This is a genomic window from Kinneretia sp. DJ1R-11, from assembly GCF_025717595.1.
Lineage (GTDB): Bacteria > Pseudomonadota > Gammaproteobacteria > Burkholderiales > Burkholderiaceae_C > Paucibacter_A.
This window is the reverse complement of sequence record NZ_JAJIRR010000013.1, coordinates 1-112755: the sequence shown is the minus strand read 5'-3', so window position 1 is coordinate 112755 and position 112755 is coordinate 1. Positions and strand designations below refer to the sequence as shown.

The window sequence follows — 112755 nt, the reverse complement described above, 5'->3', positions numbered from 1 at the left end:
ATCTGCTACGCGATCTGCGCCATGCCGTCGAGCGCGATCAGCTGGAGCTGTACTTCCAGCCCAAGATCGATGCGCGCAGCGGCGAGGTGACGGCTGCCGAGGCCTTGCTGCGCTGGCACCACCCGAGCCGCGGCATGGTGTCGCCGGTGATCTTCATCCCGATTGCTGAGCGCTTCGGCTTCATGCGCGAGCTCGGCAACTGGGTCATCGATGCGGCCTGCCGCCAAGCCCAGATCTGGCGCGAGAGCGGCCTGCGCATGCGCGTGGCCATCAACCTCTCGGCCCAGCAGATGCGCCAGGCCGACATCGTCGAACGGATTCAAAGCGCTTTGCAAGCCTCGGGCATGCATCCGACCTTGCTGACCTGCGAGATCACCGAGTCGGTGGTGATGGAAAACACCCAGGCCATCCAGGACACCTTCCGCCGTCTCGGTGAGCTGGGCGTGCATCTGTCCATCGATGATTTCGGCACCGGCTATTCTTCGCTCAGCTATCTGCGCCAGCTGCCGGCCCAGGAGCTCAAGGTCGACCGCGCCTTCGTCACCGATCTCGTGACCAGCGCCGATGCGCGCGCCGTGGTCGACGCCGTCATCAAGCTCGCCCACGCCCTGGGCCTGCGGGTGGTGGCCGAAGGGGTGGAAACGCAGGGCCAGCAGCAGGTGCTGGTGAACATGGGCTGCGATGAGCTGCAGGGCTATCTGTTTGCACGCCCCATGTCGGCCCAGGCCATCTTGCTCTGGGCCACCGACGACAAGAATTCGGCGCCGGCCTTCCGCGCGTCTTTGTTCGGCGACACCGTGGATCTGGACCAGCTCTGAACTTCCGGCCCGGGTCTGGCCAGAAAAGGGTGCGCCAGCGGGGATAATCGCCGCCATGCGGGAGACCCCAAACCCAGCGAGCGAAGACGAAGCTCGCTTTGAAGATTTTTTTCGCGACGCGGCTGCCCCCGGTGAGGCGCAGCTCTTGTGGCAGATGGAGCGCCAGGATGGCCTGATGGCCGGCCTGCGCGCCTTGTTTCACGGCCCGGCCAGCCTGGTCAAACTGCGCGTCTGGGTGTTCCTGGAAGTGATGGCCATGCCGGCCTCGCGCATCAGTCGTGAAGCGCTCAACCAGCATTTCCATATGTTGCGCGACGAGCCGCTGGAGCTGGTACTCAAGCGCCTGCGCGAGGCGGATCTGCTGGCCTGGGACGGCTCGAATCAGCATTACGGCGTCACGCCCCTGGCTCAGCAGCTCTTGGGCCTCTTGCAGCCCCTGCTCAACAGCAGCGTGCAGCAGGACGCCGACCTCAGTGCCTTGCTGGCCAATGTGGCCGGTGCTCACCAATTGGGCACCCTGGACCCGGCCCAGTTGCAGCATTTGCAGGCCCAGCTCTCGCGCCTCTACGACGAATTCGCCGACGCGATTGCCAGCGGCTCGGAGTTTCACCTGCGCCGCGCCCGCCAGCGCTTCGGCCGCGCGCTCAGCCTGGTCGAGAAGGCCAGCGAGGCACTCTCGGCCATCATGGTGCAGGCCCAGGAGCAGGGCAATGCCCGGCTGGAGCGTCTAGCGCGCGAGTTGGGCTTGGCACAGGCCCGCCTGCTGTCCATGGCCAGCCAGTTCAACCGCGCCCTGCAGCAGGCCGACCGCCAGCGCGTGACGCTCGGCTCCACCGGCATCACCACCACCGATGTCCGGCGCTGGCTGCAGAACGTGCATTTCCTGGAGAACCTGTCGTTGGGCGCGCTGTCGCGCCCGGTGCATCCGGTGCTGGTGGCTCAGCATGAGCTCTTGGACACCGCCGAGGCGGAGTTCGAGCGCGACCGTCCGGCCGCGCCCGCGCCCGAGGCCCTGCCCAGCGCCCAGGCGGCCCCCGAAGGGCAGCTGGCGGTGATGAGTCTGCCGCCGGAAATGGGCCTGATGCAGGCCTTGCTGACGCGCTGGAGCGAGGCGGGCGAGGTCGAGCAAGACCTGGCCCCGGCCGTGCTGGGCGGCAGTTATGCCCTGGCCAGCTACCGCGCGCAGCTGCTGCCCTTGCTTGGCGACCGCGAGGCCCAGCATCTGAATGGCGCCACCGGCGATATGGCGCGCCAGCCCTGGCGTGTGCACTGGTCGGCCGAGCAGGCGACCAGCGACGATGAGCACATCCGCTGGATGAGCCGCGGCGTGCTGCGCCGCCCGGCGGCCGAGGGCAGTGAAGAAGAACAACAAGAAGTACAACAAGATCCGAAGGAAGACCAAGCATGAGCGCTGCTCTTGACGACGCGGCCGCCCTGGCTGCGCAGCTGCTGGCCCGCCGCTGGCTGCCACGCAGCCATCCGCTGGTGCGCCGCGCCCTGATCGACACCGAGGTCTGGACGGCCCTGGGCCAGCGCCTGGCCGCCGTCGGCCTGCGCGTCATCGACAATCTGTACGCCGACCACATCAGCCTGGCCATGCTGCGCCCGGCCGAAGCGGCGGTGTTTGGCGAGACCGGCCTCGCCGCCAACAACAACCTCGATCTGCCGCGCGACGGTGTTGCCTTGCTGGTGGTGCTGTGGTCCTTGATCGTGCTGCCCAAGCGCCAGCGCCAAGTCGCCCGTGCCGATGCGAAAGAGCTGGGCCAGAACGAGATGTTCGCCACCGACAAGCCCCTGCCCACGGCGGCCAGCGTCAGCCCGACCCTGAGCTACCGCAGCCTGCTGGCCGACTTCGGCAACCAGCTGGGCAAGAAGATGCGCCTGGACAGCAACCTCAAGCTGCTCGAGCGCAACGGCTTCATCACCCGGCGCGGCGAGGACATCGCCGAAGGCCCGCTGCTGGACCTGCTGCTGGACTACGACACCCTGGCACCACGCATCCTCGACGGCGCCCTGGGTGATGTGCTGGCCCGCAGCACAGACCCGGAGATTGCCGCGGCCATTGCCAAGGCGCGTCAGCCCGAAGTGCCGGTGGCCGATCCAGAACTGGAAGCGGAAGCCCTGCCCGAACAAGAACAGAAGAAGAGCGAGACCTGATGTTTCACTTGCAATCGCTGGAACTGCTGCACTGGGACTACTGCCGGCGGGTGAGCATGCCGCTGGACGGCGCCATCATCACCATCGCCGGCCCCAATGGCTCGGGCAAGACCACCTTGCTCGATGCCATGCGCACGCTGCTAGGCCTGGAATGCTCGGGCGGCCGCACCTACAAGACCTATGCCCGCCACGCCAATGCCGAGAGCGCCTGGCTGCGCGCCTTGGTGGACAACCGCCCGCGTGGCCGCCAGAACAGCTCGCGGCCTTTTGCCAGCTCCCTGCTCTATGCCGACCAGGTGACCCTGGTCTGCCGCATCGAGCGCCACGGTGGCGACTGGCAGCGCCGCTACATGATGATGGACGGTGTCCATGAGATCGAGGCCCTGGCCGAGCGCGGTGACAAGGACTGGATGGGCATCGAAGCCTGGCGCCGCCGCCTGGAAGCGGCTGGCCTGACCCGCGCTATCGGCCGCGTGCTGGCCCTGGAGCAAGGCCAGACCGATCGCTTGTGCGAGCTCAGCCCCAAGGAGCTGCTGCGCCTGGTGTTCGAAGTCTTCGGGGATCAAGAGGTGCTCGACCGCTACGACCAGGCCCGCAGCCATCAGCAGCATTTGCTGAAAGAAGTCGAGCAGGCCACGCACGAGCTTTCACACACCCAGGCTCAGCTGTCCGATCTGGCCAACCGCGTCAACAGCTTCCAGCAGTACCAACTGCGCCAGAAGGAGCGCGAGCGCCTGGCCACCGAGGTGCTGCCGGTGCTGCAGTGGAGCGAGGCCCGTGCGCGCACGGCCCAGGGCCTGCGCGAGCTGCACCGCCAGCGCCTGTTTGCCGGCGCCGATGCGCGCCAGCAGGCGGCGCGGCGTGCAGAGTTGCATGGCCTGTTTGAAGCGCAGGAGCGCGCCAAGCAACGCCTGGTGGAATTGGAGACCGAGCGCCGCCAGACCCGCGCCGCGTTTGACGCCGCGCGCGAGGCCGAGCGGCCGCTGGAGCTCTTGGCCAAGCGCGAGGAAGAGCTGCGCACCCTGGCCGCTGTTGAGACCGATGCGCAGGAGCTGGCCCAGCGCGTGGAGCAGCTCAGCGGCGAGCAGCACCGCCTGCGCGAGGGCTTCACCCGCGCCAATGACCAGAGCCGCAAGGCCCAGGCTGCGCTGGAGGCCCTGAGCGGCCAGCGCCTGCCGCCGCCGCCGGCCGAGGTGACGCGCTTCCGCCGCGCGCTGGACGACGCCGGCATTGCCCACCATGTGCTGGCCGATTGCATCGACATTGCCGATGAGGCTTGGCGCGCTGCCGCCGAAGGCATGTTGCGGCCCTCGCGCTGGGTGGTGGTGCTGCAGCGCAGCGGCGACGAGGCCCATGCTTTTGCCCTGGCCTCGCGTGAGCGCTACCGCCATTACGTGGTGGCCGAGGCCGAGAACGTGCCGGCCAGTGTGCCGCCCGATTCCCTGCTCGCGGCTCTGCGTTTCAATGCCAAGGCTCCGGGCTGGCTGATTCGCCAGCTCGGCGGCATCCGCCGCGTCAAGGACACCGAGGCCGGCGCCAAAGTGGGCGGTGAGTGGATCACGCCCGATGCCTATTACAAGGACGGCCGCGGTGGCCGCAGCCTCTGGGTCGAGCCGCGTGACTTCCAATTCGGTGTGTCGGCCCTGGAGTCGCGCCGCAAGGCCCTGGAGAGCGAGCTCAACCGCTACGACGCGGAGCTGAGCCGCATCGCCAAGGAACAGGCCGAGGTCGAACGCCAGTTCAAGGATGCGCAGCGTGCCGCCCAGGGACACAAGGCCGCGCAAGAACTGGCCGAGAAGGCCGAGGACTTTGCGGCTGTTCGCGAGCGTCTGCCGGCCTTGCGCCAGGCTCGCGTCGAGGCCTCGGGCCGCATGACCGCGCTCGACGCCGAGCACGACCGCGCCCTGACCCAGCACAGCCGCAGCGAGCGCGATTACGAGTCGGCCCAGGCCAGCCTCAAGGCCAGCGAAGAGAACGTGGGCCGCGCTCAGCGCGAGCATGAGGGCCGCAAGCGCGAGCTGCTGGCCCAGGCGCGCGAGTCACGCGCGGTCAAGGCACGCTTCCCAGCCGCCTGGGTCGCGCCCGCGACGGTGCAGGCCTTGCGCGACGAGTTCGAGAACGCCAAGCAGGCCGAGATTGCCGGCCGCCATGTGCAGGCGGAGCTCGAGAACGGCGTCTGGGAGACCGACCCGCAGGTGCAGGACCGCCATGCGCGCATGAGTGTGTCGGTGCTTGAACAGACCGCCCAGCTCGATGACCGCCGCGCCAGCAATGAGATGGCCCGCATCGCCGCCTTCAACGCCCGCGAGCGCTACATCGACGTGCTGCGCGCCACGGTGCGTCGCTACAAGAAGAACGTGCAGGAGCTGGGTGAGTTGGCCGGCGTGATGGCGCAAGCGGAACTGCCGCACCTCGACAACGACGATATGGTGCTCGCCCAGGCGGGGCTGCAGGTCAAGTTCAACTTCGACGGCAAGGGTGAGGTGGGCCTGAACGACGGCGAGGCCTCGGGTGGCCAGCAGGTGCTCAAGAGCCTGATCCTGCTGGTGGGCCTGATGAAAGACGACGACTCGCCGGGCGGTTTTGTTTTCATTGACGAACCCTTTGCCCACTTGGACGTGCGCAACATCCAGCTGGTCGGCCACTTCCTGCGCTCCACCCGCGCGCAGTACCTGCTGACCACGCCGATCACGCACAACGTCGAGGTCTTCGAGCCCAGCGAGATCACCCTGGTCACCAGCAAGAAGCCGCGTGGCGAACGCTGGGCGCCGCCGATTGCGGTGCTGGCGCGGCGGCCTGAAAAGTCGATTTACGACTGAGCGCGCTGTTGCGATGTCTCGCGCCGCCCGCCTGCTGGACTTGATGGAGTTGCTGCGTCGGCACCGCCATCCGGTGGCCGGCGCCAGCCTGGCGGCGCAGCTGGGCATCAGCCTGCGCAGCCTCTACCGTGACATCGCCACCCTGCAGGTGCAGGGCGCGCAAATCGAGGGCGAGGCCGGCCTCGGCTATGTCCTCAAGCCGGGCTTCACCTTGCCGCCGCTGATGTTCTCGGCCGACGAAGTCGAGGCCTTGGTGCTGGGCTCGCGTTGGGTGGCCGGTCGCGCCGACGATGAGCAACTGGCGGCTGCCGCGCGCCATGCTCTGGCCAAGATCTCGGCCGTGCTGCCGGCCGAGTTGCGCCACGAGATGGACAGCACAGCCCTGTTGGTGGGCCCGGGCGAGCCGCTGCCGCGCCTGGACCAGGTGCTGGCCCGCTTGCGTGCGGCCATGCGCAAGGAGTGCAAGGTCCGCTTGCACTACTGCGATTTGAAGGGGCGCAGCAGCGAGCGCGTGGTCTGGCCTTTTGCCTTGGGCTTCTTCGACCAGGCCCGCGTGCTGGTGGCCTGGTGCGAGCTGCGCGGTGAGCGTCGGAGTTTTCGATGCGACCAGATCGAGGCTTTGGAGGTGCTGGAGGAGCGCTATCCCCAGCGGCGCCAGGTCTTGCTCAAGGCCTGGCGAGAAGCTGAGGGCATTGCCGCGCAGTGAGCTGAACGGCGTTCGGCCTGAGCTGCCTGCTGCTGCCAGAAATTGACAGGGCCGCTTCCTAGCATGGCGGCTCTTTCAACTCTTGGCTTGCAGCCGCCCTGAATCATGAATCCTGCGAATTCCAGCCTCCACAGCCAAGCCCATTTTGTGCTGCTCCATGTGCAGAGCCCGGCAGCGAGTGTGGCCTTCTATCGTCAGATCCTCGGTGCAGATCCGGTGGAAGCTTCGCCCACCTTCGCCATGTTTGCCCTGGCCTCGGGTCTGATGCTGGGCCTCTGGGCTCGTGACACGGTGTTGCCGGCCGCGGAGGGGCAGGGCGGCAGCAGTGAGCTGGCCTTTGTGCAGGACAGCGCAGCCGCCGTCGATGCGGTGCACGCGGCCTGGGCCGCACGCGGCGTGGCGGTTCTGCAAACGCCTACCGCCTTGGACTTCGGCTACACCTTCACGGCCAGCGATCCCGACGGCCACCGTCTGCGCGTGTTCGCGCCGGGCGGCCAATGAGCCTCATGGCAACGATGCCGTTACCCGGCTTCGAGCCTCCTGTCTCCCTGGCATGCGCGGCAGGCAACTGGCTGGTCGTGGCCAGCGCCGAGCATGTGCGCTTGGGTCGAGCCCAGGGTTTCATGCAGGTCTGTCACGGCAAGCTGGCGCCGCTGCGCCGGCTGCGCGCCGGCGACCGGGTGGTGTACTACTCGCCCAGCACCCGCTTTGGTGGTGGCGATCGGCTGCAAGCTTTCACGGCCTTGGGTCAGGTCTTGCCCGGCGAGCCCTATGCCTTCGACATGGGTGGCGGATTCGTGCCGCACCGGCGCGATGTGGCTTGGCGGGCCGAGGCGAGCGAGGCGGGCATTCAGCCCTTGCTGCCGCACTTGAGCTTCAGCGCCGGCCGGGCTCATTGGGGCTATGCCCTGCGCTTCGGCCTGCTGGCCATCACCGCCGAGGACATGGATCTGATCGCCGCCGCGATGCTCAAAGCGAGCAAGGCGGCTTGAGCGATGGCGCGATCGATCAGATGTCGATGGAGCGCAAATAGTCGCGGAAGCCCGCACCCAGCTGCGGGTGCGCCAGGGCCAGTTCCACATTGGCTTGCAGAAAGCCTTCCTTGCTGCCGCAGTCGTAGCGCTTGCCCTCGTAGCGGTAGGCAAACACCTTTTCGCGGCGCAGCAGGCCGGCAATGCCGTCGGTCAGCTGGATCTCGCCGCCGACTCCGCGCGGTTGGTTGGCGATCTCGTGAAAGACACCGGGCGTCAGGATGTAGCGGCCGGCCACGGCCAGGCGCGAGGGTGCATCTTCCGGCGCCGGCTTCTCGACGATGCGAGTGACGTCGACCAGATGCTCGTTGACCGCGGTGCCTGCGACGATGCCGTAACGGCGCGTGTGCTCGGCAGGCACTTCCTGCACCGCCAGAATGCTGGCCCGCCACTCGGAGAACTGCTCCACCATCTGCTTGAGCACCGGGGAGCCGCCGCTGGGGCCGACCATCAAGTCATCGGCCAGCAGCACCGCGAAGGGCTCGTTGCCGACCAGGCGCTGGCCGCAGAGCACCGCATGGCCGAGCCCCAAGGCCTGGGCCTGGCGCACGTAGACGCATTCCATATCGTCGGGCTTGACGCTGCGCACCACCTCCAACAGCTCTTGCTTACCCGCTTGTTCGAGGGCTATCTCGAGCTCGAAAGTCATGTCAAAGTGGTCTTCGATCGGTCGCTTGTGGCGGCCGGTCACAAAGATCATTTCCCGCACACCGGCGGCATAGGCTTCCTCGACGGCGTACTGGATCAGCGGCTTGTCCACCACCGGCAGCATTTCCTTGGGCTGCGCCTTGGTGGCCGGTAGAAAACGGGTGCCCAAACCGGCGACAGGAAAGATGGCCTTGGTGATGACAGAGTTCGGCTTGCTGGCCATAAAAGTACACTCCTCGATTTGCTTGAGCGCATTGTTGCATGGGCAAATGACGACTCTTCGTTGTGCACACGACCGACTTGAAACATGACTTTGCTGATCGTTGAACCGCTGGAAATGGAAGTCATGCAGTGGCTCAGCGAGCGCCATTCGGTGCAGTTCGCGCCCGAGCTGGCAGGCGAACCCGCGCGTTTGCTGGAGGCCTTGCACCAGATTCAAGGCCTGATCCTGCCGCCCAATGTGTCCGTCGATGCGGCCCTGCTGCGTGCCGCGCCGCGCTTGCGTGTGGTCGGGCGCATGAGTTCGGGCGGCGAGAACATCGACTTGGCGGCCTGTCGCAACGCGCATGTGGAGGTGATCCGCAGCCTGACCGCCACGGCCAGTGCCGAGGCCGAGTTCATGGTGGGCGCCTTGCTGGCTTTGCTGCGTCGCGTGCCGGTGCAGGGTTCGGACGGCATGTGGGTGGGCCGCGAGCTGGGATGTGTGACGGTGGGCCTGATCGGCCTGACGCCAGCGGCGCGCATGTTGGCGCAACTGCTGCCCGCCTTTGGCACCCGTGTGGTCGGCTATGACCCCAGCTTGCATCAGAGTGACCCGATCTGGGCGCAGTGGGGCATCGAGCCGGTTCCCTTGCGCGAGCTGATGGAGCACAGTGAAGGGGTTTGCGTACAGCTGAACTATTTCCCGCGCTACCGCGGCTTGGTTGGCGAGCGCGTGCTGGGTTTTTCCAAGCCGGGTCAGGTGCTGGTCAGCATTGCCCATTCCGCCATCTTTGATGACGTGGCTCTGGCCGAGGCCTTGCGCAGCGGCCGCCTGCTGGCTGCCTGGTTCGACAGCTTGGAGCCTGGCTTGCAGGAGCCAGGCCAGCCCTTGCACGGCGTGGACAGCCTGCAGGTGACGCCGCGCTTGGCCAGCACCACGCGTGAATCGCGCACGCGCGCCGCCTGGGGCGTGGCGCGGCGCATGGATGAGTTGCTGGCCACGCCACCCGAGGTGGCGGAGTTCCGCTCTACTTCACCAGCCGAGCTGCCTGATCCCGCAAGCGAGAGACGGTGGCGCTGAAGTCGTTCAGGCGCTGACGCTCCTGTTCGACCACGGCCGCCGGCGCGCGAGCCACAAAGCCTTCATTGCCGAGCTTGGCTTCGATCTTGGCGATTTCGCCGTCCAGGCGGGTGATTTCCTTGGCCAGGCGAGCCGTCTCGGCGGCCACATCGATCTCCACATGCAGGGCCAGGCGAGCGGCGCCGTGGACCAGCACCGGTGAGGTGGCACTGGCGGCTTGGAAGGCGGCTTCATCGCTGAAGATCTGCACGCCGCTGAGCTTGGCCAGCGCTTGCAGCAGGGCGGCGGCTTCGGCGATGAAACCGGTGTCGCCACCGACCAACAGGGGCACGCGGGTGCTGGGCGAGAGGCTCATCTCGCTGCGCAGGCTGCGGCAGGTGCCGACCACGGCCTTGAGGTTGTTGACCCAGGCGCAGGCGGCTTCATCGATGCGCTCGGGCTGGGCAATCGGGTACGCCGCGCCGACGAGGTAGTCGCTGTTCTTCCGACCGGCGATCGGCGCCACGGTTTGCCACAGCTCTTCGGTGATGAAGGGGGCGATCGGGTGCAGCAGGCGCAGCGTGGTCTCCAGCACGCGAATCAGGGTGCGGCGGGTCGCGCGTTGCTGGGCTTCGCTGCCGTTCTGGATCTGCACCTTGGCGATTTCCAGGTACCAGTCGCAGTACTCGTCCCAGACGAAGGAGTAGACAGCGTTGGCGACGTTGTCCAGGCGGTACTCGGCAAAGCCTTGAGCAACGGCCAGCTCGACCTTTTGCAGCTCGCTGCTGATCCAGCGGTCGGCGCGGCTGAAGTCCAAGTAGCCGTGCGCGGAACCGCCAGGGGCGCATTGCTCTTTCGTGTGCTCCAGCAGACCGCAGTCCTGGCCTTCGGTGTTCATCAGCACGAAGCGGGTGGCGTTCCAGAGCTTGTTGCAGAAATTGCGGTAGCCCTCGCAGCGCTTGGTGTCGAAATTGATGTTGCGACCCAGGCTGGCATAGGAGGCCATGGTGAAGCGCAGGGCGTCGGCGCCGTAGGTCGGCATGCCTTCGGGGAACTCCTTCTTCACCCGGGCCGCCACCTTGGGCGCGGTCTCGGGGCGGCGCAGGCCGACGGTGGACTTGGCCACCAAGGTGTCCAGATCCACGCCCTGGATCAGGTCCACTGGGTCCAGCACATTGCCTTCGCTCTTGCTCATCTTCTGGCCTTGCGAATCACGCACCAGACCGTGGATGTAGACATGCTTGAAGGGCACCTTGCCGGTGAAATGCTGGGTCATCATGATCATCCGGGCGACCCAGAAGAAGATGATGTCGTAACCCGTCACCAGCACGGTGGAGGGCAGGAACAGGTCCTGCTCCAGCGTCTTCTCGGGCCAGCCCAGGGTGGAGAAGGGCACCAGGGCGGAGGAGTACCAAGTGTCCAGCACGTCCTCGTCGCGCGTCAGTGCGCCCTTGTAGCCGGCAGCCGTGGCCTTGGCGCGGGCTTCGTCCTCGTCGCGGGCAACGAAGAGCTCACCGTTCTCGCCGTACCAGGCCGGGATCTGGTGGCCCCACCAGAGTTGGCGCGAGATGCACCAGTCCTGGATATTGCCCATCCAGTGGTTGTAGGTGTTGATCCACTGCTCGGGGAAGAACTTGACCGCGCCGCTCTCGACGGCATCGACCGCGCCCTGGGCGATGCTGCGGCCGGTGCTGGCGCTGACCTTGTTGACGGCCACAAACCATTGGTCGGTCAGCATGGGCTCGATCACCTGGCCGGTGCGCTCGCAGCGCGGCACCATCAGCTTGTGCTTCTTGACTTCGACCAGGAAGCCCTGGGCCCCCAGATCGGCAACGACCTTTTTGCGCGCGACGAAACGGTCCAGGCCGCGGTAGGCCTCGGGCGCTTCGTCGTTGATCTTGGCGTCCAGGGTCAGCACGCAGATCATGGCCAGACCGTGGCGCTGGCCGACGGCGTAGTCGTTGGTGTCGTGCGCGGGCGTGACCTTGACCACGCCGGTGCCGAACTCGCGGTCCACGTAGTCGTCGGCAATCACGGGGATGCTGCGGCCACACAGCGGCAGGGTCACCTGCTTGCCGATCAGCGCGGCATAACGCTCATCTTCCGGGTGCACCATCACGGCCACGTCGCCAAGCATGGTCTCGGGGCGGGTGGTGGCCACGGTCAGATCGCCGGAGCCATCGGCCAAGGGGTAGCGAATATGCCAGAGGAAGCCGTCTTCCTCTTCGCTGCTGACTTCCAGATCCGACACGGCGGACTTGAGCACCGGGTCCCAGTTGACCAGGCGCTTGCCGCGGTAGATCAGGCCTTCGTCGAAGAGCTTGACGAAGGTGTCGCGCACCACGTGCGAGAGCTTCTCGTCCATGGTGAAGTATTCATGGTCCCAGGACACCGAGTCGCCCAGGCGGCGCATCTGGCCGGTGATGGTATTGCCGGACTCTTGCTTCCATTCCCAGACGCGGGCGACGAAGTTCTTGCGGCCCAGGTCATGGCGGGTCTTGGCGCCCTCCGCGCCCTTGTCGGCCAGCTGGCGCTCCACCACGATTTGGGTGGCAATGCCGGCATGGTCGGTGCCGGGCACCCACAGGGTGTTGTGGCCCAGCATGCGGTGGTAGCGTGTCAACGAGTCCATGATGGTCTGGTTGAAGGCGTGGCCCATGTGCAAGGTGCCGGTCACATTGGGCGGCGGCAGCTGGATGCTGAAGGACTCGCGGCTCGCATCCAGGGTGGGCTTGTACAAGCCTTTTTGCTCCCACAAAGGGCCCCAATGGGCTTCGAGGGCGGCGGGCTCAAACGATTTGGCAAGTTCGGTCATGGCGCAAGGGTCGCTGCTGAGAAAACGGCAAAGGGGCCGGTGCGCCAGCGTTCGGCCAGCACCCGAGCCCCTGTTCGGCCGGAATTTGAAAGGAAAAGCACAAAAAGGGATGGCGCGATTGTCCACCATGCGCGCGCCTTCTCGCCTGGGGGCAGTGCCTCAGGGAAACAGCGCTTCGAGCAGGTGCTCGGCCCAGCTGCTGCGTGGTGCGAAGCGGTCCTGGCAAGGAATCAGGGAACTGCGCCCAGCCGGGTCCAGCATGCACAGGCCCACGGCGAGGGCCTGACGCTCCTGTTCCACCCGCACCAGGGCGCGGGCGAAGAAGCCCAGGCACAGCGACAGCAGGACCAAGCAAACCAGCAAGGACCTGGACGCGCGGCGCGAGGGTTTCGGGGCAGGGCGGTTCATCGGTGGCGGCGTCGGCGCTTCTCAAACTGAGCCCAGTAGGGCGGCGGTTCGCAGTCTATGCGAGCTGCCGCCGAGGGAGCCTGTGTCTGAGGGTGAACAAGACCCATGTTTCAGGGTTCGACAGCCTTGCTCACTCACATGAACAAATGTTCCCCCGCGTTGCGGCTGCGCCGGAACGCGGGCCTTGGCGCTGACGCGCTCTTGTGATGCGGGCTGCGCCCGTCCATCACATGAACAAATGTTCCCCCGCGTTGTGGCTGCGCCGGAACGCGGGGCTTGGCGCTGACGCGCTCATGTGATGCGGGCTGCGCCCGTCCATCACATGAACAAATGTTCCCCCGCGTTCTCCCCTCCGAGGACCACATAGTTGACCTTGCGCAGGTCCGCCAGGCTGCGGCCGCCGGCGTAGGAGATGGAGCTTTGCAGGTCCTCGCGCATCTCGCGCAAGGTGTCGGACAGCTTGCCCTTGACTGGCTCCAGGATGCGCTTGCCTTCCACATGCTTGTACTCGCCCTTGTTGAAGTCGCTGGCCGAGCCGTAGTACTCCTTGTAGAGCTTGCCGTCGACTTCCACCGTGTTGCCGGGTGATTCCTCATGGCCGGCGAACAGGGAGCCGATCATCACCATGGAGGCGCCAAAGCGCATGCTCTTGGCGATGTCGCCATGATGGCGGATGCCGCCGTCGGCGACGATGGGCTTGGTCGCCACACGGGCACACCATTTCAGGGCCGAGAGCTGCCAGCCGCCGGTGCCGAAGCCGGTCTTGAGCCGGGTGATGCAGACCTTGCCCGGGCCGATGCCGACCTTGGTCGCGTCTGCGCCCCAGTTTTCCAGGTCGATCACCGCTTCGGGCGTGCCGACATTGCCGGCGATCACAAAGGCCTCGGGCAGGCGTTGCTTGATATGGGCAATCATGCGCTGCACGCTTTCGGCATGGCCATGGGCGATGTCGATGGTGATGTAGTCGGCGCCCACGCCGTCGGCGGCCAGGCGGTCGATGACGGCATAGTCGGCGGCCTGCACGCCGGAGCTGACCGAGACCAGCAAGCCCTTGCTGCGCATGGACTTGGCGTAGGCCACCGTGTCCAGGTCGAAGCGGTGCATGACGTAGAAGTAACCGTTGGCGGCCAGGTGCTCGGTGATGTTTTCGTCCACCACCGTCTTCATATTGGCCGGGACGACCGGCAGCTTGAAGCGGTGGGGTCCGAACTGGACCGAGGTGTCACATTCGCTGCGGCTTTCCACGCGGCATTTGCGGGGCAGGAGCAGGATGTTGTCGTAGTCAAAGATTTCCATGAGTCGAATCGTTCGCAAGTTTCGGGCTGCGTTCATGCAGTGCAGGCCCTGGGCTGCGAGCACTTGACTTGGAGATCCGGCCGGCGTGGCGTCTCAGGAAAGAGGCACGCCTGCTTTGCATCCGCGAGGCCACCAGCAAGGGTGGTGCGGACGAAAAAAACCGGACGCCAAAATTTGGGCCCGGTGAGCGATTCTACGCTGATCTTGACCGACTCCGCTCCACAAACTCGGCGAAAAGCTGGAGCTGGCCCTCAGTTCTCACGCCATGTAGTCTGGCTACACTGCCTGCCACACCCGGGCCATCCAGGCTCCGCGACACCAAAGGTTCCATCCCATGCATTCCGTCGTCATCAGCGGCACCGGTCTCTACCAGCCGCCCCACATCATCAGCAACGCCGAACTGGTCGCTGCTTTCAACGCCTACGCGGACCTGCAGAACGCCCAGCATGCCGATGAAATCGCGGCCGGCACGCACGCGCCGCTGACGCACTCCAGCGTCGAGTTCATCGAAAAAGCATCCGGCATCAAACAGCGTTATGTGATTGAGAAGGATGGCGTGCTCGACCCCACGCGCATGTACCCGCGCTTCCAGGAGCGCAGCGACGACCAGCTCTCGCTGATGGCCGAGATCGCTGTGGACGCAGCCCGCAAAGCCATTGCCGCCGCGGGCAAGCAGCCGGCCGATGTGGACGCCATTTTCTGCGCCAGCGCCAATATGCAGCGGCCCTATCCGGCCATGGCGGTCGAAATCCAGCAGGCCCTGGGCGCCAGTGGCTATGGCTTTGACATGAACGTCGCTTGCTCCTCGGCCACCTTTGCCATCGAGCAGGCTTACAACGCTGTGCGGTCCGGTGCCTCGAAATGCGTGCTGGTGGTCAACCCCGAAATCACGTCCGCCCACTTGGAGTGGAAAGACCGCGACTGCCATTTCATCTTCGGCGATGTCTGCACCGCCCTGATCATCGAGCGCGCCGACACGGCCACCTCGGCCGACCAATGGGAGATCCTAGGCACCAGACTGGTGACCCAGTTCTCCAACGCCATTCGCAACAACTTCGGTTTCATGAACCGCGCCGAAGACAGCGACCCGAATGCGCGCGACAAGACCTTCAAGCAAGAAGGCCGCAAGGTCTTCAAGGAAGTCGTGCCCATGGCCGCCGCCCACATCGAGGCCCATCTGGGCACGCTGGACACCGTGCCGGCCACGGTGCGCCGCTTCTGGCTGCACCAAGCCAATCTGGGCATGAATCAGCTCATCATCAAGAAGCTGATCGGCGAGAGCATGGGCGCCTCCGGTTCGGACGTGGCGCCGTTGATTCTCGACACCTACGCCAACACCGCCTCGGCCGGCTCCATCATTGCCTTCCATGAACACCGCGCCGACCTGAAGGCCGGCGATCTGGGCGTGATCTGCTCTTTCGGTGCGGGCTATTCCATCGGCAGCGTGATCGTCAAGAAGCGCTGAGCCCGCGGCGAGCTCCTGCGCCGCTTGCCGTTCAAGGCAAGGGTGCGGAGGCGGCCTCGCTGGCCGCTGACGGCGGACTCAGGCTCGCCGTGCCATCGTGGCCGATGGCTCGAATGCCCGCCTCGCCGGCGAATTCTTCAAAGCTCCAGTCGCCGTTGGCGCCGCGCAGCAGGCCTTCGGCCGGCGGAGCGATTTCCTGCACCGGCTTGTTGCGCAGGGCCACGCTCATGAAGTCGATCCAGACCGGCAGGGCCAAGCCGCCGCCCGACTCGCGGTCGCCCAGCGAGCGCGGCTGGTCGTAACCGATCCAGACCACAGTGGCCAGACTCGGCTGGAAGCCGGCAAACCAGGCGTCGACCGCGTCGTTGGTGGTGCCGGTCTTGCCGTACAGGTCTGGGCGGCGCAGCGTGCCCTGGGCGCGTGCGGCCGTGCCACTGCGCGTCACTTCCTGCAGCAGGCTGGCGGTCACAAAGGCATTGCGCTCGGAGATGGCGCGCTGGTCCTCGCTCAGCTGGGCTTTGGGGGCTTCGAACAAGACCTGACCCTTGCTGTCGGTGATGCGCTGGATGATGACGGGCGGCAGGCGGTAGCCGCCGTTGGCAAATACCGCGTAGGCGCTGGCCATCTGCAAGGGCGTGACCTCGCTGGTGCCCAGGGCCAGGGTGAGGTTCTCGCGGCCGGCGTCGATCTCGATGCCGAAGCGTGAGGCCCATTCCCGCACCCGCGCCGGCCCGATCAGCTGGGTGATGCGGATGGTCACCATGTTCTTGGAGCGGGCCAGGGCCTGGCGCACGCTCATCAGTCCGTCGAACTTGCCGTCCGAGTTCTTGGGCTCCCAGTCGCCGAAGACCAGGGGTTCGTCAGGCACCACGGTGCCGGGGCTGACGCCTTGTTCCAGCGCGGCCGAGTAGACGATGGGCTTGAAGCTGGAGCCCGGCTGGCGCTTGGCCTGGGTGGCGTGGTTGTACTGCTTGCGGTTGAAATCAAAACCACCGACCAGGGCATGGACGCGGCCGGTGCCCGGCTCCAGCGCCACCAGCGCGCCTTCGGCCTCGGGCGGCTGGACGATGGACCAGGCGCCTTGCGGCTCGGCCTTGCTGGGCGCGCCGCGCATCACGCGCACGATGGCGCCGGGCCGCAAGCGGCTGGCTTCGCGTGCCTTGTCCGACAGGGCCGATTGCACGCCGCGCAAGGCCTCGCCGCTGAGCGTCAGCTCCTCGCCGCTCTGCATCACGGCCCGTACTTTTTGCGCCGAGGTTTGCAGCAGCACCGCGGCACGCAGATCGTCCTGGTCCGGGTGTTCGGCCAGGGCCTGGGTGATGGCCGTGTCGCGCTCGCCCTCGTCCTCGGGCAGGGCGACAAAGCCCTCCGGGCCGCGGTAGGGCTTGCGCTTTTCCAACTCCAGCAAGCTGCGACGCAGGGCCCGGTAGGCGGCGGCCTGCTCTTGCGAAACCAGGGTGGTGTAGACGCGCAAGCCCTTGGTGTAAGCCTCTTCGCCGTACTGCTCAAAGACCACGTCACGCGCCATTTCGGCGGCGAATTCGGCATGGACGCGCGCGTCCTGCGGCGAGCGGATGTGCAGCTTTTCTGCCTTGGCGATCTCGGCCTGCTCGGCCGTGATGACGCCGGTGTCGACCATGCGGTTGATCACCAGATGTTGGCGGCGGCGTGCGCGCTCCGGGTTGACCGCCGGATTGGCATAGGCCGGGTTTTGCGGCAGGCCGGCCAGCATGGCGGTTTCGGCGATGGAGAGGTCCTTGAGCGTCTTGCCGTAGTAGGCGCCGGCCGCGGCCTCGAAGCCATATGCCCGCTGACCCAGATAGATCTGGTTCATATAGACCTCGAGGATCTTTTGCTTGCTCAGCTCGCTTTCCAGCTTCATGGCCAGCAAGGCCTCGACGAATTTTCGCGAGTAGACCTTTTTCTTGGTCAGGTAGAGCGTTCGCGCCAGCTGCTGGGTGATGGTGGAGGCGCCTTGGCTGCGGCCTTGCGTGGTGTTGGCCACGATTGCGCGCAAGATGCCCGGCAGATAAATGCCGCTGTGCTCGTAGAAATTGCTGTCCTCGATGGCCAGCAAGGCGTCTTGCATCTGTTTGGGGATCTGGTCCAGCGGCAGGTATTTGCGCCGCTCGGTGCCGAATTCGCCGATCAGCACCTCGTCGCTGGTGAAGACCCTCAGCGATTGCTTGGGCTGGTAGTCGTTGAGCTCGGCCAGATCCGGCAGAGTCGGATAGATCAGCGCTGCCGCAACACCGAGCAGCAGGGTGATCAAAGCCAGCAGGGCGGCGCCGACGATCAGCAGTTTTTTGTTCAAGGTGCAGGACGTGAGCGCAGCGGTGTGCAATGGCCGCGATTATCACCAGCTGGGCTCAGCGGCCCGCTCGTCACATCCGGCAGCGACAAAGTGCCACCATTCAGGCCCGGCGGGCGCTTGATGTATCGTGCCGCCCATGAGTGAATTCAGCTTCTTGTGGCACGACTACGAAACTTTTGGCCGCGTGCCGCGCCGGGACCGACCGGCTCAGTTTGCAGGCATACGCACCGACGCCGATCTGAACGAAGTGGGCGAGCCGCTGATGCTGTACTGCCAGCCCAGCCCGGACAGCCTGCCGGACCCGGAGTCCTGCCTGCTGACCGGCATCCTGCCGCAGACTTGCTTGGAACGCGGTGTGCCGGAGCATGAGTTTGCGGCCGCCATCGAGGCGGCGCTGGCCGAGCCCGGGACGGTGGGCGTGGGCTACAACACCATCCGTTTTGACGACGAGGTGACGCGCCATTTGTTCTGGCGCAATCTGATCGACCCCTACGCGCGCGAATGGCAGAACGAGTGCGGGCGCTGGGACATTCTCGATGTGGTGCGCTGCGCTTACGCTTTGCGCCCCGAGGGTATCGAGTGGCCTCGCCATGAGGATGGCCGGCCGTCCTTCAAGCTCGAACATCTGACCGTGGCCAATGGCTTGGTGCATGAGGCGGCGCACGACGCGCTCAGCGATGTGCGCGCCACTATCGCCCTGGCCCGCCTGCTGAAAACCACACAGCCCAAGCTGTTCGACTTCTGCCTGCGTCTGCGCAAGAAAGATGCCGTCTGGGCCGAGATCGGCGTGGGCAGGCCCTTCCTGCACATCTCGGGCATGTACGGCCCGGAGCGCGGTTGCATCGCCCTGGTCTGGCCGCTGGCGCCGCATCCGACGAACAAGAATGAACTGATCGTCTGGGACCTGGCCAGCGACCCGAGCGAGCTGCTGACCCTGAACGCCGCCGACATTCGCGGCCGCATGTTCGTCAAGCAGGAGGATCTGCCCGAGGGCCAGACCCGGCTGCCGATCAAGACCATCCATATCAACAAGTCGCCCATCGTCATTGGCAAGCTCAAGACCCTGAGCCCGGACATGGCCGGACGCTGGGGACTGGACATGGCCCAAGGCCTGGCCCATGCCCAAATCCTGATGGAGAAAGGCCGCCTGTTGGACGGGTTCTGGGGTGATGTCTTCAAGCGTGAAGCGGCGCCAGGCCCAGCTGATGTGGACGAAGACCTCTACGGCGGCTTCATCGGCCCCGATGACCGCCGCACGCTGCAACGACTGCGCAGCCAGACGCCCGAGCAGATTGCACAGCGCGCGGCCGAAGGCAAGCTGGTGTTTGCCGACGAGCGCCTGGCCGAACTGGTGTTCCGCTACCGCGCACGCAACTTCCCGGCCAGCCTCAACGAGCCCGAGGCGCAGCGCTGGCAGGCTCATTGCGCCGCCCGCTTGCACGAGGGTGCCGGTGGCGCGCAGACTTTGTCGGCATTCTTCGAGCGTGTGGATGAGCTCAGCGAGGCTGCCGATGAGCGTGGTCAGGACATCCTGGGCGCGCTCTACGAGTACGCGGAGCAGATTGCGCCCGAAGCTTGAGACCAGGCATTCCGGAGGAGGGGCTCCGACTCTCTACAGCAACTCGGCATTGCGCATCAGCAAGCGGGCCAGCTGCCCGCTGCTCTGCATCTCCGCCATGCCTTTGTTGAAGGCCGCCACACGCTGTCCGTGGGCGGCTTGGGCCCGGTTGAAGGCCATATAGAGCGGCATGTCTGCCACCGAGGGCTCCAGCCAGACCAGGGTTGAAGCCGCCTCGGACAACTGGCGGCGCAGCAGGTAGGCCGCAACGCCCTTGTCCACCAGGGCCAAGTCAATGCGGCCCGCAAGCAGCTTGCGAAGATTGCCCAGGTCATCAAGCGCTTCGTCGCATTGCAGATTTGCTTGCTCGAACGCAGGCGGGTTCGCGTAGCCGCGCACGATGCCAATGCGCAGGCTTTTCAGACGGCTGAGGTCGCGCACATCAATGCGGCGCTCGCTGCGCGCCATGAAACCGATCCGGTTGGCAATGCCCAGGGATTGCGGAAAACTGAGGAAGCTTTCGCGCTCCGGATTGCGCCAGACGCCAATGACGCCGTCCCAGAGCCCGCGTTGCAGCTCGACGATCAGGCGAGACCAGGGGCGAAAGTCCATCTCCATCGTCTGGCCGCTTCGTGCCAAGGCTGCGCGGGCGATGGCGATGGCGGGCCCGCCGTCACTGCTTTCCTGTGTGGTGTAAGGGGGGAATTCAGTGGCCACGACGCGCAGCACGCTTTCAGTGCCCGTATTGGCCGGCGCCATGGTGGGAATGGCCTGCGCGAACGCGGGCGCAGCCAGTAGTGCCAGGGCATGGCGGCGATTGGGCATGAGGGGCAGCTCCTCGATCCTCGATTCGAAGGATGAAATCCGGCGCAAGCTGGCGATTGCTGCGTTGCTCGGAGCTTACGCTGCTTGAGGGCTGCGTTGGGCGGGCGTAGTCTCACACAAGCTCGCTTGGGCTGCCAGAGCCGTGAATTCGGTCCCAGGCGAGCAGGTTCAAGGAGATGCTCATGGATTCACTCGACACTGGGCAGGTTCAGTCGGTCGATAGGAGCGGTCCGCTTGGGTCAGTGCAAGGCCAGGCTTGCCTGCAACGACGCCGTCTTTTGCAGCTCAGCTCGACCCTGTTGTCGGTGGGGGCGCTCGGCGCCGCCGCAAATGCGTCTACAGCGGTAGCCAGGCCACCCTTGCTGTTGGCGCAAACGCCTCGCGGTGGTCTGCAGGGGCTGGACCTGAGTCGCTATCTGGTCAGCGAGAAATTCGATGGCGTGCGGGCTTTCTGGACTGGTGATCGCCTGCTGAGCCGCCAGGGCTTGGTCTTGCCTGCCCCGGCGAGCGTGCTCGAGCGCTTGCCGCCGCTTCAGCCCTTGGACGGCGAGCTGTGGATGGGGCGCGGGCGTTTCGAGGCGTGCTCGGCCGCCTTGCGGCGCAGCCAGCCGCGCGAAGAGGAGTGGCAACAGATCCAGTGCCTGCTGTTTGAGCTGCCAGGTGGGGCCGGTCCTTTCTCAAGGCGCGTGGCGCAGCTGCGGGAGATCGCCGCCGCGGTCGACACGCCGATGCTGCGCGTCGTGCCGCAAGAACAGGTCGGCAGCCTGGCCGAGCTGCGTCAGCGTTTGCGGGCCGTGCTGCGCGCTGGTGGAGAAGGCCTGATGCTGCATGAAGCCGATGCGCCCTACATCAGCGGCCGGCACGAGGCCCTGCTCAAACTCAAAGCGCATGACGATGAGGACGCGGTGGTCATCGCCCATCTGCCGGGCCAGGGGCGCTTGAGTGGCTTGCTGGGCGCGCTGCGGGTGCGCAATGCCGCCGGCCAGGAATTCAATCTTGGCAGCGGCTTCAGCGAGGCCCTGCGCCGCGCGCCGCCGCCGCTGGGCAGCACGGTCTGCTACCGCTACCGCGGGCTGACCGGCTCGGGCCTGCCGCGCTTTGCCACCTTCCTGCGGGTGCAGGATTTATAGGCCGCGCGGCGGCTCTCAGGGCGCCGGGCGCACCGGGGGCAGGGCGCTGCACAGCTCCACCCGATCGGGGCTGTGGACGAACCAGCCGCTGCGGTAGCGGCGCGAATCGAGCCAGCGCTTCCAGGTGGCGGTGTCGGTGCGCAGCACCTGCAGCTTGGGGCGCTCGGCCTCGGGCACATCGGCCAGCACGCGCACACGCTTGATGGGCGTGCGCTCTTCGGCCTTCTCGTAAAAGCCCAGCGTGCCGGTGCCACGGGGCAGGGCGCTGAGGCGTTCCATGCCTTGCAGCACGCGGCCGACGCTGGTGATGTTGAGGTCGAGCGCGCGCGGGGCATGGCCGATCACGGTGTAGAGCCCGCTGCCGTCGCTGGAATCGGGCTCATTGCCACGGGCGGCGCCGACCATGCTGTTGCAATGGGTCAACCAGGCGCGGCCCTTCTTGGGGTCGGCCGCCACCGGCCAACCATTGACGAAGCCGACCTGAGGCGCCCACCCATCGCGCTCGGGCAGGGCGCGGAAGTCCAGGCCTTTCAGCGCGCGGGAAAACTCGACCGGCGCCTTGGCCAGGTCCGCGGGCTTGGCGCGGGCGGTGGGCGCCTCGTCATCGGCATCGCCCCACTGGGTGACGTAGTTGTCCTGCACGCGGATGATGGCCAGGCCATCGAAATAGCCGCTGCGGGCCAGGCGCACGATGTTGCTGGCATGCACGGGCGCGAACTCGCGAGCCAGCTCAATCACCACCGTGCCGCTGGCCAGCTCCATCAGCAAAGCGTCCTCGGCCTTGACCTCGCGCCAGTCGCCGGGCTGGGCGGCGGCCAGCACATCGGCGCTGCTGGGACGTTTGCCGGGGTCAGGCTGTCCGGCGGCCTGGGCGCCAGCGCTCATCAGCAGAGTGGCCACAAGGTTGGTGACAAGGCTGATAGCCAGGGCGGGCAAGGTCTTGCGCATGGGGGGCTCCTCCGTGGGGATGCGATTGCAATCTGGCCGGCAGCATAGCCGCCGGCAGCGCGTCCGCGGCTGGGGAGAACCATGCCCCTGCCTACAATGCCGCCATGGCTTTTGTTCATCTGCGCACCCACACCGAATTTTCCGTCGTCGACGGCACCCTCAGAACCGATGACGCGGCCGCTGCGGCCGCCAAAGATGGGCAAATCGCCCTGGCCATCACCGACCTGGCCAATATGTTTGGCGGCATCAAGTTCTACAACGCCTGCCGCAAGAAAGGCGTCAAGCCGGTGCTGGGCGCCGACTGCTGGCTGGAGCCCGAGGGCTCGGACAAGAACCCGACCCGTCTGCTGCTGCTGGTGCAGAACACCCAGGGCTATCTGAATATCTGTGAGCTGCTGTCGCGCGCCTGGATTCAGAACGTGCAGCGCAACCAGGCCTGCCTCAAATGGGAGTGGTTGCAGGAACTGAATGAAGGCTTGATCTGCCTCTCGGGCGCGCAGTTTGGCGGCTTGGGCCAGGCCCTGCTCAGCGGCGACAAGGTGCGCGCGCGTGATTGGGCGCAACGCTTTGCCGCGATTTTCCCGAATCGGTTTTACATCGAGCTGCAGCGCGCCGGTCTGGCCGGCCAGGAAGCCCTGGTCCAGGCCAGCGTGCCCTTCGCGGCCGAGCTGGGTCTGCCGGTGGTGGCCACCCACCCGATCCAGTTTCTGGGCGAAGACGACTTCGATGCCCACGAGGCCCGTGTCTGCGTGGCCGAGGGCGAAACCCTGACCAACCCCAAGCGCATCAAGCGCTTCCTGCCGGGCCAGTATTTCCGCCCGCAGGCCGATATGGAGGCGCTGTTCGCCGACGTCCCATCCGCAATCGCTAACACGGTGGAAATTGCCCGCCGTTGCTCCATCAGCCTGGTGCTGGGCAAGCCGCAGCTGCCGAACTTCCCGACCCCGCTGCTCGACGATGGCACGCCGATGCCGATGGAGCAGTACTTCCGCCAGCTGTCCTTCGAGGGCCTGGAGGACCGGCTCAAGCTGCTCTACCCCGACGAAGCCAAGCGTGACGCCGAGCGGCCACGTTATGTGGAACGCCTGGAATTCGAGCTGGGCACCATCATCAAGATGGGCTTCCCGGGCTACTTCCTGATCGTGGGCGACTTCATCAAGTGGGCCAAAACCCATGGCTGCCCGGTGGGCCCGGGCCGGGGCTCGGGCGCCGGCTCCCTGGTGGCCTATGTGCTGTTGATCACCGACCTGGATCCGCTGCAGTACAACCTGCTGTTCGAGCGCTTCCTGAATCCGGAGCGGGTGTCCATGCCCGACTTCGACATCGACTTCTGCCAGGGCAACCGCGACCGGGTCATCGACTACGTCAAGGACAAATACGGCCGCCCGGCCGTCAGCCAGATCGCCACCTTCGGCACCATGGCCGCCAAGGCGGCCTTGCGCGACATCGGCCGGGTGCTGGGCATGGGCTATGGCCAGGTGGACTCCATCGCCAAGCTGATCCCGGCGCCGCCGGGCAAGACCGTGACTCTGGCCAAGCTGCCGGAGAACTTTGACCCCGACAAGGAGAAGATGATCTACGCCCGGCACGAGGCGCCGGAGCTGAACGAGCGCGAGGCCCAGGAAGAAGAAGTGGCCGAGCTCCTCAAGCTGGCCGCGCGCGTGGAAGGCATGGTGCGCAATATCGGCATGCATGCCGGGGGTGTGCTGATCGCGCCGGGCAAGATCACCGACTTCTGCCCGCAGTACCAGCAGCCGGGCTCCAACTCGGCCGTCAGCCAGTACGACAAGGACGACGTCGAAGCCATCGGCCTGGTGAAGTTCGACTTCTTGGGCCTGGCCACGTTGACGATTCTGGAACTGGCCAAGGACTTCATCCTGGCCCGCTATCCGGACCACCAGAACTTCGCCTTCGAGACCATACCGCTCGACGACCGGCGCACCTACAAACTCTTCTCCGACGGCTTGACGGAGAGCGTGTTCCAGTTTGAATCGACCGGCATGCAGCGCATGTTGAAGGACGCGAAACCCTCGCGCCTGGAAGACCTGATCGCCCTGAACGCGCTCTACCGACCCGGTCCCATGGACCTGATCCCGACCTTTGTGGCGCGCAAGCATGGCAAGGAAGTGGTCGAGTACCCGCACCCGCTGACCGAGCCGGTGCTGGCCGAGACCTACGGCATCATGGTCTACCAGGAGCAGGTGATGCAGACCGCCCAGGTGCTGGGCGGCTACAGCCTCGGCGGCGCCGACATGTTGCGCCGGGCCATGGGCAAGAAGAAGGCCGAGGAGATGGCCGAGCACCGCGCCATCTTCCGCAAGGGCGCGGCCGTCAATGGCCTCGACGAAAAACAGGCCGACGAGGTGTTCGACCTGATGGAGAAGTTCGCGGGCTACGGCTTCAATAAGTCGCACGCCGCCGCTTACTCCCTGCTGGCCTATCACACGGGTTGGCTCAAGGTGCATTTCACGGCCGAATTCTTCGCCGCGAACATGACGATTGAAATGGACGACACCGACAAGCTCAAGGTCTTGTTGAATGACGCCAAGCTCTTCGGCATCGACTTCGAGCCGCCTAACGTCAACCTCGGTGTGCACCGTTTCGAGCCCATCATGCCGGGTGACGGTGTGTTCCCGAACTGGGTGGCGCCGGCCACGCCGGGCGGCCGACCCAAGCGCATCAACTACGGCTTGGGCGCCATCAAGGGCACGGGCAAGGGCGCGATCGATTCCATTGTCGCGGTGCGCGAGAAGGGCGGCCCTTTCAAGAGCTTCTATGACTTCTGCTGCCGCATCGACCGCAAGGCCTGCAACAAACGGGTGGTTGAAGCGCTGATCAAGGCCGGCGCCTTCGACAGCCTGGAGCCCGACCGCGCCCGCCTGCTGGCCAGCGTGGCACGTGGCTACACCCATGCTGAAACCCAGGAGGCCAATGCCGATCAGGGCGGCCTGTTCGACTTTGGCGACACCCATGGCTCGTCCACGGCCGAGCCCGATCTGGTGGATGTGCCCGGCTGGAGCATCAAGGAGCGGCTGACGCTGGAGAAGACGGCCATCGGCTACTACCTCAGCGGCCATCTGTTTGACCAAAGTGGCGACGAAGTGCGGCGCATGGTCAAGCGCCGTATCGCCAATGTCGAGGACGCGGCGATGAACCGGGAAGTGGTCATGCTGGCCGGCATCGTCAGCGATCTGCGCGTGATTAACGGCAACCGTGGCCGTGTCGCCATCTTCAAGCTCGATGACAAGAGTGATGTCATCGAAGCCGTGGCCAATGAGGAGCTGCTCAATCTCCACAAGGAACTGCTGGTGGACGACGAGTTGCTGATCCTGCAGGGCAAGGTCCAGCTGGACCGCTTTGCCGGCGGCTACCGTTTCAATGTGCAGGCGGTCTGGGATTTGGCCGGGGCACGTTCGCGTTTCGGCCGATATTTCTATGTGCCTGTGGGCAGCACCTTGCCGGCGCTGCAGGAGGTGGTCAAGCTCTGGCCGGCGCGGCAGCTGCAGACCGATCAGGGCATGGTGCCCCAGGGCTTGCGTATGCAGACTCATCATTTCTTGCAGGGCGAACACGAAGGTGCCGAGTTCCGCCTGGAACTGGGCGAGGACAGTCGTTTCTGGCCCTGCGATGAGGCGCTGGCGCGATTGAGCCAGATCGGTAGCGGCAAGGTCGGCGCCAAGCCCTTGCCGCAGGCCCAGATCATCTACGACGCAGGCTGAGCTTTGTCTATGGCGGCCGCGCTGCAAGCGGCTGTTTTTGCCGCGCTCTTCCTGCTTTGCCTGGCCAGGAATTCGGCGATGATGTGACGCAAATCACACCATGAGCGAGCCTATCCTGCCCTCCTCACGCATCGGCCTGATCCTCACGGGTGGCGGCGCCCGCGCCGCCTACCAAGTCGGGGTGCTGGCCGCCATTGCGCAGCTGCGGCGCGATGCCGGCCTGGGCGGCAACCAGGTGCCCACGCCTTTTCCCATCGTTGCCGGCACCTCGGCCGGTGCGATCAATGCGGCCACGCTGGCCTGCAATGCCGACGATTTCGACGCGGCGGTCGATGGCCTGGTGCATCTCTGGCAGAACCTCCATGTGGACCAGGTTTATGCGGCCGATGCCTTTGGCGTGATCCGCACCGGCGCCCGCTGGATGACCATGATGAGCCTGGGCTGGGCGGTGGCGCGCTGGCGCCGCACCCGGCCCAACAGCCTGCTCGACAACTCGCCCTTGGGCCGCTTGCTGCGCCGCTGGGTACGCATGGAGCGCCTCGACCAGATGCTGGCCGCGGGCCATATGCAGGCCCTGGCGATCAGCGGCTCCAGTTACACCTCAGGGCAGCACGTCACCTTTTATCAGACCCACCTGCCTTTCGAGCCCTGGTTGCGCTCCCAGCGCATTGCCGTCAAGGCCCAGCTGAGCATCGAGCACCTGATGGCCTCCTCGGCCATTCCTTTCATCTTCCCCGCCCAGCAGCTGGACCTTGACGGCCAGCTGGAATGGTTCGGTGATGGCTCCATGCGCCAAAGTGCGCCGATTTCACCGGCCGTACACCTGGGGGCCGAACGGGTGCTGGTGATTGGCGCCGGCCGCATGCATGAGCCGCCCGGGCGCCGCCAGACCCTGGTCAGCGGCCATCCAAGCATGGCGCAGATTGCCGGCCATGCGCTGTCGAACATCTTCCTGGATGCACTGGCGGTCGATGTCGAGCGCCTGCAGCGCATCAACAATACCTTGTCGCTGCTGTCGCCCGATGTGCGCCAGGCCACGCCGCTGCGGCCCATCGATGTTCTGGTGATCGCGCCCAGTCGGCGTTTGGACGAGCTGGCCGCCGAGCACCAGGGCAGCCTGCCGCCTGCCATCAAGGGCTTGTTGCGCAGCGTCGGTGTGGCCGGCGAAGGCAAGGGCGCGAGCGGTTCGGCCCTGACCAGCTACTTGCTGTTCGAACCGTCCTTCACCGGCGAGCTGATCAATCTGGGCATGAGCGACACGCTGGCGCGGCGCGTCGAGGTGCAGAAGTTTTTCGGCTGGTCGACACAGGCGCCTGCTTTTGATCCGGCCGCGATGCGCCGGCGTCAGGCGGGCTTTGCGCAGCAGGATGTCGTCCAGCCGGTCACCTGAATCGCCTAGAGTTCACTTGAATTTTCCCCACCGCCGGCGCCATGGCTCGGTCAAGCCAGCGGTAGCTCCAGCTCGGCACACAAACCGCCTTCGGCCCGGTTGTACAGGCGCAGCCGTCCGCCTTGGCGTTCGACCAGGTCACGCGCAATGTAAAGCCCAAGGCCGGTGCCGCCGGTGTGGCGGTTGCGCGAGGATTCCAATCGGTAGAAGGGCTGAAATACCTTTTCCAGCTCGGCCTCCGGAATGCCCGGCCCCCGGTCTTCAATGAGTACCTGCACCCAGCCCGGCTGCCCGACCTGCACACGGATCGCAGCGCAGCCGCCATAGCGCAGGGCATTGCCCAGCAGATTGCCGAACACCCGGCGCAGCGCGCTGGTCTGGGCGCGCACCCGGGTCGGTGGGCCGCTGCAGCTCAAGACTTGACCTTGTTCGATCAGATCGTCACTGAGCGCGGTCAGCAGGGCGCTCAAGTCCTGGGTCTGGAACGGTTCGCTGGAAGCCAGGCCATCGCCTTGGAACAGTTCCAGCACCGAGTCGATCATCGCGCTCATCTCGACGATGTCGGCTACAGCTGCTTGGCGAGGCGCTTCCTCCAGGCTCAAGGTCTCCAGGCGCATGCGCAAGCGGGTCAGCGGCGTGCGCAGATCGTGTGAGATGGCAGCCACTAGCAGACCACGCTCGCTGAACTGCTGGCGCATCTGCCGCGCCATTTGATTGAAGAGCTGCGCAGCCTCGCGAACCTCAAAGGTGCCGTTGTGCTCGTCCAGTTGGGGCAGAGGCGCGCGGCCCTTGACCGCCGCGCTCAGGCCGGCCGAAGCCTGCATCAGCCGCCGCATAGGCTGAGCCAGCCATCGCGAACCGAACCAAGCGGCCAGGGCCATGATCAGCAGGCGAACGCCGTAGTCCAAAGCTGTCTGGGCGGCGCTCAAGCCTGGCGGGCGCGGGACGTCAGGTCCTGGGCCCTGAGCAGCGCCGGGTGCTTGACCGGCCTGTTCCAGCATGTGCAAGCCGCGCGTTGGCGGCAGGGAAGGGAAGGTGGGCAGGCCACCGCGTTCGTCGGGGTCAAGGCCGCCGCGCTCATGCTGTGGCGATGGGCGGAATCCGGGGGCGCCTTCCTGCTGCAGGCTTGGCCGAGCCGTCAGCGGGTCAGAGAAGTGCAGCCAGCGCACGGTGGCAAAGGCCAGCATATGGCTGAGCACCAGGCTCAGCCAGAGCAAGAGGAATAGTCGTTTGGCCAAGCTGTCCTTGAACAGCGCTACCGACCCGCGCGCGATCCAGTTCATGGCGCAGCGTCCTTCAGTGCCTGAGGTTTGGCATCGAAGAGATAGCCCTCGCCGCGCAGGGTGCGGATCAGGCGTGGTTCGCGTGAAGAGTCGCCGAGCTTCTGACGCAGGCGAGAGATGCTCAGGTCCACGCTGCGGTCGTTGACATCCACTCCGGGCGCTCGGGTCAGCTCGATCAGCTGCTCTCGACTGAGCACGCGGCCGGGCCGCTCGACCAAGGCGCTGAGCATGCGGAATTCGGCCTGGGATAGCGCCATCACCACTTGCTCCGGTGAGATCAGCTGACGCAGCATGCGATCGAAGTGCCAGCCTTCAAACTGCAGCAGACGAGCCGAACCGAGGCTGGGTCCGCTGGCATCCTCGGGCGTGCCTGCCTTCTTGATGCGCCGGATCAGGGCGTGGATGCGCGCCACCAACTCGCGCGGTTCGAAGGGCTTGCCCAGGTAATCGTCGGCGCCCATCTCCAGGCCCAGCACGCGGTTGATCGGGTCGCCATGAGCGGTCAGCATGATGACCGGCGGTCCACCGCGCTGCTGCAGCCATTGGCACAGGCTGAGGCCACCTTCGCCGGGCAGCATCAGATCGAGGATGACCACATCAAATCGCTGGCTGGCGATCATGCGTCGCATCTCCACGCCGTCGGCGGCGGTTTGGGCGTGGATGTCGAAGCGCTGCAAATAGCTTTGCAGGCTGAGGCGAATCTCTTGGTCGTCGTCGACCACCAGGCAGTCCATCCGCGGCTCCTTGAGTTTCACAGCAGCTGGCGAGCCTACCTCAGCCGGAGTCCTCATGCGCCCACGCCGACGTTCAAGGTCGCGGCCAGGCCCTGGCTGACGCTGCCGCTGACGCTGGCCAGCTGGGTGCTGACACCGTCGCTGAAGACGTTGTCGGTGGCAAAGCTGATGCGGGCGAAGTTGCTGCTGCTGGCGTTGTAGCCGGTGGCGCCGCTGTAGACCTGCTGGCAGATCGCCTCTGGGAAAGCGATCTGCGAGGTGTGGAGTTTGTTGGCATAGCCGCTGGCCAGGGCCTGGCTGCGGTAGACCTCGAAATGCATATGCGGCATGCGGCCGTCGTAGCAGCCCGGGAAGATGGTGTCGAACACCAGCAGGCCATCGCTACCAGTGCTTTGGACGCCGCGCAAATAGTTCTGGTCCGTGACGCCGCTGGAATACATGGAGTAGCGGCCCTCGCGATCGCAGTGCCAGAGATAGACGGCATAACCCGACAGGTCGGCGCAGCTGCTGCTGTTGCTGTTTCGCAGGCGCAGCGTCAGCGTCAGCGGCACACCGCCGGCCAGGCCACTGGCGCCGGCGATGCTGCTGCGGATGTCACGCCGCACGATGCCGCTCAAGGCAAGGGCGTTGGCCAGGCCACCGTTCGTGCCGTTGGCGCTGTTGGAGCCATCTCCGGGGTAGGGTCCGGCGGTTTCCTCGGGGATCAAAGGGCAGGCGCTGTTGCTTGTGCTGCCTCCGGTACCGGTGCTGCTGGTTGAACCGCTGCTGTCGGAGCCGCCGCCGCAAGCCACCAAGCCCAGGCTGGAGGCCGAGCCGGCCATGGCTGCGAACCAAGCCAGGGCTTGGCGGCGCTGCAGGCGGCTGCTCTCGATGCGAGCCAGGTCCTCCCGCAAGCCCAGATCATGCGGTGCCTCATGCGAATGCACTGCGTGGTGCATGGATTTGAGGAGATAAGGTGGGACGATGGACTTCATGGCGACGACTCCTGGTGCAAGACGAGATGGAAGATGCGGGATACCTCCCGAACTCGTTCCGGGGCAGCTGCGCTGCCTTGTCTGCATTGGAGTGCCGGCGTTTGTCGGCCGTTCAGTCTGTTTGTGTCGGGCTGGACACAGTCGGCCCTGGCGCTGACTCCGCAGCCCAGGCCTTGCCGGCCACGCGCAGGCCTTGTGCGGACAGCTGCTGTGCCAGAGTCGGGCCAACGCCGCGTACCCGCCGGCGCAGCTGGGCCCAATCGCTGAATCTGCCCTGCTGGCGCGCCAGCAAAAGGCGTTCGACCAGGGCCGGCCCGAGGCCGCGCAGGGATTCCAGCTGGGCTCGGCTGGCGGTGTTGATCTCCAGCGTTGTCGTCTCCGCTGTGGTGGCAACTGAGGTTGCCATAGCCAGCGCCGGCAGGGCCAGAAGAAGAACTCGGCGTCTCGTCATGGGCTGGCCTGTGGCAAGCTCAAGGCTCATTCGCCGTTCTGTGCCCGCACCATGGCGGCGTAAGCACCGTCGCGGGCCAGCAGCTGGGCATGGCTGCCCGATTCGCTGACCCGGCCTCCGCTCATGACATGGATCTGGTCGGCGCTGCGGATGGTGGACAAGCGGTGGGCGATGACGATCAGGGTCTTGCGGCCCTGCCACATCTCCAGCGCCTGCTGCACGGCACGTTCGCTCTCGGTATCCAAGGCCGAGGTGGCCTCGTCAAAGACCCAGATCGGCGCGTCGCGGTAAAGCGCGCGGGCAATCGCCAGACGCTGCCGTTGGCCGCCCGAGAGCTTGCTGCCATTGGCACCGACCGGGGTCTCCAGGCCTTGCGGCAGTTGCTGGACAAAATCCCAGAGGTGGGCGGCCCGCAAGGCCTGTTCCAGACGGGCCTCGTCTCGGGGCTGAGCGTAGGCGATGTTCTCGGCCACCGAGGCATCAAAGAGCACGATGTCCTGAGAGACCACCGCAAACTGGCGGCGCAAATTGGCGCGTTTGAGTTCGCTGATGTCCACACCGTCCAGCAAGACCTGACCCTGATCGGGCGTTCCGAAACCCAGCAGCAAGTGGATGATGGAGCTTTTGCCCGCGCCGGACGAGCCAACCAAGGCCGTGGTCTGGCCGGGTGCGAAATCGAGGTTCAAGCCATCCAGCGCCGGGCGCTCGCTGCCGGGATACTGCAGGCGCACGTCGCGCAGCTGCAGCTCGCCGCGGCATTGCTGCAGCTCGCGCTGGCCGCGGTCGGGTTCGGCCGGCATGTCGAGCAGCTCCAGGCAGCCGCGAGCGACCACCAGGGCATTGGTGATGGGTTGGGCCAGATCGCTGAGATGGCGCAGGCGCGAGGTCAGCAGCAGCAGGGCGGTGACGAAGGCGGCGAACTCGCCCACCCCGGTTTGCGCCTGGCGCGCCTGCAGCAGGGCCACGCAGATGATCAAGGACAGGCCGACGCTGGCGATCAGCTGCGACAGTGGCTGGCTCAGGGCGCCGGCCGCGACCGCTTTCAGGCTGCTGCGCTGCAGTTCGCTCGCACGTTCGGCAAAGCTGCGCCGCTCATGGCCCACGGCATCAAAGCTGCGCACCACGCGCCAGGCGCGGGTGATGTCGTCGACCTTGTTGACCAGCTGCAGCTGCGCCTCATAGCTGCGACTGGACATGGCGCGCACCCGCTTGTTGACGGCCTTGACCACCAGGGCCATCAGCGGTGTGACCACCATGGCCAGCAAGGTGAGCTGCCAGTTCATGACCAGCAGCATGACCAACATGGCCAGGGCCGGCAGACCGTCGCGCAGCACGGTGATCAGGGTGCCGCCGAGCAGAGAGAGGATTTGCTGCGGGTCATTGACCACCTTGGTCACCGCCGTGCCCGGCTGCAGGCTCGTGAAGACGCGCGCGTCGGCCTTGAGCAAGGCTTCCAGCAGGGCGGCGCGGAAGTCCATGACGCTGCGGCTCAGCGTCCAGTGGAACAGGTACTGGCCCAGGAAACCGAACAGGCCGCGCACGGCAAACAGGCCGATCAGCGCGACCGGCACCCACCAGACGCTGAAGGCGTTCTTGGCGAAGCCGTCGCCAAAGACGGTCTTGATCAGCTGCGGAATCAGCGGCTCGGTGGCTGCGGCGCCGATATAGGCCAGGATGGTCAACGCAAGACCGCCGCGGTGAGGCTTGACGAACTGGAGCAGGCGCCGGGCAATCGGAGTGGAGTCGGGTCCTGAATCAGGTGCAGGTGCGGGGGCTGTCATGGAGCGGGATTGTCGCCGCTGTTCCTATACTGCTGACCATGACAGACCGCCCCCGTTCCGCATCCACCACAGCCCGATCCGAGCAGCGCATTCTTCACTTTGTGACTGGGGGCTTTTCGGGCGCCACTCAGGTGGCGGTAGACCTGGCTTGGGCGGGCGCACAGCAGCAGGGCATGCAGACCTTGTTGGTGCTGCGGCGCAAACGCACGACCGATGCGGCGCGGGTGCAGGCCTTGCGTGCGCGTGGCTTGCAGGTCGAAGTGCTGCCCGGTTGGTCGCATCTGGCCACGCTATGGGCGTTGTGGCGTCAGTGCCGGGCTTGGCGACCCGATGTGCTGGTGGCCCATGGCTTCCCCGAGCATTTTCTTGGGCGTCAGGCCGGCGTATGGGCCGGTGTGGCCCGGCTGGTCCAAGTCGAGCACAACAGTCGGGAGCGCTACGGCGTTTGGTCTTTGTGGCGCGCCCGGCGCCTGGAGGCGCGAACGGCGCGCGTCATTGCGGTTTCAGAGGGTGTGCGTGAGAGTTTGATCGCCCGTGGGTTCAGTGCTGGCTTGATTCAGGCGGTTCCCAATGGGATCGATCTGGATCGTTTCCCTGCGGAGCAGGTGCTGCCCTTGGAGTCGCGAGTCCCTGGCATCGTCATGTCGGCACGCTTCTCGCGCCAGAAAGACCATCTGAGCTTGATTCGCGCCTTGGCCGAGCTCAAGGGTCGCGGCCTGCGCCCGCCTTTGTTTTTTGCAGGCGCAGGGAAGGACTCCTACCGGCGCGAGGCAGAGGCGGAAGTTGTCCGCTTGGGCTTGCAGGGTCAGGTGCAGTTTCTGGGCCACCATGCGGCGATGCCACAGCTGCTGATGAGCCATGCGATTTGCGTGCTGGCCACCCACTACGAGGGCATGCCTCTGGCCTTGGTCGAGGGCATGGCGGCGGGCTGCGCCTGTGTTGCCTCGGCGGTGCCGGGCGTGCAAGGCGTGATTGATTCGGGGCGCAACGGCTTGCTGGTACCGGAGGGCGATGTTTCAGCCCTCGCCGATGCCCTGCAGCGCCTGCTGGTTGAGCCCGAGTTTGCGCAAGCCTTGGGCAGTGCTGCACGACTTCGGGCAGTTCAGGAGCATGGTTTGCCGCTCATGCGCGCGCGGTACGAAGAGATTTTTCGTAGCCTCTGAAGGCCTAGGGAAGCTCTGCATCAATCAGCCCGGCCCCTGCTAGCGCGGCCTCGGGCGGTTTGCGGCGTTGCGCTTTTCGCCAATAGCTACGGCTATTGGCTTCAAACCGCGCCTTGCAGCCCATCCCGATCCGCACTACATGGTCTCGCTCCGATTTATGCAGAGCTTCCCTAGGGCTGGCTCAGGCTGCGGCGCCACCAGTAGCGAAAACGCAAGGCGCGCAGGCACCAGCCGCGTGCCAGGTAGGCTGACATCAGTTCCTGCGGGCTCAGCGGTGAGCATTGCTGGAATGCGCGCAGGTAGTCGGGCAGACGCTCGGGTTCAGCATGCTTGGCAGCAAAGCGACCGGCGCAGATGAATGCCTTGGCGACATAAAAGGCGGCGGTGAACTGCGTGTCTGCCGAGTACACGGCTTTTTGAGCGCGCAGGCGCTGACCCAAGCCTTGTAGTGCCAGCAGCATGTCATCGACCTTCTTGAAGTTCATGCTGGCCAGGATGCTGCCGCTGCGCTGGCGGTAGCCCAGCCAGACCTCGGGAACGTAGTAGAAACTCTTTGCGCGCATGGCCAACTCGGGCGTGGTGGCCATATCCTCGAAGAAATGGCCCGCTGGAAAACGCAGGTCGTCGCCCCAGAGATGACGCCGAGCAATCTTGCTCCAGCTGTGCAGATGGCCGAGCGCGAAAATCCCGTTCAGCAGCGCGTTCTTGTCTTCGCTCAGTTGCTCAGCCGGACCGGCAAAGGTACGCCGATGCAGCTCGCCGCGCAGCTTGTGCTTCAGCTTCATGGGTTCGCGCACGGTGCGGAAATCGCAAAGCACCAAGTCCGGCTCGTGCGCGCCGACGATGCGGCGCAAGCTGTCGATCGCACCCGGCATCAGCAGGTCATCGGAATCGACGAACCAGATGTAGCGGCCACTTGCCGCCTGCAGCAAGCTGTTGCGCGCCGCACTGAGGCCGCCATTGCGTTCGTGCTTGAGCAATTGCAATCGGCCCGGTGCAGCGGCCTGAAGTGCCTGCATCAGGGCCGGGGATTCATCGGTCGAGACATCGTCGAGGAGCAAGACTTCGACGCCCTGCGTGTCTTGACTCAGGATCGATTCCACGCAGGCCTTCAGGTAGGGCGCGACGTTGTAGACGGGGATGAGGATGCTGAGCCAAGGCGAATTCGTCGTGGTCATGGGCGTAGAGCTTCGCTTGGAGCTGGCTTGGGGCCAGGGTGTGGGTAGGTCGTCTGCTAGCGGCGGCTCATTCGCACCAATGGTCCGCGATCCAGGGCGCTGGCCGGGCATGCCGCCAGTTGCCATTGGTGCGGCCTTCCAGCGCATCGGGCGGGTTCATCACGCCATGGAAGATCAGGATGCGCGCATGCTTGGGAATGAAGGGCTCGCGCCAGTAGCTGCTCGGCCAAGCCGGAATGCAGTGGTACTTGTAGCTGGCGCACCAGCTGGCGTCCCAGTAGCTGACCTTGCCCTGCTTGTGCAGCACGGCGGTCAGATACGCCTGCTCATTGCGGAAATCGGCCTTGGCTTGCGCCTGGTTCTCGCGGAACTGTTGCAGCACATCGGCATGCGCGCCCAGCTCGAAACGGTAGACCGAGGAATTGCCGGTGATGCGCCAGGGGCGCTTCCAGTCGTGAATGATCAGGAACTCGCCAGGCACTTCGAAGAAGGGAGTGATGTCGTCGACGATCACCACATCGAGGTCCAGGAACAGGGCCGTGCCCTTGAGCCCGTGCAGATCGGCTTCAAAGGTGGTTAGCTTCTTCCAGCCGCGCTCGGGCTCGCCGTTAGGCAGGGTCAGCTCGGGGATGGGCAGACACTGCACTTCGGCACGGATGCCCTCGCTGCGGTCCGTCAGGCAGACGAAGTTGAACTCGCCCTTGAGGTGGCGCCGCACCATGGCATAGAGCCGGTTGACGTATTCGGGGCCGTACTTGGTGCCCCATTTCATGCACAGGATGTGGCGCATTCGAGTCTGGTTTCCTTGTGCGTGTGGGTTGATTGCGGCCGTCACAGCTCTTCCACGTGGCGTGGCGGATAGGTGTCCCAGTTGAGGCAGCCCGGGCATTGCCAGAAGTAGTGCTGGGCTTCAAAGCCGCAGGCGGCGCAGCGGTAGCGCTGCAAGGGGCGGGCGGCGCGCTCCAGCGCGGTATTGACGAGCTGGGCTTCGTCCTCGCTGAGCTGGCTGTGTGACTGCTGCAGCAGGCCGCGCGCGGCCGAGAGATTGCCTTGCTCGCGCAGGTGGTCCTGAAGGCGCTGGCGCTGGGCTGGGCCTTCGGGCTCCAGCTTGGCAATCGCTGCCAGCAAATGCATTCCCGGCGAGCGTTGGTACTGAGCGCTCAGCGTGGACAGGGCGCGTGCGCGCGCCTCGGGAAGGCCAGATGCCAGGGCCACATCGGCGTAGTCGCGCGCCACAAGATTGAAGGCCTCGGGGTTGAGTGTCAGCAGCTCGGCATAGGCGGCCATCGCGGCGTCTTGCTGGCCGGCGCGGGCCAGCATCTGGCCACGCAAGACATGGGCGCGCGCCGATTGTGGCGACTGCTGGCGTGCTTCGTCGAGCAGACGGCTGGCTTCAATCAGGTCTTGCTTGGCCTGTGCGGCCAGGGCCAACTCGCACAGATAGTGAGCGATGCGGGCCGAGAAGGACGCCGTGCCGCTGCGCTCCAATTCGCGGGCCACCTCGACCGCGCGGCGCCAGTCGCGCGAACGCTCGAACAGCGACAGCAAGGCCAGCTGCGCCTCGTTCTCGTAAGGCGTGCCGCGCAGCTCAAGGTAGGCGGCTTCGGCGCGGTCGAACAGGCCAGCTTTGAAGAAATCTTGTGCCAGGGCCGATTGGGCGCGCTCGCGTTCGGAGCGGGGCAGGTCGCCGCGCTGTAGCAGGTGCTGGTGCACACGCACTGCGCGCTCGTACTCGCCGCGGCGACGGAACAGATTGCCCAGCGCGAAATGCAGTTCGGTGGTGTCGGGGTCATTCTGGACCGCCTCGATGAAGGCGTCGATGGCCTTGTCCTGCTGCTCGTTCAGCAAGAGGTTCAGGCCTTTGAAGTAGGCCTTGGGGGCGTCGCGTTGCTCGCGTTTCCATTGGCGGGTGTCGAGCTTGGAAGCCATCCAGCCCATGGCGAAGGCGATCGGCAGGACCAGGAGCAGCCAGCGAAATTCAAATTCCATCGTGCAGGGCAGGGCCGTTCAAGGGGTCGTTGGGGGCGGTGCCGGGTGCTGGGTTGCCGTCGTCCGTGGGGGCGATGCGCTTGGCCACGCGGCGGTGCTTCCACCAGGCCGGCACCATGGCCAGCACGCCCACCGCGCAGCCGAGTCCAAAGGCCAGCAGCACGATGATGACCAGGGGGGCACGCCATTCGTGGCCGAAGAACCAGCGCACCACACCTTCCTGGCTGTTGTTCAGCGCGAAGGCGAAAAGCGTGAAGAAGAGGAAGGCCCGCAGGAGCCAGACAAGGATTCGCATGGAGCCGCGATTCTACGGTGTCGCCGAGGGGCAAACGCCGCAGAAGCGCAGGCTGTGTGGCGCCGCGCTCAGTTCAGCGGCCAGCCGCCGCGTAGTCGGCTTCGGCCGTGCTGTTGGCATCGACGGCCTCGCGCAAGGCCTTGCCGGGCTTGAAGTGCGGCACCAGCTTCTCGGGGATCAGCACCTGTTCGCCGCTGCGTGGGTTGCGACCCATGCGCGGCGGGCGGCGGTTGACCTGGAAGCTGCCGAAGCCGCGGATCTCGATGCGGTGGCCGCGCGCCAGGGCGTCGGACATGGCGTCCAGGATGGTCTTGACGGCGAACTCGGTGTCGCGCTGTGTCAGCTGGCCAAAGCGGTCGGCCAGCAGTGCAACGAGGTCGGATCGGGTCATGGGATGCTTGGTCCAGTGGGCTCAGGGGTTCTCATAAAAAAGGCCCGCGCTCCTTGCGGAGGCGGGCCATTGGCGTTCAGCGCACAGCCCCTCAAAGGGGCTGAGTTCTGAATTTAGCCTTGGTTGTCCAGCTTGGCGCGCAGCAGGGCGCCCAGGCTGGTCGTGCCGGCGTTTTCACGCTCAGACGTGGCCGACAGGCGCTGCATGGCTTCCTGGTTGTCGGCGTTGTCCTTGGCCTTGACCGACAGCTGGATGTTGCGGGTCTTGCGATCCACATTGACGATCAGAGCGGAGACTTCGTCGCCTTCCTTCAGCACATTGCGTGCGTCTTCGACGCGGTCGCGGCTGATTTCGGAAGCGCGCAGATAGCCCAGCACTTCGTCGGCCAGTTCGATCTCGGCGCCACGGGCGTCCACAGTCTTGACCTTGCCGGTCACGATCATGCCGCGGTCATTGACCGTGGTGTAGGTCGTGAACGGGTCGCTGTCCAGCTGCTTGATGCCCAGGGAGATGCGCTCGCGCTCGACGTCCACGGCCAGCACCAGGGCTTCGACTTCCTGGCCCTTCTTGAAGTTGCGCACAGCAGCTTCGCCGGTTTCGTTCCACGACAGGTCGGACAGGTGCACCAGACCGTCGATGCCTTGGGCCAGGCCCACGAACACGCCGAAATCGGTGATCGACTTGACCGGACCCTTGACGCGGTCGCCGCGCTTGACGGTTTCAGCGAAATCTTCCCAAGGATTGGCCTTGCACTGCTTCATGCCCAGGGAGATGCGACGCTTGTCTTCGTCGATTTCCAGGACCATGACTTCGACTTCGTCACCCAGGGTGACCAGCTTCGACGGAGCAATGTTCTTGTTGGTCCAGTCCATTTCGGACACGTGCACCAGACCTTCGATGCCCGGCTCGATTTCAACGAACGCGCCGTAGTCAGCGATGTTGGTGATCTTGCCGAACAGGCGGGTGCTGGTCGGGTAGCGGCGAGCAACGCCGAACCACGGATCGTCGCCCAGCTGCTTCAGACCCAGCGAAACGCGGTTCTTCTCAGCATCGAACTTCAGGATCTTGGCGGTCAGTTCCTGACCGACGGTGACCACTTCGCTCGGGTGACGGACACGGCGCCATGCCATGTCGGTGATGTGCAGCAGGCCGTCGATACCGCCCAGGTCCACGAAGGCACCGTATTCGGTGATGTTCTTGACCACGCCCTGAACGATGGCGCCTTCGGCCAAAGTTTCCAGCAGCTTGGCGCGCTCTTCGCCCATCGAAGCTTCGACCACAGCACGGCGCGACAACACGACGTTGTTGCGCTTGCGGTCCAGCTTGATGACCTTGAACTCCATGGTCTTGCCTTCGTACGGGCTCATGTCCTTGACCGGACGTGTGTCCAGCAGCGAACCCGGCAGGAAGGCGCGGATGCCGTTGACCAGAACGGTCAGGCCGCCCTTGACCTTGCCCGACACGGTACCGGTCACGAAGTCGCCCGACTCCAGTGCGGTTTCCAGCGACAGCCACGAGGCCAGACGCTTGGCCTTGTCGCGCGACAGGATGGTGTCGCCGTAGCCGTTTTCGATGGCGTCGATCGCCACGGAAACGAAGTCGCCGATTTGAACTTCCAGCTCGCCCTGGTCGTTCTTGAATTCTTCGATTGGCACGTAGGCTTCGGACTTCAGGCCTGCGTTCACAACCACAAAGCTGTGCTCAACGCGCACGACTTCGGCCGAGATGACTTCACCGGCGCGCAGGTCGGAGCGCTGCAGCGACTCCTCGAACATGGCGGCAAAAGAGTCGGGAGCGAAGGCTGCGGTTTGGGTTTGGGACATGGTGTTTCCTGTGCCGGCGGGTCAAGGCGTTTGACCGGCGGACGATGGGTGCTGGGCCTTGCGGCTTCGCGGGTTAGGTTGTGGACAAGACCGGTCTCGATGAACTGACGTTCGGAAGGGAAGACCGGCCCGGCTTGGAATTGAGTCGTTTGCAGATCAACGCTGGTCTGAAAACTGCCCCGCTTGGGCCCACCAATCCAGCACCAGATCCTTTGATTGCTCAATGGACAGGGCCGAGTTGTCGAGCTCGCGCGCATCTGCGGCAGCACTCAGAGGCGATGCCTTGCGGGATTTGTCCTGCAAGTCACGCGCCTCCAAATCTTGACGCAAGCCCGCGATACTAGCCGAAATTCCCTTGGAAATCAATTGCTTGTAGCGCCGCTCGGCCCGTGTGGCGGCGCTGGCGGTCAGGAAAACCTTGAGCGGCGCGTCGGGGAAGATGGCCGTGCCCATGTCGCGGCCATCGGCCACCAGGCCGGGCAGGCGTCGGTAGTCCAGCTGCAGCTGATGCAGGGCGTGGCGCACTTCGGAGTGCGCCGCCACCTTGGAGGCGAGCAGGCCGGTGGTTTCCAGGCGCAGGGCTTCGGTGATGTCGTCGTCGCCCAGCAGCACGCGGCCGCGGCTGAAGTGCAGGTCCAGGCGGGCGGCGATGGCGGCCACCGCCTGGCCGTCGTCCAGATCGGCGCCAGCGCGCTGGGCGGCCAGTCCGCTGGCGCGGTACAGCATGCCCGAGTCCAGCACCACATAGCCCAGGGCCTGCGCCACCTCATCGGCCAGCGTGCCCTTGCCGGAGGCGGTGGGGCCGTCGATGCAGATGACCGGGATGTCTTTGCTGCGTGCCTTGGCGACGCTGAACAGGGTTTCGAAATAGTCGGGGAAGGTTTTGGCCACACAGTGCGGCTCAAGAATGCGCACCGGCACCGAGGGTGTGGTCTTGCCGGCCACCAGGCCGTTGAAGGCGGCCAGCGAGAAGCACATGGCCACGCGGTGGTCGTCGTAGGTGTGGATGGCGGCGGCCTGCCAGCTCTGCAGCGGGTGCACGCGCAGCCAGTCCGGGCCTTCTTCGACCGTGGCGCCCAGCTTGCGCAGCTCGGTCGCCATGGCGGCAATGCGGTCGGTTTCCTTGACCCGCCAGCTGGCGATATTGCGCAGGGTGGTTGGCGAGTCGGCGTAGAGCGCCATCACGGCCAGGGTCATGGCCGCATCGGGGATGTGGTTGCAGTCGAGCTCGATGCCGCGCAGCGGCCAGCTGCCGCGGCGCACTTCCAGCCAGTTGGGGCCGGCTTCCACGCGCGCACCCATGGCTTGCGCCGCTTCGACAAAGCGCACATCGCCTTGCAGCGAAGCGCTGCCCACGCCTTCGATGCGCAGCGGCGCCTCGGTGGCGGCCAAAGCGCCGAGCGCCACAAAGTAGGAGGCCGAGGACGCATCGCCCTCGACATGCACCGCGCCGGGCGAGCGGTAGCGGCTGCCGGCGGGAATCGTGAAGCGCTGCCAACCTTCGCGCTCGACGGCGATGCCGAAGCGCTTGAGCAATTCCAGCGTGATGTGGATGTAGGGCTTGGAGATCAGCTCGCCCAGCACTTCGATGACGATGGGCTGCTGCTGTGCCACCAGGGGCAGGGCCAGCAGCAGGGCGGTCAGGAACTGGCTGGAGACATCGCCGCGCACCTGCACCGGGGCGCTGAAGTCCAGGGCCGAAGGCCCGCTCAGGCGCAGCGGCGGGTAGCCTTCCTGGCCCAGGCATTCGATCTGGCAGCCGCGCGCGCGCAGGGCATCGACCAGGTCGCCAATCGGGCGCTCATGCATGCGCGCCACGCCGCTCAATTCGAAGCTGCCGCCTTGCGTGGCGGCCAGCAGGGCCAGGGCAGCGGTCAGCGGCCGCATGGCCGTGCCGGCATTGCCGAGGAAGAGCTGGGCGGCGTCGACCTTCAACTGACCACCGATGCCGGTGACCTGCAGCACACCGTGGTCCGAGGTTTCCAGGCGGCAGCCCAGGGCCTTGAGCGAATCGAGCATGACGGCGGTGTCGTCGCTGTCCAGCAGGTCGTGGACTTCGGTCGTGCCCTCGGACAGGCCGGCCAGCAGCAGCACACGGTTGGAGATGCTCTTGGAGCCGGGCAGGCGAACGGTGCCCGCTGCGCTGCGCAGCGGCGGCAGGTCGAGGAAAGGGATCTTGTACATGGCGGACGGACGAGAAAAGCGGTGGGGCCGCCCGCGGTGCGGGCCAGCCGATTATTTGGGAGGGCGCGGCGCGGCCAATTGCCACTGGCTGCGGGCATCCGAAATCAGGCGGATACGGGCCTCCAGCGCGGCGGCGTCGTCATTCTTGAGCAGCGCTTCCAGCGCGTCGAGCGCCTGACGGAAGCGCTGCGATTGCACCAGCACCTCGGCCTTGTTGGCCATGAGGATGTCGCGCCAGACCGTGGGTTCGCTGGCGGCGATGCGGGTGAAATCCCGGAAGCCTGGGCCAGCCAGGCTGAGGTAGTCGCGGCCGGCCGGTTGGGCCGCCACCGACTGGAAGAAGGCGAATGCCAGCAGATGCGGCAGATGGCTGACGGCGGCAAAGGCCGCGTCGTGGTTCTGCGGGGTCATCTTGAGCACTTGTGCCCCCAAGGCCGACCAGACATCGGTGGCTTTTTGCACCAGGGCCGGTCGGGTTTGGGGCAGGGGGGTCAGGATGACCTGGCAGTCCTGGTACAGGTTGGCGTCCGCGTTTTGCACGCCGCCCGACTCCTTGCCGGTGATCGGGTGGGCCGGCACAAAGGAGTCAATGTGCTTGCCCAGGGCCTGCTGCGCGGCGCTGACCACATCGCATTTGGTCGAGCCCACGTCCATCAACAGGACTTTGGGGTTGATCAGGTGGCGGATGGCCTTGAGTGAGGTCTCGGTGGCCGAGACCGGCACAGCCAGCAGCACAATGTCGGCGCCCGACACGGCCAGCAGGGCCGACTCGGCCACCTGGTCGATCACGCCCAGACGCTTGGCCATTTCGGTGGTGGAGGGCGATTTGCTGTAGCCCACCACATGCTTGACCAGGCCAGCCTTCTTCATCGCCAGGGCAAACGAGCCGCCCATCAGGCCGCAGCCGATCACGCCAAGTTGGTTGAACATGGGTGCTGGCTCCCTCAGGCTTTCAAGGGGTAGGCGCCGATGACCTTGAAGAAGGCGCAGGATTCACGAAGCTCGGCCAGTGCGGCCTCCACATGGGGTTCGGACGGGTGGCCATCCAGGTCGATGTAGAAGTAATAATCCCACTGACCGGTGCGCGCCGGACGTGATTCCAGGCGCGTCATCGACACGCCGTGCGTCTTCAGCGGCACCAGCAGGTCGTGCATGGCGCCCGGCCGGTTGGGCACAGACACGATCAGGCTGGTGCAGTCGCGGCCGGTCGCCGGTGGCATGGCCATGGTCTGCGGCAGGGTGATGACGGCAAAGCGGGTGCGGTTGTAAGCCTCGTCCTGCACCGCGTGCGCCACGATATGCAGGCCAAACAGGGTGGAGGCGCGTTCGCTGGCGATGGCGGCATAAGCCGGGTTGGTGGCCGCGAGGCGAGCACCCTCGGCGTTACTCGAGACGGCACGGCGCTCGGCGTTCGGCAGGTGCTTGTTCAGCCAGTTCTGGCATTGGGCCAGGGCTTGTGGATGGGCCAGCACGGCCTCGATGTCCTGCAGGCTGTTGTCCTTGCGCAGCAGGTTGTGGCGAATCAGCAAGCTGACCTCGCCGACCACATGGGTGGGGGTGTGCAGGAAAAGGTCCAGTGAGCGGGTGACAACGCCTTCGGTCATATTCTCCACGCCGACCACGCCATATTGGGCACTGCCCGAGGCGGTCGCATGGAAGACTTCGTCGAAGCTGTTGCAGTAGATCAGATCGGCCGCGCCGCCGAAATATTCGATGGCGGCTTGTTCGCAGAAGGTGCCAAAGGGGCCCAGCACAGCCACACGCTGGGGCGACTCCAGGGCCAAGCAGGCCGACATGATTTCACGCCAGATGGCGCTGACATGCTCGTCCTTCAGTGGGCCGCGGTTGGCTTGGCGGATCTTCTCGATCACCTGCGCCACGCGGTCGGGGCGGAAAAAAGGCGAACCCTCGCGGCGCTTGACTTCGCCGACCTGCTCGGCCACATGGGCGCGGCGGTTCAGCAGGTCCAGCAGTTGCTGGTCCAGCGCGTCGATCTGTTGACGCAGGGTGCCCAGTTCGGGCAGCGGGCTGCTGCCGTCCTTATCAGCCATATTGAGCCTCGAAATCCTTCAGGTAAGCCACCAGGGCTTGCACGCCCTCCAGGGGCATGGCGTTGTAAATCGATGCCCGCATGCCGCCCACGGACTTGTGGCCCTTGAGTTGCAGCAGGTTTCGCGCCTTCGCACCGTTCAGGAAGGATTCGTTCAGCTGCGGCGTGTCGTACGCGCCGCGCAGGTAAAACGGGACATTCATGCGCGAGCGGCACTCGGCCGCCACGCGGTTTTCAAACACTGAGGAGGCATCGAGCGCAGCGTAGAGCAGGGCCGCCTTCTCGATATTGCGCTGTTCGATGGCGGCCACGCCGCTCAGCTCGCCGTGGCGGAACTGCTTGAGCCACTGGAACACCAAACCAGCCACGTAGATGCCAAAGGTCGGCGGCGTGTTGTACATGGAGCTAGCTTCGGCCACGGTCTTGTAATCGAAGGCCGAGGGGCAGATCGCCATGGCATGGCCCAACAGGTCCTCGCGCACGAACACCAGGGTCAGGCCGGCCGGGCCGATGTTCTTCTGCGCGCCCGCGAAGGCTAGGCCGACGCGTGACCAGTCGATGGCGCGGGACAGCACATGCGATGAGCAATCGACCACCAGCGGCACCTCGCTGCCGAACGCACGCAGATCGGGCAGCTCATGGAACTCCAGCCCGTCAATCGTTTCGTTGGAGCAGATGTGCACATAGGCCGCATCACGGCGCAGCTGCCAGTTGCTGGTTGATGGCAGGCTGCGGTAGCCGCCCGGGCCGCTGTCGCCGGCAATCTGCACATCGGCATAACGTCGTGCTTCTTGGGCGCTTTTCTTGGACCAGGAACCGCTGACCACCACATCCACCTTGCCCAGACCCTGGCGACCCGCCAGATTCATGGGCACGATGGCGTTCTCGGCCAGGCCGCCGCCCTGCATGAACAGGATGCGGAAATGGCTGGGGACTTGCAGCAACTCGCGCAGGTCACGTTCGGCAGCCTCGGCGATTTCGGTGAACTCGCGGCCGCGATGGCTCATCTCCATCACGCTCATGCCGGAGCCGTGCCAGTCCAGCATCTCGCCGGCCACTTGCTGCAGCACGGCTTCAGGCAATGCGGCCGGGCCGGCGGAAAAATTGAACGGGCGGGAGCTCATCGGATCGGGCTTGGTCGGGTCAACAGCGAATTCGTGGTGCCGATGTACGCGAAAGAGTCGCCACATCGACCTTCAATCAAGGCTGAGCGCAGTGCACGGTAAGCCGTGCTGAGCGCCCGCCGCTCTTTGATTGAATGCTTACTTCTTAGGCGCCGGAGCAGCCGTCGCCGAGGCGGGCTTGGCCGGAATGCCCAACTGCTTGGCCACGCTTTGCTGCAGAACCTTGAAGCGGGTGTCCAACGTGTTGCCGGTATCGGCCATCAGCTTTTCGGTCAGCGCCTTTTGCATTTCGCCGCCCATCTGGCTGAACTTCTTGTTCACTGGCGATTCCAGCCATGCGAGCAATTGCTTGAGCTCTTCTTCATTGAAACGCTCGTCCAGCATCGCGCCCACGGTGCTGGGAGCCAGCTTGATGGCGCGGTCGCGCAGCATCGGTGCGTTCTCTTCGGCGAACTTCTTGACTTCGGCCTCGATGGACTTGGCGGTTGCTTCACGCTTTTCAGGCGGCAGTTGCTGCAGGGCGGCACCGGCGCCCTGCATCAGATTGCCCAGCGGGCCTTGGAGCACGGCGCGCGACAGGTTTTCGATGCCGGGCTGTTGCACTTGAAGCAACTTGGCGATCAGTTCTTTCTTGGCGGGCGACGAAGCAGCCGCGGGTGTGGCTTGCGCATGGCTCACGCTAGCGGCGACGAGCAGAGTGGCTGCAGCAGCCACGGCCTGGATGGCCTTCAGGGCCTTGATGGACTTGGAGTTCAAGCTTATTCCTTGGTGGAGTCGTCGCTGGCGCCGGCGTCGTCGGCGCCGGTGGATTCGCCGTCTTCGGGGTTGGAGTTGGCGTCGGCGTTGCTGTTGTCAACCGCATCGTTTTCCACAATGCGCTGCAAACCGGAGAGCTTGCTGCCGTCGTCCAGGGCAATCAGGGTCACGCCTTGGGTGGCGCGGCCCAGTTCACGGATCTCCGAAACGCGGGTGCGCACCAGCACCCCGCGGTCGGTGATCAGCATGATTTCGTCGTCCGGGCGGACCAGGGTGGCAGCAACGACACGGCCGTTGCGTTCGCTCTGCTGGATTGCAATCATGCCCTTGGTGCCGCGGCCATGGCGGGTGTACTCAAGGATGTTGGTGCGTTTGCCGTAGCCGTTCTCGGTGGCGGTGAGCACGCTTTGCGATTCATCCTCGGCCACCAGCATGGCGATCAGACGCTGCTCGGGTTCCAGCATCATGCCGCGCACACCGCGAGCGGTGCGGCCCAGCGAGCGCACATCGTCTTCGTCGAAACGCACGGCCTTGCCGCCATCACTGAACAGCATCACGTCGTGCTTGCCGTCGGTCAGCGCGGCGCCGATCAGGTGGTCGCCCTCGTCGAGCGCGATAGCGATGATGCCGGCCTTGCGCGGATTGGAGAAATCTTCCAGCGAGGTCTTCTTGACCGTGCCCAGGGCGGTGGCCATGAAGATGAAGTGGCCTTCCGGGAAGGTTCGGAAATCGCCGGTCAGCGGCAGCACGACGGTGACTTTCTCGTCTTGCTGCAAGGGGAACATATTGACGATGGGCTTGCCACGCGAATTGCGTGAGCCCTGCGGCACTTCCCACACCTTCAGCCAGTAGACACGACCGCGATTGCTGAAGCACAGGATCCAGTCGTGGGTGTTGGCGATGAAGAGCTGGTCGACCCAGTCGTCTTCTTTGGTCTGCGTGGCTTGCTTGCCGCGACCGCCGCGCTTTTGAGCCCGGTACTCGCTCAAGGCCTGACTCTTGATATAGCCCGTGTGGGACAAGGTCACGACCATATCGGTGGGCGTGATCAGGTCTTCCGTGCCCAGTTCCTGTGCGTTGTGCTCAATGGCGCTGCGACGGGCGCCGAGCTTGGTCTGGCCGAACTCCTGACGAACCTGCACCAGCTCTTCGCTGATGATGGCGGTGACGCGAGCCGGCTTGGCCAGGATGTCCAGCAGATCGGCGATCTGGGCCATCACTTCCTTGTACTCGCCGACAATCTTGTCCTGCTCCAGCCCGGTCAGGCGCTGCAGGCGCATCTGCAGAATTTCGCCGGCCTGGTCTTCCGACAGGCGGTAGAGACCGTCATCCTGCATCCCGAACATGGCGGGCAGACCGTCCGGACGGAAGGCATTGCGGCCGCCAGGCGTATCGCCTTCAGCGCGCGACAACATCTCGCGCACCAGGGACGAGTCCCAGCTCTTGGCCATCAGTGCGGCCTTGGCCACGGGCGGGGTGGGCGAGGTCTTGATGGTCTCGATGAACTCATCGATATTGGCCAAGGCCACGGCTAGGCCTTCCAGCACATGACCACGTTCGCGGGCCTTGCGCAGTCCATAGACGGTGCGGCGTGTCACCACCTCGCGGCGGTGCTCCAGGAAGACGACGATCAGGTCCTTCAGATTGCACAGTTTGGGCTGACCGTCGATCAGCGCCACCATATTCATGCCGAAGGTGTCTTGCAGCTGCGTCTGCTTGTACAGATTGTTCAGCACCACCTCGGGCACTTCGCCGCGCTTGAGCTCGATCACCACGCGCATGCCGGACTTGTCGCTCTCGTCCTGGATGTGGCTGATGCCTTCGATCTTCTTCTCGTGCACCAGCTCGGCAATCCGCTCGAGCAGCGTCTTCTTGTTGACCTGGTAGGGGATCTCGTCAACGATGATGGATTGGCGGTTGCCGCGGTCGATGTCTTCAAAGTGGACCTTGGCGCGCATCACCACCTTGCCGCGGCCGGTGCGGTAGCCATCGCGTGCGCCAGACAGGCCGTAGATGATGCCGGCGGTCGGGAAATCCGGTGCCGGGATGATTTCCATCAGCTCATCGATGCTGGTGTCCGGGTTCTTCAGCGTGTGCAGGCAGGCATCCACCACCTCATTGAGGTTGTGCGGCGGAATATTGGTGGCCATACCCACGGCAATGCCGGTGGATCCGTTGACCAGAAGATTTGGAATACGGTTGGGTAGAACCAGCGGTTCTTTTTCCGAGCCGTCGTAGTTGGGGCCGAAATCGACAGTTTCTTTGTCAATATCTGCCAGCATTTCATGGGCGATTTTGTCCAGGCGAATTTCGGTGTATCGCATGGCCGCGGCGTTGTCGCCGTCCACCGAACCGAAATTGCCTTGGCCATCGACCAGCATATGGCGCATGGAAAAATCTTGCGCCAGGCGGACAATCGTGTCGTACACCGCGGTGTCGCCGTGCGGGTGGTATTTACCAATCACGTCACCAACGATACGGGCCGATTTCTTGTACGGCCGGTTCCAGTCGTTGTTGAGCTCGTGCATCGCGAACAAGACGCGCCGATGCACGGGCTTCAAGCCGTCACGAGCGTCGGGCAGAGCGCGGCCGACGATCACGCTCATGGCGTAGTCGAGGTATGAGCGCCGCATCTCCTCTTCGAGGCTGATCGGCAGTGTTTCCTTGGCGAACTGGGTCATGCGCTTGTGCTCGGCTCACCCATCAGATGGGCCTGCATCGTTGAGGACAGAAGCGGTGGATTCTAAAGCCATGGGCGATGTCGTAGCTTTGCAACATTCGTCACTGACACGGCATAGGAGCCCGCCACAATACGGCGCTATCGGTGCCCTATGGCACAATCGATGAGTCCCTAGGAGAAACCCGTATTCGGGTATCTTTGAGGTTTTTGTTCAAGTACTGGGCACTCGCAGTGCAACTGCGGCATTCCTTGAGAGGAGAATTCATGAAGAAATTGAACCGCGTGGCATCGCTCTTCGCCGTCGCCGCTTTTGCTGCGTCTGGCGCAATGGCGCAGACCGTCGACAACTGGCGCGCCACCGATGGCACCGTGTGGAAGAACGGTAGCAATGAACACTGCTGGCGCGATGCCAACTGGACCCCGGCTACTGCCGCCAAGGACTGCGATGGCGCACTGAAGCCCGCACCTAAGGTTGAGCCGCCGCCTGCTCCTAAGCCCGCTGAGCCTGTGGTCGCTCCCCCGGCACCGAAGCCCGTCGTTGTGCCGCCGAAGCCGGTCAGCGAAAAGGTCACCTACGCTGCCGACGCCTTCTTCGACTTCGACAAGGCTGTTCTGAAGCCCGAAGCGAAGGCCAAGTTGGATGATCTTTATGGCAAGACCAACGGTGTGAACCTGGAAGTCATCATCGCTGTCGGCCACACCGACTCGGTGGGTTCGGATGCCTACAATCAGAAGCTGTCGGTGGCTCGTGCTGAAGCCGTCAAGGCCTACCTGGTGAGCAAGGGCGCGGAAAAGAACCGCGTCTATACCGAAGGCAAGGGCGAGAAGTCGCCTGTGGCCGACAACAAGACTGCTGAAGGCCGCGCCAAGAACCGTCGCGTGGAAATCGAAGTCGTCGGTACACGCAACAAGTAAGTTCTGAGATGGGCGCTTTCTGCGCCCCTCAAATCAACCCCGCAGCGCTACGGCTCTTGCGGGGTTTTTTTATGCCGGCTTGGTTTGTGTCCGCCAAGCTGCCGGTGATTCTTTGTTGCTACCATCTGCTTCATGACCAATGCTGACCCTCAAGAGCTCGCGAAATTTGGCGACCTCGCCCATCACTGGTGGGATACCGAAAGTGAATTCAAACCGCTTCACCAGATCAACCCGCTGCGATTGGATTGGATTTCTTCCTATTGCCCCTTGGCTGGCAAGCAGGTGCTGGATGTGGGTTGCGGCGGCGGTATCTTGACCGATGCCATGGCTCGCCGGGGTGCGAAGGCGCTCGGTATCGATCTGGCCACCAAAGCCCTCAAAGTGGCACAGTTGCACGCGATGGAGGTGGGGACCGAAGGCGTTGACTATCGCGAGATTGCGGTCGAGGCGCTGGCCCTGGAGCGTCCGGCCAGTTTCGATGTGGTGACGTGCATGGAAATGCTGGAGCATGTGCCCGATCCAGCCTCCGTGGTTCAGGCCTGTGCGGATTTGGTCAAGCCGGGCGGCTGGGTGTTCCTTTCCACCCTGAATCGCAATGCCAAAGCTTTTGTCCAGGCCATTGTTGGGGCGGAGTACGTCCTCAAGATGCTTCCTGCCGGCACGCACGAGTACGCACGCTTTTTGCGCCCCTCGGAGCTGGCGCAGTTTTGTCGTGATGCCGGTTTGGATCTTCAGGCCAGTCGCGGCTTGGGCTACAACCCGCTTAATCAGCGATATAGCTTGAGTGCGGACACTAGCGTCAATTACATGCTGGCCTGCCGCAAGTCTTCATGAGTTCCTGCGTTGCGGATCTTCGTTCGGGCCTTCCTTGGTTGGGGGCGAAGGCAGTCTTGTTTGATCTCGACGGCACTTTGGTCGACAGTGCGCCCGATCTTGCTGGTGCGCTCAACGAAATGCGGCTGGCTCGGCTCATGGCGCCGCTGCCATTGGAAGCTTTGCGGCCCATGGTGGGGGCTGGTGCTCGCGGCATGTTGGCGGTGGGTTTGAGTGTTTCGCCGCAAGATGCGGATTTTGAAGCGCTGAGGATTGAGTTTCTGGATCGATATCAGGCCAGGCTGACGCAGGAAACCGCTTTGTTTGATCAGGTGTACGAGCTGCTGCAAAGCCTGTCGGCGGCCGGTTTGGCTTGGGGCGTGGTGACCAACAAGGCCGAGCGATTCGCGCTGCCTTTGACCGAAGCTCTGGGTTTGAAGCAGCGTGCGTTGGCGGTGGTGGGCGGGGACAGCACGCCTCACGCCAAACCGCATCCTGCGCCCTTGCTCGAAGCGGCACGGCGTGGCGGCATTGCCGCTGAGGCTTGCATCTATGTGGGCGATGACGAACGGGATATCGTGGCGGGACGCGCCGCAGGCATGCGCACGGTGGCCGCAGCCTGGGGCTATCTCGGTCAGGGCGAGTCGGTCGAGGCCTGGAATGCAGATATTGTTCTAAATTCGCCGATCGAGCTCTTGCAAGTGCTTGGCCTGGCCTAAAATACAAAGCTCTGGGGCCGACCAGGTTTCGACGTGGGTGCGGATCCGGAGTAGGGCATGCCGAGCACCAGTCCGCTCGTAAAACCACTGGAAACAAAGTAACTGCAAACGACTCTACGTTCGCACTCGCCGCTTAATTGCGCGTGAGCTTCTCAACGGTTGGCCAATGGGCCGGGCTCAAGCCGCAAGGCTGAAAGCTGAGAAGTCATTCACATTGGCTGGTTGTTCGCCGGGTCACTCGGCAGGCAATAAGATTTAGTGACTGGCGGGAAAGTTAGCGTGCCGCTGCGCGAACTGACCGTGAGATTCAAATCAGACGGCTACGCATGTAGAACTGCCCGGTGATGGCTTGCGGACGGGGGTTCAATTCCCCCCGGCTCCACCATTTAAGACGGTCAGCGCCAATGAAAGACACTCTAGGCGCTGACCATCAAACCCCCTTGAATTGGCGTTGATTGGCGTTCGATTCGCACTTGAGTCGCACGGAAATTCGCACCGATTTGCGCACGTGAAGAAGCCGCCCTCGGGCGGCTTTTTTCGTTTATGGTTGGGCCCACAAAATTTTGGGGGCGCAATTGATTGAGCGAAAGACAGTTCTTGTTCTAGGGGCCGGCGCCAGTTTTCCGTATGGATTGCCGCTAGGAAGCAAACTCAGAGTCGACATTCTTAAGATGGATTGGCGCGAACTTGAGTTTGTGGATATTGACTTGGGTGGCGCTTCGCTTCCCGTAGCTTTTGATGAGTTCCAGCGCGCCTTCAGGCTTGCGGGTGATCTGTCAATTGACGCCTTTCTTGGTACGCGCACCGACTTCATGTCCGTTGGGAAGGCCGCGATTGCGGCCACGTTGCTCCCGCAGGAGCAGATGGATAAGCTCTTTCCCGTAGAGCTGAATCCAGACAATTGGTACGGATATTTGGCGGAAAAGTTGCCGACGGATCCCAAGCTATTGCTTGAGAGTCAGATCTCGTTCGTGACATTCAACTATGACCGTTCGCTCGAGCAGTTCTTCTTGTCTCGTCTGGTGCACAAAAACTGCATGACTGATCAGGAGGCTGCCGCAGTCGTAAGTAAGTTGAGGATTGTCCACGTGTACGGGCAACTGGGTTTCCTGTGGCCAGAGGGGGGTGCTCATGTGCCCTACGGTGGCGGTAGCTCTGACGCAATGCCTGGAAGTATTGGGTTGGCTGCCAAACGCTTGAAATTGATCAAGGATTCAGAGCGACACGGGGAGTCGGACGAGTTCAGGCTTGCGAAGCAGTGGATCCATGAGGCTGAAGCATTGTGCTTCCTCGGTTTTGCCTTTGACCCAACAAATGTCCAGCACCTTGGAGGCTGCGAGATTGCTGCCGGCGGGCGCCCTGAGGGTCGCCACATCAGCTTCGCTGCTTCGGCGCTCGCAAAGACTCAACGCGAGCGAGAGGAAATTGCGCAAAAAATCGCTCTGCATTACCACCCTGTAGACGTCAGCAAGCTCCATGGCGTGGAGAGCTTGATGACGCTTCGGGAATCGCTGGTTTTGGACAAGTATTGGTAGCGGGTCTACTCATTCCCCGCCCGCAACAGCCGCCCCGCCGGCCGCTGATAGTCCTGCGGGATGAACTTGCCGTAGACCTTGAACACCAGCTGGACGTCCACGTGGCCCAGCTGGCTGGCGACGTACCAGGGGTTCTCGCCGGCGGTGAGCAGGCTGCTGGCGAAGGTGTGGCGCACCTGGTAGGGGTTGCGGTACCGGACGCCGGCGCGGGTGCACAGCGGCTGCCACAAGGTCTTGCGGATCTGGGCGTCGGCCTCCCAGGCGGTGCTGGTGCGCGGGTTGAGCCAGACATGGGCGCCGGCCAGGAAGCTGGCAGGTTTCTGGGCGAGCAGCGCGGCCAGAGCTGCGGGGTTGAGGTTGACGTCGCGGATGCCGGCCTCGGTCTTGGGGCCCTTTTCGGTCTTGGACACCAGGTTGAGGTCGATGCGGACCTTGCTGCCCACCCAGTCGATACGGTCCCAGCGCAAGGCCATCAGCTCGCCTGGCCGAAGGCCGGTGGCGAACCAGAATTGCATCATGGGCTGCTCGTCGGCGCGGGCTGCCTTCAGAAGGGCCTCACGCTCGGCCATGGTGAAGGGGTCCACCTCGTAGTCGCTCGCCTTGGAGCTCTGGCGCAGCAGCTTGCCGAGGGCGATGCGATCGAAGGGATTGAACTCGATCAGCTCGTCGTTGAGCGCGTCTTCAAACACGCTGCGCAGGGGTGTCAGCAGGTTGCGAGCGGCCTTGGCCGTGATCCCCATGCCGCCAATCCAGTCGCGCAGCTTGCTGGGCGTGGCCTCGCCCAGGGCGACGTCTGCCCAGAACTGCATGCGCTCGCTCTTGATTGCCTTGGCGTAGCCTTCGAAGGTCGACGGCGACAAGGTCTTGTTCGTCACCTGGCGTTCGTAGGATTCCAGCTGCGTGCTGAGCAGGGTGCGCATCATGATCCGCTTGCCGGCAATGTCGAACTGCTTGGCCCGGGGGCTGTCGGGGAAGTAGTCGGCGTAGTGGAACGTGCCCTCGCTGATCTTGCGCAGCACCTCGGCGCGCAGGCCGCCGGCAATGTTGGCCGCCGTCTGCGTGATCGGGCGGGGCGGCAGCAGCTCGCGGCACTCAACGCCACGGAAGCTGAAGGCGATCTGCAGGCGGCGCTCGGTCTTGAACTCGCGGATCTTTACGCCCCGCGGGAGCGAGATCTCGCGCGCACTGGCACCAGGCTTTGGTGCGGGGCTGCCGCTGTCTCGTGCTGGTCGTTCTCCACCCATTTGTTCACCTCTTCGGGGTTGATCCACAGATTGCCATCGGGGCCGATTTTGCATTGCACCCCGTCAAACCATTGCTGCTTGCGCCGGCGCGCGTGCACCGCGTCGGGCGTGTCGCCGCTGATCTGGCAGTACAGCGGCAGCTTGATCCAGCGCAGCGGGCTGGCGAACACGGGGTCATTGCTGGGCGGGCTGGCGCGGCGCTCTTCAGGCATGACGGTGGTGTGTTGGAGCGCGTGGAGGCGGCCATTCATGATGTTTGTCCGGTGGTGTTGCCCATCGCCACGGCCAGCGCGGCCAGGTAGCCGTCGCGGGCCAGGCGCCTGCGAACGCCCTGGGCCATGTCGCTGTAGCCATCGGGCCAGGGCTTGCTTTCGTGGGCGGCGTGAATTGCGCAGATGGCCTCGATCATGTCGACCGTGGGCAGGGTTGGAACGGTTGCGGACGCTTGGGCTGGCAGGTCATGAGCCAGTAGGGGGGAGCTGATCGCTGCATTCATCCGCGTCATGTGATCGGCCCACTGGGACATGCAGGCGTCCCATCCCGCTTGATAGGCCCACTGGGACACGTAGGCGTCCCGTCCGGCTTGATGGACCAGCTGGTCTGCGCTCATGCTGCACCGCCTTTCGTTTGCCTCGGAAGGCAATGCGGATACAGCGTTCGCAGCCTCTGGACCTCGCGGCGGGCTTTCGCAAACTGCTCTAGGAAGCTATTGCGCTTGATCTTGCGGGCGCTCATGCTGCACCGCCTTTCTTTGCTTCGGCTTTGTCTCTCTGAATAATCGAAGTGCAGCCTTCGTGTCCGTGCTCGCACGCATCGGGCATGCCGCCTGGAAACGAAACACAGCAATCCGCGCAGACCCAAGAGCACTCGCCGCGAGCTGCGCGCAATGTCCACTCCTGCGTAATCCTGTCCATCTCAGAGAGGACGGATGGAGTTACTGGGCTTGTGGTTACGAAAATTCCGGGCATCACTCGCCTCCCTTGGTGCCGATGCCGTGGGCGCGCTCGGCTGCGCGAAAGCCGTCCAGCCATATCTTGGCCGATCCGCCAGAAAGCCAGTATGGGTTGTGGATCTGCTCAGGGCTCAGCGGCTCCCGCTCGGGCTGGCGTTCTGACCAGCGACGACGCTCAATGAGCCCTGCCACGGCCTCGGTGCGTTCGTCGTCATCCGGCCATTTGAGATAGCAGGCAATCATCCCGGCCACGTAGCGGCTCCATGTTGTCGGCTCGGGCTGGGGCTCTGCCTGCTGTAGCTTGAAGTTCGGTTCTGCGTCTTGTACAAGCAGCGTCAGACCGTGCTTTTCGCCTTGGCACTCCATCACCTCAGTGACCGTGCCGAAGTACCGATGCCCCGCATCATCATCACAGGTGGACACATCGACGCTCACACACATTCCTTTCACAAGGTCGGCTATGTCGGGCTGGGGCTCTGCCTGGGGTGCGGCATCAAGGTCAACGCCAGCAGCGACCCCAATTTCAGCGGCCATCTGATTCACCCAATCAACACGATGGGCGGTTACAGCAAAGGCGCGAGAGCTTTTAAAGGCAAGTGTCATCCAGCCACTTTTTGCTGTCAGACAGTGCTTCAGCAACCAGTCAAACGCCTGAGCCTTGGCTACCTGCGCGGGCACTCCCTGGGCCTGCTGCCCCACCCCATCGCATGGATGGTGCGGGTTGTTACACCGGGGGCACTGCGTCAGCGTCGGGGAGCATTTTGCTTGCGGGTTAAATGGCGGCACTCCCTGGGCCTGCTGCACATGCTCTGCCTTGGGTGCGGCAGCGAGCGCCCCGCGATAGGCTTGCCACAGGGCATTCGTGTTTGTGCGGGAGGCGCCGTCTTTGTAGAGGACAGCCATAACGGCATCGTGCATTGCCGGCGTTTCGTTTTCAGGTAGGGCCGGCACTCCCTGGGCCTGCTGCGCCCCGCCATAGAAGCCAATCCGCTCAGACTCATCGACCAATTCATTAAGGAGCTGTCTTGCCTGCTGAGGCGTCAAGGATTCCTTGACAGTTGCGGGCAGCAACGCCAGTGTGTTTTGTCTGCTCATTCAAAAAGCTCCAGTTGTGGCGCGCTGGCCGCCGTGTTGATCGGTGTGGGCTCGGCCTTCTGCCGCAGCTCGAGGGCGTTCTCGCCGAAGGTGTGGCCGAAGCCTTCGGGGGCTTGCGACCAGGTGTGCTTGACCAGGTAAGCGCGGCCAGCGTTCATGGGCCAGGCACAGACCTTGATCACCGTGGCGTTGCCCCAGCGGGTTTTGACCAGGTCCCCGGGTGCGAAGCGAGGCGGCGGTAGGTCGTAGACGGGCGGCGGCAGGTGCTCTTGGCCAGGGAAAGGCCAGTACGTGTTGTCGATGCTCATGGCCTGCCTTCAGGCTGCGCGGCGCAGTGCCTGCTGCTGCCCATAGTTCGCCCGGATCAGCGCCTCCATCGGGGGCGGGCTGACGCTGTTGCCGCACATCTTGACCTGCGCGCTTTTGCTGAAGCGGCGGCCGTCGTGGCCGCGGTCGATGATGTAGTCAGCGGGGAAGCCTTGGGCCCGGTACAGCTCGGCGGGCTGGAGCATGCGCAGGCCGATGTCGACGATCACATAGGGTGTGCCCTGAATGTGGACCGTGACCAGGGCCAGGCGGTCCTTGGTGGTGATGGTGCTGGCGGGCTCGACCAGGTCCCCGTGCTGGCCGCCTTCGCCGTAGTAGCGCATCAGGAAGGCGGCCACGCGCAGGGCGCCGGCTTCGTCTTCGGGGCTCAGCGTGCATTCGACCAGGCCGTGGTGCTGGCCGCCGGCGGTGATGGTCTTGGCCGGCTGGGTGGGGTCGCCTTCGCCGCCGCAGGTGTTGCTCGAGTAAGCGTGGCTCAGAAGGGCCGCCACCAGCTGCTGCTGGCTGCCGCTGTTGGTGATGGTGCTGGCCGGGCGTTCGACCGAGTGGCCCACCGAGGGCCGCGGCCCATCGTTGGCCTGGGCGAGGTACACGGCGGCCATGGCTGCGTCGGCCTTGCCGGTGGTGGTGAAGCTGGGCTCATTGGCGCTGCGTGGCTCGGTCTGGCCTGCGCGGCCGCCGACACCCACCACCAGAGCCGTGGCCAGCCCCAGGGTGTTGTTGCCGCCCGGGCGCTTGCTGGCGCCACCGGCGGTGATGGTGGGGGCGGGCTGGTCGATGGGCAGGCCGGCATGGTCAAAGCGGAACTGCACCAGCGTCGCGGCTGCAAGAGCCTGGCCGCCGCCGCTGGCCGTGACGGTGCCCATGGGGCCTTGGATGTCGTTCGTGCCGTGGCTCCAGCGCGGGGCGTCGGGCTTGCCTTCGCCGTGGCCGGCCTGGATCAGCATGGGCGTCACCACCGCATGCTTGACGCCCTCGGCCATCACTGTGCCCAGCGGGGCCTGCATGTCCAGCGCCCGGGGCTCTTGGCCAGCGCGTTCGCCGTAGCCGGTTTGCACCAGGGTCGGCGCGGCCAGGGCCAGCTCGCCCCGATTGGCGCCGGTGATGGTGCGCAGCGGATCCGTGGGGTCGTTCACCCGCACGCCGCCCTGGTGCGTGAGCGGCATGACGGTGGGCGCTACCAGGCAGTGCTCGGCCTTGCTGACCACAGTGCTCAGCGGGTCGTTCGCGCTGTTGCTGCGGTCAGCTGCAAAGCCCGTGTGCCCAGTCGCCACCACGAAGGGTTCGGCGGCGTCGAGCACGTACTTGCGCACGCCCTTGGCGATGCGTTTGAGCGTGGCGTCAGCCAGCGGGCGCGGGCGGGTGAAGATGCTGGGGCAGGGCGTGGTGAAGTCGATGCAGGCGGCGGCGGATCCCCAGCGCTTCAGGCCCTTGGCGGGTGTTTTGGCGTGCGTCGGCGTGGGCCAGACGATCGGCAGTCCGTCGAAGCGGGCAATCATGAACAGCCGCTCGCGGGTGGTGTGGGCGCCGTGGTCGGCTGCGACGATCTTGCGCCACTGCACCTGGCCGCCCATGCGCCGCAGGCCTTCCACGAAGTGGGCCCAGGTCTGGCCCTTGCGCTTTGGGTCGGGCACCAGGAACTGCTGCTCGAGCGGGGTGTGCTCGCCCTTGGGCGCCACGCTGCCGTCCAGCCGGATGACCCGGCCTGTCTTGGTGCAGCGCTTGGCGATCAGGGGTGACCATTGCAGCATCTGTTCGACGTTTTCCAGCGTGGCAAGGTCGGGGCCCAGGCCACGCTTGCGCAGCTTGCCGATCCAGCGGTGGCCGACCCAGGCCAGCGCGCGGATCTTCTTGCTGCGTGGTTGGCCGCCACGGGCTTGGCTGTGGTGGGTGCAGTCGGGGCTGAGGTGAAGCAGGCCCACGGGCATGCCGTCGACCACTTCGATGGGGTCCACCTCCCAGACGTCGCTCAGGTAGTGGCGCGTCTGAGGGTGGTTGGCCTCGTGCATGCTGATCGCGTCGGGGTTGTGGTTGACGGCGATGTCGACATGCCGGCCCAGGGCGCGCTCGATTCCGGTGGAGGCGCCACCGCCGCCAGCGAACAGGTCGACGATCAGCTTTTCGGCAATGGGGAGGATGAATTGCTGGCTCAGCATGTGCCGGGCTCCGTGTTGGGGTTGAGGTAGGCCGGGCGGTACCGGGCGCGCAGGGGCATGGGGCACAGGCTCAGCCAGTGGCCGCGAATGCCATACATCTGCAGGTTTGCGCTGCGGTGGCCTGCGGCCGGGTGGTAGAGGCTGGCGCGTGGGTCCAGCTCTGCGCGGGCGCGGTGGGCCAGCTGGGCGATCGCGTCGGGGCGCGGTGCTGGAGGCTGGGCCGGCGCTGCCGGGGCGTTGAAGAGGTCGAGCTGCGCGGTCAGCATGGCCAGGCCTCGCCGATGGGCAGGTCGGCCCACTTGATGACTTCGCCGGCCACCGTGCTGCCGTCCGCCTGGCGCCACTCGGTGCCGTCATGCCAGCCCAGCCAAGTGGGCTCGTCGGAATCCTTGAGGCAGATCAGCACGGTGATGTCGGGGTCGGGAAGCTGGCACTCGGGTATGTGGTGCCAGGTGATGAATTCGACGGTGGTGGTCATGTGCTGGCCTCCACGCGCTTGAACTCGACCACCCAGACCCAGGGATTGCCGGTCCACGATGTCGGGCCTTCCGCTCCGTTGACCGACTGCCACAAGGCGTGGAATGACACCGACGGCGAGTAGGTTCCATCCACGATCAGCTGCCCGTAGGTGCTCCAGAATCCGTGCTCGGTCTTGTAGATGCCTTCCGCCTTGGCATCCGCCTCGCTGATGTCCTGCAGCCGCTCCACGCGCACGCTGGTGATCTCCAGGGTGATGCGGCTGGCCCAGCGGGGCATGTGGATGCTGGGCTTCCATGTTCCGAAGGCGTACTCATCAAGGCCCGGGTGATCGGCCTTGTAGGCAACATCGTCATCGCGCCGCTCGTCGGGCTTGGCGTTGTCGCGATAGATGTGGGCGAACGTCTCGCGTACCCACAGACGGTCGCCGGGCTGGCCGTAGGGGCACGCGCGCTCGATGGCGTGCTGCTCTTCGCGGGCCAAGCATGAGGGTTCGTAGAGGTTGCCGAAGTCTGGATGCCTGACGGCTTTCATGACCCGCCGCGTCTGCGTCTTCGTGCCGGCCAGGATGGCGCGCACCATGGCGCCATTGAAAAGGATGGGGCGGTCTTTCATGCGGCGCCTTCTGTGTTGAGCTCGTCTTCGTCGGGCGGGCTGTACTCGTGCGCTGCCAGCAGGGCCATGGCCTCAGGCGGCAGCGGGTTGGCCACCAGCTCGGCGCGGACTCGAACCCAGCCGGCGCACATCTGCCCGTTCTTTGGCGAGTGGCACAGGAAGGGTTTGCCCTCGGCTGCAGCTTTGAGAAAGTCCAGCTGTGTCTGCGGGCAACCGTTGGGCACGCTGCCGCGCTTGCATGCGCAGGTCTTGCACATTTCGCCACGCAGGCCCGGGCCCGTGAGGCCATCCAGGCCCATCTCAGCGAGGCGGGCCTGGCCGAGTTCAGCCAGGCGGGCGGCGCTCTTGCCCATGGCTTGGCCGGAGGGGGTGATGCGGCTGTGGGTCATGTTCAGTATCTCTGCTCGGTTCACTTGAGAGATCGGGCCGGCGCCTGGTTGAGCGCCGGCCGTTTGCTTTAGCTTCCGATCGATCCCATCAACAGGGGCACATCACCAAGTTGCTCGGTGATCTGCGTGATGAGGTCTTTGGCTGCGCTCTCATGCACGCGATCAGCGCGCACCAGTTCGTAGCGGAAATTGACCTTGCCCTGCCCCAGCGCGTACTTCAGTCGAGCCGTGATGCGCCAAGCCGCGCCACCTTGAAAGACGGGGATGCCCAGCGCGAACTGCTTGAACATTTCCATGGACTCGGTGGTACCGGCGTCAGGGTCGGCGACGTAGGTCAGGCGCACGCCACCGCTTTGCAGCTTCGCACTCGACTTCAGCACGCGCTCTTCGTTGGCGACGAACTCGGTGGCCATGCCCAGCATCTGCAGGCTGGTGGGGAAGCCTTCGGCCGAGGTGATGTCCTCGGCATGCTCTTCCAGCCACTCGGCAAATGGGACTTGCGCGAAGCTCTGGCCGTTCTTGGCGATCCAGGCCTTCCACTCGGCGCTCATGTCCGGCGCGAAGGTGGCGGTGTGCTGGCGCCAGCCCGGCGTCGTGGTCGAGTGCTCATCCAGCACTGCGGTGAATTTCAGCGCGAAGGTCTGTGGGTTGAAGTTGCACCAGACCGTCGTGCCTTCGTCGGCGTGGGTGTTGATGTAGGCCAGGAAGCTGGCGGCGTCGGTGAATTGAGCGGCGGCCTTGGTGCGGCGCGGGTTGGGCAGCAGTTTCTCGAAGTCCAGTTCCTTGAGTTCGAAGCTCTTGGGTACCGCAATCTGCATCAGAGCAGGAAAGTCGCTGTTCGCTTCCTTCAGCGTCGTGATGATCTTCGCTTCAGGCAGCACGCGAGCCAGGGTGGCGGCGATGTTTTCTTTCAAGAGGTCTTGGGTTTCCATGGTTGCTTTCGGAGTGGCGGGGGTGGTGATCAGCCGGCGACAGCGGCGACGGCTGGTGCGAACTTGATCTCGCCGGTCGACTGGTCGACCTCGCGGATCTCCTTCGGTTTGGACTCGGCGACGCGCAGGTCCAGCTTGCGCTGCGCCGGGTTATCGATGGACAGATTGCCTTCGACCGTGGGCCACAGCAGATCCGCATCGGGCGCGCGCTCGGGCGTCTTGTTGGTGACCTTTGCAGTGATGGCCATGGCGCCGCCGGACTTCTTGAAGTCCAGCACGATGGTCAGCTTGCCGGCCTTGCCTGTGTCGTCAACGCTCTTGACCAGCTCGGCCATGAGGTCGCTGCACTGGTCGAGAAACAAGCCGCCCTGAAGCAGGCGCAGCGTGTCGGTGATGGGTCGTACAGACATGGTTTCCCTTTCGGTGGTGGTGGTGAAAATGGGTGGGCCGGCACGCCCTGTAAGCTGCCCGCCGCGTTCTCGCAGCAGGTGCCGGCCCGTTGATCGTCAGGCTGCGCGGCGCTCGGCCACGGCCTCGACCCAGCTGCTGGCGGGCTCGACATAACGGCCGATGCCTGCGGCTGCGAGGCCGGCGCCGGCATCGTTGCTAGCCGGCACCTCGTGGCGGTACCGGAACTTGCACTCGACCTTCTGCACGGCGACCTGGGGCGGCTTGGTGCCCGGCTTGGGCTGCTCGGTGGTGGGTGGCACCCAGGGGGTGTCGGTGGGCAGGCGGCCTTTGGCGCGGGTGCGCTTGGCGGCCAGTTCAATCTGTCGTGCGCCGGGCAGGGCGGCACCTCGTTTGGCGGCAGCCCGTAGGGTGCGCTGCGTGCTGCTGGCTGTGCCGGCTCGCGTCTGCTGGGGTGCGCAGCTTGGCGCCACGCGGCCGGCCTGCTGCTCTGCCTGGGTGTGAGCCTCCAGCCAGGCGGCCTGGCTGAACATGCGCTTGTTCGGGCCGGCGCCGTAGGGGTGCAGCATGGTCAGGGCGCACAGGCGGTTGGCCACAAGGTTGATCTTGGCTCGGGCTACGCCGGGCAGTGCTCGGTCCAGCTCGTCCAGGCTGGCGCCGAGGCGGCCTTTCGCGTGCACCATGCCGTGCACGGTCGCGCGCAAGGTGCCGGGCTTGGAGATGCCTGCCGGATGGTCGGCTTGCAGGGCAGCGCTGGCTGTGTCGCGCCATGCGGCGGTCGCGTAGTAACGGCTGAAGCGACCCAATTTGAGGGCGAAGGCTTGCTCTTGGAGCACGGCGGTGTACAGGGTGTTGTCGACACTGCCTTCGGTGCGGTTCGCTACGGCGGCGTGCAGATCGCGCAGCATCACGCCCAGCGGGCCGGCAGCCGCCAAGGCAGCGAGCACCTCGGTGCGTGCGTGTGCCGGCCGGCCGCTGCGTGGCAGGTGGTTGGCTACCGGGCGGGTCAGGCCCAGGCGGCTGGCCTTGAGTTGCACCTGGTGCACGGGGCGGCCCAGGCGCTTGGCAAGCTCGGCGGTGTCTTGGGTGGCGTAGTTGGCGCGCAGCAGGGCAATGCCTTCGGGCGTCCAGAAATTGCGGGGGGGCTTGGCGTCGTGGCTCATGATCAAGCGGCCTCGGTTTCGTTGCAGGTGTTCACGACGCCTTGCACCGCCTCGATGGCCAGGCCCAGGGCTTGCGCGGTGCTGGCCAGGGCTTCGTCGTGGGTGGCGCCCAGCTGCAGGGCGCGGGCGTAGGCTTGGGCGACGGTGTCGCGGGCATGGATTTGGGTCATGGTTGCGGGGCCTCGGTGGGGCGGGTGTTGCTGGGCTCGTCATTGGCCGCCGGGGCGGCGAAGGTCTTGATGTGGACCATGTGCGGCTCGCTGAGGCGGCGCACGATGAGGCCGCGCTCGGCGGCGTGGTCCAGGCTGGCGCGGTTCATGTCGATGCACTCGGGGCTGTACTCGCGGTCGTCCAACATGGGCCGGGTGTCGTACCAGAGCAGGCCGGCGGCATCGCGCACGCTGGCGCAGTTGCCCTCGATGTCAGCCACGGCGGCCTGGTCGGCGATTTGGTAGGCGCGCTGGTCTGCCGTGGCGATTCGGGCGTGCAGCTCGCTCAAGGCCTGGGCGCAGCGGCGGGCGGCGGCGCTCATGCGGCCCGCCGATCTGGGTGGTTGTGCTTGGTGATGGTGCGCACCAGGGCCAGCGCCAGGCGCTCGCGCAGCTGGAGCAGGGTGCCGTTGTTGTCGATCTCGGCGTCGGCGCGCAGGTGGGGCCAGGCCCATTCGCTTTCATGCTCGCGCACGGACACGGCGGCTTCGCGGTGGATGCGCAGCAGCGTGCCGCCATGGCGGCGGACCCAGGCAGCCTCGTCTTCGAATCGCACATCCGTGACGATGTGCACCACGGGCTTGGTGAGCGGGGCTTGGGCGGCGGCGGCACCATAGAGCTGAGCCTCCTTCAGGCGAACCCACAGGCCGGGCATGAGCACGCGGCCGTAGTCGGTGCCCAGGGTCTGGGCCAGGGCGCGGTAGCTGTAGCCGATGTGGGGGACCGGGGCTTCTTTGAGCGCGCGGTCGGTCATGTACTCCATCGGGATGATGGCGGCGAGCATCTGGCGGATGGGGTCTGCAAAGCCGGTGACGGTGGCGTCGAGGTTGCTGGCCAGGGCGATGCTGGCGAGCAGCTGGCCGGCGGTGTCTTTGCCGCAGCCGGCCGCGCCGGTCAATGCGATCAGGTGGACGCTGTGCTTGGGCGTGGGGGTAGGGTGGTCGTTCATGATCAGGCGGCTTCCTTCTCAGGGGCTTCGTGGTAATGACGGGCTTGCAGGTGCACGGGGTCGAGCTGGGTGCAGCCCATGAGTTCGATGCGGGCTTGCTTGCCGCCGACGATGCGTTCGCGGTCGGCCTGCACCTTGATGACGGTGCCGGGCTTGAGCAGCGCGGCCTTGTGGCCGGCTGCCACCGCGGCGCTGGGGCCGAAGCCCATGGAGCGCTCGATTCGGTAGTCGGTACCGCCGCGCTCGGCCCAGACCTGCAGCACGTACTCGGTCACCAGCACGCCGCTTTGCAGCTGCGGCCGGGAGCGCACCTCGGGGCGGCGGCTGACGTTGAGGGCCAGGGCAATGGGGTGGAGGCTCATGGTGCTGCGTCCTGTGGTGGTGAAGGCGCTGGCCATGGATCAGCGCCCCAGGCGGCCGAGGTGCCAGGCCATGGCGGCGGCGTACAGCCGGCGCAGCAGGCGGGCCAGCAGGCCGGGGCGGGTGGGGATTTCGCTGCGGCCCGGCAGGCGCGGGATGCGGTTGTGGCGGGGCGCGCTCATGCCAGGGCCAGCTCGTAGTGGTCGGCGTTGGCGGCGGCGCGGGGCATGAGGGTGCCCGGGGGCAGCTCCAGGCCGGGCGCGTAGAACTTGGTGACCTTGGCGCTGCCGCCGCGCAGTTCGGGGTAGATCGTCGCGGCCGCGTCGAGGGCGGCCCAGGTGCCGGCATCAGTGGTCTGGATGACGCGGCGCGTGCCGTCGGCCAGGAGAAGTGAGAGTTGGATCAATCGCATGTTGCCTCCAGACACTTTGACTGTGTGTCTGAAGACAACTATTACACCAAATGACACATTGCGCAAGCCCTTGGGTGCGATTTTGTTGACCTGGGGGTATCAGGGAAACCGCGGTCGTGTGGGCTGAAATGAGCCAAAACTGCCGGCCCATAATGGCCTGCCCGAGCGGGCAAGACATCAAATCAAACCAGAGAGGATTCCATGAGTAACTACATCACCAGCGCGCTGGCCAAGGATGAGCGAGTGCTGTACCAAGGGCGCGTGAGCTACTGGAGCGTTGCGGTACCGCTCGCTGTCTGCGCGTTCTTTATGTCGGCGGGCCTGTTGGTGCTCATTGGCGGCTTGGTTGCTGGCTCGGGCGGTGGGCCGGGTTTGGTGTGGCTGGTGATCGGCGCGGTGGTGGGCGTTATGGCGTACATCAAGCTGAAGACGACGGAGCTTGCGATTACCTCGAAGCGGGTCATTGCAAAGTTCGGTTTCATCAGCCGCAAAACCGTGGAACTGAACTTGAGCAAGATCGAGAGCATTCAGGTGGACCAGAGCATCTTGGGTCGGATGCTGAACTACGGTTCATTGGTGATCGCGGGCGGCGGCAATCCGCAAGCACCCATTCCGGGCATCAGCGATCCCATGGGCTTTCGCAAGGCATTTGCTGAGGCTTCAGACAAAGCGGCTTGAGCTGCTTTGTTCCGCGAATAGCCCGCCGCGTGCGGGCTTTTTTGTGCCTGCTGGGCTGAGGTCAGGGTCCGTCGAGGGGGCCGCAGTCTCGGATGATGTTGATGACGCGGCCGTGCACGGTGATCTCACGCTCGAACTCGGCGGCGCTGAGGGTATCGCTGTGTTGCTGCCGGCGCAGCTGGTAGCTGCCGCTTGGGCCGAGGTAAATGCGAGGCATGAGGATGCTGCGCCGCCAGCCGACCAGGTAGTGGCGTCCGTCTTGTATGGGATGGGCCTGGCTGGGGTCAATGACGGCTGTGGCCTCAGGCTCGATGGGGACGAGCATGAGGTGAGCGCCGCCCTTGTGGCGAGGAAAGGCGGCAGCGGGTGCTGTGAAGTGGGCGCCGGGGATCAGTTGACCGGCTTCGATTTGATAGCGGTGGATCACGATCTGCTCGCCTCCCTGACGAGCGAAGTCTGAAGTGGCCATGGGCGCGGCCTGTTGTGCTTCAGCTAGGGGAGCGATGGTGTCCGGTGACAGCTTGTAACTGTTGTCGTCCTTCTGGGGGGCTTGCCCGAACAGCAGGAACAAGTCGTTTGTTCGCAGAACGGGATGTAGGGTGCGGATGGCGTCAATGCTGTGGGCGCGCCCGGTTTCTAGCTTGGCAATCAAGCTGCGGGAGAGTTTCGCCAGACGTGCAAGGTCGGCCTGTGTCAAGCCCATAGATCGCCGGCGGGTGGCGATGCGGTGGCCGATCTTGATCAGCTCGCTGGGGGTGGGGTTCTCTGGGGCGTCCATGGGCATTGGTTGGGTGGCCCTGCCCGTGCCTCGCGGTCGTAAGCGCCGCGTTACAAACGATTGTCCGTGCCCTGACGTGTTGGGCCTGCTGGGTCTGCCAAATTGTTCCTGGCTTGTTCGTGATCTTGTTCGCGGCGACAGCCTTGTTCTAGCGTCGGTCTGAACGTGTTCTGCCTCAGAGGGCCGACAAGGCTTTCAAAAAATAATTCAGCTGAATGGCATGGGGTTCCGTGCGCTTTGTGACTACTTCGTCGGGGAATCGCAACGTGCGGGTCAATCGATCGACGAAACCATCATGCGGGCACAGCCGGCGATGCTGACCTGGCTGCGCATCTCGGAGGGGCTGAGGGTGATGGCAGCGCTGGGGTTGCTGTCGATGCTGAGGCGGATGCCGGCTGGTACCAAGTGTGCGCGGCGAATGACCAGCTGGTCGCCCCAGCCGAGGGCGTAGGCACGGCCGTCTTGAATCTGGGTGTCGCTGGTGTCGATGATCAATGTGGCCCCGCGCGGGATGGCCGGTGCCATGTCGCTGACTTCGACGGACATCCACGCGGCAGAGCTGAGGCGGATCTCGCGGCGCTGAAGCTCGGCGGCGGCCAACAGCACAGTGCTGGTTTCATCGACACGCTGGATGTTCTTGCTTCGGTGCAGGCGCGGGATGGCGATGATTTCGCCGATTGCGCGCGGCGCGCCGATGCTAAGCGGGCGGTCCACTCCGTCTAGGTAGTAGGGCGCCATGCCCAGGCTTTCCTCGAGGCGGCGGGCTAGGTTTTCGCCAATGTCTCGCTTGCGCACGCTCTTGTGGAGGATGCAGCTGATGTAGCTGGGTTGGACGTCCAGCTGCTTGGCTAGCTGGGTCTGGGTGATCTTGTGTTGATTCAGCCAGCTTTGCAGCAGCTCACGACGCACGAGGGAAAGGCTCATGGCGTCGTATTTCACGTGACCGATTGTGTCTTCTGGTCTTGTCAAAACGGAGTCATTAGACATAAACTGTACTCGTGCAAAAAGTTGACCCACCCACCTACATCCGCAGCCTGAAGGTTTTCGAGCGCGTGCAGCTTGCTGAAGCGCTGGGGATTTCCTACGGGCACTTGAATAACCTGGCCTATGGCCGGCGGCACATCACGCCCCTCTATGCGGCGCGGCTGGAGCGCATCTCTGATGGGCAGGCGCCGCGGTACTTGGCCCTGCCAGAAGAGTGGCAAGAGATCTGGCCCGAGCTGGCCGAGCAGCTGAGAAACCGGCCATCGGCAAACGATGAGTCGGCCTCAACCTTGAAAGCGGCATAGGCATCTGGTTCTCCAGCGTGCAAAGCCGTATTAAACCATTTGACATACAAGGGCGACGTACCCATGACGAACCCTCAAGACACCGCTGCGCCCACGCTGGCCCAGGAACTTGCCGCACTGCGGCAGCTGTTGGCCCGCTTGGAGCGGCATCTGGTGGACACGGATGTCTGCCCGATGGCGGCGCGGGCGCGCGCGGCGGCTGGGCCACTGTCGCCTGAGGCCGCCGCGAATGTGCAGTACGCCATTGAGCATGGCCTGACTGCGCAAGAGTTCTCGGCGTATGTCAGCGCAGGCGGCGAATGTCGTTCTTCAGGTCCCGAAGCTCGCTCTGCACCTGAGCAAGCGATTTCGCCAGAGCAAGTAGGCCTTGATTGAGATTCCAGGCTTCTTGGTCTAAAGGTTCGCCGGTCAGATCCTTCGGAATGAGTTCGAGGTTTTCTTTGAAGTGTCGAATTGCTTGTGTGGTGCTCATGCGTGCCCTCCTGGGGCTGGTTGGTGTAGGAACCCCCAGCATAACCAGAGATGGGCACGCACCTTTTCCCCCAGCCTGCCGTGCCCTTGGGCTCGCCGCAGTGCGCTTTGCCGTGACCACTCCACCACGGCTGCGCCTTGTTTTTGTTCGCTTGGTTTCCTTTCCCGGCGCGATGTTGGCGCTGCAGCGGGCAGGCAGGGGCTTTTTTCTGAAGTGTGGATGGCATGCAAGGCAGTGTCTGCCTGTGGCGGCCTAACGCGCAATCTGTTTGGATAACGAGGTTTCGTACGATGAACGTCTTAGATGCTGCCTTCGCAATCGCACATGACTACCCGCACGGCGGGGCCCGGGCGCTGGGTATGCGCATGGGTAAAAACAGCCTCAGCGACGAGCTGAACCCGAACATCTCGCGCGCCAAGTTTGGCTTGGCGGATGCGGTGCAGCTGCAGCAGCTGACTGGGGACTATCGGGTGCTGCATGCCATGGCGGCGGAGCTGGGCCACCTGGCGGTGCCACTGCCTGCGGCGGAGCTGGGCGACACACCATGCGCAAGCCTGGTGGCGAAGCTGGCGCAGGAGTTCGCGCAGCTGATGGCCGAGGTGGCCCAGGATCTGGCCGACAGCGCGGTGGATGACAACGAGCTGCGGCGGCTGGAGCGCCAGTCGGGCCGGCTGGTGGCTGAGGTGCAAGCGTTGCTGAAGCATGCGGCCACCATGAATGCCGAGGCCAAGCCGGCGTTCATTCGCTCGGTGGCCTGAACGATGAAGCGGCCGAGCTTTCAGTTCTACCCCGGCGACTGGCGCAAGAACGCCAAGCTGCGGCGTTGCTCGGATGCGGCGCGCGGGGCCTGGATCGATGTGATGTGCATCTTGCACGATTCGTCGGACGAGGCGGGCGAGTATGGCGTGGTGCGCTGGCCTCTGGAGGACCTGGCGCGGGCGGCCGGCGCGCAGCTGAAGCTGTGCAAAGAATTGGCCTCCAAGGGGGTGCTGAAGGGCGCCGACAAGGGGGCGGCACCGTACGTGCACACGCCGCGCCATGCCGGCAAGGTGGGCGAACCGGTGGTGCTGGTGGATACGGCAGGGGGCGGGCCGGTGTGGTACTGCAGCCGCATGGTGCGGGACGAATGGATGCGGCAGCGGCGTGGCGCGAGTACGCGTTTCAGCCCTGACTTTCAGCCCCCTGGCCGTTCACCAAAGGGGGGGATTGGTGAACCGTATGGTGACGGCAGCGAAGGCGGCAGGGAGTACGGCAGCGAGCACGGCAACAATCCGCCCATCCGTGTTCCCACCGGACGGCAGGGTAACGGCCCTTCCTCTTCCTCTTCCTCTTTAATACAGACTGATAACCTCACACAGGCCGAAGTGTCGTGTGTCGATGGGCTTGAACCGACTCAACTCGGGGCGGTTTACGCGGCGCTGCGGGATGCTGGCGTCACCGATGCCAACCCGGGAGACCCGGTCTTGAAAGTGATGGTGGAGCAGGGCGTCGATGTGGCCGAGTGGCGGGCAGCGGCGAAGGCGGCGCTGAAGGCGGGGCGGTCGGACATGGCCTACGTGGTGGGCGTGGTCCGCAACAAGCGGGCCGATGCGTCGAAGCTGAAGCTGGCCCCTGCAGCGCAGCCGGTGCACACCGTCACGGTGGCGAGCAATGACGCCGAGATTACGCGGCAACGGCTGGAGGCTGAGGCGAAGCGGCCCTTTGGCCTGCCGAGCGAAGAGCAGCGGGCCAAGATCGCGGAAGCGCGCCAAGCTGCGCGGTTGACCCCGGTGGTGAGGGCGCAGGCATGATCCGCATTGAGCTGCAGGGCGACGCCTCGTTCCTCGCTGCCATGGCGCAGAGCGAAAAGCAGGCGCGGTTTGCGCTGTCGGTGGCGCTGAACCAGACGGCCAAGGCGGTCATCGTGGACCAGCGCAAGGAAATGCAGGATGTGTTCGACCGGCCGACGCCGTGGACGCTGAACAGCTTGCGCCAGTACGGTGTTGCAAAGCGCGACAAGCTGGAGACCGAGGTGGACTGGCGCGCCAACTTTGGCAAGGGCATCCAGCCCGACCAGTACATGATGGCCCAGGTGACGGGTGGCGCTCGGCGCATGAAGCGCTACGAGGTGGCGCTGCGGTCGGTAGGCGCATTGCCTGACGATCACTACACCGTGCCGGGCGAGGGCGCCAAGCTCGATGCCTACGGGAACATCAGCGCAGGCCAGATCATCCAGATCCTGAGCTACTTCAAGGCCTTCCCGGAAATGGGCTACAAGTCCAATGCAACGGAGAAGACCAAGGCCCGCTTGGCTCGCGACAACAAGCGGACCGGTGCGCGTGGATTCGTGTACTTCGTGGGCCGGCCCGGTGATCGCGGCCAGCTCGGCCTGTACAAGCGCACGCAGCTGGGCTTCGGCAGCTCCATCACGCCCATCCTGATCTTCGTGAAGAGTGCCAACTACGAAGCCCGCTTCGACATCGAGTACGTCGCCGCCAAGACGTTGGCCCGCGAGCTGCAGCCCGCCTTCGACACCGCCTTCGCCGCCGCGATGGCCACAGCCAAATGACCTGCCTGAAAAAACGTGGGTCCTTCCGGGCACCCCAGCCTGCGGGTAATTCGAACCGGGTTGTCGGACTGTTTCGCAAGTCTCCTAAGGGGGTTAAGTGAAGGTGATAGGGGCTTTGGATGTGGTGATTTCTCAGGCTGATTTTGCAGACCTGATCGGGGTCAGCGAAGCGCGCGTCAGCCAGCTCGTGAGCGAGGGCGTGATCACGCGCGGCGAGACTGGCCGGCAATGGCTGCTCGCCTATTGCGAGCGCCTTCGCGACATGGCTGCTGGCCGCATGGGTGCGGAGGGCGGCCTCGACCTGGTGCAAGAACGCGCAGCGCTGGCCCGGTCGCAGCGTGTGGCGCAAGAGCTGAAGAACGCGGTGGCGCGCGGCGAGTTCGCGCCCATCGGCCTGCTGTCCGATGTGCTGGGCGCTGCCTCGTCGGCCGTGGTCGATCGCTTCGAACAGCTCGACGCCGCGCTGCGCAAGGAATGCCCCGACCTGCAAGAGACCGCGCGCATGGCGATCCACAAGGTCATCACCTCGGCGCGCAATGAGTGGATCCGCTCGACGGCCAGCCTCGTCGAGGCCCAGCTGGCCGAGCTCGACGCCGAAGCCGATGACGACCAGGACGGCGCCCTGGCCGTGGAGCTGGACGATTGAGCGCCACCATCCACCGCCACCTGGCGCAGCGCGACACCCTGCGCGCTGTCGGCGAGGCCGTGCGCCTCGGCATGGGCAGCCTGCGCGCGGATCCGCCGCAGCGCCTGAGCGACTGGGCACGCGAGCACTTCAAGCTGGCCGGCGAATCCAGCCACCAGAAAGGCGCATGGGAGTCCTGGCCCTTCCAGATCGGCTGGATGGATGCCTTCAGCAATGACGACATCGAGCATTGCGATGTGCAGAAGTCCAAGCGTGTGGGCTACACCAAGACCGTGTCCGCCTTCGTCGCCTACAACATCGCCCACCGCCGCCGCAAGCAAGCCGTCTGGCAGCCCACCGACGATGACCGCGACAGCTTCGTCAAGAGCGAGATCGACCCCGTGCTCGACGGCGTGGCCGCCGTGCGCGCAGCCCGCCGCAAAGGAAAGGGCGACCAGGGCGACACCATCAAGCTCAAGACCTTCCGCGACAGCGTGGCCCACTTCCTGGGCGGCAAGGCGGCCCGGGCCTATCGCCGCATCACCGTGGCCGTGGCCATCCTGGATGAGTGGAGCGGCTTCGACCAGCAGATTGAGAAGTCCTCAGACCCCGGCACCCTTGCCAAGGGCCGCCTCGAGGGCGCGCCCTATCCCAAGTTTGTCGGCGGATCCACACCCCGCATCAAAGGCCTCTGCCACGTCGAACGCTCCCGCCTCAATGCGGATGCCGACATGCGGTACCACATCCGCTGCCCCCACTGCGCCGAAGAGCACCCGCTCTACTGGGGCGGCAAGGATGTGCCCCACGGCCTCAAGTGGGACCGCGGCCAGCCCGACACCGTGCGCCATGTCTGCCCCCACTGCGGCGGCGAGATCCGCCAGGGCGACTACCTGCGCGCCTGGATCGGCGATTGGGTCTGCATCAAGACCGGCATCCGCTACGGCGCCGACCAAGTCTGGCGCGACGCTGCCGGCCAGCCCACCCGACCGCCGCGCCATGTGGCCTTCCACATCTGGGCCGGCTACAGCCCCCAGCGCACCTGGGCCGACATCGTGCGCGAGTTTGAGCAAGCCAGAGCCGCGCTCGAGCAAGGCGACGTCGGCCCCATGCAGGGCTTCATCAATGAGACCCTGGGCGAGACCTGGGAAGTCAAAGGCGAGCGCACCGAAGAACACGCCTTGCAGGCCCGGGCCGAGCCCTTCCCGCTGCGCGTCGTTCCCATCGGCGGCCTGGTGCTCACCGCTGGCGTCGACCTGCAGGGCAACCGCTGGGAAATCGGCGTCTGGGCCTGGGGCCGAGGCATGGAGTCCTGGACTGTGGATCACCACATCATCGAAGGAAACCCAGCGGATGACCGGGATTGGGCTGCCGTCGAGCAGTACCTGCAGCGTCGCTACCCCCAGGCCTGGCACGGCGGCAGTCTTGGCATTGAGGCCATCAGCATCGACTCGAGCAACGACACCCAGGCCGCGTACAACTTTGTGCGCAGGCAGCAGGGCCTGATGAAAATCCATGCGATCAAGGGTGCGTCTGAGCCCAACAAGCCAATCAAAGGCACAGCCAGTAGCCAAGATGTGAATTGGCGCGGGCAGAAATGGGCCAACGGCGTCAAGCTCTGGGTGATCGGCGTGGACACCGCCAAAGACCTGCTCCACGGCCAGCTCGCCATCGCCGAGCCCGGCCCCGGCTACGTGCATTTCAGCAGCCAGCTGCCCCGCGAGTGGTACGAGCAGCTCACTGCCGAGCAGCGCATCTTGGTGCGCGTGCCCACCGGCGAGGCCCACCGCTGGGTCAAACGCCGGAATCGCAATGAAGTGCTCGACTGCCGCAACTACGCCCTCCACGCTGCCTACATGCTCGGCCTCCACACCAAGCCCGACCGCTCCTGGAGCCTCATCGAACAAGCCGTGCAGCCGGCCCGCGACCTCTTCACCAGCGAGGCCCTGCTGCTGCCGCATCAGATCGCGGCGCAGCCTGAGCCCGCCGCCCTGGCGCTTGTCTTGCCAGCCCTGGCCCATGTGGCCCAGCTGCCGCCCATGGCGCGGCCAGCCGCCGCCCGCCCGCAACCCCGCCGCCTGTGCTGATCGCCCACTATGACCCCTCACCCAACACACCCCAAGCCGCCGCAGGAATTGGCCGACCAGCCCGACCTGGTGGACCGGATCTTTGACTACCTCGTCGAGATCCTGCCCGAGCTGGAGGCTGCCGAGGTCCGCCTCTCCGGCGCCCGTGAACGCGTGCGGCGCGAGTTCGCGGGCATCGAAACCTATGTGCGCAAGCGCGATGCCGGCAGCCTTCGCCCTGAGGTGCTGGCCCTGTTCAACGGCCGCAACGCCAGCGAGGTGGCGCGCAGGCTGGGCGTCAGCAGGGCCACCGTGTACCGCTGCCTGAAGCAGCCTGCCGCAAACGAGTCTCAATTTTCCGAGAAATGAGACAAGCCCGTGGGCATGCTCGCGGGCATGGCACTCACCCAAACCGATCTCGCGCGGCTCGACTCCGCCATCGCCACCTCTGAGCTGGAGGTGGAAGTCGACGGTCAGCGCGTGCGCTACCGCAGCACCCAGGACCTGCTCGCTGCCCGCGCCCATGTGGCCAGCGTTCTCTCCAGCTCCACGGCGGGCGGCGGCGCTGCTCGCCGCACCGGCTACCCCACCTTCATCACCAGCCGGGAGCGTTGATCATGAGCCGTGCCTTCGTCCAAGCCACCCAGCCCACCGTGCTGGACCGCCTCATTGGCTGGGTCTCCCCCGGCGCCGGCCTGCAGCGGCACCACAGCCGCCAGCTGCTCACTCGCGCCTATGCCGCCGCTTTGCCGGGCGACACCTGGCGCCCCAAGCGCCCCAACGCCAGCGCCAACGCTGACCACGCCGCGGATGCGCCCACGCTGCGCGCCAAGAGCCGCAGCCTGATCCAGAACGTCGAGTACATCGCCGCCGGCATGAATGCCCGCGTCGCTCACATCGTCGGTACCGGCATCATCCCCAAGTGGGGCGGCCGCCATGGTAATGTTCTCGCGGACCTGTGGCCGCAATGGGTCAAAGTAGCGGATGCCGACGGTCGGCGCGACCTCTACGGCATCCAGGCCGCCGGCGTGCGCGCCATGGACGCCGACGGCGAGGTGCTCATCCGCCTACGCTCCCGCCGCATGAGCGACGGCCTGCCCGTGCCCTTGCAACTGCAGCTGCTGGAGATTGATCACCTCGACACCACGATCACGCGTGGCAACGGCAACAACGCCGTGGTCGGCGGCTGCGAAGTCGACGCCCTGGGCAAGGTGGTGGCCTACTGGCTCTGGCCCCAGCACCCCGGCGACCAGGGGCAGCTGCGCCAGCGCAACCAGCGCAGCACCCGCGTGCCTGCGGCCGAGATCATTCACCTGTTCGCGCCCACGCGGCCGGGCCAGGGTCGGGGCTTTCCGCGCCTGTCGAGCGTCATCCCCCGCGCCCGCGACCTGCAGCTGCTGGAGGACGCCGAGCTGCAGCGCAAGAACCTCGAGGGCCGCCTGTCCGTGCTCGCGAGTGGCGATGTGGCGGGCATGGCTGAGGGTGCGCAGTACAGCGGCGGCCCTGGTGCCGGTGCCAGCCTGGGCGAGCTGGCCAGCGGCGGCATCACGCAGATCCCGGCCGGCATGAACGTCACCGTGATCGAGCCCAAGGCCGCGCCCGGCTTCGTCGACTACTGCAAGTACAACATCCATCTCATCTGCGCCGGCGCAGGCTTCACCTACGAGCAGGCCACAGGCGACATGAGGGAAGTGAATTTCAGCAGCGCCCGCGTGCGCCTGCTCGACTTCCGCCGCGAGATCGAGCAGCTGCAGTGGCTCACCGTGATCCCTCAGCTGTGCGAGCGCATCTGCGCCGAGTTCGCGGCCTATGCCGCCCTGGCGGGCGTGATCCAGGGCAAGTTGGACTACACCGTCGAGCACTCCACCCCCAAGTGGGACCACGTCAACCCTTCGCAGGATGTCGACGCCGACCTGGCCGAGATCGCCGGTGGCCTCAGCAGCATCAGCGAGAAGCTGCGCCGCCGCGGCTACGACCCCAAGCAAGTGTTTGACGAGCTGGCCGAGGACATCAAGGGCCTGCAAGAGCGCGGCATCTGGGATGCGCTCGTCATGCTGCTCAAGGGCAAAGTGCCGGCGCAGCCCAGTCCGAACGGCGGCTGAACGTTCGGATTGCAAGTTGTCTCATTTTTCCGAGAAATGAGACAGCTGCATCGGCACAGTGCCAATCCATGAGCACAGCCGTAACGCAGCAATCGCGCAGCACCAGCCCCAGCACCGAGGTGCGCGAGATCCCGACGCAGGTGCGCGAGGCCTCCCTGGTGCCCAGCACCTTCAACGAGGCCGACAACACCGTCGAGGTGGTCTGGACCACCGGCTCCCGCCGCCGTGCCTACGACTGGTGGACCGAGACCACCTACGAGGAAGAGCTGGCCGTCACCGCCGAAGCGGTGGACATGACCCGCTTCGATGCGGGTGTGGTGCAGGTCATCGACTCGCACCGCGTCTACGGCGGCGTCAGCGCCATCCTCGGCGTGGCTACCCGGGGCTGGATCAGCGGCGGCGAAGGCCGCGCCACGCTCAAGCTCAGCACCCGCGAAGAAGTGGCCGGCATCGTGGCCGACATCCGCGCCGGCATCATCCGCAGCATCTCGTTCGGCTACTCCGTCGAGCGCTACGCCATCACCCGCGCCCAAGACCGCACCGATGGCGTCAACCTGCCCCTGTACCGCGCCGAGCGCTGGACGCCGCAGGAAATCAGCTTCGTCACCGTTCCCGCCGACCCCAACGCCGGCACCCGCTCCCAGCACTCTGACGCCGGCGCCGATGCCGGCGCCGCACACCGTTCTTCGCGTCCGGGCCCGCAAGGCCTGCCCTGCGAATTCGTCCGGGCCGCTTCGGCTCACAACCCCCAAGAGGAAACTCAAATGCCACAGCGTGACCAGGTCACCTCCCCGGGCAATGCACCTGCGTCGCCCGATGTGTCTCAACAGCAGCAGTCGCGGGGCGCCGTCGAGCCGCAAGGCCAGGCCCCGGCCGACCTTGCCCAGCGCGCCGCCAACGCAGCCGCCAGCGCCGCCGCTGACATCACCGAGCTGTGCGCTCGTCACAACGTGCCCCAGCTCGCCGCCGGCATGATCCGCAGCGGCCAGACACTGGAGCAGGCCCGCGGCGCCGTGCTTGAAGAGCTGGCCCGGCGCGATGCCGCCTCGGGCGGCCACAACGCCACCCGCGTCGAGACCGTGCGCGATGAATTCGCCACCCGCATGGAAGGCATGCAAGAAGCGGTCATGTCGCGCGTCAACGCCCGCGCCCCGCTGACCGACAACGGCCGCCAGTTCCGCGGCATGTCCATCATCGAGATGGGCCGCGAACTGCTCGAAACCCACGGCCAGAACACCCGTGGCCTGGACAAGATGACCCTGGCCACCCGCATCCTGACCTTCCGTTCGGGCGGCATGCACAGCAGCAGCGACTTCAGCTCGCTCATGGCCAACGTCGCCAGCAAGCGGCTGCGCGCCAGCTACGAAGAAAACCCCGGCACCTACACCCGCTGGGCCCGCCGCGCGCCGAACGCGCCCGACTTCAAGAACATGAGCGTCGTGCAGCTGGCCGCCATGCCCGACCTGCTGCAGGTCAACGAGCACGGCGAGTTCAAGTACGGCGTGCTGAAAGACGGCGCCGAGACCTACTCTCTGCTGACCTATGGCCGCATCGTGGCACTCACCCGCCAGGCCATCATCAACGATGACCTGCGCGCCTTCGACCGCCTGGTCACCGGCTTCGGTGCCAGCTCGGCCCGCCTGGAAAACCGCACCGTCTACGCCCAGCTCACGGCCAATGCCGCGCTGTCCGACAGCGTGGCCCTGTTCCACGCCACCCATGCCAACCTCGGCACCGGCGCCCCCTCGGCCCTGCAGTTCTCGGCACTGAGCGATGGCCGCAAAGCCATGCGCCTGCAAAAGGGCCTGCAGAGCGAAGAGCTGAATCTGGCGCCTTCCTACCTGATCGTGCCCGCCTCGCTGGAGCAAACCGCCTACCAGCTCACCAGCAGCAACTACACGCCGGCCAAGCAGGTCGATGTGAACGAGTTCCGCCAAGGCGGCCGCACCAGCCTGGAGCCCATCGTCGAGCCCATCCTCGACGCTGCCAGCGCCACCGCCTGGTACCTCGCCGCCACCAACAGCCAAGTCGACACCGTCGAGTACTGCTACCTGGACGGCGCCGAAGGCCCGGTCATCGAAAGCGAAGTCGGCTTCGAAGTGGATGGCATCCAGTTCAAGTGCCGCGAAGACTTTGCCGCCAAGGCCATCGACTACCGCGGTTTGTACAAGGCCAACGGCGCCTGACGCTCCAGCGTCTTGAGCCCAGCGCGCCGGCCTCGACCGGCGCGCCTTCCTGCATCAGCAAATGGGGCGTGCCCCAAGGAACCGACATCATGAAGAATTTTGTTCAAACGGCGGCCGTGCTCGGCGTGCTCGCTCCCTCCGCGCTGGCCAGCGGCGATGGTTGCCTGGTGGGCGCCATCTTCGGTGTGGCTACGACTGCGGCGGCCAACGGCGCACCCGTGGAGATCTCCCGCGAAGGCGTCTTCGACATCACCATGCTCAGTACCGACACCGGCGCGGCCGGTGTCAAGGTCTACTGGGACAACACCAACAAGCGCTTGACAACCACGGTGGGCAGCAACACCCTGGTCGGTGCGCTGGCCGCTGCCAAGGCCAACGGCGAGACCATCGGCCGCGTGCTGCTGGACGGCGTCATCCGCTGAGCTGTCGGCCTGCTGCGCACCATGTTCGACTTCGCTGAAGCCCAGGCCCGCCTGGGCGCCTCCATCGCCCGCTGCATGGCCAACGCCGTGCTGCAGGTGGGGGCGCTCGAGCTACCGGGCAACCTGCGCCGTCGCACCCGGCAGGGTGTGTACGGCATCGGGCTGGACGCCGCGGGTACCGATGTCGAGTTCAACGTGGACACCTCGGCCCTGCTGGGTCTCGATCTGGCGGGTCAGCACGTCAACACCGTGCAGCGCGGTCAAGTCGCCTGGTGGCGCGTCACCAGCGCCACGCCCGATGTGGCGGCCGGTACCACCAACCTCAAGCTCGAGGTCTGGCGCTCATGACCATCACCGCCCACGACGACATCATCGCCGCCATCCTGGCCGCCCTGCGGGCCGAGCCCGGGCTGGCCGCAGCGCGCATCGAAGAGGAAGCCTCCTGGGACCTGCTCCCCGAGTCGGCCCTCAGCGCGGTGTCGGTCGCCTTCATGGGCTCCACGCCCGAGCAGGTGCTGCTGTCCGGCCAGCCGATCGACTGGGTCACCGGCGTGCGCATCAGCTGCCTGCACCGGCAAGACAGCGCCGGCACTGCCGGCCGTGCCAGCCGGGGCCTGCATGGCCTGGTCTATGCCCGGCTCATGTCGGACATCACCCTGGGCGGCCGCGCGCAAGAGGTCAGCCTCCAGCGCATGACCTCTGACACCGAGTTCATGGGCAGCCGCATCGGTGTGCTCCATGCCGACTACCGCATCCAGCACCGCAGTGACGGCGCCACCCTCAACCCCATTTTGTGAGCCGCATTGCCCATGTCACACGCAGCCCCTGATCAGTCTCTTGCGCTCGCGGCCGCGGCCAGCAGCGCCCAGCCCGACCCAGTCGCCCCCATCGGCACCCCGCCTGGCGGCGGCCGCTGGGCCTGGTCTACCGAACAGCAAGCTTGGGTCTCGCTCGACGAACCCCTGGCCCCCGAAACCGCCGTGCAGGAGTAATCCCCCATGCCTCGCTACATCAAAAACACGGCCATTCTGGCCAAGATCGAAACCACGGCCGGCACCGATGCCGTGCCCACCGGCGCCGCTGATGCGGTGCTGGTCTCCGAGCTGAGCATCACTCCGCTGGAGGCTCAGAACGTCGACCGCGCCCTGGTTCGCCCCTTCTTCGGCGCGAGCGAGCAGCTGGTGGCCACGGCCTACCTGCGCTGCAGCTTCACGGTCGAGCTGGCGGGCAGCGGCACCGCGGCAACTGCCCCGCAGTGGGGCGACCTGCTGCTGGCCTGCGCCACGGCCGAGGCACTGCTCGCCACGCCGAATCGGGTGGAATACACCCCGGTCAGCACCGCGCTCAAGACGCTCACCATCTACTGGTACGACGATGGCGTGCTGCACAAGATGGTCGGCGCCATGGGTAATTGCAAGTTGTCCGCCAAGGTCGGCGACCGGCCCAAGCTGATGTTTGATTTCATGGGCGTCGACGCCGGCATCAGCGCTGCGACGCCCTCGGGCGTGGCCTTCACCGCCTGGAAGACGCCGCCCACCATGGCCAAGGCCAATGTGGTGGACATCACCCTGGGCTGCACCTACGCCACCGGCGCGCTGTCGGGTGGCTCGGTGGTGCCCAGCACCGGCATCGAGCTGGACCTCGGCAACTCGGTCAACTTCGTGGCCCTGCTCAGCAATGAGCGGATTGACATCACCGACCGCCAGGTCTCGGGCCATGTCGACCTCGATCTGACTGCGGCGCAGGAGGTCAGCTACATGGCCACGGTCAAGGCCAACAACACCCAGGGCCTGGGCCTGACCATCGGCACGGCCGCCGGCAACAAGATCATCCTGTTTGCCCCTGCTGTGCAGCTCATCAACCCCACCAAGCAAGAACTCAACGGCTCGCGCCTGGTGGGCTTCGACTGCCGCTTCGTGCCCGTCTCGGGCAATGACGAAGTGCGCTTGATCACGCAGTAAGGCCTCGCCCACCATGTCTATCAAACTGACCGTCTCCCCCACCGTCACCGTGCGCGTCAAGGGCACGGTGCCCGCCTCCAACGGCACGGCGCAGCCCTTCGACTTCACACTCATCTGCGACCGTGTGGACGCCGACGAGCTGCGCGAGATCAACGAGTCCGATGCGCGCCTGGCCGATGTGCTGTTGCCGCGCACCAAGGGCTGGGAGCACGTGCTGGACGAGCACGACGCACCCGTGCCGTTCTCGCCCGAGGCATTCAAGCAGCTGTTCCGCATCGTCGGCCTGGCCGGTGTCGCCTGGGTGGCTTACCTGCAGGCCTGCGGCGCCAAGGGCCGCGAAAAAAACTGATGCAAGCCGCGCGCTACTGGGCGCGCGGCGAGCTCACCACCGACTCTGACGACACATCCGACGATGACACCGCAAACGCACCAGCAGGCGACACCACCGACGAAGCCCTCGCGGCTTTCGGGCTGGCGCCTGTGCGCGATGTTGCGCCTGAGCGCTCTGCGGGGGATGTCTTCCACCTCTGGCCCGAACTCGTGCCGGTCTTCAATTTGTTTTGCGAACTGCGCACCCAGTGGCGTGAAGGATGGAGGGGCCGCACGGGGCTGGACTATGCCGGCGTTGAGTCGCACCTGCGCTTGGCGGGCACGCCGCGGCGCGACTGGCCGGCGCTCTTTGCCGACCTGCGCATCATGGAGCGCAGCGCGCTCGATGCCTGGGCTGAGCGGCGCGCACGCGACGAAGCCCGGCGGGGGCTCTGAATGAGCAGTGGCGGCATGTTTCAGCTCGGCATCCGGCTCAGTGCATCTGGCGCCGACGATGTGGCGCGCGAGGCCAAGGCCGCGAGTGACGGTGTCGACCGTCTCGGCAAGTCGAGCAAAGGCGCCAGTGACGCCGGCAGCAGCATGGCCAGCGTGTTCAAAGGCGCGCTGGCCGCTATCGGCGCGGCCGTGAGCGTGCGCGAGTTTGGTCAATGGATGCAAAGCGCCATCGACGCTGGCGACGAAATGAAGGCCTTCTCGCAGAAGACCGGCGTTGCCGTCAAGGAGGTGGCGGGCCTGCAGTTGGCTTTCAAGCAGGGCGGTGTGGACGGTGATGCGCTCACCTCGGCCATCGGCAAGCTCAGCAAGAACATGGTCGAGGGCAATGACGCCTTCGACAAGATGGGCATCAAGACCCGCAATGCCGATGGCTCGCTGCGCAGCGTCAAAGATGTGCTCTACGACGTGGCTGATTCGGTGCGCGAGGTCAAAGACGATCAAGACGATCTGGCCGACTCGTCGGCCGATCTGGCTGACAAGCAGGACCGGCTGGCCAACGGCGCGCAGAAGAGCGCGCTCATGCAAGAGCTGTTCGGCAAGAGCGGCGCGGCGCTGATCCCGGTGCTGGCTGATGGCTCCGAGGGTTTGCTCAAGATGGCCGAGATGGCCGACAAGCTGGGCCTGTCCATGAGCGCTGATGCGGCCGATGCTGCTGACGGGTTCAATGACACGGTCGAGCTGCTCGGGCTCAGCCTTCAGGGTGTGGCTCGGCAGACCATGTCGCAGCTGCTGCCCACCTTGAACAGTCTCACGGGCGCATTCCTCGACACGCTGACCGAGGGCGACACGCTCCGCAAGATCTCCGACAGCCTGGCCGCCGCCATGAAGCTGCTGTTCAGCTCGGGCGTGGTGGTGGTTGAGGTGTTCAACACCATCGGCAAGACGATCGGCGCTGCAGGCGCACAGATCGTGGCTGTGATGTCGGGTGACTTCAAGGGGGCTGCTCAGATCGGGCAGGACTATGCGAAGGATGTGAAGTCGTCGTGGAGCAGTACGGCCACCACCCTCTCCAAGGTCTGGTCCGACTCTGGCGACAAGACCGTCCAAGCCTTGGGCAAAGTCGTCAAGAGCCAGCGCGAGCTCGGCGTCCAAACTGCAGCCGAAGCTCAGAACCAGCTCAAGGCCGCCGAGGCTGCTCGCAAGCACAGCGAAGAGCTGGACAAGCTGGCCGCCTCGACCCGCGCTGAAAGCGCCGGACTGAGCGGCGACTTCTTTGTCAAATGGGCACAGCTCAACGAGCTGCGCACCACCGGCCGCATCAGCGTGGCCGAGCTGGAGGCCGCCCAGGCCAAGCTGCTGGCCCAGCAGCCCTATCAGATCGAGGCCGCCAAGCAGCTGGCCGATTCTCAGAAGCGTGGCATGGAGCTGCTGGGTGCGGTCACGGCTGCCGAGCTCAAGGAGGCCGACACCGTCGCCGCCCTGGTCGAAAAGCAGCGCGAGCACAACGCCAGCATCGGCCTGACCAAAGAACAGCTCGAACGGCTGGAGGTCGCCAAGGTGGCCGACGCGCTGGCCACCGCCGAGCAGCGCCTGCAGGATGCGCTCAAGGTTGATACCGACGCCGCCGTGCTTGATGCCATCACCCAGCAGGTCGAGGGCTTGCGCACACTGAAGAAGCTGAAGGAAGAGGGCGTTATCACCCAGGCGACGGTCGATTCCGCCAAGGCTGCCAGCGAAGCCTGGGCCAAGACCAGCGAGGACATTGGTCGAGGTGTGACCGACTCCCTTTTCCGCGCGTTTGAGAAGGGCCAGGGTGGACTCTCGACCTTTATCGACGGCGTCAAGAACACCCTCAAGGCAACGGTATTCAAGGTTTTCATGCAGCCGGTGCAGGCCGGCATCGGCTCCATGCTGGGCATGGCCTCGGGCGGCGCCAGCGCTGGCACCGGCACCGGTGGCATGGGCAGCTTGATGGGTAGCCTCAACAGCCTGGGCAGCCTGCTCGGCAACGTCAACAGCAGCATCGGCAGCTTCCTGTCGCCAGCGGCTGGTGGCCTGGGCAGCTTGATGCAAAGCGCCGGTGACTGGATGACGGGCGGCCTGGGCAATCTGTCCACAGGCCCGCTCGCTGATGTGGGCGGCTGGCTCAGCGGCACGGGCAACAGCCTCACCTCCAGCGCGGGCGGCAGCATGCTGGCCGACGGCATGGGCTATGCCGGCGCGCTGGTCAACCTCGCGCAGGGCAAGTACGGCGCGGCTGCGGGCAGCGCTATTGGTACCTATTTTGGTGGACCCATCGGCGCGGCCATTGGCAATGCGCTGGGAAGCTTGGCCGACAAGCTGTTTGCAGGGAACGCTGGCACGCCTCATATGGGGGCCATGTATGTCTCCGATTCGTCGGGCGGTTATGTGCCGGCCGATCGAGCCGTCGGCAATATGGCGTGGGGTGATTCAGTCCACAAAAACCACAGCCAGGGCGTGGAAGATTCGCTCAAGGTGCTGACCGGCGGCAGTGCTTCGGTGCTGAACAACCTGGCCGCTGCATTTGGGGGCGCGCGCGACTTCAAGGTCGGCGGCTACTGGGCGGCCGACGGCAAAGACGCCAGCCAGGGCGACACGCGGATCTGGCGCGGCAGCCAGGTCATCTCGCCCAGCTCCAGCGCGCACTACTACTTCGCCAAAGACGGCGAGACCGGCCTGAAGGAGTACACCGCCAACATGGCGCGCGAGGTGCGCAATGCCATGGGGCAGATTGACTTGCCGTCCTGGGCGAAAGACCAGCTCGACGCTCTGGGTACCGGCGCCACGCTGGACCAGCTCGCGCAGGCCGTGTCGGCCATTTCCACCACCCAGCAAGCCCTCAAAGGCCTGGGTGACTTCTTTACGCCTTTGGGCGGCGTGTTCGGCCGCATCGCGGGCCTCAGCGCTGACGCCACCATGCAGCTGGCCGGCTTCGCGGGCGGCATCGACCAGTTGATCGGCAAGACCAAGTCATTTGTCGACAACTATTACAGCGCCGATGAGAAGAATGCCATCGCTGCCGGCTCCATCCAGCGCGCTCTGAAAGAGGCAGGCATCACCGCCGATCTCGGCAGCAAAGACGATCTGCGCGCCCTCATGGACCGTGCAGACGTCAGCACCGAAGCGGGCTTGAAGCAGGTCGCGGCGCTGCTGGACATTGCCGGCGCCTTTGCGCCCGTGGGCGACTACCTCAAAGAGCAGGGCAAGACCCTGTCGCAGCTCGCCGCGCAAGCGCCCCAGGTGGCGCTGCTGCAGACCCTGCAAACCAAGACCGAGGCGCAGGTCAACTACCAGGCGCAGGCCGTGGAGGGCATCACGCAGCTGGATGACACCTTCACCCAGATCGGCGCCCAGATCAGCGCCGGCCTGGCGGCGGTGCAATCTGCCGTCGAGTCGGGCCTGGCGCAGGTGACCTCGGCCACCAATGCCAGCCGCAAGGCCTGGGAGCGTTTTGACGACAACGATGCACTCACCGTGCGCGTGGTGGCTGCATGAAGTTCATCAATCCGGTCACCGTCACCGACGCCGTGCTGCTCTCCAGCAGCGTGGCCGAGCCATCGGGCTCTGACCCCGCGCTGTGGTCAGCCGGTACGGCCTACGGCCGCGACGCGCTGGTGCGCCGGCCTAACCACCGCATTTACAAGCGTCTGGCGCCCGGCACCACGGCCACGGCGCCCGAAGATGATCTATCCCCGGTCTCGCCGGCCACCGAGGCCAACTGGAAAGACATGCTGCCCACCAATATGTGGGCCATGTTCGACCAGGAAGTCAACACCCAGACGGTCGCCACCGGCTCGCTGTCCGTCACGTTGGCGCCGGGCTTCGCCAACAGCCTGGTGCTGATGGAGCTGGAGGGCGCGCAAGCCGTGGTCAGCGAGACCAGCAGCGCCGGCGGGCCCACGGTGTACAGCCGCACCATCCCGCTCGATGTCTCCAGCGTCACCGACTGGTATCAGTACTTTTTTGAGCCGTTCACCCAGCGCAAGACGGTCGTGCTGACGGACTTGCCTCCGTACCTCAATGCTCGCGTAACGGTGACCATCACTGGGACCGGTGAAGTTCGCTGTGGCCAGTGCGTGCTCGGCACGCTGTACTCGGTAGGCGGCACCCAGAAGGGCGCCACGGCCGGCGTTCGAGACTATTCGAAGAACGAGACCGACCCTGAAACCCAAGTGGTCAGTCTCAAACCAGGCAAGCGCCGCCGCACCCTGCGTGCGCGCCTGGAAGTGCCCAACGGCGCCGAGAGCGCCATCCATGCGCTTCTGGAAAGCCGCCTTGGCCGCAACAGCGTCTGGCTGGGCGACGACGTCGGTGTCGTCGACCCGCTGGTGGTGTTTGGTTTCACCGAAGACTTCGAGCTCGAGTACCAAGGCGTCGCAAAGAACTACTACAGCTTCACCATCCAAGGGACCACCTGACCATGCCCATCACCACGCCCCCGGTTGGCACCGATCCGCCGACACTCCCAACCCGAGAGGCCCCGGTCAACTTCCCGGCCCGGGCCGATGCCTTCCTGGCCTGGGTGGCTTCGTTTTACGCCTATGTCGTCTCGGCCCTGGCCAATGTGTTCAACAACGCCACCGAGGCCTTCAACGCCGCAGTGGCTGCAGCCGCCAGCGCGGCCTCGGCCCTGGCGTCTGCGGCAGCTGCTGCCAGCAGTGCCACGGCCGCCGCCAGCTCGGCCGGTGCGGCCCTGTGGGTCAGCGGCACTTATGCGGGTGGCGCAGCAGCGCGCAGCCCGTCGACGCTGCGCGTTTACATCAACCGGACCGCGGGCAGTCGCACCACAGACCCCGCGCTTGACCCGACAAACTGGGCATTCCCGGCGGGCTACCTGACCGTCGTGCCGCGAACAGGCACGGCGCACACCGTCACGGCCAACGAGCGCAGCAACTTCACGAACGCCGGCGCGGTTGCCGTCGTGCTGCCGACCACGCTGGCGGCGGGCGATGAATGGGCGGGGCACTTTGACAACGCGCGGCTCGACAACACCTTCGATCTGGGGACCAACTCCCTCAAGCACAACGGCGTGACGCGCTCGGGCGTTGTCACGATCAATCTACTCGGGCCGGTCAATCTGGTCTGGGGCGGCGACTATTGGAGGTTCAAGTAATGCCCGGCAATCTCACTGATTTTTTGCTTGGCGGTTCGGGTCGAGTCAGCCTCTTGCCTTGCGGCTTTGGCTGGAACAGCACGAGCAATGTGGGCATGACTGGCCCCTCGCTCCAGACGCTGTCCGGCGCCTGCGTTGCCAACACCTGGAAGACCGTGCTTTCGGTGTCTGGTTCGGCGTCGCGGCTCAACGCCTTGATGCTGAGCATTCAAGACGCAACGGCCCGCACGGTCAAGCTTCGAATCACCATCGATGGCGTGGTGGTGTTTGATGAGCCAAAGGCTGTCAGCAACACGCTCAAGCTGATCGTGATCGGTCAGGTTGTGGGTGGCACCACAAACAGCTTGATCTTTCAGCCTGTGGATGCGGCCAGCACCTTGCTTGTCGAGTACCAAAGCAACCTCACCGAAACCGACAAGGTGAGCTTTGCCTACAACTACGAGGTGCGTTGATGGGCGACTACACCACCACCCAGAGCGGCGGCGCCGTCGTCGTGCGCCTGGATCGGCCCGTCACGGCTACCCCGATTGTTCCGGTCGTGTCGATGCGCCAGGCGCAGCTGGCCCTGCACGCTGCTGGAAAGCTCGCAGCGGTGGAGTCAGCCATTGCAGCCATGGCCGAGCCTCAGCGCAGTGCGGCGCGCATCGAGTTTGAGCGTGCTGGTACGGTCGCCCGCGACCACCCCAGCACCGCCCTGATCGGCACAGCCGCTGGCCTCAGCGAGGCCGAGATCGACGCGCTATTCGCCGCAGCGGCGCTCATCCCATGAGCTGCGTCCTGCCCCCGCACCAGATCCGAGACAACAACAGAAAAGGGACCCCCATGGCCGAACCCACCTCCAGCGGCGCTGCCGGCCTGCTCGGCTGGAAGCTCATTGGCGGCGCAGCGGGCTTTGCCGCCGGCGGCGCGAGCCTGGCTGCCGTCGTCGTCATGATCATGACCCCGCCGCGCTCGGTCAAAGAGTGGGCCGTGGGCCTCATCAGCACAGTGGTCTGCAGCGTTGCAGGCGGCGCTTGGCTGCTGCACTGGCTGGGCATGGATGACCTGGCAGCGAGCGGACCGGCTGGCCTTGCCACGCTCTTCGGCTTGTGCTTTGCCTGTGGCCTTCCGGGCTGGGCGCTCGTGCGCGCCATCTTCAGCTGGATGGCGAAGCGCAAGGATAAAGACATCGCCGAGCTCGCGGGTGAGGTGCGCAGCATCGTCACGGGAGGGCCTGGGTCATGAAGATCAGCATTGAAGACTATTTCATGGACCACCGCGAGCGGTACCCGCTCGCGCTCGGCCCCGACATCGAGCGAGAGGCTGCCCGCACTGTAGGCCTTGCGAATCAGCTGCTCGACCAGGCGGCCACCTTTGGCGTGGTGTTGCATCAACTCCACCCGGAGCACAAGTCCTTGGTGTCGTCGGGCTGGCGGCCACCTGCCTATAACGCCACCGTCCCACGAGCTGCGCCGAACAGCAAGCACATGACCGGCTGCGCCATCGATCTGTATGACCCCGATGGCGAGCTTGACGACTGGCTCGTCGGCGGCGAGGGCCAGGCGGCGCTGGTGGCCCTGGGCCTTTGGATGGAGCATCCATCGGCAACAAAGGGATGGGCGCATTTGCAGACGCTGCCGCCCAAGTCTCGCAAGCGTGTCTTCTACCCCTGAAGGGAACCGATATGTTGAATGTTGTCTCTCAGTTTTTCAGCGCGCCCGACAAGCTGGCGCACATGAAGGCCGGCTCGCTGGCTGCGCTCTTCGGTGCTGCGTTGGGCGCGGCCGTTGTGGCGCTGCTTCTCGCGCTGCTGGGCCTGCAGGGCGTGCAGCTGCCGCTGCTGCTGTGTGTGGTGCTCATGCTGGTCTGCGCCGCAGTCGGCTCGCTGGCTACAGCCACGGCGGCCGGCATCGCCAAAGAGCGGGCCGACCAGGCTGACAACCTCATATACCCCGGCATGCACGGGGTCGAGGTGGCCGATGCGGTGGCCACCGGCCTGCCTGGTCTCGCGCTCTGTGTCGTGCTGTGCGTCGTGGCTCTGCAGTTGAGTGAGCCCCTGGTGGCGCCATGGGTGGCCTGAGCCGCGCCTTGGTGCTGGCCTTGCTGGCGGCGCTGGCCCTGGCCGGCTGGCAGTGGTGCGCCGCCACGGCCGCCCGAGCCGAAACGGCCGAGGTGCGCCTGCAGTTCGCCAGCTATCGCGAAGCGCAAGAGCGCCAGGCCCGCCAGGCGCTCGAAACCTTGCGGGTAGACAAATCCCGCGCCGACAAGATCCGCCAGGAGGCTCTCGATGCTGAATACCTTGCCCGCCTTGCTGCTGAGGCTGACGCTCGCGGTGCTGACGCTGCTGCTGGCCAGCTGCGCCGCCACGCCACAGACCTTGCCGCCACCCTACGTGCCGGCGCTGGCGCAGATCCCGCCGTTGCCGCTGGCAGCGAAGCAGCCGCCACCACCGCCGATCTGCTCGCCCAGTTGCTCGACCGGGTTGACGGCGCTGCGGGTGAGATTGGCCGGTATGCCGATCAGGCTCGGCGCGCCGGCCAGCTCTGCGAGCGCCACTACGGCGCCCTGATTCCACCTGATGACACCCCTGAGGGACCCTCACCATGACCATCGCCCGTTTTGAGAAAACCGTGCGCGCCGCCTACACCGGCCGCGCCATGAACCTGCTGGCCGGCACCATCGTCGGCCAGCTGGTCGACACCTCGCTCTACACGCCCGATTTCGCCAACCATGAGTTTCTGAGTTCAATCCCGGCCGGCGCGCGGCTGGGTGCTCCCTTTGTGCTTTCGGGCAAGAGCCTCAGCGCCGCCAATGTGTTCGATGCGGCCGATGTGGTGGCGCATGACTTTGGCGCGCCCTTGGGCGCCTCCGGTGAAGCCATCGTGCTGCTCGAATCCACGGGCACCGATGCAACCAGCCCGCTGATCCTCTGGATCGATCAGGACGCCAATGGCGCCATCAGCGCGCCAATTGGCAGCCCCGGCCTGTCCGTGACCTGGTCGGATGGCGCCAACAAAATCATGCGGGTCTGAGCGCTGTGGTCACGCCTCGAAACGTTGCTTACACCGGCGCTCCTGGTGCAACCCTCTACGTTGGCCGCTCGGCCCCGGTAGCCGGCCCGCGCTTCTCGGCGGTCAATATGCTGTCTGAAGACGCGGCCACCGTGCCCACTGCGGTAACGAATCAAGTGGTGTCCATCGAGCTGCACGGCTCGGGCGGCGGGGTCACGCCGTCACCACAAGGGCGGCTGTGGGAGGCCGCTCTTGCCGGCGGGCTGGAGTACGACCAGAAGACCACGTTCAAGTGGAGCGAGGTCAAGTCCGTGCGCGCGGGCGTTACCGCCATTCGGCCCTACGACACCCAGGGCAACTACCCCAGCGGTGCGCGGCGCGAGTCGTACTGGATGGGCTGGACCGATGGTCCGGATGTCGGAAAGATGCGCCTCTACACCGAGCGCACGCTCGACGCGCTCATGGACCACATCGCCGCCCACCAGGCCAATATCGGGCTCACCAAGTGGGTACTCTCGGGTGGCTCGATGGGCGCGTGGGGCACGATGACCTACGGCATCCGCCGCCCAACCCGATTTGCTGCGCTGTACCCAGACCGCCCGCGCTGGCGCTACAACAACACGGTCGGCAATGTCAGCATCGTGAGCTGGAACTCGTCAACGGCGCCGAGCTATCCCGTGGCATCAGCGCCGCTGAAGGTGGATGATGACGGTGGCGGTTCGATGGCTGCGCATCTGGACCACATTGCCTACGTGTCTGACACCAGCAAGCAGATCCCCTGGATCGGCTGGTGCGTGGGCCGTAACGATGGCTACACGCCGTTCTCGGATCACATCGCTGCGGTCGCTGCACTGCGGGCCGCCAAGCGCGGCTTCGCCTTCGTCTGGAATGACGGAAACCACAGCGTCGGCAGCATCCCCTCGCAGATCACCTCCAGCTACCCGCCCGGCACTTTTGAGGTCGGCAAGGGCTATCCGCTGTTCACCAATCACTCAGGCGATCAAGACCCCGCCGTCGATCTTTCGGGCGGCATCAACCTGGGCCTGACCTTCCGCAATGTGGTCGAGTCGGCGGCCGGCTGGTCCTGCGAAGTCACCAGCCTGCTCGGCGCGCGCACCGTCACCGTCGAGCCCAAGAGCGCCGTGTTCGTCAAGGCCGTCTCGCCGCAAGTCGTCAACATTCCCGCCGCGAACACCTGGGTCGCGGTGGCCTTCAGCTAAGGACGAACCATGCCATTGGCAATCAACACAGCGGACCCGCTGTTTTCAAAACTAACCTACCTGCTGGCGGTTGACGATGACGGCCAGATCAAGTTCCTCAAGGGTGGGCTCACGCCCGTCGTCGGCACGGGCGTCACGATCCAGCCGGACGGCGCCGGCAAGTACGGCCGAGCCTTCCGCACCGGCCAGGCGCTGAGCATTGAATCGCTGGTGCGCTGGGCCACGCAGACCCATACCACGCAGCAAGATGTGGCGGTTTTCATTGCCCACAACCGATTCAACGCAGCCGCGTCCACGGGCGCGGGTACCTTCCCGGGCATGTTGTTCACCGGCGACCCGACCGCCAGCGTGGCGCATCTGGTCTGCAATGGTGAAGTCAGCGTCAGCAGCGGCAAGTTCCTGCCAGGCTGGGCCACATCCATCGCGCCCGCTACAGTTGAGACTTACGGCACGACGGTTGATGTCCGCAGCACGGGTCCGGCGACGCTCGGCTGGCGCCATAAGGGTGTAGCAGCAGGTACAGCGGCGCCCGTGGTGGCCTATGTCAACGGCGTGCGCGACTCCAACTTCGCTGCCGCATACGCCACCAGCAGCTCCATCTATGGCGGCGCGCTGACCACTGCCGAGTTTGCCGGCATCGGCGGCATGGTCAAGGCCAACGTGGCAAACAGCTACGCCAGCTTCGACTTCGTCTACGTGGCCGTCTTCATCGGCCAGGCCCTCACCGACGCCGACTTCCAGCGACTGCACGACTCCCTGACCGGCGGCAACGCCTTCGCACTGACCACCACCGCAACTCTCGCCGCGCCAGCCATCACGGCCCAGCCCGCAGGCCAGAGCGTGACGGCCGGCGGCACCGCCACCTTTTCCGCCACCGTCACCGGCACGCCCGCGCCCACCCTCAAGTGGCAGCGCAGCACGAATAGCGGGGGAAGTTGGGCAGACATTGCCGGTGCTGCAGCGGCCAGCTACACCACGCCAGCCACTGCGGTCAGCGGCGGCTCCGCGAACAATGGCGACCAGTACCGCCTGGTCGCCACCAACAGCCAGGGCACGGCCACCAGCAACGCCGCCACGCTCACCGTGCTGGCCGGTGCCGACACCACGCCACCCGCGCTGTCGGGCACCATCGACATCACCGATGTGACGCAGACCAGCTGGGTGGGTACCTGGGCCGCGGCAACGGATGCGGTGGGCGTCACGGGGTATGACATCAGCACTGACGGCGGTGCCACCTGGCCCACCACCAACTGGCCGGCCGCCACTTTCAACTTCACCGGCTACGCAGCCGGCACCAGCTACCAGGTGCGGGTCCGCGCGCGGGATGCCGCTGGCAACCTCTCCAGCACCATCTCGGGCAGCGTCACCACGCTTGCAGGCACCCTGGCCAGCATCAACTTGGGCCAGGCCACGCATGTGCTCAAAGACAACCTGGGCGCCGTGTTCGCCAACACGCCTGTCAAGCTCAGCATTCAGCGCGCCGACACCGACGCCTTGGTGCTGGCCAAGAACCTGTCCACCTCCGGCGCCGGCCTATGTGGCGTGGTGTCTGACGCGGCGCTGGCATCTGGCGTCATCTACGACATCAAGGTCACTGTCGTGGCGACTGGCGCCAAGGGCCTCTTCACGGCAACAGCAGCATGAGCATCCGCGTCGACACCACCAGCCTGATCCCGGGCGCCATCGTCTGCGGCAGCCGTGGCCTCGGCGTGCTCGGCTCCGTCATCCGCGCCAACACGGCGGCCGGTGCGGCCGGCCCCGGCCTGCTGTATGCAGACTGGGACGGTGCCGCCGATGACAGCGTCGAGATCCGCATGCTGATCGAGCGCTGGCCAGTCAACGGCATCCTGGCGCTGGGCGAAGACGGCGCTGGGTCTTACAGTGGCGGCGCCGATTACGCCATCGCCCGCGTCTTTGCTGACGGGGTCGACAAAGGCACCAAGGTCATCAGCTTCTTCGGCGGTGCGCCTGGTTCGGGCTCGGTGTCACTCTCGGGCCTGGGGGGCTACGCTGCGCCGGTCGGCTTTGGTCTGCCGACGGTGTCTGCCCAGGGTGAGGCGGCTGTGGTTCAACTCACGGGCCTGGGTGGCCTGGCGTCTGTGTCGGCTTTCGGTCTTCCCCATATTCTCGCCACGCCCGAAGGAGGCAGCATCGTGACGACCCCAGCCGGGCGAATTCTCAAAGTAGCGCAGGACGGCGTGCACCCCGGCGGCATGCTGCAGCCCCTGCCTTTCTCCCCGGGCGCCAAGCTCGACGTCGTGTGGGACTGGAGCGGCTGGCTGGAGGCCGGCGAGTCGATCATCAGCAAAGACGTGCTGCCCGCCGACGGCCTGACCCTGCGGAGCCAGTCCCTGCCCAGCCCCAGCTCTGTGCTGGCCTGGCTGGAGTTGGCCGAAAGCGCCGCAATCGGGGCTCAGCTCGGCGCCAAGTGCCGCATTGTGACCAGCCTGGGTCGGGTCGAGCTGCGCGAAGTGCGGCTTGTGGCCATGCAGCGCTAGTCGGTGGGTGTGCTGACGTCTGCATGCTGGCGGGCCTGTCCTGCCAGCATGACAAACCAGGCCTGCCGGTAGGTCTGCCCGCCCACAGACTGCTCGCCGACGATCACCATGCCGCGTGCGTCCAGCCGGGTGACTGTGGCGTCGCTCAGCGGCGGGATGATCGGCGGGTTGCTGATCTCCCCGAACGCAGTGAGCGTCGCCGTTGTCACCATTCGGTGCTCTTGGCTGTTGTGCAGCTGCCAGCGGGTCATGCGCAAGTGGCCGCGCGTGGGGCCGTCCAGCTCGGACTGGGGGAGTTTGACGCCGCGGCGGCGCAGCTGGATGACATCAACAAGCATGCGCGGATTGTGTGGCCCGGGTGGCTCGTGGCGTGAGCCAGGCCGATGGTGGGGCAGGGCGATCACCTGGGGCGCCGCGTTTGGGTGCCCCGCGTGGCCAGCGCGCCGTTGTGCACCTCGGCTGCTCAAGGCCCTGTCCCGGATCGGAGGTTACGCCGCGGGGAGTTGCTTGTCACGTCGCGCGCGCTCTCAATCCGTGTGCGTATATATATATGTATGGGTTGTCAGCGCTGGTTCTCATCGCGGTGATGCCGGCAGGTGCAATTCAGATGCGGTCATTCGCACGTAAGCCTTGAGAATGGCGTGTTTCCGAGGGGCGACGGGGTTCAACTCCTGAGATGGGAATTGAATTCGGGCTGTTGAGTTGATTGCCTGTTGATCTTGCTGTGTTGTCGCTGGAAGTCTTTGCATTCGCACGCGGCTCGCACGTGAGTGCTGCAGGTGGCGCATTTGCAGGGCCTGTCGGGGGTTCAATTCCCCCCGGCTCCACCAATATCCAGTTCGCTGATTTTCGCGAGCATCCAAAAGGCCCAAGTTGCGTGACAACTTGGGCCTTTTTCTTTTTGCGCATGGTCGCTTGTGCTTTTCCGCTACTTGCTGGCTTGAATTGATCCGGCGGGGCGGTGCCGCTTGTTTCGGAGTGGTGTTGCTCCAGGATGGCACTTTTCACCCTCTGTTCAAGGGGGCAGGGCTTGGCCCCTGTTGGGGTTCAAATGCAGCGCTCGATCAGATGATGGCGGCGCGTGAGTTTGCCTCAGCCTTTTCGCCTCATGCCTGTGGTAGCGTGTCGCGCTTTGATGCGTTTGCGGCCCGTGGGCTCGGCTGTATAACTGAGACGGCTGCGCCTTCGCGAATGTGGCTGGTGCTGTTTCCTGGATAGAAAAAGAGATTGCTTGTGAAAAACAACTTTGCAAAGTCTGTGATTGGGTCCGTGGTGTTGGCTGCGTTGATGGCGGGATGCTCCAGTGAAACGCCCGAAAAACTGGTGGGCTCCGCCAAGTCCTATCTTGAAAAGAATGATCGCAAGGCTGCTTTGATTCAGTTGAAGACGGCGATTCAGAAAAATGGCAATTTGTCTGAAGCTCGGTTCTTGCTGGCCAAGACTTTGTCGGAAATGGGTGACCAGGACGGCGCATTGATCGAATTGAGCAAGGCTGGCCAATTGGGCTACCCGGATGAGGAGGTTCAGCCGCTGGAGGCGAGGGTGCTGATTCTTCAGGGAGATATGGAGCGCGTGTTGAGCCGCTTTGCGGCCGTGACTTTGAAGCTTCCGGTCGCTCAAGCCGATTTGCAGACCTCCTTGGCTGTGGCCTATTCCTCGCAGGGGCAAGTGCCGGAGGCGCGAAAGGCTGTGGACCAAGCGTTGGTGGCCGCGCCCAAGTACGTCCGCGCTCGTTTGGTGGAATCTCGGCTGAAGGCGGCCGAAGGTCACTTCGATACAGCTTTTTCTCAAGTGGAAGCCCTGGCCAAGGAAGAGCCCCAGCGCAGCGATGTTTCGCTGCTTCTGGGAGAGTTTCTCGAATTCAAGGGGGAGGCTGCTGCGGCCGTCAGCGCCTACCGAAAGGCGGTAGACCTGGATGCCATGAACTATGTGGCCCAGAGTCGCGCCATCGCTGCACTTATCCAACAACAGGATTACAAATCAGCACAAACGGTCTGGGACTCTATGCAGTCCAAGATCCCGAACAACCTCAACACGGCCTACTTTGGGGTGCTGCTTGCCTTCGAGCGTGGCGATATGAAGCTGGCGGAAGATCGCCTTCAGCCTCTGCTCAAGCGAGCTGCGGACAGCGGCAAGGTCCTCTACTTGGCCGGTGCGATCAGCTTTCAAAAAGGTGCAATGACCCAGGCCGAAACCTATCTCGGTAAGGCCATGAGCACGGATTTGGGTGAGTCCTCGCCTGGCGTGCGCGCACTCTTGGCGCGTGTGCTGATTCGAATCGGCAATCCGACAAAGGCCTGGACCTTGGTGAAGCCTTTTTTGGAGCGGCCGCCTCTCGACCCGGAGATCGTGGCCGTTGGTGCTGAAGCCAGCCTCAAGTTGGGTGAGTTTGCCCGAGCTGAATCGCTCTTCAAACAAGTCATGCAATTGAATCCCAAGGATTCCCGCGCCCGCACCTACCTTGCTGTCGACAAGCTCAAAAAGGGCGAGGTTGAATTGGGCATTCAGGAATTGCGCGCCATTTCTGAAAAAGAGAAGTCCGTCACCTCCGATTTGGCGCTGATCAGCTCTTTGATGGGCAAGAAAGACTATGCGCGCGCACTTGAGGCGGTTGCCGTGCTGGAGAAGAAGGAGCCGCAGCGTCCCGACGCGGCAAACCTGCGCGGTCAAATCGAGGTTCAAAAAGGCAGCGCGGACAAGGCTCGCTTGGCATTTGAGGCAGCGCTGAAGATCGACTCGCAGTCCTTCCCTGCAGCGCGTGGCTTGGCTGATCTCGACCTGAAGGAGCGAAAGATTGAGGCGGCGATTGCCCGTTTTGATCGCATGGCCACGGAGAACCCCAAAAACCTGCAGGCGCGTATGGCCGCCATCGGGCTGCGGGCACAGCGGGGCGCTGCTCCCGCTGAATTGGCTGGCCTGCTCGAAGAAGCAGTGAAAGCCCTTCCTGGAGAGATTTCTCCGCGCGAGCATTTGTCTGGGATTTACCTGGAGCAGAACAACGTCAAGAAGGCGCTGACTCTGGCTCAGGACACGGTCACGCAGTTCCCGGGGCGTCCGGAGGCTTTGCGAATTCTGGGCACGGTTCAAATGGCCGGACGCGACTTCAATCAAGCGGAGGCCAGTTATGGCAAGTGGGCGGCCCTGCAGCCGAATTCAGTCGCGCCCTTGATGGCTTTGGGTCGACTGTATGTGGGGAAGGGTGAGCCTGCTCAAGCGCTTGCGGTTCTGAAGAAGGCTTTGCAGATACAGCCTCAATTCCAGGAGGCGCAGGCGGCCATGGCGTCGGTCTTGGTGGGTTCGGGGCGTGGCGACGAGGCTGAGAAACTCTGTTTGCAAATTCAGCGCGAGCAGCCCAAAAATTATTTCGGCTACGCCCTGGCCGGGGATGTAGCGGCCTTTCAAAAGTCATGGCCAGCGGCGGTGCGTTGGTACAAGCAAGCCCTGAATGTCGATTTCCGTCGCAGTGAAGTGGCGATGAAGCTCCACAAGGCCTTGCTCAGCGGCAAAGAATTGGAGGCGGCCGACAAATTCGCTCAAGAGCGCAGCAAGGCGTATGGCACTGATGCCTTGTTCCTGTTCTATCTCGGGGATGTGGAACTGGCCCGCTCTCGCCCTGAGCAGGCAGAGCGCTGGTATGCCCAAGTGCTTGCCTTGCAACCCGAAAACGTGGCGGCCTTGAACAATCTCGCGACGCTGGCGCTCAAGCGCAAGGATGGCAAGGCGAGGGAGTATGCGGAAAAAGCCCTGGCATTGCAGCCCAATAGTCCGGGCGTCATGGACACCGTCGCTGATGTCTATGCCGCCGCTGGTGAGTACTCAAAAGCTGTGGAACTCCAGCAGAAGGCTGTGGCATTGATGCCGGGTAGTTCGGATTTTCGTTTGAATCTGGCTCGGCACCTGCTTGTCGCAGGGCAGAAAGACCAGGCGCAGGCGCAGCTGAAGAAGTTGGCCGCGGATGCTCCAGCGTTTGCGAACAGCGCTGAGTTCAAGGCCGTTCAGTCAAAACTCTGAATATGTCTTGTCGAGATTCTTTACAGGCTTGGGCGTCGTAGTAAATTTCCGAGTGGCGTTGATGTTTAAGTTATTGTTTTTAAAGGGTTTTTTCTTCTTGGCATGATGCGTGCAATTCAGTAGCTAGGGAACGATTCCCACCAATCTCAGGAGAAATACCATGAAAGCAACGAAGAAGTTTCTGTCCGGTTTGAGCCTGCTGGCTTTGCTGGGTTCGGCCAACGCTGCAACTTTCGGTACGCCTGACGGCGTGCTCAACAACTTTGGCGGTTTCGACTGGACCTCGTCCGCGTCGGTGCTGGTCAAAGGCTATGACATCCGTGCAAATCAGCCCGGCAACTCTATTGGCAAGCAAGACATCATCGATGTGTACTACAACTCGTTTGCAAACGCTGTTTTGGATGCCAACGGCGGCACCTTCACGACAGCCGGTCTGGTCAAGGGTACAGGCGGTGCAGGTTATGAAATCACGGTCAAGGCTCATTTCCAAGAAGTGGTGACTTGCCTCGATGCGAATTGCACCTTTGTGAGCATCACTCCGCTGACTGGCACTTGGGATATCTACCTGGACACATCGGCCGATGCCAATCTGCTGACTCAAAGCGGCTTTGGTGATGGCGTGAACATTCTGAGCGGCACTTTCACCGGTGGTCAGACCGTGGCCACCAGCCAAGCTTCGGTCAATCCGGGCACGGGTACGACTCTGGCCAGCGTTCAGGGCAACACGACCTCGACCAACAATGCCTACATCAACCCGAATCTGAACGGCACCACCGTGTCGTCGACGCTGTCCTTCGGTCCTAAGAATGCAACCAATGGCCCGAATGGCACTTGGGTTCAGCCGACCAGCTGGCAAGGTAGCGGCATCGGCGGCGGCGGCAATGGCGTGCCTGCCATTGGCGGCAACCAGCGTGACTTCGTGGGTCAGGCTGACGCCAGCCAATCCTTCTTCTTCAGCGTTCCGGAGCCGACTTCTTTGGCTCTGACCGGCTTCGCGCTGCTGGGTCTGGGTCTGTCGGCTCGTCGCCGCAAGCAAGCTTGAGAGATGGTGGCTGTTCAACCAAGGCCTTGTGGCCGCGGTTGATCTGGCAGTGAAAAGGGTGCTTCGGCACCCTTTTTTGTTTGTGACTGATTTCACGAGATTGCAAGTCTATCCCTCGATCAAGGGTGTCGGTTGGGTTTCCAATGCTATCCCTAGTTCTTGGGGGTTGGAGGAGGTTGGCTCAATAAGTTGTTGATATTAAATGAATTTTTTTTTCTGGCATAGCAAATGCTAATTGACATGCAAAGGTGAGAAGTCTCTCTCTTTGTATCTCTGGAGCATTTGATGAAAGCAAGCAAAAAATTCCTGGCCGCAGCCGCCCTCCTGGCCGCCGCGATGTCAGCCCAAGCAGCGACTTTTGTGACGCCGTACGGCGTTTTGAACAACTTTGGCGGCTTCGACTGGACTTCGTCCTCGTCGGTGCTGGTCAAGGGCTATGACATTCAGGCAGTTACCTCCGGCAACATTGCCGGCAAACAGGATGTCATCGATGTGTACTACAACTCGTTCGCAACGGCGATTCTTGATGCCAATGGCGGTACGTTCTCGACGCCCAATCTGGTCAAGGGTACAGGCGCTGCCGGTTATGAAATCACGGTCAAGGCTCACTTCCAGGAGGTGGTGACTTGCGTTGATCCACTTTGCAATTTCGTGACTATCACCCCGCTGAATGGCACTTGGAACATCTACCTGGACACTTCTGCCGATGCCAACCTGGTGAGTCAGTCCGGTTTTGGTGATGGCGTGAACATTCTGAGTGGTGTGTTCACCGGTGGTCAGACTGTGTTCACCCAGCAGGCTGCTGTCAATCCGGGTACGGGCACCACCTTGGCAAGCATCCAGGGCAGTACGACTTCGACGAACAATGCCTTCATCACCCCGAATCTTGCGGGTACCTCGGTGTCGTCGACCCTGTCCTTCGGCCCCAAGGGCGCGGCCAACGGCCCGAACGGCACTTGGGTTCAGCCGACCAGTTGGCAAGGCAGCGGCATCGGCGGCGCCGGTAACGGCGTGCCTGCCACGGGCGGCAACCAGAAGAACTTCATTGGCCAAGCGGATGCCAGCCAGTCCTTCTTCTTCAGCGTGCCTGAGCCGACTTCCCTGGCTCTGACAGGCTTCGCACTGCTGGGTCTGGGTCTGACGGCTCGCCGTCGCAAGCAGGCTTGATTTTGCGGATGCTGCGAGCTTCGCCCTTGGGCTGAAAGTTCGCGGCGGCACAGTTCAAAAGAGGGCGCTTCGGCGCCCTCTTTTGCATGGTTGAAGTCGTTCTTGGAGTTGCCTTTGCTTCAGTGTGGGTGGATCAGCAACTCATCCAGTGGCCTGCGCAGTGAGCGGGAGCTGGCAGGCTCACTGGAGCCTAGCCGCCCCATGAAGACTGATCGATGGGCGGGCTCGCTCCCCAAGAGTTGCTCCAACTCAAACTTCACTTGCTCAGCCAGTGCATGCAGGCCGGGTTTGCGTGAAAACGGCCGCCCTTCCCGGGCGTAGCGAGAAAAAACCAAGGGCGTGATTTCGGGCTGCAACTGCAGGCCCAGCTGAGTGGCTGTGAGCCAGAAGCGTTGCATGGCACGTCCACCGGCCACATAGTCGTTCAGGGTTTTTGGTGGCGTAGGCGCAAGCAGGGCGAAGTGGGCGCCGCAGAGTAGGCTGGGTAGGAAATCGAGTTGAATGCGCGGCGTCCATGTGCCCGCCATATAACGATTGAAGAACTCGACCCGCTCCCAGCGGCTCATCACAAACTGCATCAGGCGGGTGGTCAGGGGGTCCGTGCCCAGCGCCTGATCGGGCACCTTGGTGGCGCTGAATTGCTGCCTCCAGTCGATGATGTCGCGGTGGACTTCGTAGGCTTCGGGAGAAGTCAGGCGAATTTTTGCCGACCGGAACATCAGCTTGGCAGCTTGAAGCCGCATGGAAAAACCCTCTAGCCATTGAACCTGATGTCCACCCTGGGTGCTTTGTGCAAGGCTTGCCTTCTGCGCTGCCGTGAGGGACTGGGTTCGCATGGGGCGCCGTTGAACACTTCGATGCTCAATGACGTCAATCAGGGGGTCTCGAGCCAGTTCTGGCGCCGAATCAAACACCAAGTCGAACACCGGTTTCGTTTCAGGTGAGTCGGCGCGATGTGTGGCTTGCATGCGCCAGCCATGCTCGCTGGCGGCGATGGATGCGGTTTCAAGCAGTGCACCCAAAGCGATCTGGCTTGGGTGGCCATCCAAGTCGTAGACGCAGTGGTTGCGTGTGTCAAAACCATGGATGATGACGTGCTGTGGGTTGACGATCTCAAAGCGCCAAGGCTGTGTGTTGTCACCGCTGGGTGCCCAGCGAGACAAGTCAAGAATGCGACGAATTTGAGATTCGGGGCTCATGCTGCTTCCTCGGAGATCATGCATTTGGGCTGGTTTTCTTGCTTCGGCTGGATTGTCTTGTTTTCCTCGGGCATCATGCCGCGATATGAAGACTGAACGCTACGCAAACACAAGGTGCCGCAATGGAAATTCGATCTGAATTTGACTATGCGCGCGCGTTTTCCCGGAATACTGGTTGGGTGACTCTCGAGGAGCAGGCGCGACTGCGAGCTTCGAAAGTGGCGGTGGCAGGCTTGGGTGGCGTCGGTGGCGCGCATTTGTTGACGCTGGCTCGTTTGGGCGTGGGTGCATTCCATATTTCGGACTTCGACCGCTTTGAAGTCCACAACATGAATCGTCAGGTCGGGGCGCAAATGTCGACCTTGGGTCGACCTAAGGCGGAAGTCTTGGCTGAAATGGCACGTGACATCAATCCTGAGGCTCAGGTTGAGAGCTTCGGCGAAGGCGTTACCGAGGAAAACTTGGATGCCTTTCTTGCCGGCGTTGACTTGTACGTTGACGGAATCGATTTCTTTGCCATCGAAGCACGTCGGATGCTGTTCAAGGCCTGCTACGAGCGAGGTATTCCGGCTTTGACTGCCGCGCCATTGGGAATGGGAGTTTCGTTGCTCTATTTCCGCCCTGGCGGAATGAGCTTTGAGGACTATTTCAAAGTTGATGGGTGCAATCAGCAGGAACAATACGCAAGGTTCATTGCTGGTTTGTCTCCGGCTATGTTGCAACGAGGCTATTTGGTGGCGCCGGAGGCTGTGAATTTTCACGAGCGGCGTGGTCCATCTACCATGATGTCCTGTGATCTGTGCGCTGGGGTGATGGGTGTTTCGGTCCTCAAGGTTTTGCTCAATCGCGGAGCATTGAAGGCCGCGCCGTGGGTGATGCAGTTTGATGCGTACAAGCAGAAGCTGAGCTTCACTTGGCGCCCCTTTGGTAATGCGAACCCTTTGCAGCGCTTGCTTTTGTTGTTGATTCGACCCTTGCTGAAGGGGGCGGGGCGGCCTGGTTCTTGATGCTTCTCACCTCCGGGTATGTCCGGAGTGAGTCGAATATCTGTTCAAATTCGTGTACCACTGCCGTTTATAAGCGTGGGAGACGCCTGTTTGCAGGGTCTGGGCAGGGGTTGCCCTGTGGCATGATGCCGAAGGTTTTTCAGGCTGCTTTCTTGCGTGGCGTCCGTCGCAGCACTGGCAGTGTTTGCCGCAGCCGATGAATTTGAGAGGACATACCTTGAACAAGATTCTTGCTTCGACCTTGCGCCGTGTTGGCCTTGTTTTCGGTGTTGCAGCATCGATGGCGTTTGCCGGTTGTGCCGGCGTGGATGGCAAGTTCCCTCCGGCGCCCGCAAGCGCGACCAGCGGTGATTACAGCTACATCATCGGCGCCGGCGACTCCCTCAACATCATGGTCTGGCGCAATCCCGAGCTGTCCATGGTCGTTCCCGTCCGTCCGGACGGGAAGGTTGCAGCTCCCTTGATTGATGAGATGGTGGTGCAGGGCAAGAACTCAGTCGCGGTTGCCCGTGAAATCGAGGCGCAGCTGGGTAAGTATGTGCGCGATCCCGTGGTCACCGTGATCGTGACCAGTTTTGTGGGTCCGTACAGCGAGCAAATCCGCGTAATTGGGGAAGCCGCGCGTCCGCAGGCGCTGCCTTTCAAGCAGAAGATGACGGTGTTGGACGTGATGATCGCTGTGGGTGGCCTGACGGACTTCGCCGCCGGCAATGAGGCCACCATCCTTCGCTCCTCTGATGGCGCGGGCAAGCAGTACTCGGTTCGTTTGAAAGATTTGATCAAGCGTGGCGATGTTTCCGCCAATGTCGAAATGCGACCGGGTGATGTGCTGATCATCCCGCAGAGTTTGTTCTGATCTCGGTCTTTCGACCCCTCGTGCGAAAGGTCAGGGCCGGTTCGGCGAGGCTTCCAGCACGGGTTTGGCCCGGTTTGGGCTCGGTGCTTGTGTCCTAATTCTGGAATCCTATCTCGATGGACTTACTCATTGCGCAGCTGCAGGCAATCGCTCGGCGGGTGTGGAAATATCGTTGGACTGGCGTCGCGACAGCCTGGATCGTGGGTTTGATTTGTGCCGTGATCGTTTGGATTCTCCCGGATCGATATGAGGCAAATGCGCGGATTTTTGTGGATACGCAGTCCATATTGAAGCCCTTGATGTCGGGCCTTGCTGTTCAGCCGAATATCGAACAGCAAGTGACCATGCTGAGCCGCACCCTGATCAGTCGGCCCAATGTGGAAAAATTGGTTCGGATGGCTGACTTGGACCTGAAGAACCAGTCCAAGGCCCAGCAAGAAGCCACGATCGAGACGGTGACCAAAAATTTGTCGATCCAGAGTACGGCTCGCGACAACCTCTATACCTTGGCCTATCGTGACAACGACCCTGAGACGGCCAAGCGTGTGGTGCAGTCGCTGGTGTCTATCTTTGTGGAATCCAGTTTGGGGGCAAGCCGCAAGGACGCGGCCACGGCCACTTCCTTCATCAACGAGCAGATCAAGTCCTACGAGGCAAAGCTGGAGGAGGCCGAGAGCCGCCTGAAGGAGTTCCGTCTGCGCAATATCCAGAATATGTCGGGTGACGGCAAGGACGCCGCCAGTCGCTTGGGTGAGTTGAGTGCTCAACTGGAACGAGCTCGCCTGGAGTATCGTGAGGCCGTCAATGCCCGTGATGCAGCCAAGGCTCAGTTGACCCAAGAGCGAGCTGGGACGACCAACTCCCCGGTCAAAGCTCTGCTGCAAGAGGGTGATGCGGTGGTGGCCACGCCCGAGATCGATTCGCGCATCGATGCCCAGCGAAGGAATTTGGATTCTTTATTGCAGCGCTACACCGATCAACATCCCGATGTGATCGGCGCTCGCAAGTTGATCAAGGATTTGGAATCGCAGAAGGCCAAGGAAGTCGCCGAGCTGCGCAAGGTCGCCGCGGCGGCGGCTGCTGCACCTTCGCCTGTGGGGGGGAACAGCGGCAGCTTGGCATATCAGGAAATGAATCGCCTGTTGGCAACCAGCGAAGTTCAGGTCGCGGCCCTCAAGGCCCGGGTGGATGAGTATTCCTCGCGTTATGCGCAGGCCTTGTCGGCAGTGAAGACTGCGCCCCAGTTGGAGTCCGAGGCTGCGCAGCTCAATCGTGATTACGCGATTCACAAGAAGAACTACGAAGATCTGGTTTCACGCCGAGAGTCAGCCTCGATCACCGGCGAGCTCGATGTGGCGTCTGGTGTGGCGGACTTCCGCCTGATTGATCCGCCTCGGGCCAATCCGAAACCGGTGGCGCCAAATCGCCTGCTATTGCTGCTCGGCGCACTCTTGGTGTCCTTGGCCGCCGGCGTGCTGGCCAGCTTTGCAGTCAGCCAGTTGCGTCCGGTGTTCCATGACACGTTGGAAATGCGTGCGCGACTGGATGTGCCGATTCTTGGCGTGGTGACGCGCCTGGTCTCCGAGGCGGACAAGCGCAACCAGCGCTCTGACTTGATCCGTTTCGGTGCTGCGACTGGAGGTTTGGTGGGCCTCTATGTTCTGGGGCTGACAGCACTGGCGATCATGTTGAGCAGGCAGGTGGTCTGAGATGAGCAGTCTGATTGAACAAGCAGCCCAGCGGCTGGAGCAACTGCGACAGGCTGGCGTGGTCCTGCCCAATGATGTGCAGCCCATGCCGCAGTCGAACGTACCTGGTTTACCTGCTGAGAACTCGGAGGCATTAGGCAGCTTCGCCCCCTCAGAGGCCGGCAGGCCAGAGGAGCTTCATCCCGCATCCAAGCGTGTGGACCTGGACCTCGAAGCACTGGCTGCCCAAGGCTTCCTGACGCCCAACGCGGCGCGCTCACACATGGCGGATCAGTACCGGGTCATCAAGCGCCCCTTGATCAAGAACGCCATGGGCAAAGGTGTCGCCAGCCTGAATCACTCCAACCTGATCATGGTGACCAGTGCGTTGGCGGGTGAGGGCAAGAGTTTCACTTCCCTGAACCTGGCCCTGAGTATTGCCGCCGAGTTGGACAACACCGTGATGCTGGTCGATGCCGATGTGGCGCGACCTTCAGTGCTGCGCATGTTGGGTTTGCCTCAGGGGCCGGGTTTGTTGGATGTGCTTGAAGAGTCTGTTGACATGTCCAGCGTCTTGTTGCGCACCAATGTTGACAAGCTCACCTTGTTGCCGAGCGGTACCCCACATGCTCGCGCCACTGAGTTGCTGGCCAGCGATGCCATGAGTCACTTGTTGGACGATATGGCACGTCGCTATCCCGACCGGATCATTATTTTTGATTCGCCGCCGTTGCTCTTGACTACCGAGTCGCGTGTTCTCGCGTCGCATATGGGGCAAATCGTGGTGGTGGTTCATGCTGAAAAGACGGCTCAAAGCGCGGTTCAGCAAGCCTTGGCGACGATCGAGACTTGTCCTTTGAAAATGTTGCTGTTGAACCAGGCCAACGCGAACACCTCGGGTGGCTATGGCAGCGGCGGTTACGGCTATGGTTACGGCTATGGCACTGAAGACACGGCCAGCTGAATTCATGCCCAGCCGATATTCTCATCAGAGCAGCTTGGCGCTGCAGCCTCGCGCGCTTGCGATGGCGGCGGCCTGTTTGATGTGTGCAGGTGCAGCCTGGGCTCAGGAAGGGTCGGCGCAAGCCGGCGGCGCCGGGCCTACTTCCACGGGCCGTCCGTCTGTGCTGGTTGAGCCGCGCTTCGGCATCATGCAGACCTGGACCGATAACAACCGTTTGACACGAACGGGCAAGGACGCTGCTCTTTTGACGACCTTGACTCCCGGTGTCTCCATCAGTACGACGCGTGGTGCAGTCCGCGGCTCTCTGGACTACGCACTGAACGGCATTGTCTATACAAAGAGCGACGAGAAGGCCCGTATCCAGCACAGCCTGTCGGCCAAAGGCGTTGCCGAGCTCATCGACAGAGTGTTTTTTGTAGACGCCAGCGCTTCGATTTCGCAGCAGGCGGCATCGGCGTTTGGTGTGCAGTCGGTGGACCCGTCCCTGGCCAATGCCAATCGCCGCGAGACGGCTACCGTGAGCGTTGCGCCACGTTTGCAGGGGCACATTGGTAGCTTGGCCAATTTTGAGTTGCGCGCCAACACCTCGGCGACCAACGTGTCGGATGCAGTGATTGGCGACAGCCATGCCAACGGAGCGAGCCTTCGGGTCAGCCGGGCGGGGCGTGCGGCGCTGACTTGGTCGGTCGATGCCTCGACCCAGAAGTCCAGCTTCAAGACCGGTGCGCAGAACCGTGTCAGCAGTCTGACTGGCAGTCTCAGCTACAAGCCTGACATCGACTGGCAGATGGGCATCTTGGCGGGGCGAGAGCGCAGCGATTTGAAGGATTTTGTGCTGCGCAACAGTTCGACCTATGGTGCTAACCTTAGTTGGACGCCTTCACTACGAACCAAGGTGTCCGCTGACTTTCAGACCCATGAGTACGGGGACTCTTTCAGCTACAACCTGGAACACCGGTGGTCGCGCTCGGCACTGCGCTTCTCGGACTCTCAGTCGGTCAACGCTGCCAACTTCCAAAACGCTGGAGCGCCGCGCAGCAATTACGACCTGTATTACTTTCAGTTTGCGTCTTTGATACCGGATCCGGCACAGCGCGACGTCTACGTTCGCAACTTTCTTCAAGCCAAGGGCCTGAGTGCGGATGCCCTGGCCGGCAGTGCTGTAGTGGACACTGGCCCAACCGTACTCCGCACGCAGTTGCTGTCGTACACCCTGCAGGGTGTACGGACTACCGTGACGACCACGGCCAGTCGCAGCAACAACCGTCGTTTGGCCTCGGCCAGTTCGAGTTCAGGTGATTTCGCGGCCAATGGTCGCGTGTTGCAACGCAGCCTGAGTTTGAACGTCGCTCACAACCTGACGCCGACTTCAAGCGCTGTCCTGAGCGTGCTTCAGCAGGACAGCGAGGGTGATTCAGCCGCTCAATCCACGACGCTGCGTTCCATTTCAGCGAGCTGGAACTGTCGCCTCGGCGCCCGGGTCAATTTCACTCTGGGTGCGCGTGCCGCGCACTCGGGTGGTTTGATTTCGTACCGCGAAAACGCCATGTTCGCCAACCTCGTCCAGCAGTTCTGAGCCATGTACGAATCCTTCTACGGATTGAGCAGCAAGCCGTTCCAGCTCAGCCCTGACCCCAATTTCTACTTTGGTAGCAAGCAGCATAGGCGCGCCAAGGCATACCTGGACTATGGAGTCTTGCGCAACGACGGCTTCATCGTCATCACGGGTGAAATCGGGGCCGGCAAAACCACACTGTTGCGCGGCTTGCTGGACAGCCTGAACCGCAGCAATGTGGTGATCGGCAATTTGGTCACCACCCAGCTTGATGCGGAAGATACCTTGCGCATGGTTGGCTCGGCATTTGGCGTGCGTTTGAAGGACTTGCCCAAGTCCGAGGTCTTGATGACGCTGGAGGCCTTCTTCGTCAGCCAGACCACCCAGGGCAAACGCTGCCTTCTGATCGTGGACGAGGCGCAGAATCTCTCCGCGCGGGCGGTGGAAGAGCTCCGCATGCTGTCGAACTTCCAGTTCGGCAACCAGTCCTTGCTGCAGACCTTTCTGGTCGGTCAACCCGAGTTCCGCGGCATCCTGCAGCGGCCCGAGATGGAGCAGTTCCGTCAGCGTGTGGCGGCCACCTGCCATATCGGGCCCTTGGATGAAGACGAAACCAAGGCCTATATCGAGCACCGCCTGAAATGTGCCGGTAGCACCGGCAAGCCGACCTTCGATGCCGATGTATTTCCGCTGATTTACAAAACCAGCCAGGGCATTCCGCGCCGTATCAATTCCCTGTGCGATCGTTTGTTGCTGCTGGGTTTCATGGGCAACAAGGTCAATTTGACCCTCCATGAACTCCATGATGTGCTCAAGGATATTGCGCAAGAAGCACAAACACCCACTCAGGTGGTGGGTGGCGGATCGGACACAGGTGTGGGTAAATTCCTGGATACCGATCAGCCCATCGATTTCTCGCGCGTCAAACTGAATGCCGACCAGGTCAACGGTTTGAGTGAAGAGCTGTCGAACCTCAGCCAGGGCCATTTTGCAGAGCGCTTGCAGCGCCTGGAAAACGGCCTGCAGCGACTGGAACGCATCAATTTGCAAACCCTGAGCTTGCTGCAGAAGTTGGTGGAAGCGGTCCGGACCCATTGAGCTTGGTTTTGCCCGGTTTGCGCACTCTGTCACAGGGGCGTCGCAAGGGCAGGGCAGAACCCGGGGTTCTCGGCCGATATCGGTAAGCAGTGTCCGAAGATTTTTAAAAAGCCAACAAGAGTGGGTGCGCAGAGTCTCATGTCTGAACAAAAAGCCATACGGAATGCGATGACCGTGGATGTGGAAGATTACTTCCAGGTCTCGGCCTTCGCGCCCTATATTGCGCGTGGCGATTGGGAAGGCTGCGAATGCCGGGTCGAGCGCAATATCGAGCGCATCCTGGCCCAGTTCGCCCAGCATCAAACCAAGGCCACGTTCTTCACCCTGGGCTGGATTGCCGAGCGCTATCCGCAGGTGGTGCGCGACATCGTGGCGGCGGGCCACGAACTCGCCAGCCATGGCTATGGCCATGAGCGCGCCAGCGATTTGAGCCCGCAGGCTTTCACGCAAGACATCGTCCGTGCCAAGAAGCTGCTGGAAGACCTGGGCGGCCATGAGGTGATTGGCTACCGGGCGCCGAGTTTCTCGATCGGCAAGAGCAATCTCTGGGCCTTTGACACCTTGCGCGAAGCCGGCTACCAATACAGCTCCAGCGTCTACCCGATCCAGCACGACCATTACGGCATGCCCGATTCGCCGCGCTTCGCCTATCCTGTGCGTGAGGGCCTGCTGGAAGTGCCGGTCACGACCTTGCGAGTGATGAACAAGAACCTGCCCTCCAGCGGCGGTGGCTATTTCCGCCTGCTGCCGTACCCGGTGTCGCGCTGGCTGATCCGCCAGGTCAATGCCCAGGATCAACAGTCGGCCGTGTTCTATTTCCACCCCTGGGAGATCGATGTCGAGCAGCCGCGTGTCGCCGGCATCGACAGCAAGTCGCGCTTCCGCCACTACGTCAATATTGCGCGCACCCACGACCGCATTGGCCGCCTGCTGCAGGACTTCGCCTGGGGCCGCATGGATGAGATTTTCCTGGGTCGACGTACCGCGGCGCTGGCCACCAGCGCGGTCGCCGCCTGAGCCATGGCTGCGCTCCAGATCAAGCGCCTGACGGCGCAAGACGCCGCGCTTGCCCGCCGTTGGGACGAATTCGTCCTGGCCTGCCCGCAAGCGACCTTCTTCCACCGTGCCGGTTGGTTGCGCATGGTCGAGCAGGTGTTCAAGCACCAGGGTTTCTTCCTCTACGCTGAGCGTGAGGGTCAGTTCGAGGGTGTGCTGCCTCTGGCTCAGGTCAAGAGCATGCTGTTTGGCCACTCGCTGGTGGCCTTGCCCTTTGCGGTGTATGGCGGTGTTGCAGCCCTGAACGACGAAGCGGCCGCCGCTCTGGAGCAAGAGGCGCAGGCCATTGCACAGCGCCTGGGTGCCGAGCATCTCGAGTTCCGCAATATCGAGCCCCGTCACGCCGACTGGCCCAAGCAGGATTTGTACGTGACCTTCCGCAAGGAGATCCTGCCTGAGGAAGAGGCCAATATGCTGGCCATCCCTCGCAAGGCCCGGGCCAGTGTGCGCAAGGGCATCAAGAACAATCTGGTCTCGCACATCGACCCGAATGTCGACCGCTTCTTCGCGCTTTACGCCGACAACACGCATCGCCACGGCACACCGGCCATGCCCAAGCGCTACTTCGCGGCCTTGCTGGACGAATTCGGTTCCGATGCCGAGGTGCTGATCGTGACCGATGCCCAAGGCAAGCCGCTCAGCTCGGTGTTGAGTTTTTACTTCCGCGACGAGGTGCTGCCGTACTACGCAGGCGACGACGAGGCTGCGCGTGATCTGGCGGGCAACGACTTCAAGTACTGGGAGCTGATGCGTCGCGCCTGTGCACGCGGCCTCAAAATCTTCGATTATGGCCGCAGCAAGCAGGGGACCGGCTCCTACGCATTCAAGAAAAACTGGGGTTTCGAGCCGACACCGCTGCACTACGAGTACTGCCTCTACAAACGTGACGCCGTGCCGCAGAACAACCCGAGCAATGCGAAGTACCAGCTTCTGATCAAGACTTGGCGGCGCTTGCCCCTGGGCTTTGTCAACTGGCTGGGGCCCTTCATCGTGCGTAATTTGGGTTGAGCTATGGCTGTTGCGAACCCACGCTTTGTTGTCTCACGAAGCCGCCTACTGAATCTGATCTCTCGCGCACGCCTGTGCGTCCAGCCGCTATGAGCTTGCGCGTTCTCCACATTCTTGACCACTCCCTGCCGCTGCACAGCGGCTACAGCTTTCGCACCGTCTCCATCCTGCGCGAGCAGCGGGCGCGCGGTTGGATCACCTCCCACCTGACCAGCCCCAAGCAGGGCCCGGGCGAGGGTCTGATTGAGGAAGCCTCGGGTTGGGCTTTCCATCGCACGCCCAGCACCGCTGCCGATGGCCTGATCCGCCAGATGCAGCTGACGGCCGCGCGCATCCGCGATGTCGTCGCCATCGAGCGCCCTGACATCATCCATGCCCATTCGCCGGTGCTCAATGCCTTGCCCAGCCTCTGGGTTGGGCGTCAGCTGCGTTTGCCTGTGGTCTACGAGATGCGCGCGTCTTGGGAGGATGCGGCCGTGGACCATGGCACCACCACAGAAGGCAGCTTGCGCTACCGCGTCTCGCGGGCGCTGGAAAGCTTTGCGCTCAAGCGCGCCGATCAGATCACCACCATTTGCGAAGGCCTGCGCGGCGACATCATGTCGCGCGGTGTGCCGGCGGATCGCATCACCGTGATCCCGAATGCGGTTGACGCCCAGGCCTTCCAGTTCGGCGTCAGCCCGGACCCGGTGCTGCGTGCCAAGCTTGGCCTGGACGGCGCCGTTGTGCTCGGTTTTGCCGGCTCCTTCTACGGCTACGAAGGCCTGCACTTGCTGCTGGACGCCGCGGCTCGCCTCTTGCCCAAGCTGCCGCAGCTGCGCGTGTTGCTGGTCGGCGGCGGCCCGCAGGAGGCGGCGCTCAAGGCGCAGGTGGCGCGCCTGGGCCTGCAGCAGCAGGTGATTTTCACCGGCCGGGTGCCGCACGCTGAGGTGCAGCGTTACTACGAGCTGATCGATGTGCTGGCCTATCCGCGCCTGCCGATTCGCTTGACCGAGCTTGTCACTCCGCTCAAGCCCCTGGAGGCCATGGCCCAAGGGCGCATGTTCGTGGCCTCCGATGTCGGCGGCCACCATGAGCTGGTGCGCCACGGCGAGACCGGCCATCTCTTCAAGGCCGGCGATGTGGGCGCTCTGGCCGCTGCCATCGAACAGCTGCTGGCTCAGCGCGAGCAATGGCCGCGCATCGCCGCGCAGGCCCGCCATTTCGTGGAGGCCGAGCGCACCTGGGCCCGCAGCGTGGCCCGCTATGAAGAGGTCTACCGGCGCGCCCTGGGCCGCTACGGTCGTACTTTCCCCCCTGTTTCTACCTGAGGCCCGACCCAGCTATGTGCGGTATCCACGGCATCCTGCGTCTTGACGGCGCCCCGGTCGAATCGGCCCATCTGAGCTTGATGGGCGACATCACCCAGCATCGCGGCCCCGACGATGAAGGCCAGCACATCGACGGTGCTTGCGGCATCGCCATGCGGCGCCTGTCCATCATCGACCTGGCCGGCGGCCACCAGCCCCTGTCCAACCAGGACGGCAGCCTCTGGCTGGTCTGCAATGGCGAGATCTACAACTACCGCGAGCTGCGTGCTGAGCTGCAAGCCAAGGGCTTTCAGTTCAAGACCGGCTCGGACAGCGAGGTGCTGTTGCATTTGTACGATGCCGAGGGAGACGACTTCGTCCACCGCCTCAACGGCATGTTCGACTTCGCGCTCTGGGATGCGCGCCGCCGCCGTCTGCTGATCGGCCGTGACCGCATCGGCGTCAAGCCGCTGTATGTGATGCAGGACGGCCAGCGCCTGGCTTTTGCCACCGAAGCCAAGGCCTTGCTGGCTCTGCCGGGCGTCCGGGCCGAGCTGGACACCCGCGTGCTCTCCAGCTACCTGCAGCTGGGCTATGTGGCTGCGCCGGGCAGCATGTTCAAGGGCATTCGCAAGTTGCCGCCGGCCACTTTGCTGGCAGTGGAGGGTGGTCAGGTCAAGGAGTGGCGCTACTGGCGCGTCTCGCCGCAGATCCGCCGCGACTGGAGCGAGGCCGAGTGGATCGAGCGCTCGCGCGAAAGCCTGCAGCGCGCCGTGCGCATGCAGATGGTCAGCGACGTGCCGATCGGCGCTTTCCTCTCGGGCGGTGTCGACTCCAGCGCGGTCGTGGCCTATATGGCCCGCGAGTCGAGCGAGCCGATCCGAACCTATGCCATCGGCTTCGAAGGTGGAGAGGCAGAAGCTCTTTACAACGAACTGCCGTATGCGCGGCAAGTCTCCGAGCTGTTCAAGACCCAGCACAAGGAAATCGTCGTCAAGCCCGATGTGGTGGGCCTCTTGCCGCAGCTGCTCTGGCATATGGACGAGCCACTGGCCGACACGGCCTTCATCACCACCTATCTGGTCTCGCAGTTTGCGCGCCAGGATGTGAAGGTGATCCTCTCGGGCGTGGGCGGTGACGAGCTGTTTGGCGGTTATCGCCGCTACCTGGGCGGTCATTACGCACGCCGTTTCCAGGCGCTGCCAGCTTGGCTGCAATCAGCCATCGGCTTTGCGGCCGGCCGCTTGCCGGCCGATCGCCATTCGGGCCTGCTCAACACCTTGCGTCTGGCCAAGGGATTTGTCGCCAGCGCCGGCATGGGCGTCGATGCGCGCTACCAGAGCTATCTGCAAGTGCTCGGCCAGGACCTGGTCGGTCGGTTGCTGGTGGACGGCGCGGGCGGTCAAGACCCGCTGGCCGCGGCCTTTGCCGGCGCCGGCCATGAGGACGAGCTCAACCGCATGCTGGCCGTAGACGCTGAAACCCAGCTACCCGACGACCTGCTGCTGCTGACCGACAAGATGAGCATGGCCGTGTCGCTCGAATGCCGCGTGCCTCTGCTCGATCACGAACTGCTGGAGCTGGCGGCGTCCATGCCTTCCGACGTCAAGATCCGTGGTGGCCGCCTCAAGCATGTGCTGAAGTCGGCCCTGGCTGATGTGCTGCCGGATGACATCCTGAACCGCAAGAAGCGCGGCTTCGGCACGCCCATGGGCGCCTGGCTCAAGAAGGAACTGGCGCCGCTGCTGCGTCGCCTGCTGGCGCCTGAGGTGGTGAAGGCGCGGGGCCTGTTCGTGCCGGCCGTCGTGTCAGGCCTGATCGCCGACCATGAAGCCAACCGCATGGACGGCACCGATGCGCTGCTGTCTCTGATGAACCTTGAAATCTGGAGCCGGGTCTATCTGGACGGTCGCAGCCCCGCCGATGTGGCGCTGGAGCTGAAGTCCTACCTGCCCCGCGCTTGACGCCCCCGCTCCTCCACCTGCCCGCATGAACATCCTCTACGTCTGCCATCGCTTTCCCTTCCCGCCCAAGCGTGGAGGCAAGATCCGGCCCTTCAATATGATCCGCCACCTGACGGCTGCGGGCCATGAGGTGACCGTGTGCTCTCTCGTGCGTGCCGAGGATGAAGGTGTGGAAGGGGAGGGCATCGCGCCTCATTGCAAGGCCTTTCACATGGCCCGGGTCCACAACCCCGTGCAGGCCCTGCGCATGGTGGCGCGCCTGCCCCTGATCACGCCCTCGTCGATGGGCTTCTTCTATTCCGCCGATCTGCGTCGCAAGATCGACCAGCTGCTGGCCTCGCAGAAGTTTGACCTGATCTTTGTCCATTGCTCCTCGGTCGCGCAGTATGTGGAGCACGTGCAGGACATTCCCAAGATCCTGGACTTCGGCGATATGGACTCGCAGAAGTGGCTGGAGTACGCAGACGCAAAACCTTTCCCGCTGTCCCTGGGCTACCGGCTCGAAGGCTACAAGATGCTGGCGGCCGAGAAGCGCCTGGCCCGCCGCTTTGACCTCTGTACCGCCACCACGCGCGCTGAATGGCAGACGCTCAACGACTATGGCACGGGTGCAGCGACCGACTGGTTCCCCAACGGTGTCGATGCCGACTACTTCAGCCCCGATGGCACGGACTACGACCCCGACACCATCAGCTTCATCGGCCGCATGGACTACTACCCCAACCAGGAATGCATGTCGCGTTTCTGTGTGGAAACTTGGCCCTTGATCAAGGCGCGCCGGCCGCAGATGAAGCTGACCATCGTTGGCGCCGACCCGTCGCCCGCCATGCGCAAGCTCGGTGAGATCGACGGCGTCACCGTCACCGGCTCGGTGCCGCATGTGCAGCCTTATGTGCGTAAATCGGCCTTGATGGTGGCCCCGCTGGCTATTGCCCGCGGCACGCAGAACAAGATCCTCGAAGCCATGGCCATGGGCGTACCGGTGGTGACCAGCAGCATCGCCGCGGGCGGTGTCGATGCCGAGGCCGAGACCCATTTGCTGGTGGCTGACACGCCGCAGCAATGCGCCGAGGCGGTGCTGCGCATCGTCGAGAACCCCGCCGAGCGGGAGCGGCTGTCCAGCGCCGGCCGGGCGCGCATGCTCAGCCACCATGCCTGGCCGCGCTCCATGGAGCGCCTGGACAAGATCATTGCCCAGGTTCTGGCCTCGGCATCCACCTCATCAAAAAAGCAGGCAGTGAAGTCATGAAGATCAGCATTTTTGGATTGGGCTATGTGGGCGCGGT

Annotated in this window: 111 protein-coding genes and 1 other RNA gene (1 of these 112 only partly in view); 64 read left to right on the top strand and 48 right to left on the bottom strand. The window is 64.4% G+C overall.

Features of this window, described 5'->3' with window-relative positions; all coding sequences use genetic code 11:
* From LNV23_RS19355 to LNV23_RS19325, 7 genes are all read left to right on the top strand, one after another.
* Positions 1-818, top strand: the end of a protein-coding gene (locus LNV23_RS19355) for a putative bifunctional diguanylate cyclase/phosphodiesterase (protein WP_263564493.1). It extends 1273 nt beyond the left edge of the window; the window shows 818 of its 2091 coding nt (coding positions 1274-2091); the start codon falls outside the window, past its left edge; it ends in the stop codon at positions 816-818.
* 55 nt (positions 819-873) lie between these two features.
* A complete protein-coding gene (locus tag LNV23_RS19350; RefSeq protein ID WP_263564492.1) occupies positions 874-2226 on the top strand; it encodes a hypothetical protein in 1353 nt (450 codons plus the stop codon).
* Positions 2223-2975, top strand: a complete 753-nt coding sequence (locus LNV23_RS19345; protein WP_263564491.1) for a hypothetical protein — start codon at positions 2223-2225, stop codon at positions 2973-2975. Before LNV23_RS19350 ends, LNV23_RS19345 begins: the two co-directional genes overlap by 4 nt.
* Positions 2975-5794, top strand: coding sequence for an ATP-binding protein (locus tag LNV23_RS19340; protein ID WP_263564490.1), 2820 nt, complete (start codon positions 2975-2977; stop codon positions 5792-5794). Before LNV23_RS19345 ends, LNV23_RS19340 begins: the two co-directional genes overlap by 1 nt.
* 13 nt (positions 5795-5807) lie before the next feature.
* Entirely contained in the window at positions 5808-6500 is a 693-nt protein-coding gene (locus LNV23_RS19335) for a helix-turn-helix transcriptional regulator (protein ID WP_263564489.1), read from the top strand.
* 105 nt (positions 6501-6605) lie between these two features.
* A complete protein-coding gene (locus LNV23_RS19330) occupies positions 6606-7001 on the top strand; it encodes a VOC family protein (protein WP_263564488.1) in 396 nt (131 codons plus the stop codon).
* Between the two features lie 5 nt (positions 7002-7006).
* On the top strand, positions 7007-7492 hold the full coding sequence (locus LNV23_RS19325; protein ID WP_263564487.1) for an EVE domain-containing protein: 486 nt from the start codon (positions 7007-7009) through the stop codon (positions 7490-7492).
* Between the two features lie 16 nt (positions 7493-7508).
* Here the strand turns inward: LNV23_RS19325 and galU are convergent, their stop codons facing one another.
* On the bottom strand, positions 7509-8402 hold the full coding sequence (gene galU, locus LNV23_RS19320) for a UTP--glucose-1-phosphate uridylyltransferase GalU (RefSeq protein WP_263564486.1): 894 nt from the start codon (positions 8400-8402) through the stop codon (positions 7509-7511).
* Positions 8403-8486: 84 nt separating this feature from the next.
* Between galU and LNV23_RS19315 the strand changes: the two genes are divergently transcribed.
* Entirely contained in the window at positions 8487-9461 is a 975-nt protein-coding gene (locus LNV23_RS19315) for an NAD(P)-dependent oxidoreductase (protein WP_263517437.1), read from the top strand.
* Here the strand turns inward: LNV23_RS19315 and LNV23_RS19310 are convergent.
* The 3 genes from LNV23_RS19310 to LNV23_RS19300 form a co-directional block, all read right to left on the bottom strand.
* The gene (locus LNV23_RS19310) at positions 9409-12255 is read right to left on the bottom strand and encodes a valine--tRNA ligase (RefSeq protein ID WP_263564485.1); all 2847 of its coding nucleotides are present in this window, start codon (positions 12253-12255) and stop codon (positions 9409-9411) included. The two genes, LNV23_RS19315 and LNV23_RS19310, sit on opposite strands and share 53 nt — an antisense overlap.
* A 159-nt stretch (positions 12256-12414) precedes the next feature.
* Positions 12415-12663, bottom strand: a complete 249-nt coding sequence (locus LNV23_RS19305; RefSeq protein ID WP_263564484.1) for a hypothetical protein — start codon at positions 12661-12663, stop codon at positions 12415-12417.
* A 318-nt stretch (positions 12664-12981) separates the two neighbouring features.
* Complete coding sequence (locus LNV23_RS19300) at positions 12982-13959, bottom strand: GMP reductase (RefSeq protein ID WP_263564483.1); 978 nt, start codon at positions 13957-13959, stop codon at positions 12982-12984.
* Positions 13960-14293: 334 nt separating this feature from the next.
* Here LNV23_RS19300 and LNV23_RS19295 point away from each other — a divergent pair, with 334 nt between their 5' ends.
* A complete protein-coding gene (locus LNV23_RS19295) occupies positions 14294-15424 on the top strand; it encodes a beta-ketoacyl-ACP synthase III (RefSeq protein ID WP_263564482.1) in 1131 nt (376 codons plus the stop codon).
* Positions 15425-15455: 31 nt separating this feature from the next.
* On the opposite strand, the gene LNV23_RS19290 is transcribed toward LNV23_RS19295, so the two are convergent.
* Positions 15456-17738, bottom strand: a complete 2283-nt coding sequence (locus tag LNV23_RS19290; protein ID WP_263564481.1) for a penicillin-binding protein 1A — start codon at positions 17736-17738, stop codon at positions 15456-15458.
* Between the two features lie 136 nt (positions 17739-17874).
* On the opposite strand from LNV23_RS19290, the gene sbcB reads away from it, so the two are divergent.
* A complete protein-coding gene (gene sbcB / locus LNV23_RS19285; protein WP_263564480.1) occupies positions 17875-19317 on the top strand; it encodes an exodeoxyribonuclease I in 1443 nt (480 codons plus the stop codon).
* 33 nt (positions 19318-19350) lie between these two features.
* Here sbcB and LNV23_RS19280 read toward each other — a convergent pair whose 3' ends face one another.
* Positions 19351-20121, bottom strand: a complete 771-nt coding sequence (locus LNV23_RS19280) for a substrate-binding periplasmic protein (RefSeq protein WP_263564479.1) — start codon at positions 20119-20121, stop codon at positions 19351-19353.
* 242 nt (positions 20122-20363) lie between these two features.
* On the opposite strand from LNV23_RS19280, the gene LNV23_RS19275 reads away from it, so the two are divergent.
* Positions 20364-21251 (top strand): DNA ligase, encoded by an 888-nt coding sequence (locus LNV23_RS19275; RefSeq protein WP_263564533.1) that lies wholly within the window; start codon positions 20364-20366, stop codon positions 21249-21251.
* Between the two features lie 15 nt (positions 21252-21266).
* Here LNV23_RS19275 and LNV23_RS19270 read toward each other — a convergent pair whose 3' ends face one another.
* Positions 21267-22199: a peptidylprolyl isomerase gene (locus LNV23_RS19270; protein ID WP_263564478.1), complete on the bottom strand. Its 933-nt coding sequence runs from the start codon at positions 22197-22199 to the stop codon at positions 21267-21269.
* A 104-nt stretch (positions 22200-22303) separates the two neighbouring features.
* Here LNV23_RS19270 and dnaE point away from each other — a divergent pair, with 104 nt between their 5' ends.
* Both dnaE and LNV23_RS19260 read left to right on the top strand, forming a co-directional pair.
* On the top strand, positions 22304-25918 hold the full coding sequence (dnaE, locus tag LNV23_RS19265; RefSeq protein WP_263564477.1) for a DNA polymerase III subunit alpha: 3615 nt from the start codon (positions 22304-22306) through the stop codon (positions 25916-25918).
* 100 nt (positions 25919-26018) lie between these two features.
* Positions 26019-27308, top strand: a complete 1290-nt coding sequence (locus tag LNV23_RS19260) for a patatin-like phospholipase family protein (RefSeq protein WP_263564476.1) — start codon at positions 26019-26021, stop codon at positions 27306-27308.
* A gap of 50 nt (positions 27309-27358) precedes the next feature.
* Here LNV23_RS19260 and LNV23_RS19255 read toward each other — a convergent pair whose 3' ends face one another.
* The 5 genes from LNV23_RS19255 to msbA all read right to left on the bottom strand — a co-directional run bounded on the left by LNV23_RS19255 (position 27359) and on the right by msbA (position 32531).
* Positions 27359-28591: an ATP-binding protein gene (locus tag LNV23_RS19255; protein WP_263564475.1), complete on the bottom strand. Its 1233-nt coding sequence runs from the start codon at positions 28589-28591 to the stop codon at positions 27359-27361.
* A complete protein-coding gene (locus tag LNV23_RS19250) occupies positions 28588-29325 on the bottom strand; it encodes a response regulator (RefSeq protein ID WP_263564474.1) in 738 nt (245 codons plus the stop codon). The genes LNV23_RS19255 and LNV23_RS19250 overlap by 4 nt, the downstream gene beginning before the upstream one ends.
* 53 nt (positions 29326-29378) lie before the next feature.
* Positions 29379-30299: a peptidase associated/transthyretin-like domain-containing protein gene (locus tag LNV23_RS19245; protein ID WP_263564473.1), complete on the bottom strand. Its 921-nt coding sequence runs from the start codon at positions 30297-30299 to the stop codon at positions 29379-29381.
* A 112-nt stretch (positions 30300-30411) separates the two neighbouring features.
* Entirely contained in the window at positions 30412-30705 is a 294-nt protein-coding gene (locus LNV23_RS19240) for a ComEA family DNA-binding protein (protein ID WP_263564472.1), read from the bottom strand.
* Positions 30706-30776: 71 nt separating this feature from the next.
* Positions 30777-32531, bottom strand: coding sequence for a lipid A export permease/ATP-binding protein MsbA (gene msbA, locus LNV23_RS19235; RefSeq protein ID WP_263564471.1), 1755 nt, complete (start codon positions 32529-32531; stop codon positions 30777-30779).
* 38 nt (positions 32532-32569) lie between these two features.
* Between msbA and LNV23_RS19230 the strand changes: the two genes are divergently transcribed.
* Positions 32570-33694 carry a glycosyltransferase family 4 protein gene (locus LNV23_RS19230; RefSeq protein WP_263564470.1) on the top strand — a complete coding sequence of 375 codons (1125 nt, stop codon included), beginning with the start codon at positions 32570-32572 and terminating at the stop codon, positions 33692-33694.
* A 170-nt stretch (positions 33695-33864) separates the two neighbouring features.
* Here the strand turns inward: LNV23_RS19230 and LNV23_RS19225 are convergent, their stop codons facing one another.
* The 12 genes from LNV23_RS19225 to gyrA form a co-directional block, all read right to left on the bottom strand.
* Positions 33865-34872, bottom strand: a complete 1008-nt coding sequence (locus LNV23_RS19225; RefSeq protein WP_263564469.1) for a glycosyltransferase family 2 protein — start codon at positions 34870-34872, stop codon at positions 33865-33867.
* A gap of 67 nt (positions 34873-34939) precedes the next feature.
* Positions 34940-35662, bottom strand: a complete 723-nt coding sequence (locus LNV23_RS19220; protein ID WP_263517422.1) for a glycosyltransferase — start codon at positions 35660-35662, stop codon at positions 34940-34942.
* 41 nt (positions 35663-35703) lie between these two features.
* Positions 35704-36861, bottom strand: a complete 1158-nt coding sequence (gene lapB, locus LNV23_RS19215; protein ID WP_263564468.1) for a lipopolysaccharide assembly protein LapB — start codon at positions 36859-36861, stop codon at positions 35704-35706.
* Positions 36851-37156, bottom strand: a complete 306-nt coding sequence (locus tag LNV23_RS19210) for a LapA family protein (RefSeq protein ID WP_263564467.1) — start codon at positions 37154-37156, stop codon at positions 36851-36853. Before LNV23_RS19210 ends, lapB begins: the two co-directional genes overlap by 11 nt.
* A 73-nt stretch (positions 37157-37229) precedes the next feature.
* The gene (locus tag LNV23_RS19205; protein ID WP_263564466.1) at positions 37230-37547 is read right to left on the bottom strand and encodes an integration host factor subunit beta; all 318 of its coding nucleotides are present in this window, start codon (positions 37545-37547) and stop codon (positions 37230-37232) included.
* A 113-nt stretch (positions 37548-37660) separates the two neighbouring features.
* Positions 37661-39370, bottom strand: a complete 1710-nt coding sequence (gene rpsA / locus LNV23_RS19200; protein ID WP_263517418.1) for a 30S ribosomal protein S1 — start codon at positions 39368-39370, stop codon at positions 37661-37663.
* Positions 39371-39526: 156 nt separating this feature from the next.
* Positions 39527-41554, bottom strand: a complete 2028-nt coding sequence (locus tag LNV23_RS19195; protein WP_263564465.1) for a bifunctional 3-phosphoshikimate 1-carboxyvinyltransferase/cytidylate kinase — start codon at positions 41552-41554, stop codon at positions 39527-39529.
* Between the two features lie 51 nt (positions 41555-41605).
* Entirely contained in the window at positions 41606-42484 is an 879-nt protein-coding gene (locus LNV23_RS19190; protein ID WP_263564464.1) for a prephenate dehydrogenase, read from the bottom strand.
* 14 nt (positions 42485-42498) lie between these two features.
* Complete coding sequence (gene pheA, locus LNV23_RS19185) at positions 42499-43605, bottom strand: prephenate dehydratase (protein ID WP_263564463.1); 1107 nt, start codon at positions 43603-43605, stop codon at positions 42499-42501.
* Positions 43598-44728 (bottom strand): 3-phosphoserine/phosphohydroxythreonine transaminase, encoded by a 1131-nt coding sequence (gene serC / locus LNV23_RS19180; RefSeq protein ID WP_263564462.1) that lies wholly within the window; start codon positions 44726-44728, stop codon positions 43598-43600. The genes pheA and serC overlap by 8 nt, the downstream gene beginning before the upstream one ends.
* Positions 44729-44866: 138 nt before the next feature.
* Complete coding sequence (locus LNV23_RS19175) at positions 44867-45484, bottom strand: DUF2059 domain-containing protein (RefSeq protein ID WP_263564461.1); 618 nt, start codon at positions 45482-45484, stop codon at positions 44867-44869.
* Between the two features lie 2 nt (positions 45485-45486).
* On the bottom strand, positions 45487-48165 hold the full coding sequence (gyrA, locus tag LNV23_RS19170) for a DNA gyrase subunit A (protein WP_263564460.1): 2679 nt from the start codon (positions 48163-48165) through the stop codon (positions 45487-45489).
* Positions 48166-48428: 263 nt separating this feature from the next.
* Between gyrA and ompA the strand changes: the two genes are divergently transcribed.
* The 5 genes from ompA (at position 48429) to LNV23_RS19145 (ending at position 52146) form a co-directional block, all read left to right on the top strand.
* Positions 48429-49079, top strand: a complete 651-nt coding sequence (gene ompA / locus LNV23_RS19165; protein WP_263564459.1) for an outer membrane protein OmpA — start codon at positions 48429-48431, stop codon at positions 49077-49079.
* A gap of 132 nt (positions 49080-49211) precedes the next feature.
* Entirely contained in the window at positions 49212-49913 is a 702-nt protein-coding gene (ubiG, locus tag LNV23_RS19160) for a bifunctional 2-polyprenyl-6-hydroxyphenol methylase/3-demethylubiquinol 3-O-methyltransferase UbiG (RefSeq protein WP_263564458.1), read from the top strand.
* 56 nt (positions 49914-49969) lie between these two features.
* Complete coding sequence (gene gph, locus LNV23_RS19155; RefSeq protein ID WP_411910600.1) at positions 49970-50611, top strand: phosphoglycolate phosphatase; 642 nt, start codon at positions 49970-49972, stop codon at positions 50609-50611.
* Positions 50612-50624: 13 nt separating this feature from the next.
* Positions 50625-50996, top strand: a transfer-messenger RNA (tmRNA) gene (gene ssrA / locus LNV23_RS19150).
* Between the two features lie 286 nt (positions 50997-51282).
* Complete coding sequence (locus LNV23_RS19145; protein WP_263564456.1) at positions 51283-52146, top strand: hypothetical protein; 864 nt, start codon at positions 51283-51285, stop codon at positions 52144-52146.
* 5 nt (positions 52147-52151) lie between these two features.
* Here the strand turns inward: LNV23_RS19145 and LNV23_RS19140 are convergent, their stop codons facing one another.
* From LNV23_RS19140 to LNV23_RS19050, 19 genes are all read right to left on the bottom strand, one after another.
* Complete coding sequence (locus tag LNV23_RS19140) at positions 52152-53390, bottom strand: site-specific integrase (RefSeq protein WP_263564455.1); 1239 nt, start codon at positions 53388-53390, stop codon at positions 52152-52154.
* Entirely contained in the window at positions 53300-53641 is a 342-nt protein-coding gene (xisR, locus tag LNV23_RS24155; protein WP_263564454.1) for an excisionase family protein, read from the bottom strand. Before xisR ends, LNV23_RS19140 begins: the two co-directional genes overlap by 91 nt.
* Complete coding sequence (locus tag LNV23_RS19130) at positions 53638-54000, bottom strand: hypothetical protein (RefSeq protein WP_263564453.1); 363 nt, start codon at positions 53998-54000, stop codon at positions 53638-53640. The genes xisR and LNV23_RS19130 overlap by 4 nt, the downstream gene beginning before the upstream one ends.
* A 357-nt stretch (positions 54001-54357) precedes the next feature.
* A complete protein-coding gene (locus LNV23_RS19125; RefSeq protein ID WP_263564452.1) occupies positions 54358-55437 on the bottom strand; it encodes a hypothetical protein in 1080 nt (359 codons plus the stop codon).
* A complete protein-coding gene (locus LNV23_RS19120; protein WP_263564451.1) occupies positions 55434-55745 on the bottom strand; it encodes a hypothetical protein in 312 nt (103 codons plus the stop codon). The genes LNV23_RS19125 and LNV23_RS19120 overlap by 4 nt, the downstream gene beginning before the upstream one ends.
* A 9-nt stretch (positions 55746-55754) precedes the next feature.
* Positions 55755-57920 carry a DNA cytosine methyltransferase gene (locus tag LNV23_RS19115; RefSeq protein WP_263564450.1) on the bottom strand — a complete coding sequence of 722 codons (2166 nt, stop codon included), beginning with the start codon at positions 57918-57920 and terminating at the stop codon, positions 55755-55757.
* Positions 57914-58186 carry a hypothetical protein gene (locus tag LNV23_RS19110; RefSeq protein ID WP_263564449.1) on the bottom strand — a complete coding sequence of 91 codons (273 nt, stop codon included), beginning with the start codon at positions 58184-58186 and terminating at the stop codon, positions 57914-57916. The genes LNV23_RS19115 and LNV23_RS19110 overlap by 7 nt, the downstream gene beginning before the upstream one ends.
* Positions 58180-58398: a hypothetical protein gene (locus tag LNV23_RS19105; protein ID WP_263564448.1), complete on the bottom strand. Its 219-nt coding sequence runs from the start codon at positions 58396-58398 to the stop codon at positions 58180-58182. Before LNV23_RS19105 ends, LNV23_RS19110 begins: the two co-directional genes overlap by 7 nt.
* The gene (locus LNV23_RS19100) at positions 58395-59012 is read right to left on the bottom strand and encodes an ASCH domain-containing protein (RefSeq protein WP_263564447.1); all 618 of its coding nucleotides are present in this window, start codon (positions 59010-59012) and stop codon (positions 58395-58397) included. Before LNV23_RS19100 ends, LNV23_RS19105 begins: the two co-directional genes overlap by 4 nt.
* Positions 59009-59401, bottom strand: coding sequence for a hypothetical protein (locus LNV23_RS19095; RefSeq protein ID WP_263564446.1), 393 nt, complete (start codon positions 59399-59401; stop codon positions 59009-59011). The genes LNV23_RS19100 and LNV23_RS19095 overlap by 4 nt, the downstream gene beginning before the upstream one ends.
* A gap of 68 nt (positions 59402-59469) precedes the next feature.
* Positions 59470-60333, bottom strand: a complete 864-nt coding sequence (locus LNV23_RS19090; protein WP_263564445.1) for a DUF2303 family protein — start codon at positions 60331-60333, stop codon at positions 59470-59472.
* Positions 60334-60362: 29 nt separating this feature from the next.
* The gene (locus tag LNV23_RS19085; RefSeq protein ID WP_263564444.1) at positions 60363-60743 is read right to left on the bottom strand and encodes a YfdP family phage-associated protein; all 381 of its coding nucleotides are present in this window, start codon (positions 60741-60743) and stop codon (positions 60363-60365) included.
* A gap of 96 nt (positions 60744-60839) precedes the next feature.
* On the bottom strand, positions 60840-61904 hold the full coding sequence (locus tag LNV23_RS19080; protein ID WP_263564443.1) for a hypothetical protein: 1065 nt from the start codon (positions 61902-61904) through the stop codon (positions 60840-60842).
* A gap of 2 nt (positions 61905-61906) precedes the next feature.
* Positions 61907-62074 carry a hypothetical protein gene (locus LNV23_RS19075; RefSeq protein WP_263564442.1) on the bottom strand — a complete coding sequence of 56 codons (168 nt, stop codon included), beginning with the start codon at positions 62072-62074 and terminating at the stop codon, positions 61907-61909.
* On the bottom strand, positions 62071-62436 hold the full coding sequence (locus LNV23_RS19070) for a hypothetical protein (RefSeq protein WP_263564441.1): 366 nt from the start codon (positions 62434-62436) through the stop codon (positions 62071-62073). The genes LNV23_RS19075 and LNV23_RS19070 overlap by 4 nt, the downstream gene beginning before the upstream one ends.
* Positions 62433-63062 (bottom strand): deoxynucleotide monophosphate kinase family protein, encoded by a 630-nt coding sequence (locus LNV23_RS19065; RefSeq protein ID WP_263564440.1) that lies wholly within the window; start codon positions 63060-63062, stop codon positions 62433-62435. Before LNV23_RS19065 ends, LNV23_RS19070 begins: the two co-directional genes overlap by 4 nt.
* Positions 63063-63064: 2 nt before the next feature.
* On the bottom strand, positions 63065-63424 hold the full coding sequence (locus tag LNV23_RS19060; RefSeq protein ID WP_263564439.1) for a hypothetical protein: 360 nt from the start codon (positions 63422-63424) through the stop codon (positions 63065-63067).
* 39 nt (positions 63425-63463) lie between these two features.
* Entirely contained in the window at positions 63464-63604 is a 141-nt protein-coding gene (locus LNV23_RS19055) for a hypothetical protein (RefSeq protein ID WP_263564438.1), read from the bottom strand.
* Entirely contained in the window at positions 63601-63834 is a 234-nt protein-coding gene (locus LNV23_RS19050) for a hypothetical protein (protein ID WP_263564437.1), read from the bottom strand. Before LNV23_RS19050 ends, LNV23_RS19055 begins: the two co-directional genes overlap by 4 nt.
* A 201-nt stretch (positions 63835-64035) precedes the next feature.
* On the opposite strand from LNV23_RS19050, the gene LNV23_RS19045 reads away from it, so the two are divergent.
* Positions 64036-64512 carry a PH domain-containing protein gene (locus LNV23_RS19045; RefSeq protein WP_263564436.1) on the top strand — a complete coding sequence of 159 codons (477 nt, stop codon included), beginning with the start codon at positions 64036-64038 and terminating at the stop codon, positions 64510-64512.
* A gap of 61 nt (positions 64513-64573) precedes the next feature.
* Here LNV23_RS19045 and LNV23_RS19040 read toward each other — a convergent pair whose 3' ends face one another.
* Positions 64574-65290, bottom strand: coding sequence for a helix-turn-helix domain-containing protein (locus LNV23_RS19040; RefSeq protein ID WP_263564435.1), 717 nt, complete (start codon positions 65288-65290; stop codon positions 64574-64576).
* A gap of 273 nt (positions 65291-65563) precedes the next feature.
* Positions 65564-66214, bottom strand: coding sequence for an XRE family transcriptional regulator (locus tag LNV23_RS19035; RefSeq protein WP_263564434.1), 651 nt, complete (start codon positions 66212-66214; stop codon positions 65564-65566).
* Between the two features lie 74 nt (positions 66215-66288).
* Here LNV23_RS19035 and LNV23_RS19030 point away from each other — a divergent pair, with 74 nt between their 5' ends.
* The gene (locus LNV23_RS19030) at positions 66289-66579 is read left to right on the top strand and encodes a helix-turn-helix domain-containing protein (RefSeq protein ID WP_263564433.1); all 291 of its coding nucleotides are present in this window, start codon (positions 66289-66291) and stop codon (positions 66577-66579) included.
* 283 nt (positions 66580-66862) lie between these two features.
* Here the strand turns inward: LNV23_RS19030 and LNV23_RS19025 are convergent, their stop codons facing one another.
* Positions 66863-67051 carry a hypothetical protein gene (locus LNV23_RS19025; protein ID WP_263564432.1) on the bottom strand — a complete coding sequence of 63 codons (189 nt, stop codon included), beginning with the start codon at positions 67049-67051 and terminating at the stop codon, positions 66863-66865.
* A 290-nt stretch (positions 67052-67341) separates the two neighbouring features.
* Between LNV23_RS19025 and LNV23_RS19020 the strand changes: the two genes are divergently transcribed.
* The 29 genes from LNV23_RS19020 to LNV23_RS18880 all read left to right on the top strand — a co-directional run bounded on the left by LNV23_RS19020 (position 67342) and on the right by LNV23_RS18880 (position 91565).
* The gene (locus LNV23_RS19020) at positions 67342-67809 is read left to right on the top strand and encodes a phage regulatory CII family protein (protein ID WP_263564431.1); all 468 of its coding nucleotides are present in this window, start codon (positions 67342-67344) and stop codon (positions 67807-67809) included.
* A gap of 3 nt (positions 67810-67812) precedes the next feature.
* The gene (locus LNV23_RS19015; protein WP_263564430.1) at positions 67813-68841 is read left to right on the top strand and encodes a hypothetical protein; all 1029 of its coding nucleotides are present in this window, start codon (positions 67813-67815) and stop codon (positions 68839-68841) included.
* The gene (locus LNV23_RS19010; RefSeq protein ID WP_263564429.1) at positions 68838-69599 is read left to right on the top strand and encodes a hypothetical protein; all 762 of its coding nucleotides are present in this window, start codon (positions 68838-68840) and stop codon (positions 69597-69599) included. The genes LNV23_RS19015 and LNV23_RS19010 overlap by 4 nt, the downstream gene beginning before the upstream one ends.
* A gap of 97 nt (positions 69600-69696) precedes the next feature.
* Entirely contained in the window at positions 69697-70245 is a 549-nt protein-coding gene (locus LNV23_RS19005; RefSeq protein ID WP_263564428.1) for a hypothetical protein, read from the top strand.
* Complete coding sequence (locus LNV23_RS19000; protein WP_263564427.1) at positions 70242-72308, top strand: phage terminase large subunit family protein; 2067 nt, start codon at positions 70242-70244, stop codon at positions 72306-72308. The genes LNV23_RS19005 and LNV23_RS19000 overlap by 4 nt, the downstream gene beginning before the upstream one ends.
* Before the next feature lie 9 nt (positions 72309-72317).
* Positions 72318-72656: a helix-turn-helix domain-containing protein gene (locus LNV23_RS18995; RefSeq protein WP_263564426.1), complete on the top strand. Its 339-nt coding sequence runs from the start codon at positions 72318-72320 to the stop codon at positions 72654-72656.
* A gap of 27 nt (positions 72657-72683) precedes the next feature.
* Positions 72684-72902, top strand: a complete 219-nt coding sequence (locus LNV23_RS18990) for a phage head-tail joining protein (RefSeq protein ID WP_263564425.1) — start codon at positions 72684-72686, stop codon at positions 72900-72902.
* A 2-nt stretch (positions 72903-72904) separates the two neighbouring features.
* Positions 72905-74389, top strand: coding sequence for a phage portal protein (locus LNV23_RS18985; protein WP_263564424.1), 1485 nt, complete (start codon positions 72905-72907; stop codon positions 74387-74389).
* A 68-nt stretch (positions 74390-74457) separates the two neighbouring features.
* Positions 74458-76575 (top strand): prohead protease/major capsid protein fusion protein, encoded by a 2118-nt coding sequence (locus tag LNV23_RS18980; protein ID WP_263564423.1) that lies wholly within the window; start codon positions 74458-74460, stop codon positions 76573-76575.
* A gap of 89 nt (positions 76576-76664) precedes the next feature.
* The gene (locus tag LNV23_RS18975; protein ID WP_263564422.1) at positions 76665-76997 is read left to right on the top strand and encodes a DUF2190 family protein; all 333 of its coding nucleotides are present in this window, start codon (positions 76665-76667) and stop codon (positions 76995-76997) included.
* A 21-nt stretch (positions 76998-77018) separates the two neighbouring features.
* On the top strand, positions 77019-77345 hold the full coding sequence (locus tag LNV23_RS18970) for a hypothetical protein (protein WP_263564421.1): 327 nt from the start codon (positions 77019-77021) through the stop codon (positions 77343-77345).
* Entirely contained in the window at positions 77342-77794 is a 453-nt protein-coding gene (locus LNV23_RS18965) for a hypothetical protein (protein ID WP_263564420.1), read from the top strand. The genes LNV23_RS18970 and LNV23_RS18965 overlap by 4 nt, the downstream gene beginning before the upstream one ends.
* Before the next feature lie 12 nt (positions 77795-77806).
* On the top strand, positions 77807-77989 hold the full coding sequence (locus LNV23_RS18960) for a hypothetical protein (RefSeq protein WP_263564419.1): 183 nt from the start codon (positions 77807-77809) through the stop codon (positions 77987-77989).
* Between the two features lie 6 nt (positions 77990-77995).
* Positions 77996-78958, top strand: coding sequence for a phage tail tube protein (locus LNV23_RS18955; RefSeq protein ID WP_263564418.1), 963 nt, complete (start codon positions 77996-77998; stop codon positions 78956-78958).
* Positions 78959-78971: 13 nt separating this feature from the next.
* On the top strand, positions 78972-79307 hold the full coding sequence (locus tag LNV23_RS18950) for a hypothetical protein (protein WP_263564417.1): 336 nt from the start codon (positions 78972-78974) through the stop codon (positions 79305-79307).
* Complete coding sequence (locus tag LNV23_RS18945; protein ID WP_263564416.1) at positions 79307-79723, top strand: DUF1799 domain-containing protein; 417 nt, start codon at positions 79307-79309, stop codon at positions 79721-79723. The genes LNV23_RS18950 and LNV23_RS18945 overlap by 1 nt, the downstream gene beginning before the upstream one ends.
* A 15-nt stretch (positions 79724-79738) precedes the next feature.
* Entirely contained in the window at positions 79739-83239 is a 3501-nt protein-coding gene (locus LNV23_RS18940; protein WP_263564415.1) for a hypothetical protein, read from the top strand.
* On the top strand, positions 83236-84162 hold the full coding sequence (locus LNV23_RS18935) for a hypothetical protein (protein ID WP_263564414.1): 927 nt from the start codon (positions 83236-83238) through the stop codon (positions 84160-84162). The genes LNV23_RS18940 and LNV23_RS18935 overlap by 4 nt, the downstream gene beginning before the upstream one ends.
* A gap of 2 nt (positions 84163-84164) precedes the next feature.
* Positions 84165-84857, top strand: coding sequence for a hypothetical protein (locus LNV23_RS18930; RefSeq protein ID WP_263564413.1), 693 nt, complete (start codon positions 84165-84167; stop codon positions 84855-84857).
* A gap of 95 nt (positions 84858-84952) precedes the next feature.
* On the top strand, positions 84953-85309 hold the full coding sequence (locus tag LNV23_RS18925; protein WP_263564412.1) for a hypothetical protein: 357 nt from the start codon (positions 84953-84955) through the stop codon (positions 85307-85309).
* Positions 85309-85626 carry a hypothetical protein gene (locus LNV23_RS18920; RefSeq protein WP_263564411.1) on the top strand — a complete coding sequence of 106 codons (318 nt, stop codon included), beginning with the start codon at positions 85309-85311 and terminating at the stop codon, positions 85624-85626. The genes LNV23_RS18925 and LNV23_RS18920 overlap by 1 nt, the downstream gene beginning before the upstream one ends.
* 53 nt (positions 85627-85679) lie before the next feature.
* Positions 85680-86081: a hypothetical protein gene (locus LNV23_RS18915; protein WP_263564410.1), complete on the top strand. Its 402-nt coding sequence runs from the start codon at positions 85680-85682 to the stop codon at positions 86079-86081.
* The gene (locus LNV23_RS18910; RefSeq protein WP_263564409.1) at positions 86078-86509 is read left to right on the top strand and encodes a hypothetical protein; all 432 of its coding nucleotides are present in this window, start codon (positions 86078-86080) and stop codon (positions 86507-86509) included. Before LNV23_RS18915 ends, LNV23_RS18910 begins: the two co-directional genes overlap by 4 nt.
* Before the next feature lie 11 nt (positions 86510-86520).
* Positions 86521-86916, top strand: a complete 396-nt coding sequence (locus tag LNV23_RS18905) for a hypothetical protein (protein ID WP_263564408.1) — start codon at positions 86521-86523, stop codon at positions 86914-86916.
* Positions 86904-87443, top strand: a complete 540-nt coding sequence (locus LNV23_RS18900; RefSeq protein ID WP_263564407.1) for a DUF2514 family protein — start codon at positions 86904-86906, stop codon at positions 87441-87443. Before LNV23_RS18905 ends, LNV23_RS18900 begins: the two co-directional genes overlap by 13 nt.
* On the top strand, positions 87440-87868 hold the full coding sequence (locus tag LNV23_RS18895) for a hypothetical protein (RefSeq protein WP_263564406.1): 429 nt from the start codon (positions 87440-87442) through the stop codon (positions 87866-87868). The genes LNV23_RS18900 and LNV23_RS18895 overlap by 4 nt, the downstream gene beginning before the upstream one ends.
* A 107-nt stretch (positions 87869-87975) precedes the next feature.
* On the top strand, positions 87976-89067 hold the full coding sequence (locus LNV23_RS18890; protein WP_263564405.1) for an alpha/beta hydrolase family protein: 1092 nt from the start codon (positions 87976-87978) through the stop codon (positions 89065-89067).
* Positions 89068-89076: 9 nt separating this feature from the next.
* Complete coding sequence (locus LNV23_RS18885; protein ID WP_263564404.1) at positions 89077-90711, top strand: phage tail protein; 1635 nt, start codon at positions 89077-89079, stop codon at positions 90709-90711.
* Entirely contained in the window at positions 90708-91565 is an 858-nt protein-coding gene (locus LNV23_RS18880) for a phage fiber-tail adaptor protein (RefSeq protein WP_263564403.1), read from the top strand. Before LNV23_RS18885 ends, LNV23_RS18880 begins: the two co-directional genes overlap by 4 nt.
* Here LNV23_RS18880 and LNV23_RS18875 read toward each other — a convergent pair.
* Positions 91562-91903 (bottom strand): hypothetical protein, encoded by a 342-nt coding sequence (locus LNV23_RS18875; protein WP_263564402.1) that lies wholly within the window; start codon positions 91901-91903, stop codon positions 91562-91564. The genes LNV23_RS18880 and LNV23_RS18875 overlap by 4 nt on opposite strands.
* 895 nt (positions 91904-92798) lie before the next feature.
* On the opposite strand from LNV23_RS18875, the gene prsT reads away from it, so the two are divergent.
* The 3 genes from prsT (at position 92799) to pepA (LNV23_RS18860) (ending at position 97785) form a co-directional block, all read left to right on the top strand.
* Positions 92799-95576 (top strand): XrtA/PEP-CTERM system TPR-repeat protein PrsT, encoded by a 2778-nt coding sequence (prsT, locus tag LNV23_RS18870; RefSeq protein WP_263564401.1) that lies wholly within the window; start codon positions 92799-92801, stop codon positions 95574-95576.
* 160 nt (positions 95577-95736) lie between these two features.
* Complete coding sequence (pepA, locus tag LNV23_RS18865; RefSeq protein WP_263564400.1) at positions 95737-96618, top strand: flocculation-associated PEP-CTERM protein PepA; 882 nt, start codon at positions 95737-95739, stop codon at positions 96616-96618.
* 285 nt (positions 96619-96903) lie between these two features.
* Entirely contained in the window at positions 96904-97785 is an 882-nt protein-coding gene (gene pepA / locus LNV23_RS18860) for a flocculation-associated PEP-CTERM protein PepA (RefSeq protein WP_263564399.1), read from the top strand.
* Positions 97786-97904: 119 nt separating this feature from the next.
* Here the strand turns inward: pepA (LNV23_RS18860) and LNV23_RS18855 are convergent, their stop codons facing one another.
* Positions 97905-98984, bottom strand: a complete 1080-nt coding sequence (locus LNV23_RS18855; RefSeq protein ID WP_263564398.1) for a nitroreductase family protein — start codon at positions 98982-98984, stop codon at positions 97905-97907.
* Positions 98985-99106: 122 nt separating this feature from the next.
* Here LNV23_RS18855 and LNV23_RS18850 point away from each other — a divergent pair, with 122 nt between their 5' ends.
* The 11 genes from LNV23_RS18850 to LNV23_RS18800 all read left to right on the top strand — a co-directional run bounded on the left by LNV23_RS18850 (position 99107) and on the right by LNV23_RS18800 (position 112718).
* A complete protein-coding gene (locus LNV23_RS18850; protein WP_263564397.1) occupies positions 99107-99991 on the top strand; it encodes a ThiF family adenylyltransferase in 885 nt (294 codons plus the stop codon).
* A 280-nt stretch (positions 99992-100271) separates the two neighbouring features.
* Positions 100272-100847: an XrtA/PEP-CTERM system exopolysaccharide export protein gene (locus LNV23_RS18845; protein WP_263564532.1), complete on the top strand. Its 576-nt coding sequence runs from the start codon at positions 100272-100274 to the stop codon at positions 100845-100847.
* A 116-nt stretch (positions 100848-100963) separates the two neighbouring features.
* Positions 100964-102556 (top strand): XrtA system polysaccharide chain length determinant, encoded by a 1593-nt coding sequence (locus LNV23_RS18840; protein WP_263564396.1) that lies wholly within the window; start codon positions 100964-100966, stop codon positions 102554-102556.
* A gap of 1 nt (position 102557) precedes the next feature.
* A complete protein-coding gene (locus LNV23_RS18835; protein ID WP_263564395.1) occupies positions 102558-103499 on the top strand; it encodes an XrtA-associated tyrosine autokinase in 942 nt (313 codons plus the stop codon).
* Positions 103474-105075, top strand: coding sequence for a TIGR03016 family PEP-CTERM system-associated outer membrane protein (locus LNV23_RS18830; protein ID WP_263564394.1), 1602 nt, complete (start codon positions 103474-103476; stop codon positions 105073-105075). Before LNV23_RS18835 ends, LNV23_RS18830 begins: the two co-directional genes overlap by 26 nt.
* 3 nt (positions 105076-105078) lie before the next feature.
* Complete coding sequence (locus LNV23_RS18825) at positions 105079-106152, top strand: XrtA/PEP-CTERM system-associated ATPase (RefSeq protein WP_263564393.1); 1074 nt, start codon at positions 105079-105081, stop codon at positions 106150-106152.
* Positions 106153-106290: 138 nt separating this feature from the next.
* Positions 106291-107169 (top strand): XrtA system polysaccharide deacetylase, encoded by an 879-nt coding sequence (locus LNV23_RS18820; protein WP_263564392.1) that lies wholly within the window; start codon positions 106291-106293, stop codon positions 107167-107169.
* Between the two features lie 3 nt (positions 107170-107172).
* Positions 107173-108216 (top strand): FemAB family XrtA/PEP-CTERM system-associated protein, encoded by a 1044-nt coding sequence (locus tag LNV23_RS18815; RefSeq protein ID WP_263564391.1) that lies wholly within the window; start codon positions 107173-107175, stop codon positions 108214-108216.
* Positions 108217-108305: 89 nt separating this feature from the next.
* The gene (locus LNV23_RS18810; protein ID WP_263564390.1) at positions 108306-109526 is read left to right on the top strand and encodes a TIGR04063 family PEP-CTERM/XrtA system glycosyltransferase; all 1221 of its coding nucleotides are present in this window, start codon (positions 108306-108308) and stop codon (positions 109524-109526) included.
* 14 nt (positions 109527-109540) lie between these two features.
* A complete protein-coding gene (gene asnB / locus LNV23_RS18805; RefSeq protein ID WP_263564389.1) occupies positions 109541-111469 on the top strand; it encodes an asparagine synthase (glutamine-hydrolyzing) in 1929 nt (642 codons plus the stop codon).
* A 25-nt stretch (positions 111470-111494) separates the two neighbouring features.
* Positions 111495-112718 (top strand): TIGR03087 family PEP-CTERM/XrtA system glycosyltransferase, encoded by a 1224-nt coding sequence (locus LNV23_RS18800; RefSeq protein ID WP_263564388.1) that lies wholly within the window; start codon positions 111495-111497, stop codon positions 112716-112718.
* Positions 112719-112755 lie beyond the last annotated feature (37 nt).

Coding starts and splice junctions, on each gene's coding strand:
- LNV23_RS19020 (WP_263564431.1), top strand. CDS start 67,342: ATGAACGTCTTAGATGCTGCCTTCGCAATCGCACATGACTACCCGCAC.
- LNV23_RS19330 (WP_263564488.1), top strand. CDS start 6,606: ATGAATCCTGCGAATTCCAGCCTCCACAGCCAAGCCCATTTTGTGCTG.
- LNV23_RS18915 (WP_263564410.1), top strand. CDS start 85,680: ATGGCCGAACCCACCTCCAGCGGCGCTGCCGGCCTGCTCGGCTGGAAG.
- LNV23_RS18965 (WP_263564420.1), top strand. CDS start 77,342: ATGACCATCACCGCCCACGACGACATCATCGCCGCCATCCTGGCCGCC.
- LNV23_RS19070 (WP_263564441.1), bottom strand. CDS start 62,436: ATGAGCGCCGCCGCCCGCCGCTGCGCCCAGGCCTTGAGCGAGCTGCAC.
- LNV23_RS18800 (WP_263564388.1), top strand. CDS start 111,495: ATGAACATCCTCTACGTCTGCCATCGCTTTCCCTTCCCGCCCAAGCGT.
- LNV23_RS19085 (WP_263564444.1), bottom strand. CDS start 60,743: ATGTCTGTACGACCCATCACCGACACGCTGCGCCTGCTTCAGGGCGGC.
- LNV23_RS19300 (WP_263564483.1), bottom strand. CDS start 13,959: ATGGAAATCTTTGACTACGACAACATCCTGCTCCTGCCCCGCAAATGC.
- LNV23_RS18885 (WP_263564404.1), top strand. CDS start 89,077: ATGCCATTGGCAATCAACACAGCGGACCCGCTGTTTTCAAAACTAACC.
- LNV23_RS19310 (WP_263564485.1), bottom strand. CDS start 12,255: ATGACCGAACTTGCCAAATCGTTTGAGCCCGCCGCCCTCGAAGCCCAT.
- LNV23_RS18825 (WP_263564393.1), top strand. CDS start 105,079: ATGTACGAATCCTTCTACGGATTGAGCAGCAAGCCGTTCCAGCTCAGC.
- LNV23_RS18950 (WP_263564417.1), top strand. CDS start 78,972: ATGTCTATCAAACTGACCGTCTCCCCCACCGTCACCGTGCGCGTCAAG.
- LNV23_RS18815 (WP_263564391.1), top strand. CDS start 107,173: ATGGCTGCGCTCCAGATCAAGCGCCTGACGGCGCAAGACGCCGCGCTT.
- LNV23_RS18835 (WP_263564395.1), top strand. CDS start 102,558: ATGAGCAGTCTGATTGAACAAGCAGCCCAGCGGCTGGAGCAACTGCGA.
- LNV23_RS19315 (WP_263517437.1), top strand. CDS start 8,487: ATGACTTTGCTGATCGTTGAACCGCTGGAAATGGAAGTCATGCAGTGG.
- sbcB (WP_263564480.1), top strand. CDS start 17,875: ATGAGTGAATTCAGCTTCTTGTGGCACGACTACGAAACTTTTGGCCGC.
- LNV23_RS18930 (WP_263564413.1), top strand. CDS start 84,165: ATGCCCATCACCACGCCCCCGGTTGGCACCGATCCGCCGACACTCCCA.
- LNV23_RS19125 (WP_263564452.1), bottom strand. CDS start 55,437: ATGAGCAGACAAAACACACTGGCGTTGCTGCCCGCAACTGTCAAGGAA.
- LNV23_RS19240 (WP_263564472.1), bottom strand. CDS start 30,705: ATGGCAACCTCAGTTGCCACCACAGCGGAGACGACAACGCTGGAGATC.
- LNV23_RS19230 (WP_263564470.1), top strand. CDS start 32,570: ATGACAGACCGCCCCCGTTCCGCATCCACCACAGCCCGATCCGAGCAG.
- LNV23_RS19090 (WP_263564445.1), bottom strand. CDS start 60,333: ATGGAAACCCAAGACCTCTTGAAAGAAAACATCGCCGCCACCCTGGCT.
- LNV23_RS18900 (WP_263564407.1), top strand. CDS start 86,904: ATGGGTGGCCTGAGCCGCGCCTTGGTGCTGGCCTTGCTGGCGGCGCTG.
- LNV23_RS19025 (WP_263564432.1), bottom strand. CDS start 67,051: ATGAGCACCACACAAGCAATTCGACACTTCAAAGAAAACCTCGAACTC.
- LNV23_RS19050 (WP_263564437.1), bottom strand. CDS start 63,834: ATGCGATTGATCCAACTCTCACTTCTCCTGGCCGACGGCACGCGCCGC.
- LNV23_RS18980 (WP_263564423.1), top strand. CDS start 74,458: ATGAGCACAGCCGTAACGCAGCAATCGCGCAGCACCAGCCCCAGCACC.
- dnaE (WP_263564477.1), top strand. CDS start 22,304: ATGGCTTTTGTTCATCTGCGCACCCACACCGAATTTTCCGTCGTCGAC.
- LNV23_RS19335 (WP_263564489.1), top strand. CDS start 5,808: ATGTCTCGCGCCGCCCGCCTGCTGGACTTGATGGAGTTGCTGCGTCGG.
- ompA (WP_263564459.1), top strand. CDS start 48,429: ATGAAGAAATTGAACCGCGTGGCATCGCTCTTCGCCGTCGCCGCTTTT.
- LNV23_RS19325 (WP_263564487.1), top strand. CDS start 7,007: ATGGCAACGATGCCGTTACCCGGCTTCGAGCCTCCTGTCTCCCTGGCA.
- LNV23_RS19245 (WP_263564473.1), bottom strand. CDS start 30,299: ATGAAGTCCATCGTCCCACCTTATCTCCTCAAATCCATGCACCACGCA.
- LNV23_RS18975 (WP_263564422.1), top strand. CDS start 76,665: ATGAAGAATTTTGTTCAAACGGCGGCCGTGCTCGGCGTGCTCGCTCCC.
- asnB (WP_263564389.1), top strand. CDS start 109,541: ATGTGCGGTATCCACGGCATCCTGCGTCTTGACGGCGCCCCGGTCGAA.
- LNV23_RS19035 (WP_263564434.1), bottom strand. CDS start 66,214: ATGAGCCTTTCCCTCGTGCGTCGTGAGCTGCTGCAAAGCTGGCTGAAT.
- gyrA (WP_263564460.1), bottom strand. CDS start 48,165: ATGACCCAGTTCGCCAAGGAAACACTGCCGATCAGCCTCGAAGAGGAG.
- pepA (WP_263564399.1), top strand. CDS start 96,904: ATGAAAGCAAGCAAAAAATTCCTGGCCGCAGCCGCCCTCCTGGCCGCC.
- LNV23_RS18895 (WP_263564406.1), top strand. CDS start 87,440: ATGACCATCGCCCGTTTTGAGAAAACCGTGCGCGCCGCCTACACCGGC.
- LNV23_RS18920 (WP_263564411.1), top strand. CDS start 85,309: ATGGGCGACTACACCACCACCCAGAGCGGCGGCGCCGTCGTCGTGCGC.
- LNV23_RS18925 (WP_263564412.1), top strand. CDS start 84,953: ATGACTGGCCCCTCGCTCCAGACGCTGTCCGGCGCCTGCGTTGCCAAC.
- LNV23_RS18845 (WP_263564532.1), top strand. CDS start 100,272: ATGGCGTTTGCCGGTTGTGCCGGCGTGGATGGCAAGTTCCCTCCGGCG.
- LNV23_RS19105 (WP_263564448.1), bottom strand. CDS start 58,398: ATGACCACCACCGTCGAATTCATCACCTGGCACCACATACCCGAGTGC.
- LNV23_RS18820 (WP_263564392.1), top strand. CDS start 106,291: ATGTCTGAACAAAAAGCCATACGGAATGCGATGACCGTGGATGTGGAA.
- msbA (WP_263564471.1), bottom strand. CDS start 32,531: ATGACAGCCCCCGCACCTGCACCTGATTCAGGACCCGACTCCACTCCG.
- LNV23_RS19055 (WP_263564438.1), bottom strand. CDS start 63,604: ATGAGCGCGCCCCGCCACAACCGCATCCCGCGCCTGCCGGGCCGCAGC.
- LNV23_RS19060 (WP_263564439.1), bottom strand. CDS start 63,424: ATGAGCCTCCACCCCATTGCCCTGGCCCTCAACGTCAGCCGCCGCCCC.
- LNV23_RS19140 (WP_263564455.1), bottom strand. CDS start 53,390: ATGGGTGGAGAACGACCAGCACGAGACAGCGGCAGCCCCGCACCAAAG.
- LNV23_RS19075 (WP_263564442.1), bottom strand. CDS start 62,074: ATGACCCAAATCCATGCCCGCGACACCGTCGCCCAAGCCTACGCCCGC.
- LNV23_RS18855 (WP_263564398.1), bottom strand. CDS start 98,984: ATGAGCCCCGAATCTCAAATTCGTCGCATTCTTGACTTGTCTCGCTGG.
- pheA (WP_263564463.1), bottom strand. CDS start 43,605: ATGGCTGATAAGGACGGCAGCAGCCCGCTGCCCGAACTGGGCACCCTG.
- serC (WP_263564462.1), bottom strand. CDS start 44,728: ATGAGCTCCCGCCCGTTCAATTTTTCCGCCGGCCCGGCCGCATTGCCT.
- LNV23_RS18985 (WP_263564424.1), top strand. CDS start 72,905: ATGAGCCGTGCCTTCGTCCAAGCCACCCAGCCCACCGTGCTGGACCGC.
- LNV23_RS18935 (WP_263564414.1), top strand. CDS start 83,236: ATGAAGTTCATCAATCCGGTCACCGTCACCGACGCCGTGCTGCTCTCC.
- LNV23_RS19040 (WP_263564435.1), bottom strand. CDS start 65,290: ATGGACGCCCCAGAGAACCCCACCCCCAGCGAGCTGATCAAGATCGGC.
- LNV23_RS19295 (WP_263564482.1), top strand. CDS start 14,294: ATGCATTCCGTCGTCATCAGCGGCACCGGTCTCTACCAGCCGCCCCAC.
- LNV23_RS19130 (WP_263564453.1), bottom strand. CDS start 54,000: ATGAGCGCAGACCAGCTGGTCCATCAAGCCGGACGGGACGCCTACGTG.
- LNV23_RS19205 (WP_263564466.1), bottom strand. CDS start 37,547: ATGACCCGATCCGACCTCGTTGCACTGCTGGCCGACCGCTTTGGCCAG.
- LNV23_RS19260 (WP_263564476.1), top strand. CDS start 26,019: ATGAGCGAGCCTATCCTGCCCTCCTCACGCATCGGCCTGATCCTCACG.
- LNV23_RS19210 (WP_263564467.1), bottom strand. CDS start 37,156: ATGCGAATCCTTGTCTGGCTCCTGCGGGCCTTCCTCTTCTTCACGCTT.
- LNV23_RS19345 (WP_263564491.1), top strand. CDS start 2,223: ATGAGCGCTGCTCTTGACGACGCGGCCGCCCTGGCTGCGCAGCTGCTG.
- pepA (WP_263564400.1), top strand. CDS start 95,737: ATGAAAGCAACGAAGAAGTTTCTGTCCGGTTTGAGCCTGCTGGCTTTG.
- LNV23_RS19350 (WP_263564492.1), top strand. CDS start 874: ATGCGGGAGACCCCAAACCCAGCGAGCGAAGACGAAGCTCGCTTTGAA.
- LNV23_RS19120 (WP_263564451.1), bottom strand. CDS start 55,745: ATGAGCATCGACAACACGTACTGGCCTTTCCCTGGCCAAGAGCACCTG.
- LNV23_RS19250 (WP_263564474.1), bottom strand. CDS start 29,325: ATGGACTGCCTGGTGGTCGACGACGACCAAGAGATTCGCCTCAGCCTG.
- LNV23_RS18830 (WP_263564394.1), top strand. CDS start 103,474: ATGGCACTGAAGACACGGCCAGCTGAATTCATGCCCAGCCGATATTCT.
- LNV23_RS18955 (WP_263564418.1), top strand. CDS start 77,996: ATGCCTCGCTACATCAAAAACACGGCCATTCTGGCCAAGATCGAAACC.
- LNV23_RS18810 (WP_263564390.1), top strand. CDS start 108,306: ATGAGCTTGCGCGTTCTCCACATTCTTGACCACTCCCTGCCGCTGCAC.
- LNV23_RS19010 (WP_263564429.1), top strand. CDS start 68,838: ATGATCCGCATTGAGCTGCAGGGCGACGCCTCGTTCCTCGCTGCCATG.
- LNV23_RS19110 (WP_263564449.1), bottom strand. CDS start 58,186: ATGCTGACCGCGCAGCTCGACCTCTTCAACGCCCCGGCAGCGCCGGCC.
- LNV23_RS19080 (WP_263564443.1), bottom strand. CDS start 61,904: ATGAGCCACGACGCCAAGCCCCCCCGCAATTTCTGGACGCCCGAAGGC.
- xisR (WP_263564454.1), bottom strand. CDS start 53,641: ATGAATGGCCGCCTCCACGCGCTCCAACACACCACCGTCATGCCTGAA.
- LNV23_RS19100 (WP_263564447.1), bottom strand. CDS start 59,012: ATGAAAGACCGCCCCATCCTTTTCAATGGCGCCATGGTGCGCGCCATC.
- LNV23_RS19065 (WP_263564440.1), bottom strand. CDS start 63,062: ATGAACGACCACCCTACCCCCACGCCCAAGCACAGCGTCCACCTGATC.
- rpsA (WP_263517418.1), bottom strand. CDS start 39,370: ATGTCCCAAACCCAAACCGCAGCCTTCGCTCCCGACTCTTTTGCCGCC.
- LNV23_RS19045 (WP_263564436.1), top strand. CDS start 64,036: ATGAGTAACTACATCACCAGCGCGCTGGCCAAGGATGAGCGAGTGCTG.
- LNV23_RS19340 (WP_263564490.1), top strand. CDS start 2,975: ATGTTTCACTTGCAATCGCTGGAACTGCTGCACTGGGACTACTGCCGG.
- lapB (WP_263564468.1), bottom strand. CDS start 36,861: ATGGAATTTGAATTTCGCTGGCTGCTCCTGGTCCTGCCGATCGCCTTC.
- LNV23_RS19015 (WP_263564430.1), top strand. CDS start 67,813: ATGAAGCGGCCGAGCTTTCAGTTCTACCCCGGCGACTGGCGCAAGAAC.
- ubiG (WP_263564458.1), top strand. CDS start 49,212: ATGACCAATGCTGACCCTCAAGAGCTCGCGAAATTTGGCGACCTCGCC.
- LNV23_RS18850 (WP_263564397.1), top strand. CDS start 99,107: ATGGAAATTCGATCTGAATTTGACTATGCGCGCGCGTTTTCCCGGAAT.
- LNV23_RS18945 (WP_263564416.1), top strand. CDS start 79,307: ATGCAAGCCGCGCGCTACTGGGCGCGCGGCGAGCTCACCACCGACTCT.
- LNV23_RS18880 (WP_263564403.1), top strand. CDS start 90,708: ATGAGCATCCGCGTCGACACCACCAGCCTGATCCCGGGCGCCATCGTC.
- galU (WP_263564486.1), bottom strand. CDS start 8,402: ATGGCCAGCAAGCCGAACTCTGTCATCACCAAGGCCATCTTTCCTGTC.
- LNV23_RS18840 (WP_263564396.1), top strand. CDS start 100,964: ATGGACTTACTCATTGCGCAGCTGCAGGCAATCGCTCGGCGGGTGTGG.
- LNV23_RS18875 (WP_263564402.1), bottom strand. CDS start 91,903: ATGCTTGTTGATGTCATCCAGCTGCGCCGCCGCGGCGTCAAACTCCCC.
- LNV23_RS19195 (WP_263564465.1), bottom strand. CDS start 41,554: ATGTACAAGATCCCTTTCCTCGACCTGCCGCCGCTGCGCAGCGCAGCG.
- LNV23_RS18905 (WP_263564408.1), top strand. CDS start 86,521: ATGTTGAATGTTGTCTCTCAGTTTTTCAGCGCGCCCGACAAGCTGGCG.
- LNV23_RS19255 (WP_263564475.1), bottom strand. CDS start 28,591: ATGAACTGGATCGCGCGCGGGTCGGTAGCGCTGTTCAAGGACAGCTTG.
- LNV23_RS19225 (WP_263564469.1), bottom strand. CDS start 34,872: ATGACCACGACGAATTCGCCTTGGCTCAGCATCCTCATCCCCGTCTAC.
- LNV23_RS18970 (WP_263564421.1), top strand. CDS start 77,019: ATGTTCGACTTCGCTGAAGCCCAGGCCCGCCTGGGCGCCTCCATCGCC.
- LNV23_RS18960 (WP_263564419.1), top strand. CDS start 77,807: ATGTCACACGCAGCCCCTGATCAGTCTCTTGCGCTCGCGGCCGCGGCC.
- LNV23_RS19190 (WP_263564464.1), bottom strand. CDS start 42,484: ATGTTCAACCAACTTGGCGTGATCGGCTGCGGCCTGATGGGCGGCTCG.
- LNV23_RS18890 (WP_263564405.1), top strand. CDS start 87,976: ATGCTGTCTGAAGACGCGGCCACCGTGCCCACTGCGGTAACGAATCAA.
- LNV23_RS18990 (WP_263564425.1), top strand. CDS start 72,684: ATGGCACTCACCCAAACCGATCTCGCGCGGCTCGACTCCGCCATCGCC.
- LNV23_RS19220 (WP_263517422.1), bottom strand. CDS start 35,662: ATGCGCCACATCCTGTGCATGAAATGGGGCACCAAGTACGGCCCCGAA.
- LNV23_RS19095 (WP_263564446.1), bottom strand. CDS start 59,401: ATGACCCACAGCCGCATCACCCCCTCCGGCCAAGCCATGGGCAAGAGC.
- LNV23_RS18995 (WP_263564426.1), top strand. CDS start 72,318: ATGACCCCTCACCCAACACACCCCAAGCCGCCGCAGGAATTGGCCGAC.
- LNV23_RS19145 (WP_263564456.1), top strand. CDS start 51,283: ATGGATTGGCGCGAACTTGAGTTTGTGGATATTGACTTGGGTGGCGCT.
- LNV23_RS18940 (WP_263564415.1), top strand. CDS start 79,739: ATGTTTCAGCTCGGCATCCGGCTCAGTGCATCTGGCGCCGACGATGTG.
- LNV23_RS19270 (WP_263564478.1), bottom strand. CDS start 22,199: ATGCGCAAGACCTTGCCCGCCCTGGCTATCAGCCTTGTCACCAACCTT.
- LNV23_RS18910 (WP_263564409.1), top strand. CDS start 86,078: ATGAAGATCAGCATTGAAGACTATTTCATGGACCACCGCGAGCGGTAC.
- LNV23_RS19280 (WP_263564479.1), bottom strand. CDS start 20,121: ATGCCCAATCGCCGCCATGCCCTGGCACTACTGGCTGCGCCCGCGTTC.
- LNV23_RS19115 (WP_263564450.1), bottom strand. CDS start 57,920: ATGCTGAGCCAGCAATTCATCCTCCCCATTGCCGAAAAGCTGATCGTC.
- LNV23_RS19305 (WP_263564484.1), bottom strand. CDS start 12,663: ATGAACCGCCCTGCCCCGAAACCCTCGCGCCGCGCGTCCAGGTCCTTG.